General features: G+C 60.2%; 102 protein-coding genes and 1 riboswitch (1 of these 103 cut by a window edge). Of the genes, 47 read left to right on the forward strand and 55 right to left on the reverse strand.

Features of this window, described 5'->3' with window-relative positions:
• Nucleotides 1-249: 249 nt before the first annotated feature.
• Nucleotides 250-756 carry a MarR family winged helix-turn-helix transcriptional regulator gene (locus FP026_RS03475; RefSeq protein ID WP_246665227.1) on the reverse strand — a complete coding sequence of 169 codons (507 nt, stop codon included), beginning with the start codon at nt 754-756 and terminating at the stop codon, nt 250-252.
• A gap of 31 nt (nt 757-787) precedes the next feature.
• On the opposite strand from FP026_RS03475, the gene FP026_RS03480 reads away from it, so the two are divergent.
• Nucleotides 788-1,114 (forward strand): hypothetical protein, encoded by a 327-nt coding sequence (locus FP026_RS03480; RefSeq protein ID WP_149633234.1) that lies wholly within the window; start codon nt 788-790, stop codon nt 1,112-1,114.
• A gap of 140 nt (nt 1,115-1,254) precedes the next feature.
• Nucleotides 1,255-1,476: an ATP-binding protein gene (locus tag FP026_RS30900; protein WP_188112484.1), complete on the forward strand. Its 222-nt coding sequence runs from the start codon at nt 1,255-1,257 to the stop codon at nt 1,474-1,476.
• 97 nt (nt 1,477-1,573) lie between these two features.
• Here the strand turns inward: FP026_RS30900 and FP026_RS03490 are convergent, their stop codons facing one another.
• The 4 genes from FP026_RS03490 to FP026_RS03505 all read right to left on the reverse strand — a co-directional run bounded on the left by FP026_RS03490 (nt 1,574) and on the right by FP026_RS03505 (nt 3,957).
• Complete coding sequence (locus tag FP026_RS03490) at nt 1,574-1,939, reverse strand: type II toxin-antitoxin system VapC family toxin (RefSeq protein WP_149633235.1); 366 nt, start codon at nt 1,937-1,939, stop codon at nt 1,574-1,576.
• Nucleotides 1,933-2,148 carry a CopG family transcriptional regulator gene (locus FP026_RS03495; RefSeq protein WP_149633236.1) on the reverse strand — a complete coding sequence of 72 codons (216 nt, stop codon included), beginning with the start codon at nt 2,146-2,148 and terminating at the stop codon, nt 1,933-1,935. Before FP026_RS03495 ends, FP026_RS03490 begins: the two co-directional genes overlap by 7 nt.
• Nucleotides 2,149-2,234: 86 nt before the next feature.
• Entirely contained in the window at nt 2,235-3,155 is a 921-nt protein-coding gene (locus FP026_RS03500; protein WP_149633237.1) for a dihydrodipicolinate synthase family protein, read from the reverse strand.
• An 88-nt stretch (nt 3,156-3,243) separates the two neighbouring features.
• Nucleotides 3,244-3,957: a FadR/GntR family transcriptional regulator gene (locus FP026_RS03505; RefSeq protein WP_149633656.1), complete on the reverse strand. Its 714-nt coding sequence runs from the start codon at nt 3,955-3,957 to the stop codon at nt 3,244-3,246.
• Nucleotides 3,958-4,170: 213 nt separating this feature from the next.
• Between FP026_RS03505 and FP026_RS03510 the strand changes: the two genes are divergently transcribed.
• The 5 genes from FP026_RS03510 to FP026_RS03530 all read left to right on the forward strand — a co-directional run bounded on the left by FP026_RS03510 (nt 4,171) and on the right by FP026_RS03530 (nt 11,365).
• On the forward strand, nt 4,171-6,117 hold the full coding sequence (locus tag FP026_RS03510) for an ABC transporter substrate-binding protein (protein ID WP_149633238.1): 1,947 nt from the start codon (nt 4,171-4,173) through the stop codon (nt 6,115-6,117).
• Between the two features lie 86 nt (nt 6,118-6,203).
• On the forward strand, nt 6,204-7,190 hold the full coding sequence (locus FP026_RS03515) for an ABC transporter permease (protein ID WP_149633239.1): 987 nt from the start codon (nt 6,204-6,206) through the stop codon (nt 7,188-7,190).
• A gap of 9 nt (nt 7,191-7,199) precedes the next feature.
• Nucleotides 7,200-8,321, forward strand: coding sequence for an ABC transporter permease (locus FP026_RS03520; protein WP_149633240.1), 1,122 nt, complete (start codon nt 7,200-7,202; stop codon nt 8,319-8,321).
• 7 nt (nt 8,322-8,328) lie between these two features.
• Nucleotides 8,329-10,050 (forward strand): ABC transporter ATP-binding protein, encoded by a 1,722-nt coding sequence (locus FP026_RS03525; RefSeq protein WP_149633241.1) that lies wholly within the window; start codon nt 8,329-8,331, stop codon nt 10,048-10,050.
• 127 nt (nt 10,051-10,177) lie between these two features.
• A complete protein-coding gene (locus FP026_RS03530) occupies nt 10,178-11,365 on the forward strand; it encodes a galactarate dehydratase (RefSeq protein ID WP_149633242.1) in 1,188 nt (395 codons plus the stop codon).
• 88 nt (nt 11,366-11,453) lie between these two features.
• Here FP026_RS03530 and FP026_RS03535 read toward each other — a convergent pair whose 3' ends face one another.
• Both FP026_RS03535 and FP026_RS03540 read right to left on the reverse strand, forming a co-directional pair.
• Nucleotides 11,454-12,764, reverse strand: a complete 1,311-nt coding sequence (locus FP026_RS03535) for an MFS transporter (RefSeq protein ID WP_149633243.1) — start codon at nt 12,762-12,764, stop codon at nt 11,454-11,456.
• 166 nt (nt 12,765-12,930) lie between these two features.
• Nucleotides 12,931-13,137 (reverse strand): KTSC domain-containing protein, encoded by a 207-nt coding sequence (locus tag FP026_RS03540; protein WP_149633244.1) that lies wholly within the window; start codon nt 13,135-13,137, stop codon nt 12,931-12,933.
• Between the two features lie 361 nt (nt 13,138-13,498).
• On the opposite strand from FP026_RS03540, the gene FP026_RS03545 reads away from it, so the two are divergent.
• From FP026_RS03545 to FP026_RS03610, 14 genes are all read left to right on the forward strand, one after another.
• Entirely contained in the window at nt 13,499-14,485 is a 987-nt protein-coding gene (locus FP026_RS03545) for a BMP family protein (protein ID WP_149633245.1), read from the forward strand.
• Between the two features lie 14 nt (nt 14,486-14,499).
• Nucleotides 14,500-15,924, forward strand: a complete 1,425-nt coding sequence (locus FP026_RS03550) for an amidase (protein ID WP_149633246.1) — start codon at nt 14,500-14,502, stop codon at nt 15,922-15,924.
• On the forward strand, nt 15,921-17,447 hold the full coding sequence (locus tag FP026_RS03555) for an ABC transporter ATP-binding protein (protein WP_149633247.1): 1,527 nt from the start codon (nt 15,921-15,923) through the stop codon (nt 17,445-17,447). The genes FP026_RS03550 and FP026_RS03555 overlap by 4 nt, the downstream gene beginning before the upstream one ends.
• Nucleotides 17,437-18,486: an ABC transporter permease gene (locus FP026_RS03560; RefSeq protein WP_149633248.1), complete on the forward strand. Its 1,050-nt coding sequence runs from the start codon at nt 17,437-17,439 to the stop codon at nt 18,484-18,486. Before FP026_RS03555 ends, FP026_RS03560 begins: the two co-directional genes overlap by 11 nt.
• Nucleotides 18,483-19,424: an ABC transporter permease gene (locus FP026_RS03565; protein WP_149633249.1), complete on the forward strand. Its 942-nt coding sequence runs from the start codon at nt 18,483-18,485 to the stop codon at nt 19,422-19,424. Before FP026_RS03560 ends, FP026_RS03565 begins: the two co-directional genes overlap by 4 nt.
• 15 nt (nt 19,425-19,439) lie before the next feature.
• A complete protein-coding gene (locus tag FP026_RS03570; protein WP_149633250.1) occupies nt 19,440-20,732 on the forward strand; it encodes an amidohydrolase family protein in 1,293 nt (430 codons plus the stop codon).
• A gap of 178 nt (nt 20,733-20,910) precedes the next feature.
• The gene (locus FP026_RS03575) at nt 20,911-21,795 is read left to right on the forward strand and encodes a dihydrodipicolinate synthase family protein (protein ID WP_149633251.1); all 885 of its coding nucleotides are present in this window, start codon (nt 20,911-20,913) and stop codon (nt 21,793-21,795) included.
• A gap of 21 nt (nt 21,796-21,816) precedes the next feature.
• Complete coding sequence (locus FP026_RS03580) at nt 21,817-22,476, forward strand: GntR family transcriptional regulator (RefSeq protein WP_149633252.1); 660 nt, start codon at nt 21,817-21,819, stop codon at nt 22,474-22,476.
• A gap of 58 nt (nt 22,477-22,534) precedes the next feature.
• Nucleotides 22,535-23,866: an ABC transporter substrate-binding protein gene (locus tag FP026_RS03585; RefSeq protein WP_149633253.1), complete on the forward strand. Its 1,332-nt coding sequence runs from the start codon at nt 22,535-22,537 to the stop codon at nt 23,864-23,866.
• Nucleotides 23,866-24,801 (forward strand): carbohydrate ABC transporter permease, encoded by a 936-nt coding sequence (locus tag FP026_RS03590; RefSeq protein WP_149633657.1) that lies wholly within the window; start codon nt 23,866-23,868, stop codon nt 24,799-24,801. The genes FP026_RS03585 and FP026_RS03590 overlap by 1 nt, the downstream gene beginning before the upstream one ends.
• Before the next feature lies 1 nt (nt 24,802).
• A complete protein-coding gene (locus tag FP026_RS03595; protein WP_149633254.1) occupies nt 24,803-25,618 on the forward strand; it encodes a carbohydrate ABC transporter permease in 816 nt (271 codons plus the stop codon).
• A 31-nt stretch (nt 25,619-25,649) separates the two neighbouring features.
• Nucleotides 25,650-26,708 (forward strand): ABC transporter ATP-binding protein, encoded by a 1,059-nt coding sequence (locus tag FP026_RS03600; RefSeq protein ID WP_149633255.1) that lies wholly within the window; start codon nt 25,650-25,652, stop codon nt 26,706-26,708.
• Nucleotides 26,705-27,658 (forward strand): sugar kinase, encoded by a 954-nt coding sequence (locus FP026_RS03605; protein ID WP_149633256.1) that lies wholly within the window; start codon nt 26,705-26,707, stop codon nt 27,656-27,658. The genes FP026_RS03600 and FP026_RS03605 overlap by 4 nt, the downstream gene beginning before the upstream one ends.
• Before the next feature lie 309 nt (nt 27,659-27,967).
• The gene (locus tag FP026_RS03610; RefSeq protein ID WP_149633257.1) at nt 27,968-29,689 is read left to right on the forward strand and encodes an ABC transporter ATP-binding protein; all 1,722 of its coding nucleotides are present in this window, start codon (nt 27,968-27,970) and stop codon (nt 29,687-29,689) included.
• Between the two features lie 55 nt (nt 29,690-29,744).
• Here FP026_RS03610 and FP026_RS03615 read toward each other — a convergent pair whose 3' ends face one another.
• The 7 genes from FP026_RS03615 to FP026_RS03645 form a co-directional block, all read right to left on the reverse strand.
• On the reverse strand, nt 29,745-31,043 hold the full coding sequence (locus FP026_RS03615) for an LLM class flavin-dependent oxidoreductase (protein WP_149633258.1): 1,299 nt from the start codon (nt 31,041-31,043) through the stop codon (nt 29,745-29,747).
• A 32-nt stretch (nt 31,044-31,075) separates the two neighbouring features.
• Nucleotides 31,076-32,416 carry an MmgE/PrpD family protein gene (locus FP026_RS03620; RefSeq protein WP_149633259.1) on the reverse strand — a complete coding sequence of 447 codons (1,341 nt, stop codon included), beginning with the start codon at nt 32,414-32,416 and terminating at the stop codon, nt 31,076-31,078.
• A 2-nt stretch (nt 32,417-32,418) separates the two neighbouring features.
• Entirely contained in the window at nt 32,419-33,207 is a 789-nt protein-coding gene (locus FP026_RS03625; RefSeq protein WP_149633260.1) for an amino acid ABC transporter ATP-binding protein, read from the reverse strand.
• A gap of 10 nt (nt 33,208-33,217) precedes the next feature.
• Nucleotides 33,218-33,991, reverse strand: coding sequence for an amino acid ABC transporter permease (locus FP026_RS03630; RefSeq protein ID WP_149633261.1), 774 nt, complete (start codon nt 33,989-33,991; stop codon nt 33,218-33,220).
• Complete coding sequence (locus tag FP026_RS03635) at nt 33,988-34,737, reverse strand: amino acid ABC transporter permease (RefSeq protein ID WP_149633262.1); 750 nt, start codon at nt 34,735-34,737, stop codon at nt 33,988-33,990. Before FP026_RS03635 ends, FP026_RS03630 begins: the two co-directional genes overlap by 4 nt.
• A gap of 29 nt (nt 34,738-34,766) precedes the next feature.
• A complete protein-coding gene (locus tag FP026_RS03640; protein WP_149633263.1) occupies nt 34,767-35,603 on the reverse strand; it encodes a transporter substrate-binding domain-containing protein in 837 nt (278 codons plus the stop codon).
• Between the two features lie 166 nt (nt 35,604-35,769).
• A complete protein-coding gene (locus FP026_RS03645) occupies nt 35,770-37,182 on the reverse strand; it encodes a helix-turn-helix domain-containing protein (RefSeq protein ID WP_149633264.1) in 1,413 nt (470 codons plus the stop codon).
• Nucleotides 37,183-37,389: 207 nt separating this feature from the next.
• Here FP026_RS03645 and aceA point away from each other — a divergent pair, with 207 nt between their 5' ends.
• Both aceA and FP026_RS03655 read left to right on the forward strand, forming a co-directional pair.
• Nucleotides 37,390-38,679, forward strand: coding sequence for an isocitrate lyase (gene aceA, locus FP026_RS03650; RefSeq protein ID WP_149633265.1), 1,290 nt, complete (start codon nt 37,390-37,392; stop codon nt 38,677-38,679).
• Between the two features lie 25 nt (nt 38,680-38,704).
• Nucleotides 38,705-38,950: an SMc00767 family acetate metabolism repressor gene (locus FP026_RS03655; RefSeq protein ID WP_149633266.1), complete on the forward strand. Its 246-nt coding sequence runs from the start codon at nt 38,705-38,707 to the stop codon at nt 38,948-38,950.
• On the opposite strand, the gene FP026_RS30100 is transcribed toward FP026_RS03655, so the two are convergent.
• A complete protein-coding gene (locus FP026_RS30100) occupies nt 38,941-39,117 on the reverse strand; it encodes a hypothetical protein (protein ID WP_188112485.1) in 177 nt (58 codons plus the stop codon). The genes FP026_RS03655 and FP026_RS30100 overlap by 10 nt on opposite strands.
• A 131-nt stretch (nt 39,118-39,248) precedes the next feature.
• Here FP026_RS30100 and FP026_RS03660 point away from each other — a divergent pair, with 131 nt between their 5' ends.
• The 4 genes from FP026_RS03660 to FP026_RS03675 all read left to right on the forward strand — a co-directional run bounded on the left by FP026_RS03660 (nt 39,249) and on the right by FP026_RS03675 (nt 41,879).
• Nucleotides 39,249-40,130, forward strand: a complete 882-nt coding sequence (locus FP026_RS03660; RefSeq protein WP_149633267.1) for an NmrA family NAD(P)-binding protein — start codon at nt 39,249-39,251, stop codon at nt 40,128-40,130.
• A gap of 26 nt (nt 40,131-40,156) precedes the next feature.
• Nucleotides 40,157-40,528 carry a hypothetical protein gene (locus FP026_RS03665; RefSeq protein WP_149633268.1) on the forward strand — a complete coding sequence of 124 codons (372 nt, stop codon included), beginning with the start codon at nt 40,157-40,159 and terminating at the stop codon, nt 40,526-40,528.
• A 69-nt stretch (nt 40,529-40,597) separates the two neighbouring features.
• Nucleotides 40,598-41,314 (forward strand): SDR family oxidoreductase, encoded by a 717-nt coding sequence (locus FP026_RS03670; protein WP_149633269.1) that lies wholly within the window; start codon nt 40,598-40,600, stop codon nt 41,312-41,314.
• A gap of 106 nt (nt 41,315-41,420) precedes the next feature.
• Nucleotides 41,421-41,879, forward strand: a complete 459-nt coding sequence (locus tag FP026_RS03675; protein WP_149633270.1) for a MarR family winged helix-turn-helix transcriptional regulator — start codon at nt 41,421-41,423, stop codon at nt 41,877-41,879.
• A 190-nt stretch (nt 41,880-42,069) separates the two neighbouring features.
• Here FP026_RS03675 and FP026_RS03680 read toward each other — a convergent pair whose 3' ends face one another.
• Both FP026_RS03680 and FP026_RS03685 read right to left on the reverse strand, forming a co-directional pair.
• Entirely contained in the window at nt 42,070-43,032 is a 963-nt protein-coding gene (locus FP026_RS03680; protein ID WP_432444087.1) for an asparaginase domain-containing protein, read from the reverse strand.
• Nucleotides 43,029-44,480 carry an amino acid permease gene (locus FP026_RS03685; RefSeq protein WP_149633271.1) on the reverse strand — a complete coding sequence of 484 codons (1,452 nt, stop codon included), beginning with the start codon at nt 44,478-44,480 and terminating at the stop codon, nt 43,029-43,031. The genes FP026_RS03680 and FP026_RS03685 overlap by 4 nt, the downstream gene beginning before the upstream one ends.
• 276 nt (nt 44,481-44,756) lie before the next feature.
• Between FP026_RS03685 and FP026_RS03690 the strand changes: the two genes are divergently transcribed.
• Complete coding sequence (locus tag FP026_RS03690) at nt 44,757-46,184, forward strand: aspartate ammonia-lyase (RefSeq protein WP_149633272.1); 1,428 nt, start codon at nt 44,757-44,759, stop codon at nt 46,182-46,184.
• Here the strand turns inward: FP026_RS03690 and FP026_RS03695 are convergent.
• Complete coding sequence (locus FP026_RS03695; RefSeq protein ID WP_149633273.1) at nt 46,156-46,869, reverse strand: FadR/GntR family transcriptional regulator; 714 nt, start codon at nt 46,867-46,869, stop codon at nt 46,156-46,158. The two genes, FP026_RS03690 and FP026_RS03695, sit on opposite strands and share 29 nt — an antisense overlap.
• 227 nt (nt 46,870-47,096) lie before the next feature.
• Between FP026_RS03695 and FP026_RS03700 the strand changes: the two genes are divergently transcribed.
• Complete coding sequence (locus tag FP026_RS03700; protein ID WP_149633274.1) at nt 47,097-48,278, forward strand: MFS transporter; 1,182 nt, start codon at nt 47,097-47,099, stop codon at nt 48,276-48,278.
• 208 nt (nt 48,279-48,486) lie between these two features.
• Here the strand turns inward: FP026_RS03700 and FP026_RS03705 are convergent, their stop codons facing one another.
• The 15 genes from FP026_RS03705 to FP026_RS03775 form a co-directional block, all read right to left on the reverse strand.
• Nucleotides 48,487-49,152 carry a hypothetical protein gene (locus FP026_RS03705; RefSeq protein ID WP_149633275.1) on the reverse strand — a complete coding sequence of 222 codons (666 nt, stop codon included), beginning with the start codon at nt 49,150-49,152 and terminating at the stop codon, nt 48,487-48,489.
• 59 nt (nt 49,153-49,211) lie between these two features.
• Nucleotides 49,212-49,622, reverse strand: a complete 411-nt coding sequence (locus FP026_RS03710) for a hypothetical protein (RefSeq protein ID WP_149633276.1) — start codon at nt 49,620-49,622, stop codon at nt 49,212-49,214.
• Nucleotides 49,623-49,646: 24 nt separating this feature from the next.
• Nucleotides 49,647-49,988: a hypothetical protein gene (locus tag FP026_RS03715; RefSeq protein ID WP_149633277.1), complete on the reverse strand. Its 342-nt coding sequence runs from the start codon at nt 49,986-49,988 to the stop codon at nt 49,647-49,649.
• Nucleotides 49,989-50,167: 179 nt separating this feature from the next.
• Nucleotides 50,168-50,635, reverse strand: coding sequence for a lytic transglycosylase (locus FP026_RS03720; protein WP_149633278.1), 468 nt, complete (start codon nt 50,633-50,635; stop codon nt 50,168-50,170).
• A complete protein-coding gene (locus FP026_RS30830) occupies nt 50,632-63,291 on the reverse strand; it encodes a hemagglutinin repeat-containing protein (RefSeq protein ID WP_149633279.1) in 12,660 nt (4,219 codons plus the stop codon). The genes FP026_RS03720 and FP026_RS30830 overlap by 4 nt, the downstream gene beginning before the upstream one ends.
• 192 nt (nt 63,292-63,483) lie before the next feature.
• Nucleotides 63,484-64,089 carry a hypothetical protein gene (locus FP026_RS03730; RefSeq protein ID WP_149633659.1) on the reverse strand — a complete coding sequence of 202 codons (606 nt, stop codon included), beginning with the start codon at nt 64,087-64,089 and terminating at the stop codon, nt 63,484-63,486.
• Between the two features lie 10 nt (nt 64,090-64,099).
• Nucleotides 64,100-64,522: a hypothetical protein gene (locus FP026_RS03735; protein WP_246665249.1), complete on the reverse strand. Its 423-nt coding sequence runs from the start codon at nt 64,520-64,522 to the stop codon at nt 64,100-64,102.
• A gap of 58 nt (nt 64,523-64,580) precedes the next feature.
• Entirely contained in the window at nt 64,581-66,254 is a 1,674-nt protein-coding gene (locus FP026_RS03740) for a ShlB/FhaC/HecB family hemolysin secretion/activation protein (protein ID WP_246665228.1), read from the reverse strand.
• 126 nt (nt 66,255-66,380) lie between these two features.
• Nucleotides 66,381-66,866: an invasion associated locus B family protein gene (locus tag FP026_RS03745; protein ID WP_246665229.1), complete on the reverse strand. Its 486-nt coding sequence runs from the start codon at nt 66,864-66,866 to the stop codon at nt 66,381-66,383.
• A gap of 513 nt (nt 66,867-67,379) precedes the next feature.
• Nucleotides 67,380-68,600 (reverse strand): DUF1501 domain-containing protein, encoded by a 1,221-nt coding sequence (locus FP026_RS03750; RefSeq protein WP_149633282.1) that lies wholly within the window; start codon nt 68,598-68,600, stop codon nt 67,380-67,382.
• 2 nt (nt 68,601-68,602) lie between these two features.
• Entirely contained in the window at nt 68,603-70,177 is a 1,575-nt protein-coding gene (locus FP026_RS03755) for a DUF1800 domain-containing protein (protein WP_149633283.1), read from the reverse strand.
• 75 nt (nt 70,178-70,252) lie between these two features.
• A complete protein-coding gene (locus FP026_RS03760; protein ID WP_149633284.1) occupies nt 70,253-70,702 on the reverse strand; it encodes a periplasmic heavy metal sensor in 450 nt (149 codons plus the stop codon).
• Entirely contained in the window at nt 70,699-71,148 is a 450-nt protein-coding gene (locus tag FP026_RS03765; RefSeq protein WP_149633285.1) for a hypothetical protein, read from the reverse strand. The genes FP026_RS03760 and FP026_RS03765 overlap by 4 nt, the downstream gene beginning before the upstream one ends.
• A complete protein-coding gene (locus FP026_RS03770; RefSeq protein WP_281408571.1) occupies nt 71,141-71,872 on the reverse strand; it encodes an RNA polymerase sigma factor in 732 nt (243 codons plus the stop codon). Before FP026_RS03770 ends, FP026_RS03765 begins: the two co-directional genes overlap by 8 nt.
• Before the next feature lie 200 nt (nt 71,873-72,072).
• Nucleotides 72,073-72,870, reverse strand: a complete 798-nt coding sequence (locus FP026_RS03775; protein ID WP_149633287.1) for an EF-hand domain-containing protein — start codon at nt 72,868-72,870, stop codon at nt 72,073-72,075.
• Nucleotides 72,871-73,357: 487 nt separating this feature from the next.
• Here FP026_RS03775 and FP026_RS03780 point away from each other — a divergent pair, with 487 nt between their 5' ends.
• Nucleotides 73,358-73,999 carry a TetR family transcriptional regulator gene (locus FP026_RS03780; RefSeq protein WP_149633288.1) on the forward strand — a complete coding sequence of 214 codons (642 nt, stop codon included), beginning with the start codon at nt 73,358-73,360 and terminating at the stop codon, nt 73,997-73,999.
• A 158-nt stretch (nt 74,000-74,157) separates the two neighbouring features.
• On the opposite strand, the gene FP026_RS03785 is transcribed toward FP026_RS03780, so the two are convergent.
• Nucleotides 74,158-75,249: a porin gene (locus tag FP026_RS03785; protein WP_149633289.1), complete on the reverse strand. Its 1,092-nt coding sequence runs from the start codon at nt 75,247-75,249 to the stop codon at nt 74,158-74,160.
• A 492-nt stretch (nt 75,250-75,741) separates the two neighbouring features.
• Between FP026_RS03785 and FP026_RS03790 the strand changes: the two genes are divergently transcribed.
• The 7 genes from FP026_RS03790 to FP026_RS03820 all read left to right on the forward strand — a co-directional run bounded on the left by FP026_RS03790 (nt 75,742) and on the right by FP026_RS03820 (nt 81,735).
• Entirely contained in the window at nt 75,742-76,485 is a 744-nt protein-coding gene (locus FP026_RS03790; RefSeq protein ID WP_149633290.1) for a hypothetical protein, read from the forward strand.
• A 133-nt stretch (nt 76,486-76,618) separates the two neighbouring features.
• Nucleotides 76,619-76,751: riboswitch (TPP riboswitch) on the forward strand.
• A gap of 92 nt (nt 76,752-76,843) precedes the next feature.
• Entirely contained in the window at nt 76,844-78,670 is a 1,827-nt protein-coding gene (thiC, locus tag FP026_RS03795) for a phosphomethylpyrimidine synthase ThiC (protein WP_149633291.1), read from the forward strand.
• Nucleotide 78,671: 1 nt separating this feature from the next.
• Entirely contained in the window at nt 78,672-79,652 is a 981-nt protein-coding gene (gene thiO / locus FP026_RS03800; RefSeq protein WP_149633292.1) for a glycine oxidase ThiO, read from the forward strand.
• Nucleotides 79,643-79,840: a sulfur carrier protein ThiS gene (thiS, locus tag FP026_RS03805; RefSeq protein WP_149633293.1), complete on the forward strand. Its 198-nt coding sequence runs from the start codon at nt 79,643-79,645 to the stop codon at nt 79,838-79,840. Before thiO ends, thiS begins: the two co-directional genes overlap by 10 nt.
• Before the next feature lie 2 nt (nt 79,841-79,842).
• Nucleotides 79,843-80,616 (forward strand): thiazole synthase, encoded by a 774-nt coding sequence (locus FP026_RS03810; protein WP_149633294.1) that lies wholly within the window; start codon nt 79,843-79,845, stop codon nt 80,614-80,616.
• A complete protein-coding gene (locus FP026_RS03815; RefSeq protein WP_149633295.1) occupies nt 80,613-81,224 on the forward strand; it encodes a thiamine phosphate synthase in 612 nt (203 codons plus the stop codon). Before FP026_RS03810 ends, FP026_RS03815 begins: the two co-directional genes overlap by 4 nt.
• A 154-nt stretch (nt 81,225-81,378) precedes the next feature.
• Complete coding sequence (locus FP026_RS03820; protein WP_149633296.1) at nt 81,379-81,735, forward strand: hypothetical protein; 357 nt, start codon at nt 81,379-81,381, stop codon at nt 81,733-81,735.
• Between the two features lie 112 nt (nt 81,736-81,847).
• Here FP026_RS03820 and FP026_RS03825 read toward each other — a convergent pair whose 3' ends face one another.
• Complete coding sequence (locus FP026_RS03825) at nt 81,848-82,708, reverse strand: urea carboxylase-associated family protein (protein ID WP_149633297.1); 861 nt, start codon at nt 82,706-82,708, stop codon at nt 81,848-81,850.
• A gap of 126 nt (nt 82,709-82,834) precedes the next feature.
• Between FP026_RS03825 and FP026_RS03830 the strand changes: the two genes are divergently transcribed.
• Nucleotides 82,835-83,719, forward strand: coding sequence for a LysR substrate-binding domain-containing protein (locus tag FP026_RS03830; RefSeq protein WP_149633298.1), 885 nt, complete (start codon nt 82,835-82,837; stop codon nt 83,717-83,719).
• A 209-nt stretch (nt 83,720-83,928) separates the two neighbouring features.
• On the opposite strand, the gene FP026_RS03835 is transcribed toward FP026_RS03830, so the two are convergent.
• Complete coding sequence (locus FP026_RS03835) at nt 83,929-84,762, reverse strand: AraC family transcriptional regulator (protein WP_149633299.1); 834 nt, start codon at nt 84,760-84,762, stop codon at nt 83,929-83,931.
• A gap of 74 nt (nt 84,763-84,836) precedes the next feature.
• Between FP026_RS03835 and FP026_RS03840 the strand changes: the two genes are divergently transcribed.
• Complete coding sequence (locus FP026_RS03840; RefSeq protein WP_149633300.1) at nt 84,837-85,802, forward strand: NmrA family NAD(P)-binding protein; 966 nt, start codon at nt 84,837-84,839, stop codon at nt 85,800-85,802.
• A gap of 290 nt (nt 85,803-86,092) precedes the next feature.
• Here FP026_RS03840 and FP026_RS03845 read toward each other — a convergent pair whose 3' ends face one another.
• Entirely contained in the window at nt 86,093-87,097 is a 1,005-nt protein-coding gene (locus FP026_RS03845) for a LacI family DNA-binding transcriptional regulator (RefSeq protein WP_149633301.1), read from the reverse strand.
• A gap of 71 nt (nt 87,098-87,168) precedes the next feature.
• Nucleotides 87,169-88,053, reverse strand: a complete 885-nt coding sequence (locus tag FP026_RS03850) for a LysR family transcriptional regulator (RefSeq protein WP_149633302.1) — start codon at nt 88,051-88,053, stop codon at nt 87,169-87,171.
• Nucleotides 88,054-88,181: 128 nt separating this feature from the next.
• Here FP026_RS03850 and FP026_RS03855 point away from each other — a divergent pair, with 128 nt between their 5' ends.
• A complete protein-coding gene (locus FP026_RS03855) occupies nt 88,182-88,367 on the forward strand; it encodes a 4-oxalocrotonate tautomerase (protein ID WP_149633303.1) in 186 nt (61 codons plus the stop codon).
• Between the two features lie 40 nt (nt 88,368-88,407).
• Here FP026_RS03855 and FP026_RS03860 read toward each other — a convergent pair whose 3' ends face one another.
• Both FP026_RS03860 and FP026_RS03865 read right to left on the reverse strand, forming a co-directional pair.
• A complete protein-coding gene (locus FP026_RS03860) occupies nt 88,408-88,674 on the reverse strand; it encodes a hypothetical protein (RefSeq protein WP_149633304.1) in 267 nt (88 codons plus the stop codon).
• A 143-nt stretch (nt 88,675-88,817) separates the two neighbouring features.
• A complete protein-coding gene (locus FP026_RS03865; protein ID WP_112342267.1) occupies nt 88,818-89,279 on the reverse strand; it encodes an Lrp/AsnC family transcriptional regulator in 462 nt (153 codons plus the stop codon).
• A gap of 185 nt (nt 89,280-89,464) precedes the next feature.
• On the opposite strand from FP026_RS03865, the gene putA reads away from it, so the two are divergent.
• From putA to FP026_RS03900, 7 genes are all read left to right on the forward strand, one after another.
• Nucleotides 89,465-93,169: a trifunctional transcriptional regulator/proline dehydrogenase/L-glutamate gamma-semialdehyde dehydrogenase gene (putA, locus tag FP026_RS03870; protein ID WP_149633305.1), complete on the forward strand. Its 3,705-nt coding sequence runs from the start codon at nt 89,465-89,467 to the stop codon at nt 93,167-93,169.
• A 239-nt stretch (nt 93,170-93,408) separates the two neighbouring features.
• A complete protein-coding gene (locus FP026_RS03875; RefSeq protein WP_149633306.1) occupies nt 93,409-94,428 on the forward strand; it encodes a LacI family DNA-binding transcriptional regulator in 1,020 nt (339 codons plus the stop codon).
• 44 nt (nt 94,429-94,472) lie between these two features.
• Entirely contained in the window at nt 94,473-95,711 is a 1,239-nt protein-coding gene (locus FP026_RS03880; protein WP_149633307.1) for an ABC transporter substrate-binding protein, read from the forward strand.
• 67 nt (nt 95,712-95,778) lie between these two features.
• Nucleotides 95,779-96,696 (forward strand): carbohydrate ABC transporter permease, encoded by a 918-nt coding sequence (locus FP026_RS03885; protein WP_149633308.1) that lies wholly within the window; start codon nt 95,779-95,781, stop codon nt 96,694-96,696.
• Nucleotides 96,693-97,556, forward strand: coding sequence for a carbohydrate ABC transporter permease (locus FP026_RS03890; protein WP_149633309.1), 864 nt, complete (start codon nt 96,693-96,695; stop codon nt 97,554-97,556). The genes FP026_RS03885 and FP026_RS03890 overlap by 4 nt, the downstream gene beginning before the upstream one ends.
• A 24-nt stretch (nt 97,557-97,580) precedes the next feature.
• Nucleotides 97,581-99,509: a glycoside hydrolase family 127 protein gene (locus tag FP026_RS03895; protein WP_149633310.1), complete on the forward strand. Its 1,929-nt coding sequence runs from the start codon at nt 97,581-97,583 to the stop codon at nt 99,507-99,509.
• 1 nt (nt 99,510) lies between these two features.
• The gene (locus FP026_RS03900; protein WP_149633311.1) at nt 99,511-100,584 is read left to right on the forward strand and encodes an ABC transporter ATP-binding protein; all 1,074 of its coding nucleotides are present in this window, start codon (nt 99,511-99,513) and stop codon (nt 100,582-100,584) included.
• A gap of 57 nt (nt 100,585-100,641) precedes the next feature.
• On the opposite strand, the gene FP026_RS03905 is transcribed toward FP026_RS03900, so the two are convergent.
• The 15 genes from FP026_RS03905 to murA form a co-directional block, all read right to left on the reverse strand.
• Nucleotides 100,642-101,055, reverse strand: a complete 414-nt coding sequence (locus FP026_RS03905; protein ID WP_149633312.1) for a type II toxin-antitoxin system VapC family toxin — start codon at nt 101,053-101,055, stop codon at nt 100,642-100,644.
• Nucleotides 101,052-101,300 carry a type II toxin-antitoxin system VapB family antitoxin gene (locus FP026_RS03910; protein WP_149633313.1) on the reverse strand — a complete coding sequence of 83 codons (249 nt, stop codon included), beginning with the start codon at nt 101,298-101,300 and terminating at the stop codon, nt 101,052-101,054. The genes FP026_RS03905 and FP026_RS03910 overlap by 4 nt, the downstream gene beginning before the upstream one ends.
• 83 nt (nt 101,301-101,383) lie before the next feature.
• Nucleotides 101,384-103,654 (reverse strand): FdhF/YdeP family oxidoreductase, encoded by a 2,271-nt coding sequence (locus FP026_RS03915; protein ID WP_149633314.1) that lies wholly within the window; start codon nt 103,652-103,654, stop codon nt 101,384-101,386.
• Between the two features lie 141 nt (nt 103,655-103,795).
• Nucleotides 103,796-104,746, reverse strand: a complete 951-nt coding sequence (locus tag FP026_RS03920) for a lytic transglycosylase domain-containing protein (RefSeq protein ID WP_149633315.1) — start codon at nt 104,744-104,746, stop codon at nt 103,796-103,798.
• A 106-nt stretch (nt 104,747-104,852) separates the two neighbouring features.
• Nucleotides 104,853-105,968, reverse strand: coding sequence for an anhydro-N-acetylmuramic acid kinase (locus FP026_RS03925; protein WP_149633316.1), 1,116 nt, complete (start codon nt 105,966-105,968; stop codon nt 104,853-104,855).
• 10 nt (nt 105,969-105,978) lie between these two features.
• A complete protein-coding gene (locus FP026_RS03930) occupies nt 105,979-106,995 on the reverse strand; it encodes a serine hydrolase domain-containing protein (protein ID WP_149633317.1) in 1,017 nt (338 codons plus the stop codon).
• 21 nt (nt 106,996-107,016) lie between these two features.
• The gene (locus FP026_RS03935; protein WP_149633318.1) at nt 107,017-108,756 is read right to left on the reverse strand and encodes an ABC transporter ATP-binding protein; all 1,740 of its coding nucleotides are present in this window, start codon (nt 108,754-108,756) and stop codon (nt 107,017-107,019) included.
• Nucleotides 108,753-109,592 (reverse strand): ABC transporter permease, encoded by an 840-nt coding sequence (locus tag FP026_RS03940; protein WP_149633319.1) that lies wholly within the window; start codon nt 109,590-109,592, stop codon nt 108,753-108,755. Before FP026_RS03940 ends, FP026_RS03935 begins: the two co-directional genes overlap by 4 nt.
• Complete coding sequence (locus FP026_RS03945; RefSeq protein ID WP_149633320.1) at nt 109,592-110,551, reverse strand: ABC transporter permease; 960 nt, start codon at nt 110,549-110,551, stop codon at nt 109,592-109,594. Before FP026_RS03945 ends, FP026_RS03940 begins: the two co-directional genes overlap by 1 nt.
• 122 nt (nt 110,552-110,673) lie before the next feature.
• The gene (locus tag FP026_RS03950) at nt 110,674-112,119 is read right to left on the reverse strand and encodes an ABC transporter substrate-binding protein (RefSeq protein ID WP_246665251.1); all 1,446 of its coding nucleotides are present in this window, start codon (nt 112,117-112,119) and stop codon (nt 110,674-110,676) included.
• Nucleotides 112,120-112,275: 156 nt separating this feature from the next.
• Nucleotides 112,276-113,199, reverse strand: coding sequence for an N-acetylmuramic acid 6-phosphate etherase (gene murQ, locus FP026_RS03955; RefSeq protein ID WP_149633322.1), 924 nt, complete (start codon nt 113,197-113,199; stop codon nt 112,276-112,278).
• A 403-nt stretch (nt 113,200-113,602) separates the two neighbouring features.
• The gene (locus FP026_RS03960; protein ID WP_149633323.1) at nt 113,603-114,052 is read right to left on the reverse strand and encodes a type II toxin-antitoxin system VapC family toxin; all 450 of its coding nucleotides are present in this window, start codon (nt 114,050-114,052) and stop codon (nt 113,603-113,605) included.
• Complete coding sequence (locus FP026_RS03965) at nt 114,049-114,300, reverse strand: type II toxin-antitoxin system Phd/YefM family antitoxin (RefSeq protein ID WP_092706393.1); 252 nt, start codon at nt 114,298-114,300, stop codon at nt 114,049-114,051. The genes FP026_RS03960 and FP026_RS03965 overlap by 4 nt, the downstream gene beginning before the upstream one ends.
• 96 nt (nt 114,301-114,396) lie before the next feature.
• Nucleotides 114,397-115,296, reverse strand: a complete 900-nt coding sequence (locus tag FP026_RS03970; RefSeq protein WP_149633324.1) for an N-acetylglucosamine kinase — start codon at nt 115,294-115,296, stop codon at nt 114,397-114,399.
• Nucleotides 115,293-115,343 carry the 3' portion of a UDP-N-acetylglucosamine 1-carboxyvinyltransferase gene (murA, locus tag FP026_RS03975; protein ID WP_149633325.1) on the reverse strand. The gene runs 1,206 nt beyond the window's last position, so only the last 51 of its 1,257 coding nucleotides appear in the window; its start codon lies beyond the right edge, outside the window; its stop codon occupies nt 115,293-115,295. Before murA ends, FP026_RS03970 begins: the two co-directional genes overlap by 4 nt.

The raw sequence follows: 115,343 nt of genomic DNA on the forward strand, positions 1-115,343 counted from the left end.
TGTACTTGGAACGTGCCGTTTTGATGATGTAAGGCACGCCATCAAGTCCAGGGCGAACGTCTGCGAAGAGCAGAGGCAGTCCCGCTTCTATCTCGGCATCGCCCAACACCGTTACGGAAACACTGCCCTCCCCGCGCGCAAGCTCTTTCGCCTTAGCACGCGCTGCTTTGTCCGCTTCTGCCGGTGACGAGAAGGCATCGGGAATGCGATACACGCTATCGCCATCCACATCGGCGGCGGCTTCAATCTTCAGCTGAGGCCGTCCAGTGCTCTCAACGCTTCCATCAGAGCGGAAAAATGGATGTCACCCAGCCGCTCGCGATAGCCACGCTCGATAGCGAGCTTGATGTGCTCGCCATCGGACAACGCCGCCAGCCCCTTTTCGGTGAAGACAATGACCTTGCCCCGGCGATCCTCAGGATCGTTGCGGCGTCGCAGTATCCCTTCGGCCTCCAGCCCGTCGATGAGTTGCTGGACGGCCTGCTTGGAAATTCCCATGCGCTCGATGAGTCGTGATTGACGAAGACCATGCCGGGGGATGTGACCTATCAGGCCCGCACGGGCCTCGCTGAACCACTCATGCCCTGCCTCGCGCATGCCAGCCGCGAATTCGCCCTGCCATGCGCGGCTCGCCTGCCAGAGCCGCCAGCCGATATGGTCGAGCAAAGCATTATCGTCAAGTTTCTTGACCAAACTCATCGGTTCCTTTACATAGTCAAGCTGCTTGACTAAGCGGATTACACCTAGCGACAGCATGAAGCAATATCCATCCCCAAAAGGAGACGTCATGACGATTCTGCAACGCAATGCACTGGAAATCCTCATTCCCGGCACAACCCACGTTCTCGAGCGCAACGGCAAGGAAGCTTACGTATACTTTGGACAGGACGGCACAGCGCATATGCTGCTCGATGACGGCGAAGCCCGTAGCGGGTATTGGCGACTGTGCGATGATGGCTATGTTACCGATTGGGACACAGGCGTCACGGGAGACTGGATCCTGCATCATGAAGAGAATGGCATTGTCTATGTCGGTCGGCAGAGCGGTAATCGCCTGCGCATGATCGGGGTGTTGTTCGGCAACGCCAAGGATCTGCCGCGCCAAGCTGCCTAGAGCATTCCAGGAAAAGAGCGCAAGCGGTGTTCCGTCCGGAATGCGTAAAAACAAAAGGATGGAGCGTTTTCACGATTAGAGGAAAAGCGGAAACGCTCTGACTTGATGTTAAAGCCGACCGCGCCGTCACCATTCGGGTCGTGGACGACGGCCCGGGTATTCCTCTGGAGTCACATAATGACGTTATCGAGCCCTTCTTCAAATTGGATACCGCTCGAGGCGATCATGGCGGATTTGGATTGGGACTCTTCATCGATCATGACATCGTCCAATCCCATGGTGGCTCCCTCTCTCTCATAAATGCTCAGCCTCAAGTCTTGATCGTCGAAATCAACCTGCCGCCTCCTGCGTTATTGCGATAGTTTTTGCGATTGAACGGTGTTGTCGAACGGCGTCGAACCGCCACCTTCGCAATCATATTGCAGCGGGCGATGCTCCAGTACGAAACGAAGAGTGCGTTCAGATTTCGTAAGGCACGCGAATATCAGGCATTTCCCTCGGAAAATCCTTGGTGTTCCGCGTGACCAGCAACATCGAACAAACATTTGCCGTTGCCCAGATGATGGCATCGGGCAGTTTGATGCCATATTGCTGTCGCAGAGATACCGCACGTTCGGCTATATGATCATCGACTGCGATAACTGCAAATCCCGCCAGGAAAGCGCGTGTTCCGACCACTACCGCCGGTCGGGCACTGACAAGAACCTCCATCCAGGTGATCATGCTAATCGCCTTTTCCTCATACCGCATCAACTCATGTCGCGCTTGCGGTATGGCATTGAGATGGTCGATCAAGATGTTGGTGTCGAAAAGCGCTTTTACCATTCGTTGCGAATGTCTTTCTGATACGCCAAACCATCGACCTTTTGATCAGCCCAGAGCCCAAACGCCTCGACTTCGCTAATACTTGCGTTGCGAGCCAGAAAATCATCGATTGCCTTGCGAATGAGCGCTGCTCGCGAGACTTTTTCTCGCTGCGCCAGCTGATCCAGCGCTTTGACCTCCGGGTCGCCAATGTCAACCAAGATTCTCATGAGAGATCTCCGATATCTGATATCGGCTACATATATCACTCTATGCCAATTTTCAACACCCGAAGCGGTCGCGCCGATGCCAGCTGTCAGTTGGCGGAAAGCTCGCCGGCTTCTTGCCACGCACGAAGCAGGGCAAACAGTTCTTCACGATCCTTCTGATCGAGGCTTGGCAACCCGGGAACACGAACGGGGCCGACATTCAAGCCGGAGAAAGTGACTGCTTCCTTGACGACGGTGACATTGGCGCCGTTGCGGAACTTCGTGCGCATGCGCTCGAAGGGCTCGAGCTTGTTGACGATCGCGCGGGCAGCAGCAAAGTCCCCCCTTGCCAAGGCATCGAGAACGGCAAGCGACAGCTTTGGCGCGACATTGACGAGGCCGGAGGTGAAACCGCGTGCACCGGCGGCCGCAAATGCAGGAGCCCAGCTCTCCGCAAGGCCGCAGACGAACAGCGCGCTATTCGGATCGGAGGCGGCGATTGCCCGCGAAAGCAGCATCAAGTCCGTCGTCGCGAACTTGATGCCGGCAATATTGCCGTGGCCGGCCAGGCGAACCACGTCATCGACGCTGAAGCCTTCGGCACGGACATAGGCGACGAGCGGCAGGGGCGAGGCCTCCGCCAGATCGCGGAAATAGTCGATCTGCGAGGCGGGAGCGGCGAAAGGATCCACCGGCTGATGCGACATGACGGCGGAAGCGCCGATCGAAGCGGCATCCCTGGCCATGCGGATGGCTTCTCGCAACGAACGGCCGATTGCCGCCGTCACCGGCGCCTTGCCGTCGACACCCTTTATCGCAGCTTCATGGACGTGGCGGATTTCCTCGGGCGTGAGCGCGTAGAACTCGCCGGTATTGCCTGCCGCGACGATGTTGTGAATGCCGGCTGCAGCCACGCGTTGATAGACCTTGGCGGTCACGTGCGGCTCCACCTCGCCATTCGCATCATAGGCCGTGACCGGAACGCCGGAGACGCCGGTCAGCGCCTGTCGCATGGTTTCAATGCTCATCTTCCTACCCTTACCCTTCATTACCCGTCGAGACGAACGCGAGGGAGCGTAAAGAAGCCGTCACCTCGCTCCAGCCTCATCCAATTTCCTAAACGCCCTGGAACATGCGGGCGCGCGCATTCAATATGTGTCGCTTCATGGCATCGTGCGCTTCGGTCTCCTGCCGCGCAAAGATCGCCTGTACGATGACGGCATGCTCGTCCTGAACGCTGCGGATCTGCTCTGGCGTCCGCTTGAGACTGAGGCTGCGGGTCACCGAATGACCGATGGCGAAGTGCGGTCTGAACAATTCGCGGGCGGTGATGTGGAACTGGTTGCCGGTAGCGATCGCAATCGCATCGTGCAGCTCCTGATCCTCTTCCGCGCCGAGGCGACCTTCTCCCAGACATTGTTCGAGCTTTTGAAGCGCCGCCGTGATCCGCTCCTTATCATCAGCTTGCCAGTTGCGCGCCGCAAGCTCTGCGGCTTCCGCCTCGAGCCCGGCGCGAAATTCGAAGAAGCGCTGGACGTCGGCGAGCGATCCTACGGGCACCATTTTGAGGACTGAAGAATCCGGCCTTTGGCGCACATAGGAACCGGACCCCTTGCGCGATACGATCAAGCCGTCGGCACGCAGCCGCTCCAGGGCGTCGCGCACGACAGGCCGTGACGCACCGAACATCTCCGCGAGCTTGGCTTCCGCCGGCAATCTTTCGTTCACCGGAAACTGCCCGTCCGCGATCATGGCGACGATCCTCTCATAGATGATGTCGCCGAAGCGCGTCGCACCCGTCTCGGATTCGTTGGCGACAGAGAGTTTCATCATCGTCCTTTGTGAATGCCGGCCAGCGATAGGGCATAGCGCATTTCCTGCGCGTCAGAGCTACTAAATCTGTAAAAATCTGTCAACTCTTGTAATTATCTGAGAACGTAATATGGTCTTGGCGCTGCGCCAGAGGGGTGCAATGGCGACGGGTTGGGAGCTTGTCGCATCGGCTCAGGGAAAACCCGGCCGAGGTCAAAATGGGAGGATTCGATGCGCGATGAAACATTGGCCCGCGGCGTGAGCAGACGTGCCGTCCTCGGAGGCATTGCGGGAATGGCAGCCCTGTCTCTGGCCGGTCGTGTCAATGCCGCCGACGCGGGCGGCGAGCCACCCGCCCTGGCAGGGCTCGTCAAGGACGGCAAGCTGCCGCCGCTCGCCGAGCGGCTGCCGAAGAAGCCGATGGTCGTCACACCTTATGAAAAGGTCGGCACCTATGGCGGTACGTTGCGGCGAGGCCTGCGCGGCTCCTCCGACCACAACGGTATCCTGCGCATGGTGGGCAACCAGAGCCTGGTGCGCTGGAATCTCGAATTCACCCAGGTCCTGCCGAACCTCGCCGAGCGCTGGGACGTCAATGCCGACGCCTCGCAATTCACCTTCTATCTCATCCAGGGCGCGCGTTGGTCGGACGGCCATCCGTTCACGGCGGACGATGTAGTCTTCGCCATTGAGGACTGCGTCAAGAATACCGATCTCTATAGTGCTGCGCCGGCGCAGCTCTCGGTCGCCGGCAAGGCCGTCGATGTCACGAAGATCGATGACTACACGGTGAAATTCACCTTCGCAGCGCCGAACGCACTCTACTTGGAAAACCTTGCAACCCCGCTCGGCCAGCATCCGACGCTGTTTCCCAAGCACTATTGCAGCCAGTTCCTGCCGAAATACAATCCGAACGTTGCCGACGACGCGAAGAAGGCCGGTGCCAGCAGCTGGCCCGAATTTTTCCGCGCACGCTGCGGCGACATCGAGATCCCCTCACGCTGGGGCAATCCGGACAAGCCGACGCTCGATCCCTGGGTCGTGAAGGAGCCTTATACCGGCGGCGCCACCCGCGTCGTCATGACACGCAATCCCTACTTCTGGCAGGTCGATACATCAGGCAACCAGCTTCCCTATGTCGACGAGATCAATTTCGGCATTTCGCAAGATGTGGAATCGCTGATGCTGAACGTCATTTCCGGCAAGATCGATATTCAGGAACGCCATATCAGCGTGCTCGCCAACAAGCCGACGCTCTCGCAGAATATGAAGAAGGGTGACTATCGCCTTCTAACTCTTGTCCCTTCGACCTCACAGCAATGCCAAATCTACTTCAACATCACCCATAAAGATCCGGCCATGCGCAAGATGTTTGCCGACAAATCGGTCCGGCAGGCGCTCTCGCTCGGGATCAACCGGCAGGAAATCATCGATATAGTCTATTTCGGCCAAAGCCAGCCCTATCAGGCTGGACCGCGACCGGAGCATCCCTGGTACAACGAGAAGTACGCGCGGCAATTCACCGATTACGATCCGGACAAGGCCGGCGCCATGCTCGATCAGGCCGGCTACGGCAAGAAGGATGCGAACGGTTTCCGTCTGAGGCCGGACGGCCAGAAAGTCTTCTTCGCCATCGACGTCATTCCGACCCTCTATCCAGATCTGGTCGATGCTCTCGAACTGGTGAAGGCACATTGGGCGCAGATCGGCGTCGACATGAAAGTCAACACGATCGAGCGCGCGCTCTATTACACCCGCGGCGACGATAATGCCCATGACGCCCAAGTCTGGCCGGGACCTGGTGGCCTCGATCCCATGCTCGATCCGCGTGATTTCTTCGCTTTCCACCCGCAGGGCTCGCGCTACGCCATTCCGTGGTCGGTCTGGTACACGTCGAACGGCAAGCACGGCGAGGAGCCGCCGGAAAGCCAGAAGAAGCGCATGAAACTTTTCGACGAGGCACGCTCGACGGCCGATCTCGACAAGCGTGGCGCCGTCATGAAGCAGATCTTCGACATCGCCGCCGAAGAGTTTGAAACCGTTGGGCTTTGCCTTGCCGTCGGCGGCTTCGGCATCATCCGCAACAATCTGCACAATGTTCCGGAAAAACAGCCGGACAGCTGGTCCTGGCCCAACCCGGGACCGGCCATGCCGCAGCAATTCTTCTTCACCAGCTGATCACACGGATTCGGCGCCGCCTTGCATGGGCGGCGCTTTCCTTCATGCGGAGCTGCCTATAGCAGCGCTCATTGCGAGAAATAGCCATGCTGGTCTTCATCGGTAAACGCCTTTTGTGGATGATCCCATCCCTCTTCGCCATCAGCTTCCTCGCCTTCGTGCTGATCCAGCTGCCCCCTGGCGACTATGTGACGACCTATATCGCCACGCTTGCCTCCTCCAACGAGGTGGTCGACCAGAACACGGCCGCGCAGTTGCGAGAACGCTTCGGCCTCGACCAGCCGATGCTCATCCAATATCTGAAATGGATATGGAACATCGTCACGCGCGGCGATTTCGGCATTTCCTTCGAATGGCAGCAACCGGTCTCGGGCTTGATTTGGGAGCGCATGGCGCTAACGCTCGTGCTGGCACTGGCGACCCTCATCGCCACCTGGGCAATCGCATTGCCGATCGGGGTCTATTCCGCCGTCAAGAAATATTCGATCGGCGATTACCTGTTTACCGCCTTCACCTTCCTTGGGCTTGCTATCCCCTCCTTCCTGCTGGCTCTGGTGCTGATGTATGTCGCAGCCGTCGAGTTCGGTCAGGATGTCGGCGGCCTGTTCTCCTCCGACTTCGAGACCGCGCCCTGGAGCATCGCCAAGATGCTGAATCTTTTGTCGCATATCTGGCTTCCCGTCATCATTCTCGCCGTTTCGTCGACAGCAAGCCTCATCCGCGTCATGCGCGCCAACATGCTCGATGAGCTGCCCAAGCCCTATGTGACGACCGCCCGGGCGAAGGGCCTTTCGGAATTCCGCCTGCTGGTCAAATATCCGCTGCGCATTGCGCTCAACCCCTTCATCTCGACCATTGCCTGGCTGCTGCCCAATCTGATCTCGGGGTCCGTCGTGGTGGCGATCGTTCTCAACCTCCCGACGGCAGCGCCGCTGCTGCTCCAGGCTCTGATGGCGCAGGACATGTATCTTGCCGGAGCTTTCGTGCTTTTGATCTGCGCGCTGACGCTGATCGGTTCACTCATCAGTGACATCCTGCTTGCCCTCGTCGATCCCCGCATCCGGTTGGAATAGGAGCAGCCCATGGCCGATATTGCAGTTACAAATCTGCGCCCCGACCGTGCCGCCGTCGCCTCGCAATGGCAGCTGATCTGGTGGGCCTTCCGCCGCCACAAGCTGGCCATGGTCGCCCTCGTCGTCACCGTGATGATGTATATCGTTGCGATCGTGCCGGGCTTTTTTGCCATTAACGATCCCAATCAGCAAAATGCGCGCGCGACCTTCCACCCGCCGCAGCGTGTGCATTTCATCGATACCCAGAACGGCTTTTCCATAGGGCTGCACTACTATCCGCTGAAGCTGACGCGCGATCCGGAAACGCTGGCGGCGATCTTCAAGGAAGACACGACCAAGCGGGTTTCCGTGACCCTATTCGGGCGCGGCTACGAATATTCCGTGCTCGGGCTCTTCACCAGCAACATCCATCTGCTGGCATCCTCGGACAAGTCGACGCCGCTTCTTCTGTTCGGTGCGGATCGGCTCGGTCGCGACGTCTTCAGCCGCACCGTTCAAGGCTCACAGATTTCTCTGTCGATCGGTCTCGTCGGCGTGTTCTTCTCGCTTCTGCTCGGCATCGTTCTTGGAGGGATTTCAGGCTATTACGGCGGCAAGCTCGACTTCTTCATCCAACGCTTGATCGATTTCGTGCTGTCGCTGCCGACCATTCCGATCTGGCTCGCCATGGCGGCCGCCCTGCCGCAAGGTTGGCCGGCCGTATTTCAATATATGATGATCACGATCATCCTCTCGTTGACCGGCTGGGCGCAGCTTGCCCGCGTCGTGCGCGGCCGTTTCCTGTCGCTGCGAACGGAAGAATTCGTCGCCGCGGCCAGGCTCGACGGCGCTAGCGAGGGGCGCATCATCTTCCGCCACATGCTGCCGAGTTTTGCGAGCCACATCATCGCCTCCATCACCCTTGCCGTGCCGGCAATGATCCTGGCCGAGACGTCGCTTTCCTTCCTGGGGCTCGGCCTGCAGCCGCCGACCATTTCCTGGGGCGTGCTGCTGCGCGAGGCGCAGAATATCCGCTCGATCGCAACGGCCCCATGGCTCTTCCTGCCGGGTGTCGCTGTCGTCATCGCCGTCATGGCGCTGAACCTTCTCGGCGATGGCCTGCGTGACGCGGCCGATCCCTACAACAAATGAGGCGGGCATGACCGATATCGTTTCCATGAATACCGCCCGCCCGCTGCTGCAGGTCAAGAACTTGACCGTCGACTTCCCCTTGCGAACCGGGACCTTTCGCGCAGTCGACGATCTCTCCTTTGCCATCGAACCGGGAAAGACGCTTTGCGTCGTCGGGGAGAGCGGCTCGGGCAAGTCCGTCACCGCACGCTCTATCCTGCAGATCGTCGACACTCCCGGCCGCATCACCAGCGGTTCGATCATTCTCAACGGCGCCAGCGCCAATTCGGTCGATCTCGTCAAGCTCAATCCGCGCGGGCGGCAGATCAGGTCGATCCGGGGGCGCGATATCGCCATGATCTTTCAGGAGCCGATGGCATCGCTCTCGCCCGTCCACACGGTCGGTGACCAGATCATGGAAGCGCTTCGCCTCCACACGAAGATGAGCAAAGCGGAAGCGCGTTCCGAGGCAATCTCGCTTTTGAAGCAGGTGGAAATCCCTTCTCCGGAAAAGGCGATCGACCGCTACGCTTTTCAATATTCGGGCGGCATGCGCCAGCGCGCCATGATCGCCATGGCGCTTGCCTGCAAGCCGCAGCTTCTGATCGCCGACGAGCCGACGACAGCACTCGACGTGACGACGCAGGCCGAAATCCTCGACCTTATCGCCCGGCTGCAGAAGGCCAATGGCATGGCGGTGCTATTCATCACCCACGACATGGGCGTGGTCGCGCAGATCGCCGACGACGTGCTCGTCATGCATAACGGCGTCGTCCGGGAATACGGTCCGGTCGAGCAGATCTTCCATGCGCCGAAGGACGATTATACGCGCATGCTGATCGGCTCGGTTTTGAAGCTTGAAAGGAAGGCTGAAATCCGCCTTGCCCGGCCGCCGCTGGACAGATCCGCAGCTCCAATCCTCGAGTTGCGCAATGTGTCGATGGCCTTCGGCGAGGTTCATGCCCTCAACGATGTCTCGATCTCGCTTCTGCCGCGCGAAACGCTTGGCATCGTCGGCGAGAGCGGATCCGGCAAAACGACGATGGGCCGCTCCATCATGCGTCTTATCGATCCGAGTGCGGGCGAAATCCTTTATCGCCGCGCCGATGGCGATGTCACCGATCTCGCTAGCGCCAAGGGAATAGTTCTGGCGGCAGCGCGTCGCGAACTGCGCATGGTGTTCCAGGATCCCTTCGGCTCCCTCAATCCACGCATGACCGTCTCGCAGATCATCGGTGAACCATTGCTCGTCAACGGCATCGCCAAGGGCCGGACGCTCGATGAGCGCGTTTGCCATCTGATGGAACAGGTCGGTCTCGATCCAAGGACTCGCGAACGCTATCCGCATGCCTTTTCCGGCGGCCAGCGCCAGCGCATCGGCATCGCTCGCGCCATCACGCTTAATCCCCGCGTGATCGTCGCCGACGAGGCGACTTCGGCACTCGACGTTTCCGTGCGCTCCCAAGTACTCGATCTCTTGATGCGCCTGCAGGACGAACTCGGCCTCGCCTATATCTTCATCAGCCATGATATCGGCGTCATCCGCTACATGTGCGACCGTGTCGGCGTCATGTACAAGGGGCGTCTGGTCGAGGTCGGCGATGCCGACAAGGTCTGCAATTCACCCGAACATGCCTATACGCAAGCGCTGATCTCGGCGATCCCGCGTCCTGACCCGCGTGACCGGGATCGCTCGCGGCGCTTCCGCTATGTCGAGCCCGAAACGGTGAAGAACGGCAGTGCCGCGTGAGGGCTTTCATCGACATGAACCCGCCCTCATTCGCCACCGAGCCGGCTTCGGTTCAGCGCGACAACGATTTCCCAAACTGCGGCACCTCCCAGGCCGCACGCATAGCCATCGATAGAAGGAAGGTAAGATGAAAATCGACCGCATGCGGGTATTCATGACCCGCGACAAGGATCGCCCACGCGTCATCGTGGCGCTGGACACGGATGACGGGCTAACGGGCTGGGGCGAATGCTACAATCACGGCCCCGACTTAGCACTGCCGCCGATCCTCGACTATCTCTACGGCTTCATCGCCGGCCAGGATCCGAGCCGCATCGACTATCTCGTCAATCTGCTGATCCAACAAAGCCGTTTCCCGCCCGGTGCGCTCGGACTTTCAGCGATTTCCGCGCTCGACCATTGCCTGTGGGACCTCTCGGCAAAAGCCCTCAATGTCCCGGTCTATAAGCTGCTCGGCGGTGCGGTGCGCGATCGTATCAAGGTCTATGCCGGCGTCTATACCGCACCGGACGCGCCGGCAGCCCGCGACGAGCTCGACCGGTTGAACGCCGAATGGGGCTTTACCGCCTTCAAGCTCAGTCCTTGGCGCATCGATATGCATGCCCATCGCTGGGGCAATGTCGTCAAGGCATCGGCCGACTATTTCCGCTCGCTGCGCGAAACCGTACGCGACGATTATGAGATCGCCTTCGACGCCCATGCGAAGATCTTCGAACCGGTCGCCGCGCGTCAGCTCGGCAATGCGCTGGCCCCTTATGATCCGCTCTTCTACGAGGAGCCGCTGCGGCCTGAGAATATCGAGATGTGGGGCGAATTGAAGCAAGGCCTCAATTGCGTGCTTGCGACCGGTGAGTCCCTTTATAACCGCAACGAATTCCTGCGCCTGCTGCAGGTCAAGGGCGCCGACCTCATCCAGCCCGACATCTGCGTTGTCGGCGGCATCAGCGAGATGCGGCGCATCGCCACGATCGCCGAGGCGCATTTCGTCGGCGTTGCCCCGCACAATCCGATGGGACCGCTCGCCACCGCCGTCAACGTGCATTTCTCGGCCGCCGCGCAGAATTTCAAGATCCTGGAGTATCGCCTGCCGAAGGGCCAGGCCTATGTCTATGGCGGCAACGAGGTCGAGCAGCGACAGGGCGAAACCCGCTATGTTATCGACCCCTATCTGCCGAAGGATGGCTATCTCGAACTCAGGCCCGACCGGCCAGGCTGGGGCGTCGACATGGACGAGAAGGCGATGGAAGAGCAAGGCTATATCCATTGGCAAAGGCGCGTGCCCAAGCGTCCCGATGGATCCTACGCATTTGCGTGATGATAGCGCCAGCAGCCATTCGAAAAAATTGGGGCGGCCGTCAGCCGCCCCTCTCATTAGAAGGATGGTTTTGCTCGCGTGATCGCAATCACTTCACCCGTGCCGCGCCTGCATTGTCGAAATCCTCAGGCTTCGGCGCGCGTGGCACCATGCGTCCGATGATGAAAACCAATAGCGCGGCCGCCAGCAGGCAAGCGGCAAGGAAGAACATCGGCGCGATCGTGCTTCCGGTGGAATCCTTGATCCAGGGGACGACGTTCTGGGCGACAAAGCCGCCGAGATTACCGACGGAGTTGATCGCGGCAAGGCCTGCTGCGGCGCCCGCGCCCTGCAGGAAGCGCGACGGCAAGCTCCAGAAGACCGGCTGGCCAGCGAAGATGCCGGCGGCCGCAATGCAGAGGAAAGCAAACTGCAGCGTATGATCGGGGATGACAGCTGAAAGAACCAGGCTCGCGGCACCGATAAGGGCCGGGATGACGATGTAGGGCGTTTTCGATTCCGCCTTGTCCGCCGCTGCCGGCACTGCATAAAGGGCGACCGCCACAAGAAGCCAGGGGATAATGTTGAGGAAGCCGTTCGTCGTGTTGCTGACGCCGAAATTCTTAACGATGGTCGGCAGCCAGTAGCTGAGCCCGTAGGCAGCCAGCGGAAAGCCGACATAGCAAAGCGCCATCAACAGCACACGCGGATTGATCAGTGCCTTGAAGCCGTCGGCGGCATTTTGCTCCATGGCCGAATTTTCGACCGCGAGCCGATCTTCAAGCCAGGTCTTTTCCGTGTCGTCGAGAAAGGTCGCTTTGGCAGGCAGATCCGGCAGATAAAACAGGGTGACAAAGCCGGCGATGATCGCGGGAATGCCGGTCACGAGGAAGACCCATTGCCAGCCGGCGATGTCATAAAGGCCATTCAGATCCAACAGCGCGCCGCCGAGCGGCGCACCGATCGCATTGGCAAAGGCGCTGAAGATCATGAAAAGCCCGACCATGGTGCCGCGATAGGCAGATGGATACCAGAGGGTCAGCAGATAGAGCACACCGGGAAAGAAGCCAGCCTCACAGGCGCCGAGCAGGAACCGAAGGATATAGAACATGGTGGCATTCTGCGTATAGGCGAGCGCAACCGTGACCGCGCCCCAGGATATCAGGATACGCGCGAACCATCTGCTCGCTCCAAACCTATCGAGAAGCAGGTTGCTCGGTACTTCGAAGATGAAATAGCCGATGAAGAACAGCGAGGCGCCGAGACCATAGGCATATTCGCTCATGCCGAGATCGCCGACCATCTGCAGCTTTGCATAACTGACGTTCTGGCGATCGATATAGGCGATCAGATAAAGGATCCCCAGAAAGGGCATGAGCCTCCAGGTGATCTTGGATATAAGCTGCTTTTCATCAATCACGCCGCGTCCTCCCTGGAAGATGGTCCTGATCGATGTAGATAGTGCAACTCATCGTTTATCAATGCATTGATGGATAAGCTTGCTCATCACCAATGGACCTTGTGGCCGGAGAGCAACAAGCCAGCCGGCATCCTCAAGGCGAGACGGCCGGCTCTGAACTCTCGTCTCAAGCCACGCGTTCGAACTGGGTGCGGATATGCTCGATATAGTGCTGGCCGGGTGAAGATGCCTTCACCATGGCAACCGCGGCCTTCTGCGGAACGCCGGTAAACTGACGCTCCTCACCGTTCTTGAAGCGGATGTAAAGCCGCCCATCATCCGGGCGGAAATAGACTGATTTAATGATTTTTGACGAAACCGGGAGCTCTTGCATGGGTCACCTTACCTTTGGCCCTCTTTATCGCAGAAAAACCGAAATATTGGGTGAAGTGAGCTAGTTAACGAACAATAGAGTTGAATCTGCAGATTTTATCGATCGGCACTGCCGGATCTTACCGGCCTTTTGGTAAGGTATCCTCAGCGTAGAGCGCCGCCGCATCTGATCGAACGCGTCGCGGGCTGATTGTGCTCTTCCGCCAAGCCGCAACCGGTGACGTTCGGATTGTTCATTGATGCATGCGACGGGCAAATATCGAGCGCTTTCGCATATTATTTGGGCACGCCTGTTGCTTGACACTTTTTTAGCCCCCTTCTATGATTTTTACCAAATGATCAAAAAGCAGGGGAACTGAAAAATGACCAATGAAATCATACTGTCACGCCGTGCGGTCATAGCGTCCGGCATCGCCCTCGGCATCAGCGCGCTGGCACCAGCCGCGCGCGCCGCCGCGCCGCTCAAGGTGGCGGGCATACACGCCTCGCCGGTCGAAAATGCCTGGAATTCCTGTCTTCACAAGGCACTCCAGGACGCGGCCAAGGAAGGCGTCATCGAGTACGTCTTTTCCGAGGGCGTTTCCGGCACGGACTATCCCCGTGCGATGCGCGAATATGCCGAACAGGGCAACAAGCTGATCATCGGCGAAGCCTATGCCGTGGAGAAGGAAGCACGCCAGGTTGCTGCCGATTATCCGGATACCGCCTTCGTTCTCGGCTCCAGCGGCGAGGCTGCCGGCAGTAATTTCGGTGTCTTCGGCACGTGGAACTACGACGGCGCCTATCTCGCCGGCATGCTGGCGGGCAAGATGACCAAGTCGAATGTCGTCGGCTCCATCGGCGCGATCCCGATCCCCGAGGTCAACATGCTGATCAATGCCTTCGCTGCCGGCGTCAAGGCGGTCAATCCCGACTGCAAGCATTTGGTCTCCTTCATCGGCACCTTCTTCGATCCGCCGAAGGCGCGCGAGGCTGGTCTTGCTCAGATCGATGCCGGCGCCGACATTCTCTTCGGCGAACGCATCGGCACGGCCGATGCCGCCAAGGAGCGTCACATCAAATCGATAGGATCGCTGATCGATTACACGCCGCGCTATCCCGATACCGTCTTTGCCAATGCCATGTGGTATTTCCGTCCCATTCTCAATGCCGCGATCGCCGATGTTGCCGCAGGCAAGCCGGTCGGCCGCAACTACACGGCCTACGGCCTGATGAAGGAAGGTGGCAGCGACATCGTCTACGTGAAGGGCACAGCACCAGCAGAGGCCGAAGCTGCGATGGAGAAGGTTCGCGCCGACATCAAGGCCGGCACCTTCGAAGTGCCGAAGGTAACGGATCAGCCGAAGTAACTGCCGGCTCGATCATGGGCAGCCCGTCATTCGCCGATGCCACGGAGCTGGCCGGCGCCATCAAATCCGGCACGCTTACCTGCGTGGATGCCATGCAGGCAGCGCTTGATGCCTGCGCCAAGCAGGATGAGCTTGGGGCCATTATCTATGTCAATTCTGAAACAGGGCTTGCGGCAGCGCTCGCCCTGGATCAGGAGGCTTCGGCGCATGCCGAGCGCTTTGCGCAGCGCGCCTTTGCCGGCGTGCCGACGGTCGCCAAGGATCTCGGCGGCCCCTTTCCAGGGCTGCCGGTGGCCGCCGGCTCGCGCCTGTTCGCCCGCCCGGGCAAAGGCGCGGACAGCGATCTGGCGGGCCGTTTTCGCGACGGCGGCCTTTGCGCCTTCGGCTTGAGCACCAGCCCGGAATTCGGTTTCTCGCTCGCATCCGAGCCGGCAATCGGCCCGATCTGCCGAAATCCCTTGGACCAAGGCAAAACGGCCGGCGGCTCTTCGGGCGGTGCGGCCGCAGCAGTCGCCGCCGGCATCGTGGCGATCGCCCATGCAACCGACGCAGGCGGCTCCATCCGCGTACCGGCTGCCTGTTGCGGGCTCGTCGGCCTGAAACCGACACGCGGCGCCGTCCCTGCTGGCCCCTCCTTCGGAAATCATCTTGGCGGCATCGCCAGCGAACTCGCCGTCACCCGCTCCGTGCGCGACACCGCACGGATCTTCGATGTCGTGCGGGGGAGGACAAGGGGGCCGTTCGCCGATATTGTGCAGCCCCCGCTGAAGACGGGCAAACTTCGGATCGGTCTCCTTGCCGACACCGGAAAGCACTACCCGATCGCAGCCGATCGGGCTCAAGCCGTAGAAGCAGCGGCCAGTGTTCTGGAAAACTTAGGAAACGAGCTGGTATCCCTTCGTTGGGATGAGATGGAAAGCGCCGTTCACTCCAGCGCCCATGCCTTTGGCGACATCATTTCCGTCAATATCGCCGGCTTGGTCGACGACCTTGGGCTGGATATGCTGGCAACCGAGACAATGACGCAGGCGTTTATCACGCGCGGACGCGCCATGCCGGCAACTGCACTTTGGCATTCCCTCAATGGCGCCGTGAAGGCCAGTCGTATCCTTTGGGAAATCTTCGACAGGGTCGATGCCATCGTCATGCCCATGCTCGCCTCGGCACCGCTACCCATCGGGTCCTTCCCGACGGATCATTCGGACACCGAATTGCACCTCGAGCGCATGACGTCCTTCGCCCCTCTTGCCGCGCTCGCCAACATCTCCGGCTTTCCCGCGCTGACGCTTCCCTTCGGTAAGGATGCGGAAGGATTGCCGCTGCCTGTCCAGATCATGGCGCCCATGGGCGAGGATAAGCTGTTGCTGCAGCTTGCATTCGCGCTCGAGGCTGAGCAACGATGGCAGCACCGCTATCCGATTGCAGGCTTTCCGGCATGAGCATCCCAGTCCTTTCCATCGAAGGTGTCAGCAAACGCTTCGGCAGCACGATTGCCAATGACGATATCTCCCTGTCCTTGGCAAAGGGCGAGATCGTCGCCTTGCTCGGCGAGAACGGCGCCGGCAAGACGACGCTGATGAGCATCCTGTTTGGACATTATGTGCCCGACGACGGCCGCATCCTGATCGACGATGTGGAATTGCCGCAGGGCAAGCCGCGCGCGGCGATCCGGGCCGGCGTCGGCATGGTGCATCAGCATTTTTCGCTCGCACCCAATCTGACCGTGCTCGAAAACATCATGACGGGCACGGAGAGGCTGTGGTCGCTCAGGTCTCAGATGGCCGAGGCCCGAAAAAAACTCCTGGCGATTGCCGAACGCTTCGGTTTGAAAGTCGATCCAGATGCGCGCCTTGGCGACCTCTCGGTCGGCGAGCAGCAGCGGGTAGAAATCCTGAAGGCGCTCTACAACGATGCGCGCATTCTGATCCTCGACGAGCCGACCGCCGTTCTCACGCAGATCGAGGCAGAAAAGCTCTTCTCGACGCTGAAGCAGATGGCCGCACAAGGACTGTCTTTGATCTTCATCTCGCACAAGCTCGATGAAGTCATGGCCACGGCCGATCGTATCGTCGTCCTGCGCGGCGGCAGGGTTGCGGCCGAGCGGCAGGCATCTCAGACCAGCAAGGCCGAGCTTGCCGAGCTCATGGTCGGGCATCGCGTGACACGTCCGACCCGAGAGAAAAGCGTACCTGGCGCCATCGCTCTCGAAGCTCGCGATATCACCGTAAAAAGCGGCGGCGTCGACCGATTGAAAAAGATCAGCTTCCATGTCCGCGCCGGCGAGGTCCTGGGGATCATCGGCGTATCGGGCAACGGCCAGGCGACCTTGGGGCAAATCCTGTCCGGCACGTCGAACCGCTCATCCGGTGAGCTTCTTTTATTCGGTAAGCCCGTCGGCGATCTCGATGTGGCGGCGATCGTCGACGCTAGGATCGGACGCATTCCCGAAGATCGCAACCGTGACGGCGCGATCGGCGAAATGGCGAACTGGGAAAATGCCGTGCTCGAGCGCCTGTCCTCCTATTCGAAACATGGCCTCGTCGACCGCAGCGCCGGCATGGCCTTCGCGCAGGCGATCATCGAGGCATTCGATGTGCGCGGCGGCAGTGCGGCAAGCCGCACACGGCTGCTGTCCGGCGGCAACATGCAGAAGCTGATCCTTGGCCGCAATCTCCATGAACGTCCGCATATCCTCATCGCCGCCCAGCCGGCGCGCGGACTGGATGAAGGGGCGGTCGCCGCCGTTCACGGACGCATTCTGGAGGCGCGCCGACAGGGCACCGCCGTTCTGCTGATCTCGGAGGATCTGGATGAAGTGATTGCCCTCGCCGATCGCATCCAGGCAATCGTCGGCGGTCGCCTTTCGGCACCAATCGATGCCGGTGAGGCCGATGCACGGCTGCTGGGGCTGATGATGGCCGGTGAATGGAAAGACAAGAGCGGGACGGAACATGCGATTTGAACGGCGCGAACACCGCCCACTCTACATGATGATCCTTGCTCCCTTGCTTGCGATTATTGCTGCGCTCGCCTTGGCCGGCATCCTGATCGCCATTGCCGGGGCGCCGGTCTTCGAAGCCTATCGGCGGATCCTGCTCGGCGCCTTCGGCTCGCGACTTTCGGCAACGGAGACGCTCACCCGCGCAACACCGTTGATCCTGACTGGGCTCGCCGCCGCCGTCGCCTTTCGTGCCCGCCTTTGGAACATCGGCGCCGAGGGACAATTCTATTTCGGTGCCATTGCCGTTGCGGCCTTCGGCTCGAAAATGCTCGCCGGACTGCCCGGCCCGACCCTCATTCCGCTCTTGATGGTGATCGGCGCCATTGCTGGCATGATATTGATCCTCGTGCCGCTCTGGCTGCGGCTGCACTTCTCCGTCGACGAAGTCGTCACCAGCCTCATCCTGAATTTCGTCACCGTTCTCTTCGTCTCCATGCTGATTGACGGGGTGCTGAAGGACCCGACGGCGTTCGGCTGGCCGCAATCCCAGGCCGTTGTCGATCATGCCATGCTGCCGAAGCTGATTGCCCGATCGCGTCTTCATATCGGTTTTGCAATTGCAATCGTCATCGCGGCAATCGTCTATTTCGTCCAGTCGCGCACCGTCTTCGGCATGCAATCAAGGGCGGCTGGGCTTAACCCTTCAGGCGCTGCTTTCGCCGGCGTTCGCCTCGGCTCGACGCTCGTCAAGGTCGCCTGCCTCTCGGGTGGCCTTGCCGGTCTTGCCGGCGCGATCGAAGTGATGGGCGTCAAAGGCTATGTCACCACCGATCTGTCGCCCGGCTTCGGCTATGCCGGCATTGTCGTTGCCATGCTTGCAAACCTCAATCCGCTTGGCGTCGTCCTTGCGGCGATTTTCACCGCCACGATGTTCGTCGGCGCCGACGGCATGAGCCGCAGCCTCGGCATCCCCACTTACATCGCCGACGTCACGGTCGCCCTGTCGCTGCTGACCATGCTGATCGCGCTGTTCTTCACACAATACAGGATCCGTCGATGAGCACGCTGGTCGACATCATTGCATCGGCCGGACTTTGGGCCGCCGTGCTGCGGATTGCCACACCACTGATCTTCGGCACGCTCGGCGCGCTCCTTTGCGAGCGAGCCGGCGTCCTCAACCTCGGCATCGAGGGCATCATGACCTTTGGCGCGATGATCGGCTGGCTCTCCGTCTATCACGGCGCGGATTTGTGGACTGGCCTCTTCGTCGCGGCGATCGCCGGTGGCATTTTCGGGCTTCTGCATTCGGCCCTGACGGTCACGCTTGGCCTGTCGCAGCATGTTTCCGGCCTCGGCGTGACGCTTTTCGCGTCCAGTTTCAGTTACTATGTCTTCCGGCTGATCGTGCCGGTCGCCGGGACGCCGCCAACCATCACGCCGTTTCAGCCGATCGCCATGCCCGGGCTTTCCACCCTGCCGTTCTTCGGCCCAGCGCTCTTCACACAGACGGCACCGACGTACCTCGCGATCCTGGTAGCGCTCGTCATGGCCTACCTCATCTTCCGTACGCCGGTCGGACTTGCGATCCGCATGACCGGCGAGAACCCGCATGCGGCGGAGGCCCAAGGCCTCAACCCGATGAGGATTCGCTATGGCGCCATCATTGCCGGCAGCGCGCTGATGGGCATTGGCGGCGCTTTCCTGACGCTCTCCGCTTTCAACAGCTTCTTTCCGACCATGGTGCAGGGGCGTGGCTGGATCTGCATCGCGCTCGTCGTCTTTTCGTCCTGGCGGCCGGGCCGAGCGCTGTTCGGCGCTCTGCTCTTTGCCTTCTTCGACGCATTCCAACTGCGCCTGCAGACCGCGGTGCAGGGCGTGCCTTATCAGATTTTCCTGATGACGCCATACATTCTGTCCATCGTTGCACTTGCCGTCATGAGCAGGCGGGCTCGCGTGCCGCAGGCGCTGATGCAACCTTATCGCCGTGGCGAGAGATAATCCGAGGAGCTTTTGATGTTCGATCTGATCATTCGCAATGCCAATCTGGCCGATGGCCGCAAAGGCCTCGATATCGCAGTCAAGGATGGAAAGATCGCAGCAATCGAAACGTCGATTGCCGCCGAGGCAAAGGAAGAGATCGATGCAACCGACCGGCTGGTGAGCCCGCCTTTTGTCGATCCGCATTTCCATATGGACGCAACACTTTCACTCGGCCTGCCGCGTATGAATGTCTCGGGCACACTTCTGGAAGGCATCGCCCTTTGGGGAGAGCTACGCCCGATCGTGACAAAGGAGGAACTTGTCGAGCGCGCGCTGCGCTATTGTGATCTCGCCGTCACGCAAGGCCTGCTGTTCATCCGCAGCCATGTCGATACCTCCGATCCCAGGCTGGTGACGGCCGAGGCGCTTCTGGAGGTGAAGGAAAGCGTCAAGCCCTATATCGACCTGCAGCTCGTCGCCTTCCCGCAGGATGGATACTATCGTGCCAAGGAGGGCGTCACCTCCCTCTCACGCGCACTCGACATGGGCGTCGACATCGTCGGCGGCATTCCGCATTTCGAGCGCACGATGGAGGACGGACGGGCTTCAGTCGAAGCACTTTGCAGAATTGCCGCCGATCGCGGTCTTCCCGTCGACATGCACTGCGACGAGACCGACGACCCCATGTCCCGCCATATCGAGACGCTGGCGGCGGAAACCATCCGCTTCGGGCTTCAAGGCCGCGTTGCCGGCTCGCATCTGACCTCGATGCATTCGATGGACAATTATTACGTCTCCAAGCTCATCCCGCTGATGGCCGAAGCAGGGATCAATGTCATTCCCAATCCTTTGATCAACATCATGCTGCAGGGCCGGCACGACACCTATCCCAAGCGGCGCGGCATGACGCGCGTGCGCGAGCTGATGGACGCCGGGCTTAACGTTTCCTTCGGCCATGATTGCGTGATGGATCCCTGGTATTCGATGGGTTCTGGCGACATGCTCGAAGTCGGCCACATGGCCATCCACGTCGCACAGATGGCCGGCATCGAAGACAAGAAGAAGATCTTCGACGCGCTCACCGTCAATTCCGCCAAGACGCTTGGCCTTGAAGGTTACGGCCTGGAAAAGGGCTGCAATGCCGATTTCGTGGTGCTGCAGGCCGTCGACACGCTGGAGGCGTTGCGCCTGAAGCCCAACCGCCTCGCCGTCATCAAGCGCGGCAAGGTTATCGCCCGTTCCGCGCCGCGCATCGGCGAGCTCTTCCTCGATGGCAGGCCGTCACAAATCGATGGCGGGCTCGATTACGTTCCTGTCCGGAAATAGCAACGCCTGGCAGCCGGAACCATTACGAACGAGCAGGCGGCACGTAGACCCCGTCGCAGCGGCGAACCACGTTCCCCCCATGACTATGGCATCAGTTATGTGTGACTGAACAAATCTGCGCTTTACAACTAACATGTCAGCATGCTACGCAGTGATCCGACAAGATCGGGAGGATTGGATGAAAGAGAGTTTCGGGCTGTCAGCAGCGCTGGCAACGCCCTTTGACGCGGATGGCGAGATCGCAATTCCGGGCGTGATCGAACAGGCGAAGCATTGCCTTGCCAATGGCTGCAAAAGCGTGACGCTTTTCGGCACCACGGGTGAAGGTGCCTCCATCGGCATGCAGGAGCGCAAGCAAGTTCTTGCCGCCATGATCGCAGCCGGCATCACGCCTCAGCAGATCGTCATGGGCGTGCTCGTCGATGCTGCCGAGGATGCGGCAGCTCAGGCTGCTCAGGCACTGGCGCAAGGCGTGCGCAACATTCTCCTGGCCCCGCCTTCCTACTTCAAGAACGTCAGCGACGATGGCCTCTTCAAATGGTTCGCGGCCGTTTTCACGATGCTGGGTACCCATGCCCGCGACGTGATCGTCTACAATATCCCGTCGGTGACGATGGTGCCGCTGTCGATCTCGCTGGTCGGCCGCCTGCGCGCCGCATTTCCGGATGTCGTCGTCGGCGTCAAGGATTCCTCCGGCGACTGGCCCTATACCGAGGAGCTGCTGAAGACGCATGGCGATCTCATCATTCTGATCGGCGATGAGCGGCATCTGGCGCGCGGCGTGCGCCTTGGGGGACAGGGCGCCATTTCCGGCATGGCGAACCTCCTCCCCCGCGAGGTTCAGGCCATGGCGGAAAAAGGCATCGACGACGTCAATGTCGAACGTTTCGTCGAGCAGTTGCTGAGCCATCCGGTCATTCCCGCGATCAAGGCCATTCTCGCACGTTTAACGGAGGACGACAGCTGGCTTGCCGTGCGCCCACCACTCGTAGCATTGAACAGCCAAGATTCCGACACGCTCTTTGCTGCCTTCGGCGCGCTGTTTCGCGCCAAGGCGGCCTAACAGAACAGCCCGGAGCTGCCGATGGACGGACCAGGCGAACAGACGACGTTGAGAGAGAAAGCCTATGAGAGCTTTACGCGCCATCTCTTGGCGCGCGACGTTCGCCCTGGGCAATTCATCTCGCAGCGGCGGCTTGTCGAGCTGACGGGACTGACGCTTGGCGCAATCCGGGAATTGATCCCACGCCTGGAAGCCGAAGGGCTGATCAAGACGGTGCCGCAGCGCGGATTGCAGATCGCCCATATCGATCTGGACCTGATCCGCGAAGCCTTCCAGCTCCGTCTTTTCCTGGAAAAGGAAGCCGTCGCGCTGTTCACCCATTCGGCGTCGGACGAGACGATTGCCAAGCTTTTGAAGGACCATCGCGACATTGCCGATGCAATCCGCGCCGGAGACAGTTCGCAGGAACTCGAGCTTCACGCGCAATCGGTGGACTGGGGCATGCACGATGCCTTCATCGATGCGCTCGGCAATACCATCATCTCGAATGCCTATCGGGTCAATTCGATCAAGATGCGGCTGATCAGCCAGGATAGGTTCCGCATTAACGGCCATGTTGGGCCGGTCATGGAAGAGCATTTGAAGGTGCTTGAGGCCATTCAGCGACGATCGGCCGACGAGGCGGTTGCTGCTCTCGTATCGCACATCGGCGGAGCACGGGATCGCGCATTGAAGATGTGAAAAGCTTTGAATAACGGCCGCGAATGAGGAGATTTTCGGCCAAAGGAGGAGGAACGGAATGTCATCGTCATTTTTCAACCCGACACGTCGCGGCTTCATGGCCGGCACCGCCGCACTCGGCGCGGCGAGCCTTCTCGGTGTCCGCACCGCTTCGGCAGCCGTCGACTGGAAGCGTTTTTCCGGCACGACGCTTGAGGTCAATCTGGTCAAGAGCCCGCGCAGCGAAACGATCCTCAAATATTTGAGCGAGTTCGAGGCGCTGACGGGCATCAAGGTCAATGCCGAGGCGACGCCCGAGCAGCAGCAGCGCCAGAAGACCACGATCGAGCTCAGCTCCGGCAAACCGAGCTTCGACGTCGTGCATCTGAGCTACCACGTTCAGAAACGTCAGTTCGAAAAAGGCGGCTGGCTCGCCGATATCAGCGGCTTCATGAAGGATCCGTCGCTCACCGATCCGTCGCTGACGGAAAGCGATTTCGCCGAGGCCGGCCTGAAATTCGCCAAGGATTCCGCAGGCGTCATGCGCTCCCTGCCCTTCTCGGTCGATTACTGGATCGTCTACTGGAACAAGACTCTGTTCGAGAAGAAGGGCCTCGCCTATCCGCAAACCTTCGAGGACATGGCTAAGGCGGCCGAGGCGCTGACCGACAACTCGAGCAACACTTACGGCTTTGTCGCCCGCGGTCTGAAGAACGCCAACACGCCGGTCTGGACGGCCTTCATGCTCGGCGAGGGGACAACGCCGCTTTCGGCCGACGGCAAGCTGCAGACGGAATCGCAAGGGGCGTTGGATGCTGCAAAGCTCTACCAGCGCCTGATGACGAAATCGGCACCTCCCGGCGTTTCAGGCTTCAACTGGGCGGAAGCGCAATCGGCCTTCCTGCAGGGCAAGATCGGCATGTGGCTCGATGGCGTCGGCTTCGCGCCGCCGATCGAAAATCCTGAGAAGTCTCGCGTCGTCGGCCAGGTCGGCTACGGCATCATGCCGAAGGGGCCGAATGCGCAGGCTGCGGCAACCTTCGGCGATGGTATCGGCGTCACCGCCGCCAGCCAGAAGAAGGAGGCCGCCTATCTCTTCTGCCAATGGGCGATCTCGCACGAGATGGGCGCGCGCCTGCTGCAGGCCGGCGCCGGCGTTCCGTTCCGTCAGTCCGTTCTGGAGGATCAAAAGGTCCGCGAGGGCGTAAAAATGCCAGGTGCCTGGCTGGACGCTGTCGCCGGCTCCGCCAAGGTCTCGCAGCTGGCGCTACCCGTCATCATCCCGGTTACCGAGTTTCGCGATATCTACGGCGTCGCGCTGACAAACATGATCGGCGGCGCCGATCCGGCAACCGAACTGAAGACGGCAACTGCCCAGTTCGAGCCGGTGCTGGCTCGAAGCGAGGGATGATGGCCTCCGTGAGCATCGAAGATACCGCCGCGAAGGCAACCAAAGGAAGGAGCAAGCCGCAACGGCTTGCTCCCAACTACTGGCCCTTCGTCGTTCCCGCGCTGATCGTGATTGCCGCCGTCATCGTCTTTCCCTGGGTCTTCACCCTGTGGATGAGCGTAAACAAATGGACGCTCGGCCAGTCGCAGAGTTTCGTCGGCTTAGACAATTATATCCGGCTGGCGGCCGATGCGCGCTTCTGGGAATCGCTGTGGCACACGGTTCTGTACACCGTGCTTTCCGTCGTCGGCCCGTTGTTCTTCGGGACGCTGGCCGCACTGATCTTCGATGCGAACTTTCCGTTGCGTGGTTTCCTGCGCGGCGTCTTCGTCATGCCGATGATGGCAACGCCGGTCGCTGTAGCCCTCGTCTGGACGATGATGTTCCATCCGCAGCTTGGCGTACTGAACTATCTGCTGTCGCTGGTGGGTATTGGACCGCAGGAATGGATCTACAATCAATATAGCGTCATCCCCTCGCTCGTCCTCGTCGAGGTGTGGCAGTGGACGCCGCTCGTCATGCTGATCGTGCTTGGCGGCCTCGCTTCCGTGCCGCGCGAACCCTATGAGAGCGCCGAAATTGACGGCGCCAATGCCTGGCAGAAGTTCCGCTATCTGACGCTGCCGATGATCTCGCCCTTCCTGATGATCGCCGTCATCATCCGCAGCATCGATGCGATCAAGAGCTTCGACATCATCTATGCGATGACGCAGGGCGGTCCGGGCACGGCATCCGAAACCATCAACATCTATCTCTACAACACCGCGTTTTCCTATTACGACATCGGCTATGGCTCGGCCATGGCAGTGGTGTTCTTCATAGTCATCGTCGCACTCTCCTTCATCCTTTTGATGATCCGCCAGCGCACGCGGTGGACGGACGCGGAGGGCCACTGACATGAAGCGCTCGACACTTAATCGCATCGGCCTATTCTTCGTGGCCTTGGTGGTCGTTTCGCCAGTCGTTCTATTTTTCCTCTGGATGATCTCGCTGTCGTTGAAATATGAGATCGACAATGGCGCCTATCCGCCGATCCTCATTCCGGATCGCATTGCCTGGATGAACTACGTCAACGTCTTCCAGGAAAACAATTTCTTCCTCTATCTGTGGAACTCCGTTCTCGTGACGGGTGCCGCCACCCTGCTCGCCCTTGTGATCGGCGTGCCGGCCGGCTACGGCATCGCGCGGCTGAAGGCGGAAAAGTCGGCGATCGTTATCATGATCGCCCGCATGACCCCCGGTCTCTCCTTCCTCATTCCGCTGTTCCTGCTGTTCCAATGGCTCAATCTGCTCGGAACGCTCTGGCCACAGATCATCATCCATCTCGTCGTCACCGTCCCGATCGTCGTCTGGATCATGATCGGTTATTTCGAGACGACACCGATGGAGCTCGAGGAGGCAGCAAGCATCGATGGCGCCACACCCTGGCAGGTTTTCCGCCTGGTCGCCCTGCCGATCGCACGCCCCGGCATCGTCGTTGCTTTCATCCTCTCGGTCATCTTCTCGTGGAACAACTTCGTCTTCGGCATCGTGCTTGCGAGCCGCGAGACCCGCACGCTGCCCGTCGCCGTCTACAATATGCTCTCCTTCGAGCAGGTGAGCTGGGGGCCACTTGCGGCCGCAGCCCTGATCGTCACGCTGCCGGTGCTCGTCCTGACCATGTTCGCGCAGCGCCAGATCATCGCAGGCCTGACCGCCGGCGCCGTCAAATGACACACCTCTCCGTTCCGACAGGATCACATTCATGGCACCCGTAAACATCCAGAATATTCAGAAGCGCTACGGCCAGGTGAAGGTCATTCACGATATCAGTGTCGACATCGCCGATGGCGAATTCGTCGTCCTTGTCGGCCCCTCCGGCTGCGGCAAGTCCACGCTGCTGCGGATGATCGCGGGCCTCGAAGAAGTCAGCGATGGCGAAATCCATATCGGTCGCCGCGAAGTCAGCCATCTTCCGGCACGCGACCGCGACATCGCCATGGTGTTCCAGAATTATGCGCTCTATCCCCATATGACGGTCGCCGACAATATGGGCTTCGCGCTGAAGCTGAAAAAGGCAAATCCAGCGGAAATCGCCGTAAAGGTCCAGAAGGCTGCCACCATCCTGGGCCTGGAAAGCCTGCTGGAGCGCCTGCCGCGCCAGCTTTCCGGCGGTCAGCGCCAACGCGTCGCCATGGGGCGTGCGCTGGTGCGCGATCCGCAAGTCTTCCTGTTCGACGAGCCGCTTTCGAATCTCGACGCCAAGCTTCGCGTGCAGATGCGTGGCGAGATCAAGTCCATGCATCAGCGCGTCGGTACAACGACGATCTATGTCACGCATGATCAGGTCGAGGCGATGACCATGGCCGACAAGATCGTTGTGCTGCATGGCGGCATCATCGAACAGGTCGGCGCGCCGCTCGATCTCTATGACCACCCGGCAAACCTGTTCGTCGCCGGTTTCATCGGCTCCCCTTCAATGAACTTTATCGACGGCAGGATCGAGGAAGGTGTCTTCCGCAGCGGCAAGGGTCTCATCCTGCCCCTGCCGGAAGATTTCCCCGCTGCCGAGCATGGCGGGCGCCCGCTCGTCTATGGCATCCGGCCCGAGCATATCCGCGCGGCGGCTGGCGGTTTATCGGCCCGGGTCGGCATTGTCGAAGGCACGGGTTCGGAGATCTACGCCAAGCTCGACTGTGGCGGCGAGGAAATCTCCTGCCTGTTCCGCGAGAGATTGAATATCCGCTTCGGCGACAAGATCGACATTGCGATCGACCCGGCCAGCATCCACCTTTTCGACAAGGCGAGCGGAAAGCGGCTTTGAGCGCTCCATCGATCTTCGATCCGCCGTCCGGCGGACCCCGCCATGTTCTATGCGTCGGTGCGGCCGTTCTCGATACGCTCTTTCGTGTCCGCGCGCTTCCGCAGGGTCAGGGGAAGGTTCTGCCTTACGACATGCTGCAGATCGCCGAAGGCATGGCCTCGAGCGCTGCCTATGCCGTCGTGCGGCTCGGCGGCAGGGCGAGCCTGTGGGGTGCCGTCGGCCACGACGAAACCGGCAATCGGATCATCCGCGATCTCAAAGGCGACGGCATCAATGTGGACGGCATGCTGCGTGTGGACGGCGCCCGCTCCGCCGTCTCGACGATCCTGGTGGACGATGAGGGCGAAAGGCTGATCGTTCCCTTTTACGATCCGAAACTGCACCATACCGTCAAGGAATTCACGGCGGCCGATATCGCCGCCTTCGATGCCGTGCTTATCGATGTTCGCTGGCCGGCGCTGGCTCGTCAGGTTTTGAAGGCGGCACGCGCGATGGGCAAGCCAGCCATTCTTGACGGCGACGTCGCCCCTGACGGCATCATCGAACAGCTGGCCCCGGAAGCAACCCACATCATCTTTTCCGAACCGGCCGCCGAGCGCCTGACGGGAACCGACGATGTTTCCGAAATGGTGCAGCAGCTGAAACAACGGTTCGACCATGCCTTTATCTGCGTGACGGCGGGTGCCGCCGGCAGTCACCGGTTCGATGATGACACCGGCAAAGTCCAGCACTGCCCGACCATATCCATAAAGGCTGTCGATACGCTTGCCGCCGGCGATATTTTCCACGGCGCCTTCGCTCTTGCGATTGCCGAGGGAATGGCGGCGGAAGATGCAATCCGCTTCTCTTCTATCGCGGCAGCGATCAAATGCGAGCTCTTCGGAGGTCGTGCAGGAGCGCCGAGACGCGTCGATGTCATCAAGCGCTCCGAACCGCTTCAAAGATTCTGACGGTATCGAAACCACCATCAGGACCAGTCGCGAATTTATATCTCATCGCAGGTATTGCCAGCCGTAATCCGTCCATGGCGGACGTTATTTCCCGCCGTGCGGCAAGCCTGATGCCACGGACCATCACCGCCGTTTATAGGGGTGACACACCTGGATGCGTCGATTATAAAAATCGCGCGACTCAAGCAGGAGGATCGCCAGATGAGAAATTTCGGCACCAATTGACGCTGAACGGCGATGCCGAATTCGGGCTGCCGCTCAGTCCGTTCTTGTCTCCCACTATCCTCTTCAGTGCCCATGGAGGCATTCATGCTTCGTCGTTTCTTTTTCTATTATGCCCGCTATAAGCAGCTGTTCTTCCTGGATTTCGGCTGCGCCGTGCTTGCCGGCCTGCTGGAACTCGGCTTTCCGCTGGCGGTCAAGCTTTTCGTCGATGAACTGCTTCCGAGCCGCGATTGGGCTCTGATCTTCGCGACAGCGGCACTGCTACTTGTCGTCTATGCGATGAGCACCGGCCTCTCGGCGATCGTCAATTATTGGGGCCATGCGCTCGGCATCTCGATCGAGTCCGATATGCGCCGCCAGGCCTTCGATCATATCCAGAAGCTTTCCTTCCGCTATTTCGACAATAACCGCACCGGTCATCTGATCACCCACGTCACCAAGGATCTCGAGGAAGTGGGTGAGATCGCCCATCACGGCCCCGAGGACCTGTTCATCGCGATCATGACCTTCATCGGCGCATTTCTGCTGATGTTCGGCGTCCATTGGAAGCTTGCGCTGCTGACAACGACCATCGTTCCCTTCATGACCTGGCTGGTCAGCCGTTACGGCTCGAAGATGACGGTGAATTCGCGCAGCCTGTTCGGCAAAGTTGGCAACTTCAATACCCGCATGCAGGAGACGGTCGGCGGCATTCGGGTCGTCAAGGCCTTCGCCAACGAGCGATATGAAAGCCAGCTGTTTGCCCGCGACAACGAGGACTACAAGGCGACCAAGCTCGACGGCTATGCCTATATGACGGCAAGCATCGCACTCAGCTATTTCAGCACGCGCCTGGTGCAGCTCGTCGTCATGATGGCAGGAACCTGGTTCGTCATCTCGGGGGAGCTGAGCTATGGCGGCTTCGTGAGCTTCCTGCTGCTCATCAACGTCTTCTTCCGCCCGATCGACAAGATCACATCAGTCATCGAAACCTATCCCAAGGGCATTGCCGGCTTCAAACGCTTCCTGTCGCTGATCGATACGGAACCCGACCTTGCCGACCGGCCGGATGCGATTGCGGTCGATCATCTGAGAGGCGATATCGCTTACAAGAATGTCGGCTTCGGCTATTCCGATCAGGCCGCGATCTTCAAGGACCTCTCCCTGACGATTGCCGCTGGCGAGACCGTGGCCTTTGTCGGCGCCTCTGGCACGGGCAAGACGACGATCTGCTCGCTGCTGCCGCGCTTCTACGATGTGACGTCGGGCAGTATTACCATCGACGGCATAGACATCCGCGACATGACCCAGGCTTCGCTGCGCAGCCAGATCGGCATCGTGCAGCAGGACGTCTTCCTGTTCGGTTCGACCATTCGCGAGAACATCGCATACGGAAAGCTCGGCGCCACTGACGCAAATATCATGAAGGCGTTGCAGCGCGCTTCGCTCGACGAATTCGTCAGGTCCCTGCCCGCCGGCCTCGATACGCCGACAGGCGAGCGCGGTGTCAAGCTTTCGGGCGGACAGAAGCAGCGACTGGCGATTGCCCGCATCTTCTTGAAGGATCCGCCGATCCTCATCCTTGATGAAGCCACGTCGGCGCTCGATACGGCGACCGAATATGCGATCCAGCAGGCGCTGTTGGAACTCGCGAAGGGGCGTACGACGCTGGTCGTCGCTCATCGGCTGTCAACCATTCGCAATGCCGACCGCATCATCGTCATGGGCGATAACGGCATTGTCGAAGAGGGATCACATGACGAATTGCTTGCTCGTCGTAGTGCCTATGCGCGGCTGCACAATGCGCAGTTCGGGCTTTATGCCTGAACCCTTGACATAGATGAATGAAAAAGAGAGCCGAGGCTGAACGCCTCGGCCTCCGTCAAGCCCAGATCGGCCGGGCAATCCCTAAGTGATCTCGCAGCGTCGTGCCCTCATAATCACGGCGGAAGAGACCTCTTTCCTGCAGGATCGGCACGACATCATTGGCAAAATCCTCAAGACCGCCGGGGAAGAAGGGCGGCATGACGTTGAAGCCGTCTGCTGCGCCGTTTTCAAACCATTCCTGCATGCGATCGGCGATTTCTTCGGCCGTTCCGAGCACGATGTGATGGCCGCGGCCGGCAGCGACGCGCAGGGCAAGCTCACGGATCGTCAGTTTTTCGCGCCGGGCGAGTTCGGTCAGCAGTTCGGCACGGCTACGCAGCTGGTCGGAAATCGGCAGATCGGGCAGCGGTCCGTCGAGATCGTACTCAGCAAGGCTATGGCCGAGACGCTCTTCCAGAAGCGGCATGGCGCTCTTGATGTCAGTCCAGCGGTTCAGCACGTCAAGCTTCTCGCGTGCCTCGGCAACCGTTCTGCCGATAACAGGCAGGAAGCCCGGCATGACGGCGACATCGTCCGGGCTGCGCCCGAAACCGGCCACCTTGTCCTTCAGGCTCTTGTAGAAGGCTTGCGCCTCATCGAGGCTCTGCTGGGCGGTAAAGACGATGTCGGCGGTGCGGGCGGCAAGATCCTGGCCAGGCCCGGACGAACCGGCCTGGATCAGCACGGGGTGTCCCTGCGGCGAGCGCGGAATATTAAGGGGACCCTTGACCGAATAATATTTGCCGTTGTGGTCGAGCACCCGCACCTTGGCGGGATCGGCATAGACGCCGCTCTCCTTGTCCTTGGGAAAGGCATCGTCGGCCCAGCTGTCCCAAAGGCCGCGCACCACGTCGACGAACTCCTCCGCCACGGCATAGCGCTCGTCATGCTCCGGATGGCTCTTGGAAAAATTGGCGGCCGTGCGGGCATAGGAGGTGGTGACGATGTTCCAGGCCGCGCGGCCATGGCTCAGATGATCGATCGAGGCAAAGGCACGGGCGAGATGATAGGGTTCGCCGTAGGTGGTCGATGCCGTCGCGGCAAGGCCGATCTTCTCGGTCACCATCGCGAGCGAGGCAAGCAGCGTCAGCGGCTCGAAACGGGCAATCATCGATGGATGCGCGTCGACACCGCTCGTCAAGCCGTCCGCCAGAAAGAGCATGTCGAACTTCGCAGCCTCGGCGATCCGGGCCACACGCCGCAGCAGGTCGAAATTCTCGCTGCCGGCTTCGGCCTCGGGATGACGCCAGCCGGAGACGTGATGACCGGCACCTTGCAGGAAAAGGCCGAGATGGATCTTGCGGGTCTTGCTCATGGGCGCATGCCTTGCGTTTCTTGGAACTTGGATCAGTTCAAACTGTTGGATAGAAGCTGGATGAGGCGATGAAGGTCGTCCTCGCCGTGCATGGTTCTCACCAGATCGGGAACGGCCGACACGGCCGGATGGTTGCCGGTCGCGTCTCGGAATTTTTCGATGGGATCGCTCAGGCCGGGCAAGCCCTTGAACTCGCGCGTCAGACGGCTTCCATCCTTGAGCGTTATCTCGGCAATGACGAAGCGCGTTTTCGGATCGCTGGAAAGTCGCGGCGCCGTCTCGTCGTGACGACGGCGAACGCGCCGCGCGATTGCCATCAGATCCTCTCTCACCGGCGTCTCGCCGAAATGGCCGATCTTCAGAGCGCCGTCGAGCGCGGCCGTTGCGAAGACATATTCGGCGCTGAAGCGCGCATCGATGCCGGTCGTCGGATCGGTCACGACCAGTGCTGCATCGCCTCCCGGCGGGAAGGTAATGATGACGGACTCGATCTGTTCTACGTTCAATCCCTCTTCGTGAAGCTGAAGACCGATCATGGCGACCGGATGGCTTGCCGTGCAGCAGGGAAAGGCCTTGAGCGTGAGGCCAGGCGCCACGATCTGCCAAGGCGCACCCCAGCCTTCGATGGCCGCCTGTGGCCGCTGCTCGCCAAAAGCGAATGCCGAGTAGAAGCCGATCGGATTGTCGAGAAAATCCCTGGCGCCACCGAAGCCTGCCTTGGCGAGCTTGGCCGACAGCAGGCCTGAGCGCGCCGCCATGCCGGCATGATAGGGCTTGGCATCATGGCCGAACTGCAGGCGCAGACCGCTCGAATGCGTGGCGGCCAGCCCCAGCGCCGTGGCGGTCTCTGCGACCGAATAGTCAAGCACGTGGGCGACGGCAGCCGCCGCACCGATCGTGCCGAGCGTTGCGGTCGCATGAAAACCGTTCTCGTAGTGGCGCATGCCGAGCGAGAGGCCGAGGCGCGCCATCGCTTCCAGGCCGACGATGTAGCCGGCGATCAGGCGATCCGCAGAGATCGGCGTCTCCGATGCCAGCGCCAGCAGAGCCGGAACGATGACCGTCGTCGGGTGCCCGCGCACGCTCGCATGCACGTCGTCGTAGTCGAGCACATGGCCGGCATGGGCATTGACCAGAGCCGCCGTCAGCGCATCGGTGCGCCGCCCCTGCCCGATGATGACGGCGTCACCCGGGCCTGCCGGCAACTGTTCCAGCAGGATGCGTGTCGTGCGGTCGGCGGAGCCGCCGAAAGCGCAGGCCAGCCAATCGACGATCGCCGTGCGGGCTGCGGCAACAGCCGCCTCATCTTGCAGCGGATCGGCCGATGTGATGGCTTCGGCAAAGCCTGTCGTGAGTGGGAAGGCTTTTTCCATCGTCAAATTCCCTCACCGTCCTCGAGCGAAGCCCGCGCACCAGCAAGGCCGTTGACGAAGCGGCGGATGCGCGCATTTGTCGATGTCTGGAAGATAGCTTCGGGCGGCCCCTGGTCAACGATGCGGCCGTTTTCGGTGAAAACAACGACATCGCTGATCTCCTCGGCAAAGCGCATCTCGTGCGTGACCAGAATGCTCGTCATGCCTTCCTTGACGAGATCGCGAATGACGGCGAGCACCTCGCCGACAGTCTCCGGATCCAGCGCCGAGGTCACCTCGTCGAAGAGGACGAGGTCTGGCCGCATCGCCAGCGCCCGGGCAATTGCCACGCGCTGCTGCTGGCCACCGGAAAGCTGTCCGGGATAGACGCTCGCCTTCTCGGACAGGCGCACGCGCGCCAGAAGATCCCGCGCGTGGCGTTCGGCATCGGCCTTGTTGACGCCGAGGATTCGCGTCGGGGCGATCGTAATGTTGTCGAGCACGGACAGATGCGGAAAGAGATTATATTGCTGGAAGACGATGCCGATCTTCTGGCGCAGCTTGATGCGTTCGGCCTCGCTGCGCATCTGGTCGACACGTACGCCATTGACCGAGATGCGGCCCGTCTGCGGCGCGACCAGCGCATTGATGCAGCGCAGGATCGTCGACTTGCCGGATCCGGAAGGGCCGATGATCGAAACGGTCTGCCCGCGGGCAACGGAAAGATCGATCCCCTTCAGGACCTCGGTCGGTCCATAGGCGAGATGCACATCGGCCAGTTCGACGATCGGATTGGTCTGAGCGTGGCTCATGCCGGCTCCTCTAGGCTTTCAGGCGGCGTTCAAGGCGCCGCGTCAGGCTTGAAATGGGATAGCAAAGCGCAAAGAACGCCGCCATGACGACGATATAGGCAAGTACGGTGAAATCCAGCCGGCGGACGGCCGTGCTGGCGTCGGTCGCCGCATGCAGCAGCTCATGCACACCGACTAGCGAGGCAAGCGCTGTCCCCATGGTGATCGAGGCAAAGAGGTTCATCCAGGGCGGCAGCGAACGTCGCGCGCATTGCGGCAGGATGATCCAACGCAATGCCTGGGACCGGGAGAAGCCGAGGCCCTTGGCCGCCTCCCACTGCGTAGTCGGGATCGATTGAATAGCGCCACGCGTGATCTCAGCGACATAGGCGCTGGCAGGAATGGCAAGCCCGATCACGGCCTTCACCCAATCGGGAAACGGCAGGTAATGGCCGAAGACCACGATCTCGAACGGGAAGATGTAGGTCGTTGCAAAGATCAGCACCAGATGCGGCGCATTGCGGAAGATCTGGACATAAAGGCCGACGGGGTAGCGTATGATCTTCAGCGGTGCCAGCTCGAGGATACCAAGCAAGACACCGATCAAGGTCCCTGCCGTCATCGCAAGCAGGCTGATGAGGATGTTCATCAGGAAACCGCTGCCGAGATAGGGCAACCATTCGATCAGCACATGCAATAGCGACAGATCCGCCAGCAGCCAGATAACGGCAATCGCAATGAGCGCTCCAACCAGCCAAGGCAGCCAGTTGCTCGAAGGCACTGAGGAGAGCTTGGCCACACTCATGCGCCCACTCCGAAGCCAGGCACGGCCAGGCGCTTTTCGATCCAGCGCCCGATCTTGGCGAGGGCAAGGTTGATGGCGCTGAAGAACAGCAGAATGACGATCATCAGTTCGACGACATTATCACGCTGCGTCCAGACCATGATCGAGGCATAGGTGATTTCGCTCACAGCAATCGCGTTGCCGACCGTCGTCAGCTTTACAAGATTGATCGTATTGTTGACGATCGCCGGCAGCGACGCCCGGAAGGCGAGCGGTATCGCAACGAAGCGAAGGATCTGCAGGCGCGTGAAGCCAATGGCGCGGGCCGCCTCCACCGTCTGTTCCGGCACGGCCTCGATACCGGCACGAAGTGCATCGGCATGCAGTGCTGCGACATGCAGGCCGACCACTGCGACCACCCAGAAGAACGGAGTCAGAGGGTTGTGCTGCGCGCCGCCGAGGCCATTGGAGACGAGCGTGTTCAGAACGAGGAAACTGAACATCAGCTGCACCAGCGTCGGCGTATTGCGTGTTACCTCGATGAAGGCTCTGACCGGCGCGGCCAGAGCCTTGTTCCCCGAGGTCAGCATGGCCGCAAATAGCAGGCCAAACAGCAGGCTGATCGGAATAAGGAGCACGATAAGATAAAGCGTGGTGATGAAACCACCACGCCAGATCTGCGCCTCATAGCCGCTGGCCAGGAACTCGTAGTGAAGCCCGATCTTGCCAGTCCAGTCTATAAAGGTCTGAAGAAGCGAACTTCCCATGCAAACCGTTCCTCAAGCGACCGATAAGGTCACTTGCCCTCGAGCTTCTTATGCTCTTCCTCAAGATAGGTCGTGTTGAGCAGGCGGTTCGCCTTGGCATAGTCGAGAAGCTTGCCGTTGGCATGCAGTTCCTGGATGGCCTTGTCGAGCGCGGCGCTCGTATCGCTTTCGCCCTTGCGCAGCCAGATCACCGAATCAGAGGGAACGAGTTCGGTCGGAAACAGGATCTTGTAGTCCTTCCATTCTTCCGCGCGGTCCTGAAGCAGCAGGCCGACCGTCGCGCCGACATGGACGGCGGCAACGCAATTGCCGCCTTGCAGGGCCAGCAGCGATTCAGGCTGGCTCGGCAGCGCCTTCACTTCAGCGCCATATTGTTCCATCAGCGGCTGCGTGTAGTTCGACCCTTGGGAAACGCAGACGGGCTTGCCCTTGAGATCACTCCAGTCATTGAGGCCGCTATCCTTGCGGCCGACGGCAGCGCCGCCGCTGTGGTCATAGGGCGTCGGCACATAATCGAGGATCTTGGCGCGCTCTTCCGTGTACTGCATGTTGGCGATCAGGATATCGACCTTGCCCTGCTGCAGGAACTGGACGCGGTTCGGCGGCGTCACGGTCACGGTTTCCAGCTTGACGCCGAGCTTTTCGGCAAGCGCCTTCGCGATGTCGAGATTGTAGCCCTTCTGTTCCTGGCTTGCCGGATCGATGTAGCCGAAGGGCGCACCGGAGAGGATGACGCCGACCGTCAGCGCACCACGACCCTTGATGCGATCGAGCGTCGCGTCGGCGTGCGCAATCGTAGTGAACAGCGCGCCGCAGGAAAGCGCAGCAGCAAAAATGGCGGCAGATGTTCGCTTGGCAAAATTCATGGATCTCGGACTCCTTGTCTGCGCGGAACCTAGAGAGGGCAAGCACAGCACGCGAGGAATGAGATCCTATTTATCGAGATATCGGCGCAACAATTATCCATATAAACGATAGATTTTAATATACTGAATTTGCCGTTCCGTGTGTGCAATGGCAAATTGAATGCGATTACTGGAAATCGAATACACTCAGGCCTGTCGCCATTTCGTCAAGACCGAGCGGGCGCGTCACCGGCGGTTCTGCTCTCGCCAGGCAGCCCTGACGTTCGCACAGGCGACAGGCCGGGCCGATCGCGACGGGCATCGAGCCCAGCGCCTTGCCGTAAATCACCTCGTCGCGATGGGCGATATCGCAGCCGACGAGGAGCGCCGTGCGGCGCATCCTTTCTCCGAAATCGGCCCGCGGCCCCTCGACCGTCCGCGATATGGTGAGAAATCCGCCGCCATCAGGCATCTGCGTGTCGTCCACCAATATCTGCCCAGGCTGGGTAAAGGCGGCATGGATATTGAGCTTGGGACAGCCGCCGCCAAAGCGCGCCTGCGGAAAGCCTTGGGCGCCTGCCTTGCGCAGGCGATGGCCGGCATTGTCGATCTCCATCAGGAAAAACGGAATGGCTGATGCGCCCGGACGCTGCAGGCTGGTCAGTCGCGTGGCGGCCTGCTCGTAGGAAACGCCGAAGCGGGCGCCGAGGCCTTCAATATCGTAGTGCAGCCGTTGCGCCGCCGAAAGATAGGCACCATAGGGCATCAAAAGCGCATGCGAGGCATATCGCGCCAGCTCGAAGCGGGCAATGCGCTTGGCTTCCGGCGTCGAGAGCGCGAGCGTCTCCAGTTCGGCGGCAATCGCCTCGCGCATGACCAACAGCGAGACCTCGGTCGCAATCTCCCGAAGCTGATCGAAGGGCGACAATCGCTCGGACAGAAAAAGCCGCATGGAATGCCGGTCGTAGCGCCGGCGCAGGCCCGGCATGGCGCGCACCGGCAGCAGGCGCACGGCAATACCATGCTCGCTCTTCAACCACGCCTTCAATCCGCCTGCCATATCGTCAACGGGCGAAAGGCGCTCATGGAATGTCTCTGCGGCATCTTCGATGCGGGCGAAAAAATTGGGCCGCGCTTGCAGACGGTCGTGAACCTCGTCGAGCGGCAGGCGGGGGCCGGCGACATCGGCGACCCGGCCTTCGCGGGACAGAAGCTCGGCGAGATCGGACAGTCTTGCGGTCTGCTCGCGATAGGCGCGATAAAGCCGGATTATGCCGTTTGCCGCATTCGGCGCGGCTTCGGCAAGCTCGATCAGCTCCTGATCGCCCGGGATTTCACCTGATAGAAGCGGATCGGCAAAGACTTCACGCAATTGCCCCGCACTACCGCCCTGCTCGCCCTGCAGTTCATCGAGATCGACCTTGTAGACTGCTGACAGTTTCAGCAGCAGTTGCACAGTCAACGGCCGCTGATTGCGCTCGATGAGATTGAGATAGGACGGCGAGATATCGAGAGCCTGCGCCATCGTCGTCTGCGTCAGGCTAAGGCCCGTGCGGATGCGACGAACCCGAGGTCCGGCAAAGATCTTCCGCTCAACCATATGTCAAACCTTTTACAAACCTTCCATCAATCGAATTTTACAAGATTTACAATTTTACTAGGAACAGATGTCAACGATAGCACATCATAACCCTTTTACCTACCGAGATCTTCTGGTTTTCCTAGCTCTGTAATCGCCAGTATTGTAAAAATAGTCACGCAATCGAGATCGATCGGAAGGATCGAGAGCAAGTATCGGGAGAATAGCATGACAGAGTTTTACAAACTGGTTCCAAGCGCGCCTGCTGGACGTTTCGATGGCATCGAACGCCCCTATCGGGCCGCGGATGTGGAGCAGTTGCGCGGATCGGTCACCATCCGCCATTCGCTCGCTGAAATGGGGGCGAACCGCCTCTGGCGGCTCATTCACGAGGAAGATTTCGTCAATGCGCTCGGCGCTCTGTCGGGCAACCAGGCCATGCAGATGGTTCGTGCCGGTCTGAAGGCGATCTATCTGTCCGGATGGCAGGTCGCAGCCGACGCCAATACGGCGTCCGCCATGTATCCCGACCAGTCGCTCTATCCCGCCAATGCGGGTCCGGAGCTGGCGAAGCGCATCAACCGCACCCTGCAGCGCGCCGACCAGATCGAGACCGCCGAAGGCAAAGGGCTTTCCGTCGACACCTGGTTCGCACCGATCGTTGCTGATGCAGAAGCAGGCTTCGGCGGCCCGCTGAACGCCTTCGAGATCATGAAGGCCTATATCGAAGCGGGTGCCGCCGGCGTCCATTTCGAAGACCAACTGGCCTCGGAGAAGAAATGCGGCCATCTCGGCGGCAAGGTCCTCATTCCGACGGCGGCTCATATCCGCAATCTGAATGCGGCTCGGCTCGCTGCCGACGTCATGGGTGTGTCGACGCTTGTCGTCGCACGCACCGATGCCGAGGCCGCCAAGCTGCTGACCTCGGATATCGACGAGCGCGACCGGCCCTTCGTCGACTACGACGCCGGCCGCACGGTCGAAGGCTTCTATCAGGTCAGGAATGGCATCGAGCCCTGCATTGCCCGCGCCGTCGCCTATGCGCCGCATTGCGATCTCATCTGGTGCGAGACCTCGAAGCCCGATCTCGAGCAGGCACGCAAATTTGCCGAGGGCGTGCATCGGGTCCATCCCGGCAAGCTGCTTGCCTATAATTGCTCGCCATCTTTCAACTGGAAGAAGAACCTGGACGATGCGACGATCGCCAAATTCCAGCGCGAGCTGGGCGCGATGGGCTACAAGTTCCAGTTCATCACGCTTGCCGGCTTCCACCAGCTGAATTTCGGCATGTTCGAGCTCGCCCGCGGCTACAAGGCTCGCCAGATGGCCGCCTATTCGGAGCTGCAGCAGGCGGAATTTGCGGCCGAAGCCAATGGCTACACCGCCACGAAGCATCAGCGCGAAGTCGGTACCGGCTATTTCGATGCTGTGTCGCTGGCGATCACCGGCGGTCAGTCATCCACCACGGCCATGCACGGATCGACCGAGCACGCTCAGTTCAAGCCGGCAGCAGAATGATATCGAGATTTAGGAGGAGAATGAAATGGCATCGATAGCACGCGTTCGCGAGAGAGCCGAAGAGCAGTCTCTCACCATGAATACCGATCAGCAGGCGGCCATCCGCATGCTGGCCAACGAGCTGCATCGCCTCAATCAGGCCGTCATGAATGCGGTCGAGGCCGGTGTTTCCGTCGAGCTCGTCCGCTCGGCCCGCCACCATGGCGGCAACGGCAACTGGGGCGATCTCTTGATCCCTGTCGTCGTCGCCAACGCGGCACATCAGGCTTGATGGACAAACCGTCCAGCCAATGTTCGGGCCGCGCCGTTTTCAACGGCCGGCCCGTTCTCGTGGCTGGCATTGACCTGCCTTAATTGGAAGTGCCGCTTGCCGAAAAGGATGCTCAATCCAGCAAGTTCGGACACAATATTGGTATCCAGCATGTAGAGCCCGCTCAAAGGTCGATTTCCGTCACCGGCAACAAGGCATCATCGATATTTCGGCCAGGACTGCTTGACATTAGGAGCATATACTCTCATATCCTTCTCATCGGGAGCATATGCTCTTATCGGATCGAGGAGTGAAGATCGTGAGCCAGGCTGAAATACTTGTAAGCGGCGCCACCGGAAGAACCGGTGCGGCTGCCATCGACGAGCTGCGCAAGATGGGCAAAACCGTTCGTGCCTATGTGCGCTCGGACGATGACCGGGCAGCAGCCCTGAGACAGCGCGGTCTTGAAACCGCCATCGGTGATTTCACCGATATCGATGCCATCCGGATCGCCATGGAAGGCATCAGGTCTGCCTATTTCCTGCACCCGATAGCGCCCGGGATCGTTAGGGCGGCGGCCTATTTCGCACAGGCTGCCAAGGAAACTGGCGTGTCGGCGATCGTCAACATGTCACAGATCTCGGCTCGTCGGGAATCGACAAGCCACGCGGCACAGGATCACTGGGTTTCGGAACGCGTCTTCGACTGGTCGGGCGTCCCGACAACCCACCTGCGTCCGACATTCTTTGCCGACTGGCTCGTCTACCCGCATTTTGCAAAGGAAATCTGGGCAACGCGAAAGATCCAGTTCCCCTTCGAGAACGGTCGCCATGCGCCCATTCCCGCTGATGACCAGGGCCGGGTGATCGCTCACCTTCTGGCCCACCCTGAGGGCCACGAAGGCAAGATCTACCCTCTCCACGGTCCTGTCGAGATGAACCACACCGAGATCGCCGCCATCATGAGCGACGTCCTTGGCGTGAAGATCGAATACGCGCCGACCTCGATCGAGGAATTCAAGGACAAGATGGAAAACCTTTACAAGTTCCCGCCGTTCCTAGTGCAGCACTTGGTTGAAGTCGCGCAGAACTATCGCGACGGCGTCTTCTCGGGCACGAACGACGCAGTCGAGAAGATCACCGGAGCTCCCGCACTCACGGTCAAACAATTCATAACAAACAATCGCGCCGCCTTCGAGTGACGGTGGAGCAGACAGGAGACATTGCAATGGCACATGAATATGAACGTCACCCCTTCCTAGATGACCTGACGGCCGACGCGGAGCTCACCAGTTCCGTAGTAAGAGGATCTGTTATCGGACGCGAAGAGATCAAGCTCGCAGTCAATACCGTCGGAACCTTCTACGCTTCACAGAACCCCACGTTCCTGGAGACGGTCGGCTCGCGGCTTTTCCTCGAGTACCAAGCCGAATTAACCAGTGGCGAAAAACTCACCGCCACCGTTGTCGTGGACCGTAATCCCGACGGCGCCGTACCGCGGGTGAGCGTCCGAATGAGCCCGCTTGGCTCTGTCCTGGCCCTTTCGGCTCATCTACGGGGAGCACTCTCCGGAAAGTTGCCGGCAAACCTCTTTCTTTAAACCGAAGATTGGACAGGCCCGCACAGGCATCCTCGCCTTGGCCCACTATGCTAGAAAGGAAATTCAGTCATGGACGTCGCCAACAATACAATCTTCATTACCGGTGCGAATCGTGGCCTCGGCCTTGCCTTCGCACGCGAAGCCGTCCGCCGCGGAGCAACGAAGGTCTACGCGGGGATGCGCAACACCAGCGATTTCACGGAACCCGGCATCGTCCCAGTCCAGATCGACGTTACGGATAAGGTATCGATAGCCGCTGCCGCCGAAATCGCCGCTGATACCAACATTCTGGTCAACAACGCGGGCATTGCCGCTCTGATCGACGGACCATTGGCGGGGGACTTCGAAACTCAGTCGCAGCGTCTCTTCGATACCAACTACTACGGCGTGGTCCGCGTGAGCCAAGCCTTCGAGCAAGCGCTCTCGAATAAGTCCCATGCCGCCATTATCAATGTTCTGTCTGACATCGTGTGGCTGCCACGGCCAATCCTGACCCCATATGCCGCCTCAAAAGCGGCCGCATGGAGCTTCACGAACCAGCTCCGGCATCACCTTCGTGATCGCGGCATTCAGGTTCTTGGCCTTCACGTGGGCTTTGTCGATACCGATCTGACCAATGGCATCGACGTCCCGAAGGCCAACCCTGCGGATGTCGTGCGCCAGACCTATGATGCCCTCGCCATTGGCAAGAGTGAAATCATGGCTGATGAGGGAACGGCTTTGCTGAAGAGTACGCTTGCAGCAGTAGATCCCGGCTATATCACGCCTCCTCAAGGCATGTTCTGATAGTAGCGAAGGCCGCCGGTATCTATAAGCAGGCCAAGGGCGGGACATTCTCAGAATTTTCCTGCCCATGGCTTTAGCAATGCGCGGCTCTTGAGAGGAAATAGGGATGTTGACAGCCAACCAACCGCTAGGAATCGATCAATGCACCTGCTTCGCTATGAGAAAGGCTACTCGGCAGATAACCCGTTTCTATGATAGACACCTAGAGCCAACCGGACTGCGCATTACGCAATTTTTGACCCTCGCCGCCCTTGAAGAAGCGGGCGGGGCTGCTGTGAACACTCTCGCCGAGCGGCTCGATATCGAGCGGACGGCTATGGGAAAGATGGTCGGCTTTCTTGAGCGCGACGGCTTTGTCACGATGAAGCCCTCTCTCACGGACGGCCGAGTTCGTATCATTGAACTTACAGACCAAGGCCGCCACCTCCACAAGCAAGCAGAACCCCTCTGGCAAAAGGCGCAGCTGGAATTTGCACAGCTTAACGGACTTAAGAAAACCCAGACGTTGCGGCAGGAACTGAACGCCATCGATGTCGGAAGTTCAGCGGCCGCTTCCGGAGAATAATCCATCGGGCTGGCGGCGACCAAAAAGCACAACGGAATAATCGGCGCTTGTTGAACTATTGTTCCAATCGGAACGTACGCAGTTAAACCGCTATATCGACTCGATCTTGATGATCGCCGTGATCGGATTCGAACCCGCCGGCTCGCCCTTGCGCAATCGATGCCCTTGATGGACCCGAAAGCCCAGGCCTTCAGGGTGCGGCGTTGGCTCCGAAGTCCGCAAACGCCTGCGCGATGACCTCGGCGGTGGCGCCGGAGGCGACGAGGGCTGCCAGCAAGATTCTCGACTGCCCGGGGCGCAGCGTAGGCGAATGAACTGCGCCGGCATTGGCAAGATCATGCCCGCCGCCCCCGCCGCCATAACTTGAAACCAGCAGCCCATCCGGAACGCGGCTGGAGACCACGACGGGCACGCCGACATCGGCACAGCGCCTGACGGCTTCGACCAGACACGGATTGGCGTTGCCCGAGCCGAGGGCCGCGAGAACGATGCCATGGGCATCGGCCCGGAGGCTCGCATCCACATGTATCGAGTCACAACCGGGATAGATTGCCACCACATCGATACGCACGCTGTCGAGCGCTGTCGCAAGGCGCGGGCTTGGCGGATTTTCGAGCGGCCGTGATTGTCGAAAAGCATCGGCAACATCCGACGAATACTTATAAAACCCCCAAGCCGGCAGCAGCCGGCCGCCGAAACAGACGAGCACGCCGCGCTCTGCATTGACCGGATCGGTAGCAGCAGCAACGGCGGAGGCAAGATTGGCAGGGCCGTCAGCCTTGGGATGATCGGCGGTGAATTGCGCACCCGTGAACACGACCGGCTTATTCAACCCGTGCTGCAGATGAACGAGCAGTGCCGTCTCTTCCATCGCATCCGTCCCGTGCAGGATGACGATGCCGCCGACCGCGGCATCATCAAGCAATTCCCCCACCTTGTCGCTGATAGCTTGCATGTCGGTGAGTGTGAGGCTCGCCGAATCCTTCGCCATCAGTTCGATAGGTTTGAGATCGACGGGCATGTCGGGCAGGAGTGCCAGCAGGCTTTCTCCCGTCAGGGACGGCGAGCTGGCGCCGTTGCCGGCGCGCTCGCTTGCGATAGTGCCGCCGGTGGCAATGACTGCCATCAGCGGATTTGCACTTGCTGCCGTCACGATTGACCCCGCTCGACTGCCAGGCGGTGGATGCGGTCACGCAGCAGATACCAGCCGATGACCAGGGCCGGCGCAATTAGGATGAGCGAGGCGATCGTCCAAGTGCCGACAGGATAGTCGAGCGCCATCAGCACCAGCACAGCGAAGAGGAAGACCAGCGTCAGGATGCCGGTGTAGGGCGCGCCGAACATGCGGAAATCCGGGCGGGCCATCTCGCCGCGCTTCGCCAGCTTCCAGAGCTTCAGCTGGCAGAGCACGATGACGCCCCAGGCGGAGATGATGCCGAGTGCTGAAAGATTGAGCGCAATCTCGAAGGCAGCCGAGGGAACGACGGCGTTCAGCGCCACGCCGATGACGGTCACGACGGCCGTCACCGCAATGCCGCCATAGGGCACGCCCGCCTTGTTCATCCTGGCAAGCGCTGCCGGCGCCGAGCCGGAAACCGCCATCGAATGCAGGATACGGCCGGTGGAATAGAGGCCGGCATTGAGCGACGACAGCACGGCCGTCAGCACGACGAGGTTCATGATGACATCGGCACCTTGGATGCCGATCGTCCCGAAGAAGGTAACGAAGGGGCTCTCGCCAGACTTATAGGCAGTATAGGGCAGCAGCAGCGACAGAAGCAGCACCGAGCCGACATAGAAGATCAGCAGACGCGCGACCACCGTGCGGATCGCGCCCGGCATCACCTTGCGCGGATCTTCCGTTTCACCCGCCGTCGTGCCGATCAGTTCGATCGAAGCATAGGCAAAGACTACGCCCTGAATGATGACGAAGGCAGGCAAGATGCCATTGGGGAAGAAGCCGCCGCTATCGCTGATGATGCTGAACCCGGCCGCATGGCCGGCAATCGGCGTTCCCGAGACGACGAAATAGATGCCGATGACGAGGAAGCTGGCAAGCGCCAGAACCTTGATCAGGCTGAACCAGAATTCGAGTTCGCCGAAAACCTTGACCGACAGCAGGTTCATGACCAGCACGACCATCAAGGCAATCAGCGCGAAGACCCACTGATCGATACCGGCGAGCCACGGCACATAATGCTTGAAGAAGTTCATGTAGAGGGCGACGGCCGTCACATCGGCAACCGAGGTCATCGCCCAGTTCAGCCAGTACATCCAGCCGACGGCAAAGGCCATCTTCTCGCCGTAGAACTCACGGGCATAGGAGACGAACGAACCCGAGCTCGGACGGTGCATGATCAATTCGCCGAGTGCGCGCAGCACCAGAAAGGCAAAGAAACCGCAGAGCGCATAGACGAAGATCAGGGCCGGACCGGCTGCGGCAAGCCGCCCGCCGGCACCAAGGAAAAGCCCGGTGCCGATCGCGCCGCCAATGGCGATCATCTGGATCTGGCGCGGCTTCAAGGCCTTGTGGTACCCAAGGTCCTCATTGGCCGGCGGTTGACGATCCGCGGGCACATTCTGGATGGTTTCGACTGACATTGCTCCTCCCTTGAGCCGTTTGTCCGTGGACGGATCCGGGGTGCTCGCTTGCACCCGACAGGATGCCCTTTCGCTTTAACCAAGCCGTCGATCGAAGCTGATGATCGCCGGTCATGCTGTAATGCTGTATGACAGATTTTCCTCTTAGACATAGAATTTGCTGGAGGTCAACCCGGCACCAGGCTTATTGACGCGGTTCGACGCAATCGCTAACAGGTTTTAAATCTGTCATACAGCTTGACAGATATAGCTTGATTTCGACCATAGGAGGATAAGGTGGTCAAGACGCGAAGCGAATATGACCTGTTGGGCGAAAAGGATATTCCGGCCGATGTCTATTGGGGGGTGCATACCGCACGGGCGGTTGAAAACTTCCAGGTAACTGGCACGCCGATCGGGCGCTACACGCATCTCATCCGCGGCCTCGCCTTCGTCAAGGAAGCGGCGGCCCTTGCCAATCACGAGCTTGGCCTGCTCACCAAGGAGAGGCTCGACGCCATCGTGCGCGCCTGCCGTGAGATTCGTGCCGGCGAGCTTCACGACCAGTTCGTCGTCGATGTCATACAGGGCGGTGCCGGCACCTCGACCAACATGAACGCCAACGAGGTCATCGCCAATCGCGCGCTCGAGCTGCTCGGCCACGCCAAGGGCGACTATGGCCATCTCCATCCCAACGATCACGTCAATCTCAGCCAGTCGACCAACGATGCCTATCCGACGGCTGTCAATGTCGCTGTCATCGAAGCCATCGACGGCCTCGCTACCGCAATGGAAGCGCTGCAGGGAGCCTTCGAGCGTAAGGCCAAGGAATTCGACAGCATCCTGAAGGTCGGCCGCACGCAGCTGCAGGACGCCGTGCCCATGACGCTCGGACAGGAATTCAGGACCTTCGCCGTCATGCTCGGCGAAGACAGAGCCCGCCTGCTCGAATCGGGCTCCCTCCTGAATGAGATCAATCTCGGCGCCACCGCGATCGGCACCGGCCTCAATGCGCCTGCCGGCTATGCAGCACTTGCCTGCGCGCATCTCGCCCGGCTGACCGGCCGGCCGCTCGTGACCGCAAGCGACCTCATCGAGGCAACACAGGATCCCGGCGCCTTCGTGCATCTTTCCGGCGTGCTGAAGCGCGTTGCGGTCAAGCTTTCCAAAACCTGCAACGACCTGCGCCTTCTGTCCTCCGGGCCACGGGCCGGCATCGGCGAAATCACGCTGCCGGCGATGCAGGCCGGTTCGAGCATCATGCCCGGCAAGGTCAATCCCGTCATCCCGGAAATGGTCAACCAGGTGGCTTTCTCCGTCATCGGCAACGACATCACCGTGACCATGGCGGCAGAAGCCGGCCAGCTGCAGCTCAATGCCTTCGAACCGATCATGGTGCGCGCGCTATCGGAAAGCATCATGCATCTGACCGCGGCCTGCCATATCCTTGCCGAACGCTGCGTCGATGGCATTACCGCCAATCCCGCTCTCATGGCGCAACGCCTGCACGAATCAATCGGCCTTGCCACTGCGCTGAACCCGCTGATCGGCTATCAGGCGGCGACAAAGGTTGCCCGCGAAGCACTGGCGACAGGACGCACCGTGCCGGAAATCGTGCTGGACCATGGATATCTGACGGCCGAAGAGCTTTTCGAGGCGCTGCGGCCCGAGCGGCTCGCCAATCTGCCGGCTGCCGTCAATGGTGCGGCTGATCCTCGCCGATGATCGTGGTCACCACACGCTTGACCTGACCGAGATGGGCTTCCATCGCCGCAATGGCCCCCTCTTCCGATCCCGCCGCAATCGCTTCGACGATGCGGCGGTGCTCGACATTCGAGGCCACGCGGCGCTGCGCCATCATATTGACGAGCTCCGACTGCCGCATCAGCTCATCGCGGGCGTCCGATACGATCTTGTAAAAGACGGCATTTCCGGAGGATTCGGCCACCATCGAGTGGAATTCCGAATCCAGATTGACCCACTTCAGGGGATCTTCTTCCCCGTCCATCTCATCGCAAAGTTCACGCAGGCGTGTGAGCTGCTGCTCCGTGCGCCGCAGTGCCGCCCAGCCGGCGGCCGGAACCTCGATGAAGGGTCGCGCCTCGATCAGATCGCGCGCGGAATAGCCGCCATAGCGTAGCTCCGGACCGGGCGTGGAGGTCACGACATAGGTGCCGCTGCCGGTGCGGGTCTGGGTAAGGCCGAGCGTCTGCAGCGAGCGGAGCGCTTCGCGGATGATGGGACGGCTGACACCATAACGGGCGGCAAGCTGGGCCTCGGCGGGCAGCCGTATCCCGACCGCCAACCGTCCCGATGTAATTGCCGAACGAATATCCTCAAACACCGCCTCGGCAGCGTTTTTCCGACTGATCGGACTTGTATAAGATAACCAATCAGCCACCTCACTCATGGCGACAAGCCTTTACAAACATTGTTGGTTTGTCAAGGATCGACCCCTGAAACGGCGTATGTTTGACAGCCGAAAACTGCCCGAGAAATCGCCTTTTTGCGGAATGAATACAACTAGTTCCGGCGGGCGCGTTCTCCTGCTCTCGCCGTCGACAACGATATCTCGCACTTGATGTGCTCCCGGCGGTGATTTAAAGAAATCCTTATACCTTTATATGGGAGCTGGATTTGCCCTTACCCTTATTCGCTTTGTTTCTGGCTGCGTTCGCATTCGGCACAACCGAGTTCGTCATCGCAGGCATTCTCCCGGATGTGGCTCAAGGGCTGGATGTCTCGATCCCGTTTGCCGGCTATCTGGTTTCCGGTTACGCATTGGGCATTGCAATCGGCGGCCCGCTTCTGACCATGGCAACCCGGCAGGTCTCGCGCCGGACCATTCTGATCGCCCTTACGATCGCCTTTTGCCTGGGACAGATCGCTTGCGCTCTCGCGCCTGACTTCGCCACCATGCTCCTCTTCCGCGTAGCGACCGCCATCGCCCATGGCGCCTATTTCGGCATTGCGATGGTGGTTGCCGTCGGCCTTGTCCCGCAGGCTTTCCGGGGACGTGCCGTCGCGGTCATCCTCGCCGGCTTGACGGTTTCGAATATTATCGGTGTTCCCGTCGGTGCAGCGATCGGCGGACTTTGGGGATGGCGGACGACTTTTTGGGCCATGACCTCTGTCGGCGTCCTCGCATTGGCCGCGATCTGGGCTTTAATCCCGTCAACGAAAGCCGAACTTCAGCCATCCGGCCACTTTAGCCGCGAAGTGCGCGTTCTTGGCCGCCAGCAGGTTTGGACGTCCCTTATCATCATGCTCGCGCTCATGATCGGGCAAATGGTGCCGTTCACCTACATAACGCCTCTGCTGCGGGAAGTGACGGGTCTCGATGCCATGCTGATTCCTTGGATACTCCTGCTCAATGGCGTCGGAGCGACATTGGGTGTCCTGTTGGGCGGCCGGCTCTCGGATTGGAAGCTGATGCCGTCGCTGATCGTCATGCTCGGCATTCAAGCCGCGATATTGGTCGTCTTCTACCTCGTCAGCCCTTATCCCTTGCTGATGACCGTGACGATTCTTGTTTGGGGCGCTCTTAATTTCGCGATCGGTGCTCCGGTTCAGGCCCGCATTCTGATGTGGACGGCCGATGCGCCGAGCCTCGCCTCTTCGCTCATCCCATCAGGATTCAACATCGGCATTGCGATCGCCGCGGTCATCGGCGCTGCTCTGCTCGAGGGTGGATATGGCTATCGCAGCCTGCCGGTGCTGGGTGCCGTGGCACTGGCCTTGGCCTGCGGGGTTGCCATCCTCTCCGCAGCGCACGAAAAGCGCATCGGTGCTGTGCCGCCAGTTGCGGTTTTCTCGTGATTTTGCACGGCACCCGGATTTGACGAAATGCGGCCGGTCGGTGATCGCCTGTCGCGTGCTTTGGAGGCAGACCGGCTCTGCGGATGATCGCCAAGGCCGCTGTTTGCGAGATGTTCCTCCCGGCAAGGAAATAGTCTTTCTCCCAACCCTTCGACCGTCGCGGCCACCAAAAGGGCGGCCGCGGGCAATCGCCGGAATGATGCAACGCTCACGAACCGAATTTCGTGAAGGTTATCGAAGGATAGACTTCCGGCATGACGCTTTTCATGAGGTCACGCTCGGCAGGCGTGGCTTCCGATCCCACTACACGCGGGTCGCTGCGTGTTCCTGCCAGCCGAATATACCCTGCGTCAACGATCTGCCCCTGGCCAATCGTGATCGTACTATCACCCCCGAATGGGCGGACATAGCTGAATGTTCTACCGAAGAGGCCGTCCTGGTCGCCTCCTGCTTCAATCGTGGTATTTCCATAATGACATGACGCGTATGTAACGGCGTAGCGGCCGGGGGCAATGGGTACGAACCACCTCTCATATCTTTGCACAGTCGCTGAGAACAGCTGGCCGAGGGACAGTTTATTTGGATTTTGCAGACGATACGCAGCGGCGGAACCAACCGACAAAGGTGGTTCCGTCTCGTCTGGTTTTCCCGCATTGATCTTGCGCAGCGTGATGTAACCATCGCAATTCACGTCGCCTAAAAACGGTGAATCCACCATTCGCACGAGAAGCAGCGAGCCTTTCTTCTTCAGGTCCGCTAAAATCTCGGCTGACCCTTCATGCTGCTGCGCAGCGACCTTAGCCGGGTCTGGGGTCCCGGCGCAGCCAGCCAACAGGCCGATGACCCACCAAGCGCCAATAGTCTTTAAACGCATCCTTAAAATCCTATAGAAAAGTCATGATGTTTCGATGCGGCAACTGCGATCTGTACGATTCAGAGCAATGTTGCCGAATCCTCTTGGGGATTGGGTAATGCCATAATGGCTTCGTAGGTTGCCTCGGAAAAACCAGTGGGATCCATGGCAGCTGCGGCAAACGAAAGTGCCGACATCAAACGGGCTAAAGTAAAGTAGGCTGCAGAATCCTCATCTCGTCCTTCGTCCTCTGCGTCAAAGTATCTCCCATCCATCTCGCCGCTTAGCGCGCCGAAATCGAAACGCTGAGGCAGTTCGCCAGCCGCTAATCGCAGGGCGAGTTGGTCATTCTCCAGCAACGCGTACCAGCGGCTTTGAATTCTGCGAGCGCACGCCCGGAATATCTCTTCGAATAAACGTCGGGCATCGCTTGTGTTAGGGGCTCGTCGAAAGCGCTGCGCGAGATCTTCGTTGACTGTGGATAGACGCATCGAGGCTACTTTGTTACAAACATCCTAGTTTTTATTGCGGGATGATTTAAAATCCGAAATCATCTTCCTTAAGAGGATTGGAGCTATTCCAGGTATACCTGCAAGCTTCCAGGCTTCGAAATAATCAGGAAAATTACTGTAAATTTTATCGCCAACGGATATATTCTTCTTCGATGAACTCGAATATCCGAATTTTACGACAAATTCCAAATGCATGATTGCCATGGATCGCAACCTTCTGGAATGATGATCCAGTGTTTCAAATAGCTCTACATCAGAATATTCGGATGTTCCTTCCAGCATTGCCAAAAGCTCGGCGTACAGCCCCAATCCCATCGCCTCATCTACCAAATCTCCCTCGGCCAATTTCAACTCCTATTTGCTAAATGACACTGTTGGCTGAAGGTCGGGGGTACTGAACCGCACCGAGTTTGCCGGAGGCCTTTTCGTTTAAGTTATGCGGCCACGGCTGATGCGTCCAGCATGGCATAGTATCGTTCCTCGGCCTCGGCTGGCGGTATGTTGCCTACGATAGCGACAGGAATCTAAGAGCGCTCAAAACGAATGAAGTCTTCGTAGTGGCCGAACTCCGGCTTGGGTGAAAAATTCGCCGCTACGTCAGTAGAACTGACTGCCTTCTCCGATCGATGAGGATTGAAAAATTGACGAGTAATCGTCAAACTGCCGTCCTGCTTGAAATAGTAGATCGATGCGTGATCGATTTGATCCGTGTCGCCGACGTACTCTCGATGAGTGGCCCTCTCAAGAAACAAAGTTTCTGGAGAGCTTTCTGAAAAGACATACACGACATAGTCCCGAAGATGGTTATCTAGAAAACTGACAGCCACGAAATCGTTCTTTATTTGCAATACGCAGGTTGGGCTCTCAATTGAGCCAATGAGCGCGGTATAAAGGGCGCCCTCCAAATGACATTTACGAGCTTTTTCCTCGGTCCAGACCTCTGTCGGCCGCTTCTGTGCCTGAAACCATGATTTACAATAAAAAACCTTCATCTGTAGACCTTGCCTGTGGGATCTCGGATTACCACACCCGCATTATCTGCCGCATCGATCACGCTTTGCGGAACAGGTCGAGTTTGGACCGGCACTTCGAGGATGTAGTTACCTTCTAGGCGCTGTCCAGCCAAATTTCCGCTTGACGGCACATTTGCGATGGTGGCGCCGGCAGGATATTTTTTGGGGATTTCATTGATGTAACTCGCAGCAGTTTGCGGTTGAATATCAGACAACTGCGTGAATTTACGAGACACGATCTCACCCGTTTCAGGATTATAAGAATCCAGCCTATAGTAGACCGACACTCCGCCGGGCTTTTCAACATAAACCTCCTTATACGGATAGGCTGAAGCGCGCTCAGCGTTGAATGCATTCCCTGCCTCCAGTCTCTGCAACCATACTGGCCGGCTGCCGGTACCAGAGGTCTGCACCTCTCGCAGCGCTGCCTCCGCCCGAGGCGAGCTCAGAACGATCCCGGCAATAGCGTCGAGAATCTGCTTTGTGCCAGTGGGATCTCTCTGAAGGGACTGCAGTTCGGCATAGTACCCCTCCAGTAGCTGCCGTTCCGTATCTGACAGGCCGAGTCCTTGTGCCCCAATCGATGAAATGGCTGCTCCAAGGTCTCGCCGAGCAGAAATGCAATCATCCGAACCGATGTCGGCGCTACAAGCACTTCTCAACTGCTGAGTGGTAAGTTGGTCGAGATCTTGTAGATCCTGGACGATGTCGCAAGCGCCGCCAACTCCTACCTTACAGGCCATATCCATGCTTTTGAGCTGGAAATACTGCTTGTCGTTCAGATAGTTGAATTGGTAGTTTGCAGCCCCATAGGCCGCGCCTTCGCCGCCGCCAGTTGCCCCTGCCACGGCTGCAAGGCTTTGGCCGAGCAGAAGGGCGAGCTGCTGGCCTTCCTGTGTGCCTTCGAACTTTGTGCCCTTGAGCAAGCCAGCAACGAGCTCATCGATCGCTGGGGCAAGGAGTGTCGACGTGGCGCCGCCAGCCGCTCCTTTAAGCGCACCTTCCCAACCATTAACGCCGCCGAGGACACCGGCGCCGATTGCATGCAACAACGCGCGACCCGCACCACCTTCGCCCCAGAAGGCAAGTTCGGCCGGGGTATCAGCCTGATCGACAAACTGATTGGCGATCGTTGCTACCAGACCCGCCATGGTCGCCTGGGCAGCCTGCAGGTCCGCCTGTGTCTTATATTGATCGTGCAGGATGTTTTGCAGGTCCGGCAGACCGGGCAACGAGGTATTGGTGTTGTTGGTATCGCGGCGGATCGTGCCGATATCCTGCATCTGGTGGCCAGGATCGGTGATCGTGATCGGAATATTGCCGCCGATGGCGGAAAGCGCCTGCCCGGTCTTGTTCTCGTTGGCTTTGACCGGCGGAGCGATCGAAAGACCACCAGTCCCGATCGATCCACCATAAGTGTCCGCCTTCCAAGTCGAATGCGTGTCGATATCGGCGACCGTCAGTGTACCGGTGGAGAAGCTATTGCGACCTTCACCAGCCTCGCTGGTAATCAAGCCGCCGACCAGCGAAGTCTGACCGCTGACATTGATATCGAGACCCCCAGTGCCGGCATGAATGCCCGACTGCTCGGTGACAAGGACCGCATCGCCCTTGGCCTTCTGAGTGACGCCGGAAACACTGGTCGAACCGAAGCCGGTGGAAGCCGAGAGGCTGAGCTGATCGGCCTTTGCCTTGGCGGTGTCCACCTGGCTTTCGATCGTCAGGTTCTTGACGTCGGCGGTAACGGAGTTGCCCGTGATCGTCGCGCCACGCAGCTCCAGGCCATTGGTGATGATGGTAACGTCGCCGGTACCGTTGACATGGGTGTTGGTGTGGCTAACACCGCTGGTATCGGCACTGCCCTTGCCGTAGCCGGCGTTGGCAACCAGCCCGAGATCTGCCATGCCCTTGCCACCACCCCCAAAGGTCGCGCCGACCCCGATACCGGCACTCCATGAGGAATTATTGCTGGAAGTGTCCGTCGTGCCCGTTGCGGCATTGAGATTGATGTCGCCGTTCTTGGCCGACAGGAAGATATCGCCCGTCAGCGGATCGCCGGAGACCGTGGGAACGCCGTTCTTGTCGTAACCTGCCAGGATCTGGGCGCCATCGCTGGTGATGGAGCCGTTCTCCGCCTCCATCGAGATCGAGCGGCCAGCGCGAATGTCTGTAACAACCGGGGTCGAGGACGACGAGGACCAACTATTTTCCTGATGGCTGGCGCCGACGGTCAGCGAGACATTGATGCCGATATCGCCGGACTTCTGATACTGATCGTAGACGCCCTGCAGGTCCTTATAGGCTTGATAGAAGCCGAGACCGGCAATAGCCGTGTTGGTGACGGCATTGACACCGCCGCTGTCCGACAGGCGTTCGGCCGAGTTCATGATGCTCTGAGCCGCCTTGCCGACCTGGCTCGACACCGTGAGCGTCACGCCGGCAAAGCTCTTTTCATGCGCCTCCTGGTAGTTGGTGGCGTCATTGGCCGACAGAAGATTGATGTTATTGCCGGCGAAGAGATTGACATCGCGTTCGGCCGAGGCACTTGTCGCCTGTAGGTTTACGTCATGCCCGGCCGAGATGTTGAGATCGCGGCCCGCCGAAAGCGTCGACATGGCATTGGTGTCGGACTGCTGCGCCTTGCTGTCCTTCGTCGACTGCGCGCCGATACCGATCGAGAAACCGCCGCCGCCTGCCGAGAAGGCGAGACCGAAGCCGGATTTCTTCTGTTGCTCGGATTGCGAGGAGCTTTCGGCTCCCGGCGCGACATTAACGTCTCGCGCCGCGGAAAGATTGATATCCCGGTCGGCGCTGACCGACGATCCCATGATGTTGAGATCGGTTGTTCTTGCCGTCAGGTTGACATCCTGACCAGCCGAAAGCGTCGAGCCGACATTGTCCGTCGAGGATTGCTGGCCCTGCTTTTCGTTCTTGCCGTAGAGCGAGATGAAGCCGCCGCCGGAGCCAACGAAGAGGCCTGAATCCTTGCGCTGGCTGTCGGACTGGTGATTCTCCTGGGCGCCAATGATGCTGACGCTCTCGCCGGAGACATTCAGCGAGCCATCGGCATTGACCTTCGAACCGAGGATCGCTGCCGCCTTGCCGGCATCTAGATTGACATCGCCCGAGGCTGAAAGCTGCGACCCGATGGTCGTCTCGTTATAGCCGTCATAGCTCGAGCTGCCGCTGCGCAGGAAACCCTTGCGCTTGGCACTGTCGCGCTCGGTCTCTGTATCCTTGCCGGCCGTGACGATCAGATTACCGCCTGTTTGGATGTTCAGATCGGACGCACGCGTGGCGTCACCCGCCGTGACCTTGGAGGCCGAGACCGTAGTGTCACCGCCGGAGATGATCGTCGCGCCGCCTTCCCCTAAAACCGAAGACCCAACGGCGGTCGTGGTCTCCAGATGACCGGAAGCATTCTCCTTCGTTGAACCGAGGAAACCACTCTTCTTGCTAGAGCTCTTGACATCAAGGGTCGCGCTGTCGGTCGCCTCGGCGATGGTAACGTTGTTCTGTGCCTGCAGACCGAGCATGCCGTCGGCCGCCATCGTCGAGCCGATAACGTTGATGTCGCTGTTCGACTTCGCGACCAGATCGCCGCCGGCCTTAATGGTCGAACCATTGTGCGTCAGCTCGGACGAGGAATTTTTTCCTAAAGTCGAATTCGACTGATTCTGAGAGGTGGTGACATTGATGTCGCCATTGGACGTCAGGCCGACATCACCCTTGGCTGTCAGGTCGGCACCAGAGATCAGAACGCCGGTATTGGCATTAATCTGAAGGTTGCCGCCGGCCGAGAGCTGCGAGGCCTGCTGATCGGTACCCGTCGTCTTGGTGTAGCCATCGTCCGTCTTGCGGGTGAGATCGGTCGAGACGATGTTGACGGCACCATCCGTGGCTTTGACCTTGAGATCGCCACCGGCCTTGGCGGAGGAACCGATGATGTTGACGTCGTTGGTGCCAGCGATAGTAAGATTGCCGCCAGCGTTGACGCGCGCGCCAGTCGCATTCTGCTGACCGCCATTGTCGACTTTGACAGCAGCAAGATTGACATTGTTGCCGGAAAGCTGGGCATTGCCGCCTGCGGCGATCTTGGTGCCCTGCAAACTCAGCGTGCCGCCTGCGGCGATCTGCAGGTTGCCGGCGGCCGACACGCCGGCGTTGGTGTTGACGACATTCTGACCGCCGATGGTCATCGTCTGTGCGGCAAGCGTAATGCCATTGGTGGCATTGAGGTTCATGTTGCCGCCGGCCAGGAAAGTGCCGCCATTGGCTTTGATCTCGGTGGCATTGATGGTCATGCCATCCGCTGCGGCAATCGCACCGGAATTGTTGACGGAGCCGGCATCGATGTTGACGCTGTTGCCGGCAATGACGGCGCCGCCTCCATTGACCTTTGCCTTATCAGCGGCCGACAGATAGACGACCGGCACCAGCACCTGCGCGCCGTCGACGATCTGCGTCTGGTAGATCACCATCGACTGGGTCAGCGATGCGGCCTGCTCCGGCGTCAGTGCTTGCCCGAGAGCAAGCCCGTTCGCCTCGGCATAAGCGACGCCGTTGTCGAGCAGCGTCTTCATCTGGTCGGTAGCGTTATTGCCGGGGATGAAGGATCCGGCGCCAAGGCCATCGCCCACCAGTTGCCGCATCTGTTCGTCGACGAGCTGATTGTCGAAATAGGCGTCGCCGAGGAAGGGAACCTTGGTCTCCGGCGTATAGCCAACACGGCCGATGAAATAACTCGAGCCGTAGAACTTCGATACGTCGAGGAAGGCCGCGCGGGTCTCGAACAGGAAGATCTGGCCCGGCACCGTGCCGCCGACGCCGCCTGATTGCGGCTTGGCAAGCGAGGCGAGTTCCGCGCCGTTGACCTGCAGCACCTGGGCAAGGTTGCCGCTGTTGCCGAGAGCAGCGGTGAGCTTGCCCATTAGGCTATTGGGATTGATCGCAGCGCCGCCGGTCGTCAGGGTGCCCGAGGTGATCGAAGGGCCGCTCGCGAGCGTCACACCGTTGCTGCTCACCGAAGCACCGACAGCTGCGGTCAGGCCGCTGCCGTTGACCGTCGGGCCGCCGGCGATCGTCGTGCCGACAGCTGCCAGCGACGGTCCACTACCGACGTTGGCGCCGCCATTTGAGGCGAAGCTGCCTAGCGCGGCATTGACATTGAACAAGGCACCGCCGGCCGTCATGCCGTTAAGGGCGGACAGAGGATCGCTCGATGTCGAAGGCGCACTGACGGCCGCGCCGCCGCCCGTCGAACCGAGCGACGTATTGTTGACCGTACCAAAATTGAGGCTCAGGGCGCCGGCCGCCTTGAGCGTGCCAGCCGCGCCGCCGATGACCTGCGACCCCGACACGATCGACGTGCCGTTGGCAATATTGCGGGAAGGATCGGCCGTGCCATCGGCGTTGTAGGCCGTACACGCGCTTTGAGCGCTACAGGTCAGCATCGTGGTGCGATTGAGGACGACGCCTTCGTTGGTGAGCGTCGATCCCTTGAGCGCCGCACCGCCGCCGGCCTCGATCCGGCTGTAGGAATTGGTGAGGTTGGTGGCATCGACTGTGAGATTGCCGCCGGCATGGATCACAGCCTCTGGGCTGAGCGCACTGGTGAAGCGGTCTTCATAAACCGACTGCGATATGTTGGACGTCGGATCCCAAGTGTAGGTCGTGCTTGTGTCCGAGCCGCTGCGGACGACTTCATCGACAATGAAATAGCGCGACGGATTGTTGGGATCGAGGATGGGATTGCCGTTAGCGTCCTTGGGAACCCGGGCTTTGATCCAGTCGAAGATCGGCCGCACTTCCGTCGGGCCGCTGCCGCTGACCCAGGTCCAGGCGTGATAGGAGGTGCCGTCGGCAAGCGTTGCGACCGAATACAACAGCGGCTGATAGTCAGAAAACTGTCCCGGATCGACCCCCGCATAAAGCTGGAACATGTTCTGGTCGGTCGATTCCAGATAGGCGAAGGGTTGGCCGGCGACAGCTGGATTGAGCACGAAGGTCCCGACAACGGCACCGGAGGAGACCAACTGGCCCGTCACCCAGGTCGGCGTCGTCGATCGCTTGTTGGTGAGATTGCTGGTGAGTATCGACATGTCACCGCCGGACTGAATGAGACCGGACACATTGGTGACTGCCGCATTGCGCTGACCGGCGGCCGCTCCCTGGATGGTCAACCCGCTATTGGCGACGATAGCGCCTTGGTCATTGGTCAACGTGCCGCCAACGAAGAGGTTGGCGTTGTTGCCGGCGAAGACGAGGCCGGACGGGCTATTGTAGAAATCGCCCGATACGGTGAAGGTGAGATTATTGCCGGCGGCAAGCTGACCGGTGTTGCCGAGCGACGGCAGGTTGAGCGTCAGGTCATGCGCGGCAAGCAGCGATGTGTTGGCGGTGGTGATGAGGCCAGCAGCGGAGATGGCGATATCGCCGGAACCGCCGGCATTGGTGACAGTGCTGACCTCAGCATTGGACAGATCCGCATTGCCAGACAGATTGAGCGACAGGCCGCCGAAGACGAGATTGCTGCCGGAAAGATTGGCGGAGGAGCCGTTGACAATCAGCGTACCGCCGCCGGAAATCCGGCTACCCCTGCTGCCGGAAAGATCGACGGCACCGGTATTGAGCGTCAGATTGCCGCCGACACGAGTGGTGTTGGTATAGGCGATGGCTCCGGGCGCTGTGAGCGTGGCGCTGCCGAGACTCTGCAGGCTGCTGTAACCGATGTTCTGCGTCGCCGTGGCGGCAAGATTGCCGCCGGAAAGCAGGGAATTGGCGCTGATGCTGCCGCTTGAGGCCGACAATGTCATCGCGCCAGTGCGTTGCAACATGAGGCTGCCGCCCGGCGCAGCATTGGTGGCGGCGAAATCGACGCCGGAGACCAGCGTGTCGATCGTCATCGATCGGGCGGACAGATTGGCATTACGGCTGGCAAGCGATTGGCCGGTGAGCGTGATCGCATTACCGGCAGTGATCGTCAGATCGCCATGGGCGACCGCATTGGCGCTGACATTGTTCGCCGCGTTGGCGGTGATGGTCCCGGCAGCAACTAGGCTGTTGAAAGAGACGTCGCCTGCCGTGGCTGCGAGCGTGAGATTCCCGGCCTGGCCTAGAATAACATTACCGGCTCCCGATTGGCCCATCGCCGCAAAATCGACCCCGGCCGCGATGACGTTGCCACTGACGGCAGATCCGGTAATCGAGACGTTGCTGGCGCCAAGGAGCTGGCCGTTGATCCTGACCGCGCCGGGACTGGTGGCCGAACCGATCGCGACCGCACCGTGGCCCGTGATGTTCTCGGCCGTAAACGCACTCGCCGCCACATTGAGGTTGCCGGCGACGATCAGCATGCTGGCTGACGCACTTCCGGCGTTAATGGTCAGATCGCCGCTTTGTCCGAGAGCGATGGCGCCGTTTGACGATCGCGCGGTGGCGGCGAAATCGACGCCGGTAACTGCCTGGCCGAGTTGGACGGTCGAACCGGAGAGCAAGACGTCGCCGGCACTGAGGAGCTGGCCCGAGACATTGACGCTGTTGCTGCCGGCAAGGGTGATATCGCCATGCCCGGTAACGGCATTGGCCGTGATCGAGCCGCCGCTGGCATCGATTGTGCCGGCTGACAGCATGGTCTGCGCCGTGATGCCCGCAGACGCGGTCAGATTGATATCGCCGGCAGTTCCGAGCACTATACCGCCGCCGCGGGCATTGGTGGCAGCGAAATCGGCACCCGAAATCAAGACTGGCGCACTGATGCTGCCGCCGCTTAATGTGAGATCGCCCGCGGAAATCACCTGATTGGTGGCTGCGAGATTGCCGAAAATATCGACTTTGCCATGACTGGTAATGCTGTCGGCGCTGAGGTTTGCAGCCGTTGCCGTCAGATCACCGGCGGACAGCATCGTTCCGGCCACGATATTGCCGGAGGCCGTCAGGTTGATCTCACCGGATTGCGCCAGCAGGATATTGCCGCCCGCGGCATTGGTGGCGTCAAAGTCGATACCCGAGATGAGGGTGGGCGCGCTGATGCTGCCGCCCTTGATCGTGAGATCGCCTGCGGCAAGAATCTGGTTGCTGACATCGACGTTGCCGGTAATCGCGACATTGCCGTGGGTTGTGACGCTACCCGCCTGGAGATTGGCCGTCTTTGCCGTGATATCGCCGGCCGACAGGATCGTGCCGGCCGTGGCGTTGCCTGAAACGGTGAGGTCCGTCTTACCGGCCCCTCCAAGCATGATGTTTCCACCGTTGGCCGCGGTCGCCGCAAAATCCACGCCGGAGACCAGAAGTCCAGCGTTGAGGCTGGCGCCATCGATCGAAAGATTGCCGGCCGATAGGACCTGGCCACTGACATCGACTCGACTGCTGGCTTTCAGGTCGGTCCTGCCATGGCTTGTAATGCTGCTTGCCGTTAGATCGATCGCTTGCGCGGTAAGACTGCCCGCCGACAGCAGCGTGCCGATGGTGAGATTACCGGTCGAGGCCAGCGACACATCGCCACTTGATGTCTGGACGATATTACCGTTGGCGGCAGCCGTGCCAGTGAAGTCGACACCGGAGACGATAGCGCCAGCCGCGATGCTCGGGCCCGAGATGCTGACGTTTCCGCCACCAAGGACTTGGCCATTGACGGTGGTCGTACCGGTGAGCGTGATATCCTTGTGCCCGGTGACAGTGTCAGCCGTCACGCTGGCGGCGTTGACGTTGGTAGCACCGGCGACTTCCACCGTCGAAGCAGAGAATCCGCCACTGAGCCGGGCGGTCAGATCCCCCGCGTGATTGCCTGCAATCGTCGCATCCTGGCCAAGAACGATATTGCCACCGGATGCATCAGTGGCGGCGAAGTCGATACCGGCGACGACAGACTGTGCCGATAGGCTTTGACCGGTGATCAGGACATTGCCGGCCCCGAGAATCTGTCCAGAAACTGTGGTCGCGCCGTTGAGCGCCATAGCCCCGTGCGCGGTGACTGCATTCGCGTTCACAGCTCCGCCGCTGGCTGAAAGAGCACCGGCAGACAGCAGCGTGCCGGCGTCGATATTGCCGGCAGAGGCAAGCGTCAGATCGCCGGTCTGGCTAAGGACAATGTCGCCACCAGCCGCAGCTGTCGCCACAAAATCCACGCCGGAAACGATGGCGCCAGCCTTGATGCTGGAGCCGGAGATGGAGACATTGCCGCCGCCAAGCACCTGATGAGTGACATCAACGCCGCCGGCCGCCGTGCCGGAAAGGCTGATATCCTTATGGCCGGTGATCGAATCCGCGGTGACGGACGTACCACTGACATCGATCACGCCGGCGGCTTGCATGGTTGGCGCGGCCACGGGGCCATTGACCGATACGTTCAGGTTCCCGCTCTGGCCGAGCACGATATTGCCGCCAGCCGCATTGGTCGCATCGAAGTCGATACCGGAGACGATGGTTTGAGCGGTCAGGCTCTGGCCGGTGATCAATATGTTGCCAGAGCCGAGGATCTGGTCCGTGACGCTGATCGCACCATCGAGCCTCATGTTTCCATGGGCGGTCATGCTGCCCGCGCGAACGGTCGAACCATTGGTCGTGAGATCGCCGGCCGACAATAGCGTGCGGGCGTTGAGTGCACTCGAGGCAGCAAGCGTTAGATCGCCGCTGCCAGTGAGCGCGATATTGCCATTGGCGGCAGCCGTCCTCACGAAATCGACGCCAGAGACGATGGAGCCGGCGCTGATGCTGGAACCGAAGATCGCGACATCCCCACCGCCAAGGACTTGATTGGAAACATTCACGCCAGCAGCCGTGCCGGAAAGAGTGACGTCCTTATGACCGGTGATCGCCTCACTGGTGACCGCGCCAGCACTCACGTTGATAGCGCCAGCGGCTTGGATCGTTGGCATCGCGACGGCACCACCAACCGACACCGTCAGGTCGCCGGTCTGACCAAGGGCGATATTGCCGCCTGCCCTATTGGTCGCATCGAAGTCGATACCGGAAACGATGGTCCGAGCCTGCAGGCTCTGGCCGCTAATCAGCACGTTGCCAGACGCGAGAATCTGGTCTGTCACGCTGATCGCGCCGCCGATTGTCATGTCGCCATGGGCTGAGATATTGCCGGCTGTGACCGTCGCGGCGCTGGCATTGAGATTGCCGGCAGAGAGGAGCGTTCCAGCGCTGAGCGCACCAGCGGCCGTCAATGTTAGATTGCCGGTTCCGGCTGCTGGTGCGCCAAGCACGACGCTGCCTCCGGCCGCATTGGTGGCGGTGATGTCGACGCCGGAGACAATAGCACCCGCCTGGATGCCGGAGCCGGAAATGCCGACATTGCCGCCGCCGAGGACCTGGCCGGTGATATCAACGCGACCGCTGTTGGCCGCCACGCTGGCGACGCCTGAGAGCACGATGTCCTTTTGACCAGTGATCGTGTCGGCGGTGATGGTCTGGCCAACCGCGCTGATCGTGCCGGCTGAGAAAATCGTCCCTACCTGGATGGCACCGAGGCCATCATTGATGCTCAGATCGCCACCCGCACCGAGCACGATGTTGCCGCCATTGGCTTTGGTTGCGGCAAAGTCGACGCCGGAGGCGAGAAGACCGGCGCTGACGCCATTGGCGTTACCGTTGATGGTGATATTGCCAGCGCTGAGCAATTGGTTGGCGACATTGACGCCGCCATCGATCCTGACGGCGCCATGGCTCGTGATGTTATTTGCCTGCAACAGAGCGGCCTGAGCAGTCAGGTCGCCGGCCGACAGCAGCTTATCGACAACGATATTGCCCGTCGTGGCTGTCAAACCGAGCGTGCCGGCCGAACCGATAACAACGCCGCCACTGTTCGCACTCGTGGCAGCAAAGTCGACACCAGCAGCAATCGCACCGGCCTGAATGGCGGCGCCAGAGATCAGGACGTTGTTTGCGGCAAGAACCTGCCCACTGACGTCAACACGACCGCTCGCCGTATTGACAGTGAGTGTGCCACGGGACGTCATGCTACCCGCATTGAGCGACACTGCGGTTATCGCCAGGTCGCCGGCTACCTGGATGCTGCCGGCGCTCATGCCACCGCTGGAGCTGACACCGAGGGAGCCGGCCGACAGCAGGTTACCTGTTGTGATAGTGCCGCCAGTGGCGGTCAAGCCCAGGCTGCCTGTCGTACCAAGCACCACATTGCCACTCGGATCAGCACTGGTAGCGGCGAAATTGATGCCGGAGACGACCATGCCAGCAGATACGGATCGGCCGCTGGCGCTGACATTACCCTGCGCCTGCACATTGCCCGCAACAACAATATCGAGTCCGGCGTTCAGCGCGATGCTCTGATTGCTCTGCAGCGAGGCGGTGGAGATCGAACCGGAGGTGGTGGCGATCGACAGAGCACCCGCGCTATTGGCAGCTCCCGTCAAAGCGATATTGCCGACTGAGGCCGACAGCGTCGCCGTTCCGCCGGCCGTCACATTAGCAGCCAACAGGCCACCGGCCGACGTCATCATCAGATTGGCCGCGCTGTTGGTGTCACCCGTGACGCTCAGCAGGCCGCTACCGCTCGACAGAAAGATATCGTCGTCGGCTGCGACAGTTGCCAAGGTAACACCCTGGTCGGCTTTGATGGCGATCTTCGCCTTCGACGTCACCTTGGCGGCGGTGACCTTCTGTTTCGAGGTGATGGTCACGCCGTCGCGTGCGGACGCATTGCCGATCGAGATCTTGCCGTCGGCCGAGAGCGTCAGTTCGCCGGCATTGGCGGCCATGTCGCCGCTCATCTTGACCCCGGCACCCTTCTCGGTGACGACGACCTTGATGCGGTCGGCCTGCATGGCGCCGAGCGCCGTGCCGTCAATCGCGTATTCCGGCGTGCCTGACGTGGCGGTCAGCGCCGTCGCCTCGCCAGTGGCATAATTGTATTGGCTGGCGCCGCCCGTCAGCCGGATGGTCTTGCCGTAGACCGGCGCATTGACATGAATATTGCGGGAGACCACGTCGAACAGGTCGACGGCGCCGGGGGCGGCTGCGAAGTTTCCGCCTGCCCCTTCGAAGGTGACATCGCCGCCATTGACACTGAATCCTGACAGGCTGCCATCGGCGCCGATATTCGGCACACCGGTCGTCAGCGTCGCACGCGGCGTGTTGATGAAGCCGCAGCCCGCGCAGGTGATCCCGTTAGGATTCGCGATGACGACGTCAGCTCTGCCGCCGAACACTTCGGTCGGGCCATTGAGCGCGGAACGATTGCCCGACGTGACTTCGTTTAGGATGACCGACGCCGGGCCGGAATTCCTCAAATTGGGATTGCCAGGGGTGGCACCGCCCAGGTTCGAGGTGCCGACTTCACCGTTGAAGTTATTAAGGATGAGACCGGGCGTGCCGACATTGAAGTTGTCGTATTTGTTATGCGACAGGCCTGCGCCATTCGGGGTGACGATATCGACCAGCGGCACGCCATTGGGGGCAGCACCGACGCCCGGCTGATTGCCAACGGGTGCCGAGCCGGCCGCGGAAACGGATTGCGCATTGGCAATCGCGGGCTGCAGGAAGAGAAGCAAGCTCAGAGTGACGGCAAGCGACTGCCGCCCAAGACGCAAGAGCGGGCTTCGCAGATCAAACGCGACCTCCCTCTCGTTGGCCGCAAGCCGTGATCCAACCAATACGATCTTCTTGCTCATCACACGCCCTCACTGATGACTGTGCGGCAAGCTGAATTTGCCGCAATTGAAACTAAGCTTGCAGATCGATTGAGACATCCATGGCCTCGCGATCAACGCGATTTCGACCTCTGGCTGACGCAATCTTTCTGACCGGCATAGGCCGTTCACTCCGGACCCTCTCGGAAAGCCGACGTCACAGCCGGCCTCCCGCTATTTCTTCGTCAACAACCACGTCTTGACGTTGGCGGTGAACGAGTCGGAAAGGCGCTGAGCCATCACCTCGGGAGACCCCGAGGTCTGCATCGCATTGACGGCGACTGCGACAATGACGCCGTAGCCACTTCCGCGCATGGAAAGGTCTTCACCGTGTATGTTCTGCGCCGCTGCGATCAACTCACCAGTCTTCGCGTTTTCCAGCCGGATTGTCCCGTCGATGCGACTGTCGTGGCCTCCGATGACACGCGCTTTCTTCGTGCTTACGTCAAAAACGTGCAACGTGACGACTAGGCGACCCGGTACGGGTCCGCCTGGCAAGCCGACGAGCTGCTTTGTCATTGTGGTCCGCAACACACGGATCGCATCCGCCATCTCCTGTTCCGCAAGCTTTTTATCCGCTTCCGGAAATGCCGTTAGATCAGGGGTCGTCTCGATGCGGATTTCGCGTACGGAGGTCTTTTGAAGAGCAGCCACAAGACGTGGGTCCGTTGTGACGCAGGACGCGAGCAACATCACGAGAATAAGGGCGATACCACCGGAGATATATCGCATCACCCGAGCACCCAAGGCATCGGTTACAAATATCAAGCGCAAATCCATCTTCATTTACTCAACCACCACGTGTTGACGTCGTCGTCTTCACGCCGCCGTCAAGCTTTTTGTATAGTTCTCCCAACTGGGACTTCGGCGCCGGGCACTTTCGTGAACGGGCAAGGTCCGTCAGCACCTGATTGCGATTGCGCAATGCGTCGATCTCGACTTTTTCAGGTGACTTGGGATCCATGAAGAACAGAGCTGGCCAGAAGAGAAGAACGCCGGTTGCACCAAGAACCACGTTCTTGCCCTGCGCCTGCGAGCGTTCCTTGACCGTCGAAAGGATCTGGCGTTCGTTCGCTGCAAATTCACGGCCGACGCCGCTGCAATCCAACCCGCCGTCACCGGCACTGGTCGATGCGATCGGATGCGCTTCACGACCGCCGCAGCCGGAGAGTATGATTGTGCAGCAAACCAGCGCCGTGATGGCGAGCGGCATCAACGCTGCCTTGTCATCTTTCTTTCCAAAAAAAATCATGATTTCCCTCAAAATATGATCACCATTTCACCGATGTACTGACGAACAGAAGTCCGGCCTCATGCCGATCGACCGTGCCGCCCAGCACATCCGAATAACCCATGTCAAAATTCACATGCCCGCCAGCGAGCTTGGCGCCGACCGTCCAGCCGAGCATGTCGCCACCCTCGATGCGGTAGCGTGCTTGGCGTGCGATCCGCCCATAATCGAGGCCGACATAAGGCCGGAACTCGCCAAAGATCTTGGCAAGCTCGGCATTGTCGGCGAAGGGCTGCGTACGCCAGACGAGATCGTTGCGGATAAAGAAACCGTTATTGCCGAACAGCATGGTTTCGCGCGTGCCGCGCACGGAGGAATAACCGCCAGCCGATATCTGCTCGGCCCCGAACAGGTTGTCGGGTGAATATTGTCCAGTGATAAGCGAATTGATCTCGAAGCGCTGGTCGGCAAGTTCGAAGGGCCGTGTCATGGTGATCGTGCCAGTAAACTTCGAAAAGCGAGGATCCGCATCCCCTGCTCCGGCATCACCAGGAGAGACCGCATCGAAAAGGTTCAGCCCCTGACTATAGGAAAGGTCGAAGACCCAGAGGCCTCCGAGCATGCGGCGCGAATGCGAGATGCCTAGATCGCCGACCGTATATTTGCGGCTGCCGACTTCTATTCTGTTGCCGAGCAGGAAATTGTTGGTTTCCTTGTAGGTCAGGCCGCTGTTGAAAGTGGTGATCGAATCCTTGTCGCGGAAGATCACCCGATCGGCGCCGATACCAACCTGTTTGGAATCGCCTGAGGTGTTGAGCGGCCCGAAATTCCCGGGAACCGAGCTGTTATATTCGTACCAGGAGCCGTTCACCGAGAACGTCCAGTAACCGTAGGGCACGCTGACATTGCCGGAATAGCTGTTGCTCTTGCCGAGGCCGTCGTCCCGCCACGGATAATCCGGGCCGCTATGCTCGTATGAAAAGTTCCATTGGTCATTCACGCCGAACAGATTGTCATAGCCGATCGAGGCCGAGGACTTGGAGTATCCCGTCTGCTCCTGACCGAGATTGCTATTGCCGAAAGAAAGGTGCCAGGGATGATCCGGCTTGTTCTCGATATTGAGGATCGAGGTGCCATCCGTTTTTCCCGGCAGCATCGCCGTCTTGGCATTGTTGGAGGTCAGGCGGTTGACCTGGTCGAGACCCTGTTCGATGTCGCGCAGATTGGTGATCTTACCCTTCAGGCCGGGAAAAGCCGTGGCGATTACACCGGAATCTGGGGTCGGTTTGCCATTGATGTAGATGTCGGCAAGCGTGCCTTCGACCGCGACCAGGCGTAGCACCTTCGTCCCGGCAATATCCTGCGCCGGCACGTAGACGCGGGAACTCACGAACCCCTTGTCGAGATAAAGATGCGTCAGGTCACGCAACAGCCCGTTGATCTCACCGACGCCGACACAGCGGTTCGCATAAGGTGCCGTGAGCTTGCCAACGACGTTAGCCGAAAACTGCCTGACGCCTTCGACCTCGACATGGGTGATCGCAAAACAGGGGCCTATCTTTTTGCCATCAGCAGCCGCGGGCTGCTGGGCTTCCGCCGCAGATGGCTTCGGCGTCACTTCACCCAGGGCTTTCAGGCGCTGTTGCTCGGCCTCCTGCGCCTGCCGGCGCGCGAAGTCATCATTGGGTGTCTGAGCCTCAGCCTTCGACACCATCAGAGTTCCTGATAGCAATGCAACCGTCAACGAAGCGGCAAAAGACCACTTCTTAAAGCCTTGGCCGCACCGCAAAGCGGTGGTCGGCCCCAACGCCAATATCATGGGGCGATTCCTGTCGTCCGGTTACTTGGAGACAGGCTTCTGCAGCGCATCGAGCGCCGCCGGCAATCCCCTCAGCGAGAACTTGATGTTGACCTTCTGGCCATTCATCATCTGGACATGGCCAGTGCCATCGGACGCCTTGGTCAATGCCGCCACCATCTTGCCGTCCAGTTTCTGTTGCGCCCAGCAGCCAGCCTGGTTGCAGTTGCGGTAAGCCAACTGCACGATAGGCTTGTCAGCCACGTCGATGCCAAGACCGGCGGGAATGTACATGTTCAGCGGGACCAGCGTCGTCAGCACGAGATCGCCGGCCGTCTGCTTTGCCGCCTTCTTGTTTGATGCAGCCGGCGCATCCGCCGCCTGGGCGAACGCCAGCGTCAAGACATTCACGTCCTGGTCGCCCTGCTTTATCGTGGCGATCTGCGCCACTTCACAATTCGTGATCGCCGATCCGTCCGCCGCCTTGCCGTCGATGCAGCGGTAGTACCAGTCGTCGAACTTCTGCACCCGCGCTTGTGGGGCCGACTGCTGTTCATTTGTCGCTGGAGCGGGACTTTGAGCAGTGCTTGTGTTGGAAGGCGGATTTGCGGCTGGTGCAGGCTGCTCTTGCGCCATTGCAGAGGATGCAAGGAGTACACTCGACAAAAGCGTAACGGATGTCAGGGTCTTGATGGAAAACGTCTTACTCGTGAGGGACATTCTAACTTTCCAAAGTCAAAGCCATTCGCTTGCGCAAGGCGTACCTTGCTCAATCGGCAAATCGTCAAAATTCATGAGAATGCACCTCATACGCGGCGCGGCCGATCATCGGTTAAGGCGTTACATAGCAGAATTCTAATCCATGCATCAGAAAGTAGTGGGCACTACACAATGATTCGTGCACGTTTTTGGGGAGGCGTGTCGATTCCGCAACATTGACGGTTGCTATTCGCGGCAGTTGTGCACCACGCGGCACAACACATACAGCTAACGGCTGATTATTTAGGCCGGCCGCGATCAGTCAAGTGATCGGAACACCGCTCAGACGATCAGCCCTTTCATCGGCAAGACCTGATCGGATCCCGGGAAGACATCACGCGTCAATATGGCAGGCGATGCGCCAAGCAGATCGACGGCAATGCCCTTGACGACGGCGCGCAAATCCGTGGTGGCAGCCAGATCACGCCCGTCGCGCAATTGCGCCTGCTTGAGGCCGGGCCAATCGGCGATTACCCGGCCACCCTTGATTGCGCCACCGGCAAGGAATGCGGTCGTTCCGGTGCCATGATCCGTGCCCTGCGTGCCATTGACCTGCGCCGTGCGGCCGAATTCGGTCGCGACGAGAATGGCGGTATCCTTCCATGCGGGGCCGAGTTCCTGCTGGAATGCGGCAAAGGAGTTGTCGAGCCCGACGAGAAGCTTGTTGAGCCGACCCACCTCGCCGGCATGGGTATCCCATCCTTCGAAGGCAAGTGCGGCGACGCGGGGACCGTCGTCCTGCGCCAATAGGCGCGCGGCACCTCTTGCCATCTGTTCCATGCCCGTGGGGTCACCCGGTCCGCCCCTTGCCTTGACGTCAAGGCCGGCAGCGATCTTGCCCGTCGAAATGCCCTCGGCCAGGATTTTCGCAAAGAGCGGATCGGTGTGATTGTAGAGATCCATCAGGCGTGGCGGCAGGTCGTCGCTGACCGGCTGCAGATTGGACGGCGACCAGCCGAGCACCGGCGCCTTGCCGCGAATGACTAGCGGTGCATTGGCACCGACGGACAGGCCACGGACCTCCGAGGATCCCGGTGAAACCTTGTCGCCCTTCGGTAGCCCTTCCAGCAGCCGGTTGAGCCAACCGGATTCGACGCGGCCGGGCATCTCGTAGCCGGACTCCAAAACGTCCTGCCCGTCGAAATGCGATCGGTCACGATAGGGTGTTGCGCTGGCATGCACGACCGCCGCCTGTCCTGCGCGATAGAGCCGATTGAAATTCGGCATCGACGGATGCAGCGCGAAAAAGCTGTCGAGTGGGAGGGCGGCGTTGGAGCCGCTGGTCGTCATGGCGATCGACTGCCGCAGCGTCTGGTAATCAGGATCGCCGACGGGCGGGACAGCCGTCAATCCATCGAGCGCGCCGCGCAGGATGATGGTGACGAAGCGCGGATCGCGGCCGCCGGCGGCATGGGCGAAGCGCGGGATGAAGGCCCAGGCGAATAAGGCGCCGGAAGCACCTAGCACGGCACGACGGGTGGGAGTCATGAGTTCGCAGGTCATGGTCATCGCCTTTGAAATTCGGGGGAAAGATATGCGATCGCCAGCCCCTGATTGCGGGTCTCGGCGCGCGATACGGCCTGCAGCGTCTCATTCGAAAGCAGCGGCCCCAGGCTGTCGGAAACGAACCGGCGTGGATCGACCTGCGGCGGCGCAGCGCTGGCGATCATGTTGGCGACATCCATGCGCATGCTGAGGCTCTCGCTGGAGGCCCAGACATCGACGGTGTCGGCAAAGCCGTTGGGGCCGGCCGGCGCCCAGAAGGGCTGGCCCATGGCGGTCAAGGCACCGAGAATGACATTCGGTTTCGGCGTCTCGCCGCTCGCCCGCAGAAGTGCTGCCATGAATTCGAGCGGCGAGCGAACCTTCGACAATGCCGGGTTCCAAGCGTCTTCGGAGGCGATCAGCGCCCGGTAGACCGCGGAAAGATCGCCATCCGTCTTGCTGAAGGTCGCAGCGACGGTCTGCACGAGGGTCGGCGGCGGGGTATCTGCGACGAAATGCCGGACGAGCTTGGTGGCGATATGCTGTGCCGTCGCCGGATGACGGGCGAGATCCCGCAGCGCCTCCCGCCCCTGCCCGACGCCATTATCGGCATAGGTGAGGCCAAGCAGCGTCTGATCGCCGGGTTCATGCGCGCCTGCGTTGAAGACGAAGGTGCCGGGTGCGCCGAGCTTTCCCTCTGCGCGTGCCACCGTCCAGCCGGTGATGATCTTTGCAAGCGTCGTCACATCGGTCTGGGTATAGCCGCCATTGACGCCGAGTGTGTGCAGTTCCAGCGTTTCGCGGGCGAGATTTTCGTTGAGACCGCGCGTCTTGTTGGCATTGGCCTTGGAGTTCGGCCCGATCGACTGCTGGTTGTCGAGATAGCCAAGCATGGCCGGATGGGTCTCGACGGCGAGCAGCATATCCGCGAAACGACCGAAGACATGCGGCCGGATGGCCTCGCGCTCGAAGGCGCCGGCAACGATATGGACCTCCTCGCTCTTTGAGACGGCAACAGCGAAATGGTTCGCCCAGAACATGGCGAGCCGCTCGCCGAAACCGATCAGCGGCTGACGGATGGTGCCGTTGAAACGAGCATCCGCTTCGGCCAGCAGGATCTGCTGCGGAAGATAGGCCATTGCGGGCTTTTCCAGCTTCCCGACCACCTTGCCGATCGCCGTTGTCATTGCCTGGTTGGTCACTTGGGCCTGGTTGGTCACTTGGGCCTGGTTCGCCGCTTGGGTCTGATTGGCCGGCTGGGGCTGATTGCTTGACTGGGCGGCCATGACATCCGACGGCTGCGTAGGCGGCTGTTGCGGCCCTTGTGCCGGCTTGTTCTGCTGCGCCGCGGCGGCTGTTGCGGCCTGCTGCCTTGCCTCCTTGCGCTGCTCTTGGAATGCATAGAGGGAAACGAGAAGATCGGCCGTGGATTGAAGCTGCGGCCCGACGGGTACGGGCACGAAGCGCTCGGTGATTTCCTCCATCAGCGCTCCGCGCGGATCCGGTGCGATCGACGCGGTGCCGTTATGATCAGCCCCTAGCCCAAACCGGGAAAGGGCGAGCGCGGCATAAACGTCATTCGATTGCTGAGCCATGTTCCTGCCAACTCCTGCATCAAACATGCTCCTTAAACGCGGGGTTCGTTCCGATCCGTCGCTTGGCAAGTATGATCATTTTGTGGCAGCGGCTCTCGGCGCGCCGCGGCGAACGAGGCTTTCGGCAAGCGCCCGGCGTTCGTCGTAGGAGAGCGTTGCGGCGAGGTCGACGGCGCGCTCCTCCAGCTTCGCCCTGAGACCGATATCGGCATTGCGCGCCCGCGCCAGGGCAGCCAGCAGCGCTTCCTTGTCCAGCATCGGCTGCCCCAGGATGGAAGCGGCGTCCACCTTGGCCTGCTGCGCTTCGAGAATGGTCTGCCGGTTGTCCTTGCGCGCCTCGTTGAGTGCGGCACGCAAAGCTTTCTTCTGCGCGGAAGGCAGTTGCTCGCCGGCAAGCGGCATCATCCCCGCACGCGCCTGCGTCTTGCGGATCCAGGTCAAGCCGCCGCCCGCCAATGCTCCGATCAGGAACGTATTCAGTACCAGCAGGGAAATGACCACTATTCTAAAACTGCGATCCGTCATTGGCTGTCCTGCACTATGCCCGCGTCCGGCCCGATGTCGCCGAACATGGTTGCGGTTCCGTCGGAGACGACTGAAGTATCGGATGTCAGGCTGGGCGTCAGCACGGCAATAGCGATGCTGCCGGCAAGCGCGCCGGCGATGCCGACGCCGACAAGGCCGATGCCGGCGGAACCGAAACGGAACCAATTTCTAATTGTCAGGCGGCGAGCGAAGTTTTTAAGGATTCGGCGTTGCAGATCCACATGGCCCGGTCTGACGACATAGGTATCGAGCAATGCATCCAGATCGGCGGCGCGAGAGAGAATTCCGGCTGCGGCCGGGTCTTTCGCAAATTCCCGCGCGGCGGCGCGCTCAGCCTGCGGCCACCGGGCGATATCGCCGCCATAAGCAGCGGTCAGCTCCTCGAATCGCCCGGCATTCATCGGACCTGCGATATTCTCAACCATCGCCCTGTTCCTTCAACAAAAGCAGCTGTAATGAGCGCCGTCCACGCGCAAGCAAGCTCTCCAGTGCGTCGACGCTGACGTCCATGATCTCGGCCGCCTCGGCATTCGACAGCGCCTGATAATAGACCAGAATGATCGCCTCGCGCTGCCGGGGCGCGATCATCTGCATCGCCCGCTCCACACGCTTGGACGGATCCTCCTCGCTTATCAGGCCCGCATCCGGCGCCGGCCCTTCATATTCGATGTCCGGCGGATGCTCGGCGAGAACATCCTTACGTCGGCGCAAGCGATCATAGCAAAGGTTGATCGCCACGCGATGCACCCAGGTACTGAAGCGGGCATTGCGCTGACGCCAGCCGCCGGCATTGCGCCAGACACGCAGAAGCGTCTCCTGCGCCACATCCTCGGCTTCGCTTGCATCGCCGAGCATACGGGTCGCCACGGCGATGATGCGCGGCAGCTGCCTTGCCACCATCATACGCATTGCCGGAACGTCACCAGCGGCGATACGACCAAGCAGATCCTCATCCGCGTCGCCGCTCCTGGGCGCGCGATCCCACTTCATCGACAATCGCCACCGCTCCTGTTTCGCGCGATACCGGCATGGCGTGCCGCCCGGCTCGGGCTTTCGGCAAAAAAGCTCTGCCCGGCCGTCAAATCCGGCAAGCGGCTCCTGTCGGATCGCGGCATCTCGGTCAGCGTATCGTCCTTCGACATCAAACATGGGTTCGCAAGGATTGAACGGGCTATCCGCCGAATTCCGTCGCTCTCACATCGAGGATTTTCGGATTTTTCTCCCGCATCTGGCAACCGTCCATCGGGCGAATATAAAAAGAGCCGGCGCACCCGGACGTGGAGGCCCCAACGTCTCTTGTCCGGGTTGCCGGCGCTACACATGGATTAAATGCGAAATTTCATGCCCGATCAGAGCGTCAGCAGATCGCTCGTCGTCTGGTCTTGTTCATTGAATGTATAGAAACTGCCGAAGTCCGGCAGCTGCGGCCTCATGACGTGCTCGAACTGGCTCTGCGTCAACGATCCGGAACCGGACGTATCGAGGCTCTTGAACAGCGCCGTTGCCTGATTTTCGCTGACATCGGATGGACGGGCAGCAACGAACTCGGATTCACTCACATTGCCGTCACCATCCTTGTCCATGGAGGAAAACGCGGTGGAGAGCTCGTCGTCGCTCATCTGGCTGCCCGGTGGTGGTGGCGGCTGCCGACCCGCCTGCATGGCATTTTCAAGCTGCGATTCGCTGAGCGAGTCGGTATTGTTTTGATCGAAGCTCTCGAACAGTTGCTGCGCCTGATCTTCGCTGACGTCGGACGGCCGAGCAGCAACAAATTCTGCCTCGCTGATATCGCCGTCGCCATTGGTGTCCATGGCGCTGATCATATCGCTCTGTTTGCCGGAAGCGGAAGTCTGCCCGGTGCTCGATGTCGAGTCGGTCGAATCACCATCCGAATTCGAGGGCGAGCCGTCGCTGCCGCTATTGGCCTGCAGATTGAGAATGATGTTCATCAGTTGCGCGATCAGCTGTTCCGCCGAAGCAAGCTGGGACGAGTCGTCCGAAGAGGACAAGGAATCCGTGCCGGAAGAATCGCTCGAGGAGCTGCGGGACAGCAGCGAAGAGATGGAATCGTCGTCGCTCGACGATGAGGAGCGCAACGTCTTATGCTGGTAATAATTATTTGAAGAGACTGAGGTAATGCTCGTCATTGGGGCCTCCAGATATGAGCGTTGAGAGGAACTCACATGGCTTACGCGTACCCGATTTGAACTTGGCTATCGCCAGGCTTCGTCGCGCCAGAGCGACGGCTTGACGTCGATAGTCGATAAGAGCGGATGGAGTTGCGAACGCCGAAGATCAAACGCGCCCTTTGCCCCGATTTGACTGGCGCATCGGTTCCCGGGCGAGCGAACTCGGCTTCGTGCAGCCAATATAGTGCCGTCATGGCTACATATTAGCATCCGCACATTTTCGACTTTTCACTTCCCAACGCGGGGAAATTGAACGCGGAAACTTGCGCGTGGCTTATAGGCGCTTGACGAAGGCCTCCTGTTACGATTTCCTTCCCCAATTTTAGGGGATTATATAATTCGGCCGCATTGCTGGTATGAGGAGTTTCCAGCGATAAGCGGCAACGGTGGGGTAAGAATGCCAGAAAAAAGGGGTCCAGCTTGACTGATTTCTGTGGAGACGTGAATGAGGCGCACTAAGGAGGAGGCGGCGGAGACGAGGAGCGAGATCTTGCATTCGGCAAAGGCTTTGTTTCTCGACAAGGGCTACGAGAATGTCAGCCTCGAGGAGATAGCCGCAGCGGCTGGTGTAACGCGGGGGGCGGTGCACTGGCATTTCAAGAACAAGCAAGGGCTGATGTTCGCGATCCGCGATGAGGCGCAGCAGCCATTTCAGGAATTGGCCGAGCGGATGTCGAAGGAGCTCCCGACAAATCCGCTTGATCTTGTGGCAGAGGCGATTGCCGGGATATTCGACGATGTCCAGGGCGATCCGCGCAAGAGAAGCATGCTGAAGGTGATGATGCACCTCGACATGGCCTTTTGCGACGGCACCACGAGCCGCGCCAGCTCCTTCCGGCACGATATGCACGAGCACTTCGAACGCATATTCACCCTGATGAATGAGAAGACGAAGCTGCCAGCGCCATGGACGCCGGATACGGCCGCCTCCGCGCTGACGGCGGTCATCGGCGGGCTGATCACCGAATGGACGCTCGACAGGGGCAATTTCCAGCTCGTGCCTTGCGGACAGATGTTCATCAAGATGATCTTGAAGACATGGTTCCCGCTGGAGCAGGCACATGAGGTAGAGACCTCGGCTGCATAAAGCAAATCAAGCAAAATCAAAGCTTTGAACGAAAAAAGGATCCGGAGGGAAAGCCGGATCCTTTACTTTGATCGGAGGTCAACCGATCGGTGAAAGAAGCCTGACGGATTGGAACATCAGGCTTCTCCATACCCGGCACGAGGCCGGGTAATTCACAATTAGAAGCTACGCTCGAAGCGCAGGATACCAGCCCACTGATCCTGGTTTACAGAATCGAAGTTGGTGTAGGAGACTTCCGGCTCGATGAGCAGGTTCTTGACCGGGTTCCACTTGACGTTCGTGGTCGCGGCAAAGATCTTCGAGTCGGTGTAGGCGAGCTGCAGGTTCCACTTCAGCTTTTCATTGATCGGAACGGCAACGCCGCCCCAAACAGCCCAGTCACCCCAGCCGCACTTCGACTCATCGTTAACGGGGCAAGCCGAACGATCGAGGTTGGTACCGGCATACTTGTTGAGCTTGTCGCCATCGGTGTTCCAGCCACCCATCAAGAAGGCCGAGAATACGCCGAAGTCAGCGTCAACGCGAGCTTTGATGGCGCCTTCTTCGACGATCGAGTCGTAACCGCCGACGACCTTGAAGCCCCATGCGCCAGACTTGAAGCCGGCACCGGCAACGACGTCGGGAGCGTAATGGTTGCCCTTGTCGTCAGACCACCAGCTGGAGCCATAGGAAGCATCCGAACCGCTGGAGTTCGAATCTTCAACCGAGATCACAGCCGTGAAGCCGTTGCCGGCGTCGTAGCTGTAGGTCAGCTGGTTGAGTTCGTACGGACCGTCATAGATCACGTCGTCGTTGATGACGTCGCCGGCATAACCGATGTAGTAGTTATACTGCGAATCGGCCTTACCGACGAGGAAACCGCCGAGGCTGATGTTGGCGAACAGCAGCTTGGTGGAGGTGGAGTTACCGTCGTTCCAGTCCCAACGGATGACCGTATTGGTCTTCAGCGGGCCGTATTCGGTGTCGGTCGCGGTGTCGACGCTCAGCTCTGCACGGGTGTGCCACAGCGTACCGTTCTTGCTGTTCGGGTTGTAGGCATCGTACCACTCGCCTTCGGTACGGACACGGCCGCCGATCTTGAGGCAGGTTTCCGTGCCCGGGATGAAGAAGTAACCAGCACCGTAAGCGTCGCAGATGCGGACGTATTCCAACGGCTCCGGCTCGGCAGCAACGATAGCGTCAGCTGCATGGGCACCGGAAACTGCTGCGAGCGCAGCAGCGGAGCCGAGAAGAAGGCTCTTGATATTCATATTAAACTCCTGGTTGTAATATGCATTTCTAATTTACCGCGAGCGCTGAGCTGGAAAACACCTTGAAGATTGGCTCGGTCGAAAACGCGACCGCACAGCCCGGCAAGTACGCACGTAATGTTGGCTTGAGTCCCCTCTAACCTCCATGATTGTCCCCGCGGCAAAGGTCTTGAAATGCCCCTACCGATCCGGCCGATCGCTCGACCGTAAGACAATTTCTGTCCTGCATCTGGCTTACAAACAGCCCGTATGTTTGTCAATTATATGAAACCTTGCCGGACGCCCGCCTGGCGTTAGTCTTGGTCGCTGTTGCTTAAATGCAACTGGGAACGGCAGGGCGAGGTCGGTTTCGCCCGAGGATCACGGGGAGAGCATCAAAGGCGCGAATGCACGGAAGGGCGCAGAAACAAAACTCAACAAATCGCTACACACAGAAATCTTGAATCTTCCTAGATTCCGGCGACTCGGGCCATTGGAAAGGGAAAATCGCGCATGAACGAGAATCGGTTGATCTTCATAGCGACTCCCTGTTTCGGCGGCCTCGTCACCAAGGATTATATGCAATCCATCTTTTCTCTGATGCAGACCGGCGCGCAGGCCGGCTTGCAACTGACGCTCGCCCTTCTCAGCAATGACGCGCTGATTACCCGAAGCCGCAATACGCTTGTGTCGTCCTTCCTGAACGATACGACGGCAACCCACATGCTCTTCATCGACGCCGATATTAGCTTCGAGCCTGATCAGGTGATGCGATTGCTGGATTCGGACAAGGACGTGGTCGCCGCCATGTATCCGATCAAGGACTACGACTGGGACACCGCCGCCCGTGTGGGTTCGCGCGATGGAGTGTCTCTTGCGGCAGCGGCACTCCACTATGTCGGAAGCCCGCTGGTCGGCCAGAGCGCCGAGCGCGACGGCGATTTCGTCAGCGCCGTCTATGCCGGCACAGGCATGCTTCTGATCAAGCGTGCCGTCATCGAAAGGATGATCGCCGCTTATCCCGAACTGCGCTACAATGCCATCCACGCCTATCCGAGCACCAAGCGCTCGCCAAGCACCCAATATGCCCTGTTCGAATGCATGGTCGAGGAAGGGACGGGCATTTATCTGAGCGAAGACTTCGCCTTCTGCCATCGCTGGCGCGCGCTCGGCGGCAAGATCTGGCTCGATACCGCCAGCAAGCTCTCCCACACCGGCCCTCACCGCTTCATCGGCAACACCGCGCCTCGCTATTGAAGTGACGCCATGCCGGCAACCCGCTTAAGCACGTTTAAATGGTAGATTCCCCGATGTGCCGAGCGCTGCTTCCCAGGAAAATGCAATCATTGATGCAGGGTTGACAGAAGCCGAAGGGAGAGCATAGCCTTTCAGCATTCACCAGGGGGGTCCCGGCAAGGGGCTGAGATACTGCTGGACAATACGGCTTAGCCGATTTGTAGCGCAGTGACCCGTTGAACCTGATCCAGTTCATACTGGCGTAGGGACGGTGCAAGCGCTCGAAGGTTTCGGATTCCCGCGTGGATTCCATGTCGGCGTCTTTTCATCATTCCGGCTGATTGACTGGGTCTCCAACCACAACTTGGAGCCTCAAACCATGACCATTGCCGCAAAGAACCTCACCCCGACCGTCACAACCGGCCCCCTGCCGGCGTCGCGGAAGATCTACATTCCAGGAGATATACACACCGACATCCGCGTGCCGATGCGTGAGATCAGCGTCCATCCGACATCGGGCGAACCGCCAGTCGTCGTCTATGATTCCTCCGGCCCCTACACGATCGAGGGCGCCGATATCACCATCGAGCAGGGCCTGTCGCAGCTCCGCCGCGACTGGGTGCTCGCCCGCGGTGATGTCGAAGCCTATGAAGGCCGCCATGTGCGCCCCGAAGACAACGGCTTCGTCACCGGCGAACGGCTGACACCAGAGTTTCCGGCCAAGCGCCAGCCGCTGCGCGCCAAGGACGGCAAGGCCGTCACGCAGCTCGCCTATGCGCGCGCCGGCATCATCACGCCGGAGATGGAATTCATCGCCATTCGCGAGAATCTCGGCCGCAAGGCGAAGGCCGAAACCCTGATTCGCGACGGCGAAAGCTTCGGCGCTCATATTCCCGACCATGTGACGCCGGAATTCGTCCGTCAGGAAGTCGCCGCCGGGCGGGCGATCATCCCTGCCAACATTAATCATCCCGAGAGCGAGCCGATGATCATCGGCCGGAATTTCCTTGTGAAGATCAACGCCAATATCGGCAACTCCGCCGTCACCTCCTCCATGGCCGAAGAGGTCGAGAAGATGGTCTGGGCCGCCCGTTGGGGCGCCGATACCGTCATGGATCTTTCGACCGGCCGCAATATTCACAACATCCGCGAATGGATCATCCGCAATTCGCCGCTGCCGATCGGCACGGTACCGCTCTACCAGGCTCTGGAAAAGGTCGGTGGCATTGCCGAGGAGCTCACCTGGGAGGTCTATCGCGACACGCTGATCGAGCAGGCCGAACAGGGTGTCGACTATTTCACCATCCATGCCGGCGTGCGACTGCATTATATTCCGCTCACCGTCAATCGCGTCACCGGCATCGTTTCGCGCGGCGGCTCGATCATGGCCAAGTGGTGCCTCCATCACCATCGCGAGAGCTTCCTTTACGAGCATTTCGAGGAAATCTGCGATATCTGCCGCGCCTATGACGTCTCCTTCTCCCTCGGCGACGGCCTGCGCCCCGGCTCGATCGCCGATGCCAACGATGCCGCGCAGTTTGCCGAACTCGAGACGCTCGGCGAACTGACGAAGATTGCCTGGGCAAAAGACTGTCAGGTAATGATCGAAGGCCCTGGCCATGTGCCGATGCACAAGATCAAGGAGAACATGGACAAGCAGCTCGCCGTCTGCGGCGAGGCGCCCTTCTACACGCTCGGACCGCTGACGACGGATATCGCGCCGGGCTACGATCACATCACCTCGGGCATCGGCGCTGCCATGATCGGCTGGTTCGGCACGGCGATGCTCTGCTACGTCACGCCGAAGGAGCATCTCGGCCTGCCCGACCGTAACGACGTCAAGACCGGTGTCATCACCTATAAGATCGCCGCCCATGCGGCGGATCTCGCCAAGGGGCATCCGGCCGCTCAGGTCCGCGACGACGCGTTGTCGCGCGCCCGCTTCGAATTCCGCTGGGAAGACCAGTTCAACCTGTCGCTCGACCCCGACACCGCCCGCAGCTTCCATGACGAAACGCTACCGAAGGAAGCCCACAAGGTTGCGCATTTCTGCTCGATGTGTGGTCCGAAATTCTGCTCGATGCGGATCTCGCACGACATCCGCGCCGAGGCGCAGAAGGAAGGATTGGAGGCGATGGCGGCGAAATACCGCGAGGGCGGCGATCTCTATATGCCGGTCGAAACCCCTGCCCAGCCGGCCGAGTGACATGCGCATCCTCGTCAAAGGGGCCGGCGTTGCCGGCCTCACCGTCGCCAACGAACTGCATGCTCGCGGTGCCGAGGTGACGGTTGTCGACCCCAATGCGAATTTCCGCCGAGCCGCCTCATGGCTTGCCGGTGGAATGCTGGCGCCATGGTGCGAACGCGAAAGCGCCGATGAGGCCGTGCTCGAACGCGGCCGGGATTCTGCCGATCGATGGGACGCAATTCTGCCCGGCAAGGTCGTCCGCAACGGGACGCTTGTTGTCGCGCCGAACCGAGACCAAGGCGAGCTGAAGCGATTCGCCAGCCGCACGATGGGCTACCGCTGGGTCGAGGAGCCCGAAATCACCACCCTCGAACCCTCCCTTGCCGGCCGCTTCAGGCATGGCCTGTTCTTCCCGCAGGAAGCACATCTCAATCCTCGCGACGCCTTGCGGTCATTGAAGGGCGCTCTTTCGGCGAAAGGCGTGACATTTGTCGATCACATTGCGAATGACGCCGAATTTTCTGGCGTCATGGACTGCACGGGCGCCGCCGGTGTCGGCGAAAGCAGAGAATTGCGGGGCGTACGCGGCGAAATGCTCTATCTGCGGACGCAAGAGGTCACCCTTGCGCGGCCCGTCCGCCTGCTGCATCCGCGATTTCCCGTCTATATCGTGCCGCGCGGCGAAGGCCTGTTCATGGTCGGCGCGACGATGATCGAAACGGATTTCGAGGGGCCGATCACCGCCCGCTCGCTGATGGAACTCTTGAACGCCGCCTATGCGCTGCATCCCGCCTTCGCCGATGCCGCTATCGTCGAAACCGGCGCCGGCATCCGTCCCGCCTTTCCAGACAATCTTCCGCGCGTGACGCGGGAGGGCAAGACCATCCTTATCAATGGCCTTTATCGCCACGGCTTCCTGCTGGCGCCGACGATGACCGTAGAAGCCGCGGATCTCATCTTTTCCGGACACAACAGCGACAGGAACCGCCAATGCGCCTGATCATCAATGGCGAAGCACAGACCGTCGACGCAACCACGCTTTCGCAGCTCCTCGCCGCGCTCGAATACGAAGGCGAGTGGCTGGCAACCGCCGTCAATGGCGAACTCATCCATCGCGAAGAACGCGACGACCACGCCTTAGCCGACGACGACAGGATCGAGATCCTGACGCCGATGCAGGGAGGCTGACCATGATCGAACTCTACGGAGCCCGGATTGCATCGCATCTTCTTCTCGGCACGGCGCGCTATCCCTCCCCGGCCGTGCTGACGGAAGCCGTCAAGCGCTCGGCAACCGAAATCGTCACCGTATCGCTGCGCCGGGAAACGGCGGGCGGGCGCAATGGCGGTGCATTCTTCGAGATGATTCGCGAGCTTGGCGTTCGCGTTCTTCCCAATACCGCCGGCTGCCATGGTGTCTCGGAAGCGGTGCTAACAGCGAAGATGGCGCGTGAGGTCTTCCGGACCAACTGGATCAAGCTCGAAGTCATCGGTAACCACGACACGCTGCAGCCAGATGTCTTCGCGCTGGTGGAGGCGGCGAGAATTCTCACAGACGAGGGATTCGAGGTCTTTCCCTATACGACGGACGACCTCGTCGTCGCCGAACGACTGCTGGAGGCCGGATGTAAGGTGCTGATGCCCTGGTGCGCGCCGATCGGAACGGCGGTCGGTCCTCTCAATCTTTCCGCCCTTCGCTCGATGAGAGCGCATTTTCCGGAAGTGCCGTTGATCGTGGATGCCGGCATCGGCAGACCCTCGCATGCGGCCATCGTCATGGAACTCGGCTTCGATGCCGTGCTGCTCAATACGGCCGTCGCCGGCGCCGGCGATCCGGCCATGATGGCGGAAGCCTTTGCCAAGGCGATCGATGCCGGCAGACAGGCATTCGGCGCGGGCATGCTGGAGCCGCGCGATATGGCGGTGCCGTCGACACCGGTCATCGGAAAGGCGGTTTTCTCATGACACTCGATCCCTTCTATCTGATCGTCGATAGCGCCGCCTGGATAAAGAGGCTGGTGCCTCTTGGCGTCAACCTGGCGCAGCTGCGCATCAAGGATCGCACACAGGCGGAAATCCGTGCGGAAATTCGCGAATCGAAGGCAATTTGTGCCGCACATGGATGCCAGTTGATCGTCAACGACTATTGGCAGCTCGCGATCGACGAAGGCTGCGATTTCATCCATCTCGGCCAGGAAGATCTTGCCGCCGCCGATCTCGTGGCCATTCGCGCCGCCGGGTTGAAACTAGGGCTCTCGACGCATGACGAGGTGGAGTTGTCGACGGCACTGGCTGCCAAACCCGACTATATAGCCCTCGGGCCGATTTACCCGACCATCCTCAAGGCCATGCTCTGGGCGCCGCAGGGTCTGGAGCGCATCGGCCAATGGAAGGCCCACATCGGCAATATGCCACTTGTCGCGATCGGCGGCTTGACGGTCGAGCGTCTTACAGGCGTCTTCGAGCATGGAGCCGACATCGCCGCCGTCGTGACGGATATCACCCGCAATCATGACCCTGAATCGCGTGTGCTTGAATGGATAAGAGCGACAAGACGATTGCCCTCGCGCTGAAAAGCGAGGCCGCCTCGCTTTCGACTTGATTTCCAGGTCTTACATCCGATGAACGGCACATTCATGATATATTCAGCTGAACATAATCATGCTTAAAACGTTGATTAAGTGACTCGCGCATTCGCTGAGCATAAAGACTGCTTTGGAGGTAGTCATGATAAAGAAGACGGTTCTTACAGTTTTGCTGGCCGCTACGGTCGTAGGCGGCGCATTGGCGCCTGTCAGCAACGCACAGGCACAGTATTACGACGGCCGCCGCGGCGACTGGCGTGACGATGGCGGTTGGCGCCGCCACCATCATCACCACAATGGCGGCGCGATCGCGGGCGGTGTTGCCGCAGGTCTCCTCGGTGGCCTGATCGTCGGGGGCGCCCTTGCCAACAGAGGCCCGGTGTATGACAGAGGCCCTGTGTACGAAGCGCCTCCGCCGCGGTGCTGGTTGGAAAACCGTCAGGTCGACAACGCGTATGACGACGGCTGGCACTACGAGCGCGTTCGCGTGTGCAACTAAGCAATCAACCGAGCTCTGCCCGCTGGCAGATGCCTGGCTTGATAGACGACTTTAGGATTGCCGGCGGCCGAAACCGCCGGCAAACTGTTTTGGAGTCTTTCGGACGATCGGATTACAGTCCGTGTGTCCGGGGATAGGCGTTGCGCTCCGGAAAAACCCTGCCGGCAAGGCTTGCAGGCTTAGGCCGCCAGATCTCCACCCGCAATGGATAACCGGGCGCCGTATCGCTCGAATGTTCGCTGCCGCAATCACCGCCCGGGCAGGCCGAAAGAGCGCCGAGAAGATCAATCTCGGCGAAGAACTCGATGAAATCGCCAGGCCTCACCGGACTTGCCTTCATGAAATATTGAAAGGTGTCGCGCGTGAAACCGGTGCACATGAAGACGTTCAGCACGTCATGGACGTGAAACTCGGCTTCCTGGACCGAGATGTTCAGCTCCTTGGCGAGGGCGCGCGACAGGTTGGAATGGCAGCAACGGTGATAATCGTCACCGTTCAGCAGCCGGTTTGTATAGGGATCGCAACGCGTGCCGATCACATCGTGGACGCCGGCTCCATCCGCATCGAAACCGTACCAGCCGAGCGTATCGTGGGTGATCGTCGCCATCGGCCGCAGGTAAGGCAGATTGCTCCATAACCTGTCCCCGACGCCGACATGTGTGCCGTGCAGCGCACGCGTCTTGCCGCTGAAAAACCGCTCCGAAAGATCATCGGCATTCCACAGATTGAGGTCTCCGACCTGCGAGCCATCCACGCCGACGATGCGAAAGAAATGCCCCTTCGGCACGCGAAAGCTGCCGCCGTCGCGCGGCGGCACGATGACGTCTTCTATCTTGGCCATATCCCGCCGCGCAGCACGCAGCACCTCCATATCGGCTGGCGGCAGCGTCCCGTTCGGATAGACAACGACGGGCGGCTTGCGGCGCCGCTCCTCGGCATCCGCGGGAACAGGCATATCGAAAAGATTGTCCATAGCGACGTTTCATTCCTTACCGATCTAGAGCCGAACCATTCGTTTGCCTGCAATGTAAGGATATAAAGCCTCCGCGCAACGTCGATTGCGCTTGTGCTTTGGCTAAGTCCTACTTAGCCTTGAGGGATGCGACATATCCCACTTGCCTCCCTTCGCGCCTTCGAGGCCGCCATCCGTCATGAGAGCTTCGCCAAAGCGGCGAGCGAGCTCAATCTCACGGCTGCGGGCGTAAGCCAGCATGTGCGCACAGTGGAGGGATGGCTTGATATCAAGCTCTTTACGCGCCATGCCCGTGGCGTGACGGCGACGATGGCGGGCCGAGAATTCGGAACAGCGGTTGCAAACGGCCTTGGACATATCGAGATCGCGGCTCGACGGTTGAAGCTGGACGGCAATGAGAGGCCCGTCAGCGTCGCATGCATTGCTTCCGTCGCCACCCGCTGGCTGATACCGCGATTACCTGAATTCAGGAAGGAACACCCCGAGATCCATATCAATATCGTCTACGCACTCGATGCGAGGACGCCGGAAGCAGCGAGCGTCGATCTGCTGATACGCCATGGCCCAAAACCCGGCGCAAACGCCATCTCGCTTCTGACCGCGGAAACGAGGCCGACCTGCGCGGCGGAATACGAGCATCGTCATGGCCCGATCAGGAAGCCGGCCGATCTTCTCGATCTGGATCTGTTGCACGATGAGACGACAACAGCCTGGACACGCTGGTTCGCCCTCGAGGGCATCCGCCAGTCTCCCAAACCTGGCCCGATCTTTGCCGATTTCAGCCTGATGATCGGTTCCGTCATCGGGGGACAGGGCATTGGTCTTTGCCCGACCGCGCTCATTGCCGAGGAGCTGGCCAATGGAACGCTGGTTACCCTGTTCGATACGCCGTCGGATACGGAAAAATCCTATTGGCTGCTCGAGGCCAGCCGACTTTCCGATGAGGCGCAAATCTTTCGCGAATGGCTGATTGCCGCCAATGGCCAAGCCGTTTCGGCGACGGATCTGTGAATAGCGCGATTGGAGCAATTCCAGGGCCTAGGAATTGCCGGATAAATGGATGATGACGTTCGTCAGATGCGCATCCAATATCCGGTTTGGGGCCGCGAGCGGAAAGTCCGCTATTGGATGTCAGAAAGACAAATCGGCCCGGAGAGAATGCCGAACCTGAACGCATAGCAATCGTTTGACGTAGCGCCAGATCTCATCTCATATCGCCTTCAGTTGGAGCGCGGCGACCGGTCGGCAGATTGGCTTGAGAAATAGCGTGCGGGCGTGGTGCCGAGCGCCTTCTTGAACATCACGATGAAGGCGGTCGGCGACTCGTAGCCGAGATCGCTCGAGACCCTCTGTACCGACGCGCCGCTGGCCAGTTCGCGCAAGGCGATGACAAGATGCAACTGGCGCCGCCACCGGCCGAATGTCAGTCCGGTTTCCTCGACCATCAGCCGCTTGAGGGATCGCTCGCTCATAGCGACATGTGCCGCCCAGTCGGCAAGTGTGCGGCGATCGCTTGGGTCATCCGTCAAGGCAGCGGTGATCGCGTTGATCTTGGGATGATGGGATGCGGGCAGCGACAGCGCCTCTATCGGCATCTGCACCAGTTCGTCAAGCATGACCCTGACCAGACGCTCAATATGTTCATTCCCGGCAAAATTGACCGGCACATCTGCCAGGCGCAGGATCATCTCACGCAGCATCGGCGAGACAGAAAGGGTGCAGCACTCCATAGGCAGCGCCGCTGCGCCGGGCTCGACGAACAGGTAGGAGAGATGGGCGTTGGACGTGGCCTGGTTGCTGTGAAGAATGCCCCCCGGTATCCAGACGCCGCAATCCGGTGGAACAATCCAGAGGGCTTTCTCCGTCCTGCAGGTGACGGCGCCGTGCAGGGCCATGACAAGCTGTCCCTGGCGATGCTGGTGCAGAGGCACTTCGGCCTTGTACTGGCTGAAGTCGAGACGCACGGCGAATGCCGTGCGATCCAGACTATCGGGATCGCACTCAGCATAACAGCTCAACAACGCTTCGGAAGATTGGCCTGATTTAGAGATCATGTGGCATTATCTCCAAATTCGCCAGGTCTGCAATGGGCTACCGTTCAGTGATCAATCATGGAACGGAGTGTGTTATGAGAATTGCTGTCGTTGGTGCAACGGGACGAGTTGGGGACAAGCTTACCCGAACCCTTTTGAGCGCCGGGCATCAGGTAAGAGCCCTGTCCAGAGGTGGTCCGGCGCTGGAAGAGCTGGTTTCGCTCGGCGCAGAGCCCTTCATCGGAAGCTTTGATAGTGGGACGGGTGATCTCCACGCATTTTTCCGCGATGTCGATGCCGCGTTTCTGATGGTCAAGACAGACTGGAACAAGATCAAGACAGACTGGAACGACTTCGAGGGTCACTATCCCGTCGTGGCCCAGCGTTTTGTCGATGCGCTTGAAAAGTCCGACGTCAAGCTGGCCGTGAGCCTGACCGCCATGGGGTCCGAGGTCAACGCGAAGACCGGCCATTTCAAGGGCTTCCACCATCTCGACACCAAGCTCAACGAACTGGGCTCGATCGATCTGGTTCACCTGCGTGGCGCCTGGTTCATGGAAGATACGGTTCAGTGGATCAGGCCGGTTGCTAGATATGGCCGCATTGGGTGGTCCTGCCTGCCGGATCTGAAGATGCCATGGGTGGCAATTGATGACATTGCATGCCTGGCTGCCAGGGAACTGACCAATCCAAGAGGCAGACACCGGGTCAACCTTGAGGTCGGCTCTGAGGACATCTCCATGAATGACCTGGCCGCGATCATCAGCGCTCAGATCGGCAAGCCGGTCGACTATCGCTACATCGATACGAAGCGCGAAGAGGTGAAAGCCGAATTCATCGGGCGGTTCGGGACGCCGGAAAGATGGCATTACGACGTACTTACGACTGAAGCCCTGAACAGCGGCCTCGTCAAGTTCCACGGGCAGCATGAGGATCGCCCGCAACTGCCGACGACGATGGAAGCGTTCATCCGCGACGTCTGGAAGCCAAGCTACCTGGCAAACGGGGCGCCCCTGGAAGATGAGCAGGAGACCTTTGCTCTGTGGTGTGCGAAGGACTAACCCCCTCGCAGGCAGCTCATTCCGGCTGCCTGCAGTATCCTTAGCGTCGGCCTATAGCCGACGCTGACGAAGCGATATGACCAGGGGAATGACAGCTTCCAGGCGGCCCCGCGAACCGCTGTCCGAAATGGACGCACAGAGCCGCCATAACAATCCGAGATATGAACGCCAACTCCGGGCCGGAAGCGGAAATAAATTCCGATCCCGCGCAATAGGTGCAGTCCCTAGGGCAGGATTTGAACCAACGATCGCCGCCGAGCGCGAGATATTTGCGCCAGGTGCCGATACCCTCAAAGACTTTCAGGAGTAATGGTCAGAAAACGGACCGGTTCGGGATCGACGTCGGTATCGATCAAACCCAGCCGCTTCAGGGTCAGGTCGATGGCACGGCGGGCCTGAACTTCCGGAGCCTGATCGAGAACGATCGTCATCAAGCGCTCTTTGAGATAGCTGCGCGTGGCATCGGATAGTTCATGGCCGACCCAGAAGACGGGTCGCTTACGGTGCCGGTGCAGAACCGTGGCGATGGCGGCGTTGTCGCCGCCGGCGCTATAGAGGCCGGCAATATCGGGGTATTTGGCAAAGGCGCTCGTCAGCAGTTCCATCGTCTTCATCTCGTCGTCCTCGTCGAACATGACCTCGGCGAAGCGATGGGCTGGATTGGCATCCGCAGATAAGTAGTTGGAAAATCCGCGGATGCGCGCCTTGTGGTTCTCGTAAGCGCCGCTGTGGCACAGCGCGACGAAGGTGCCGGAGATGCCGGCCTGCATGCGCGCCATGTAGAAAGCGGCGGTGCGGCCGGCGGCCTCGTTATCGATCCCGACATAGGCGAGTTCCGGCGCCGGCCGCGTCATGATCTGCACGACGGGAATGCCGCCGGCGGCGGCCTTGCGGACACTGCCGACCACATCGGGATGATCAGGCGCAACGACGATCAGGGCCGAACGACGTGCCTGCGGATTGGCGATATGACGCGAGAAATCGGCGGGATCGTCCTCGCGCGCAAAGGTCCGCTGGATCTGGATATCCTTGTCGAGCAAGGCGGCGATGCGCTCGAAGGCGCGATTGAGCCTCGAGTAGAAATAGGTTTCAGGCCGGAGCAGCACGACCTCGATGCGCACCAGACCGTGCCTGGCGCCGGCAAGCGGCGCGCGATAGCCGAGCCGCTTGGCCGCAATGAAGATCTTCTCCGCCGTCTCCGGCAACACGTTGCCGCGCCCGTTCAGCGCGCGCTCGACCGTCGCAGCTCCCACACCCGCGGCAGCCGCCACATCCTTCAGCGTAACCTTGGCCACTCGCCCCTCGCCCTCCAAACCGATGATCAGAATTGATCATAGATTCGCGAGCAACGAAAGAGGATCGACCGTTAGCCGAAGCGAGCCACGAGAAAGTCGATAGCACTGCGCAACATTGCCGTCGGACGCCGATCCGGCGCATAGACCAGATGCATCGGCGTGGGCTTGTAAGACCATTGCGGCAGCACCGGCTCAAGCCGGCCGGCATCGAGATCGGCTGCGAGCAGCAATTCCGGCTGCAGCACGATACCGGCTCCATGCAGAGCGGCAACGCGCAGAGCCCCGCCCTGGTTCGTGGTGAACCGGCCCCTTATGGCGATTTCGCGGGTTTCTCCCTCGGGACCGACGAGATGCCAGCGGCCCTGCAGGCGCCAGTAGGAATGGCCGAGGCATAGATGATTGGCGAGATCCTCGGGGGTTTGCGGCCTGCCGCAACGGTCCAGATAATCCGGCGACGCCGCGAGAATGCGCCGATAGGGCTTCAGCGGGCGAGCGACGAGATTGGTATCCGTCAGCTCGCCGATATGGAAGCCGAGTTCATATCCCTCGCCGATCAGATCATGCGGATTGTTGTCGAGCGCCAGGTCGACGCTGACTTCGAGATTCTCATGCAAATAGTCGACAAGCGCCGGCACGAGGCTTTGCGTCCCGAAGCTGACGGGTGCTACCAGCCGCAAGCGCCCGCGCGGAGCCGATTGCAGTTCGGATGCCGAAGATTCGGCCAGTTCCACCTCCGCCAGCACCGTCTTGCAGCGCTCGTAATAAAGCTTGCCGACCTCTGTCAGTTGATGACGACGCGTCGTGCGGTGAAGCAGGCGCGCGCCGAGCCGTTGCTCGATCGTCTTGATATGTTTGGCAACCATGGCTGACGACACCTGGCTGATGTCGGCTGCGGCGGCAAAGCTGCCATGCTCGACCACTCTGACGAACATCGCCATGCCGGCCAATTTGTCCACGATTGCATACCTATAGGTTTGGAGTGAAGCAAATCGTAGCGTATTTATCACCCACTGGTTTTGCAAGATAGTCCGTGGCGCCTGAGGTCAGGCCGCAATCTATCGCCATAATCCATCAAGGAGTCACCATGCCCATCCTGCGCTTGGAAATGCATCCCGGACGCACACAGGACCAGAAACGCGCCTTCGTTCGCGAAGCGACCAGGGTCGCCGTCGAAACGCTCGTCTGCCCGCCAGAATCGGTGGAAATCATCATTACCGAGATCTCGAAGGATTCCTGGGCAACAGCGGGCAAACTGAAATCCGATAATTGATCCGATTTCATGATGATGGCCTGGCGATCGTAACTGACCGTCAGGCCTCGTCCGGCATCAGGCGCCGGCGCCCCCAGGTTTCGGCCCAATCCATCAGACGCACCATCTCCTGCCTAAGGGCGTGGGAACGGATGATGTCGGCTGCGTGGTTCGGATTGGTGCGCGGGTTGTAGAATGTGCTGATCTCTTCGCCACTCTCCCGCCGCGCCGCCTCCAGGCGGGATTTCACGTCCTCGACTTCGGCCTTCACCGCAAAGTACCGCTTCATGACCTCGACAAGGTCGCGGTCGCTTGCATTCATTTCCATACATACTCCGCCTTACTAATTTTAGCTCCTTGCAATGATCCGATTCGAATGGCGAAATCTAGGTCATTGTTTAGCCGGCAGAGGAGTTGGCCGGCGAAAGCCTCTTCGACCGAGTCAGGACATGCATGGAGGGTGCGGCTGATTTACGACCAGTTTTCCTTGACCGACTGCATCACCACATTGGTGGATGTGCTGGCCACGAAAGGAAGGCTGGAAATTTTTTCGCCAAGTACGATGCGGTAGCGGCGAATGTCCGATGTCCGCACCTTGAGGAGATAGTCGAAGCGACCGGCGATCATGTGGCACTCTTCGATTTCCTTGATCTTCTTGACGGCATTGTTGAAGCTGAGCAAAGCTTCCTCGCGGGTATCGGTCAGCTTCACTTCGGCAAAGGCGACGTGATCGAGGCCGAGCTTGATCGGATTGAGTATGGCCTTGAAGCCATCGATATAGCCGGAATCGATCAATTTCTTCAGGCGTGCCTGGCATGGAGTTTTGGAAAGACCGACCCGTTCGGAAAGCTCGGTGATCGACATGCGGCCGTCCTCGACCAGCGCGTCGAGGATCTTTTGATCGAATTGGTCAATTTCACTGGATTTGGTCATTTTAGCAGGCATTCCCATTTGAAATAGACGCTATTGAAGTTCAATATGACTGGAAAGCCGCAGTTTCAAGGCGGAACGCTTTTCTGGAATGAAGTATGTTCCCGATCGAAGCAACGGGAGGGCCGCGTGTGGCAATCATTAAGGCTCACTCAAAGCCATCGGGACCCTTGCACCTTGAGGTTATCATGACTGTCTCTGCCAAGCTCGCCACTGAAGAACCAGCTCCAGACGCTCCCCCATTTTTGCATTTCGCGCCGCCCATTCGCGAGCAAAGCCCGCTCCGCCAGGCAATTACAGCCGCCTATAGACGTCCCGAAACCGAATGCCTGCCCGCCCTGATCGAGGCGGCTACCCTGCCGGAAGCCACTCGCGAGGCGACAAGGAAAACGGCCAAGAAGCTGATCGAAGCCTTGCGCGCCAAGCACAAGGGCGATGGTGTCGAAGGGCTGGTGCAGGAATATTCCCTTTCGAGCCAGGAAGGTGTTGCGCTGATGTGCCTTGCCGAGGCACTGCTGCGCATCCCAGACACCGCGACGCGCGATGCGCTGATCCGCGACAAGATCGCCGGCGGCGACTGGAAAGCGCATCTGGGCGGTGGCCGCTCGATGTTCGTCAACGCTGCGACCTGGGGCCTCGTGGTCACCGGCAAATTGACCTCGACCGTCAGCGAAAGCGGGCTTTCCGCCTCGCTGACAAAGCTGATCGCCCGCGCCGGCGAGCCGGTCATCCGCCGCGGTGTCGATATGGCCATGCGCATGATGGGCGAACAGTTCGTCACCGGTGAGACCATCGATGAGGCATTGAAGCGTGCACGCTCGCTCGAAGCAAAGGGCTTCCGCTATTCCTACGACATGCTCGGCGAAGCCGCGACGACGCATGCCGATGCCGAGCGCTACTATCGCGACTACGAAAACGCCATCCATGCGATCGGCAAGGCATCCGCCGGCCGCGGCATCTATGAAGGCCCCGGCATCTCCATCAAGCTTTCGGCGCTGCATCCGCGCTATTCGCGTTCGCAGGCCGAGAGAGTGATGAGCGAGCTTCTGCCGAAGGTGAAGGCGCTGGCGCGGCTCTCCAAGGGCTACAATATCGGCCTGAACATCGACGCCGAGGAGGCGGATCGACTGGAGTTGTCGCTCGATCTGCTGGAAGAGCTGTGCTTTGATCCGGATCTGTCCGGCTGGGACGGCATTGGCTTTGTCGTGCAGGCCTATGGCAAGCGTTGCCCCTTCGTCCTTGATTTCATCATCGATCTCGCCCGCCGCTCCAAGCATCGCCTCATGATCCGCCTCGTCAAGGGCGCTTATTGGGATGCCGAGATCAAGCGCGCGCAGCTGGATGGCCTCGAAGGATTTCCCGTCTACACCCGCAAGATCTACACGGATGTCTCCTACCTCGCCTGCGCCAGGAAGCTGCTTGCGGCAACCGATGTGGTTTTCCCGCAATTTGCCACCCACAACGCCCAGAGCCTGGCCGCGATCTACCACATGGCCGGAAGCGATTTTTCCGTCGGCAAATACGAGTTCCAGTGCCTGCATGGCATGGGTGAGCCACTCTATGAAGAGGTCGTCGGCGCTCAAAAGCTTGACCGCCCGTGCCGCATCTACGCGCCTGTCGGCACGCATGAGACGCTACTCGCCTATCTCGTGCGGCGCCTGCTTGAGAATGGCGCCAACTCCTCCTTCGTCAACAAGATCGCCGATCCGGCCGTGCCTGTCTCTGAGTTGATTGCCGATCCGGTCGAGCGGGTGGGCGCAATGACTGTCGTCGGCAAGCAGCACGACAAGATCGTGCTTCCTGCCGACCTGTTCGGCGGCGTGCGGCAGAATTCCGGCGGCGTCGATCTGTCGAACGAGACGGCGCTCTCCGATCTATCCGCGCGGCTGCTGGCCTCCGCAGCCAGAGATTGGACCGCAAAGCCGCTCCTTGCCGACGGCTCCGAGCGCGGTACGGCCCGTGCCGTCCTCAACCCAGCCGACCATGCCGATGTCGTCGGCCACGTCACCGAACTCGAAACACAGGATGCGGCCGATGTCATGCGGCTTGCGGCGGCCGGCGCCGAGCAATGGGCGGGCGTAAGCCCCGACGAGCGCGCCGCCATATTGGAGAGTGCCGCCGATCTCATGCAGAACGAGATGCCGGCCCTCGTCGGCCTCACGATCCGCGAAGCCGGCAAATCGGCCGCAAACGCCGTCGGTGAAATCAGGGAAGCGATCGACTTCCTTCGCTATTACGCCACGCAGGCACGCAAGGTGCTGAAACCGGAAAGCGTGCCGCTCGGCCCTGTCGTCTGCATCAGCCCATGGAATTTCCCGCTGGCGATCTTCACAGGCCAGGTCGCGGCAGCACTCGTGGCCGGCAATCCCGTCGTCGCCAAGCCGGCCGGCAATACGCCACTGATTGCCGCCCAGGGTATTCGCATCCTGCACGAAGCCGGGATTCCGCGCGATGTCCTGCAATTCGCCCCCGGCAGCGGCAGAATGGGTGCAGCACTCGTCGGCTCGCCCGAAACCGCAGGCGTCATGTTCACCGGCTCGACGGAGGTCGCCCGCCTGATCCAGGCGCAGCTTGCCGAACGGCTGTCCAAATTCGGCAAGCCGATCCCATTGATCGCCGAAACCGGCGGCCAGAACGGCATGATCGTTGACTCCTCGGCCCTTGCCGAACAGGTGGTCGGCGACGTGATCGCATCGGCCTTCGACAGCGCCGGACAGCGCTGCTCGGCATTGCGGGTCCTTTGCCTGCAGGAGGAAGTGGCGGATCGTACCCTGACCATGCTGCGCGGCGCGCTTCGCGAGCTCTCTGTCGGCAAGACCGACCGGCTTGCGATCGATATCGGCCCGGTCATCGACGACAATGCCAAGCGCGGCATCGACGAGCATATCGCGCGCATGCGCGGGCTCGGATGCAACGTCGAACAGCTCGATCTTCCCGAGAGCGCCGACAAGGGCACCTTCGTTGCCCCGACCATCATCGAATTGAAGAAGCTCAGCGACCTCAAGCAAGAGGTCTTCGGTCCGGTTCTTCATATCATACGCTATCAGCGCAAGGGACTGGACAAGCTCATCGCCGACATCAACGCCTCCGGCTACGGCCTGACCTTCGGCCTCCATACTCGGCTTGACGATATGATCGCCCATGTGACCGAGCACGTGCGGGCCGGCAATCTCTATGTCAACCGCAACATCATCGGCGCTGTCGTCGGCGTCCAGCCCTTTGGCGGTCGCGGCCTGTCCGGAACCGGTCCGAAGGCGGGCGGCCCGATGTATCTGCGCCGTCTGGTCGCCTCCTCGACCGAACAGTTGCGCGATGCCTCGGTGCAAAGCGATCCGGCCGTGAGGCAGTTCATCGCCTGGCTCGAAAGCAAGGGTGCCGCGGACGCGGCAAAGCAGGCGCGCGCGATCGCCGCCCAGTCGTCGCTGGGCTTCAATATCGAGCTACAGGGCCCGGTCGGCGAATTGAATCTTTACGCACTGCATCCGCGCGGCAGGATCCTCATCGCTCCGCAGACGGCGCTCGGCCTTAATGTTCAGATCGCCGCAGGGCTTGCGACAGGCAATTCGATCGTCATCGATGCGGCATCGGGTTTACAGGACGAACTTCGCGGCCTGCCGGCTCAGGTCGCCAATCGCATCTCCTGGACGAAAGACTGGGCGGCGGATGGGCCATTCGCCGGCGCCCTCATCGAAGGCGATGCCGCGCGGGTCCAGCAGGCGGTCAAGACGATCTCGGCCATTCCAGGCCCGCTGGTTCTCACCCAGGCGGCGTCGAGCGAAGAGATCGCCAAAAATGCCGATGCCTATTGCCTGAACTGGCTGCTCGAAGAGGTGACGACATCGATCAACACCGCTGCAGCCGGCGGCAATGCCAGCCTGATGACGATCGGATAACGTCTTCACAATTTGCAATTTACGCGACGGCCGGACCGACAAGATCCGGCCGTCGCTTTTTGGCTTCACCCCCATGTTTAGCCACCGCCCCCACTAAAATGGGCAGCCGCGGAGCATTAGCCTTCGCTCTTGGAGGCGACTTCCGTGCCGGCATAGAATTTTATGGGAAAAGCTTTTCTCATATTGACTCTTGAATTGAGAAAAGCTTTTCTCAAGAAAATTCAAATGGGAGAAGGCATCTGGAAAATCAGCGTGCGAAAAGCGGACGTGCAACGATTCACGATGTTGCGGCGGCTGCGGGCGTAAGCATCTCAACGGCATCCAAGGCCTTGAACAATACCGGCCGGATGGGCGAGGAAACCAGGGAAAGGGTCAAGCGTGCCGCGACCGAAATCGGCTTCCGCCCAAATGCGCTCGCCAAGGGGTTGCTCAGCAATCGCACCTTCACGATCGGTCTTCTGACCAATGATACATATGGTCGCTTCACGCTGCCGGTCATGGCCGGCATCACGGAGGCACTCGTCGATCACGGCGTCTCGGTCTTCCTCTGCACGATCGAGGACGACCCGGCACTTGGAAAGGTTCATGTGGACGCGATGCTGGACAAGCATGTGGATGGCATCATCGCCTCTGGGAAGCGGATCGACCGCCGCCTGCCCGTTGATCTGTCCAACCTGCCGGTCCCGGTCATCTATGCATTCACCGAGGGGGCTCCGGGAAGCGTCACCTTCTGCGCCGACGACTATCAGGGGGCGGCGCTTGCCGTCGAATGGCTGCGGGGGCTCGGGCGGCAGCGCATCGCGCACGTGACCGGCCCTGAAAGCTTCGTTTCGGTGCGCGAGCGCGCCAAGGCCTATCACGATCTCGCCGGCGGCGAGCTGCCGGTCATGTACGGCACATGGTCCGAGGCCTGGGGCCATGAGGCGGTGGCACAATTATGGGGCTCGGCCGGGGCAAAGCCGGACGCGATCTTCTGCGGCAACGACCAGATCGCCCGCGCTGTCGTCGATGCGCTTCGCGAGCGCGGCGTGCGGGTGCCGGACGATGTCTCGGTGGTCGGCTTCGATAATTGGGAGATCGTCGCCGCCCAGACGCGGCCGCCACTGACGACGGTCGACATGAATCTTAAAGCCCTTGGCCGCGAGGCCGGGCTGACGGTTCTTGCTTTGGCGGAGGGCCGAAGCGTCGAACCGGGCATCAGAACTTTGCCGTGCGAGCTTATCGTGCGGCAATCGTGCGGGGGAAGCCCCGATCATTGATAGAGGAAAAGGGGCTGACGGGAGTAGCCCCATGGGAGGAGAACATGATGAAGCGCTTTCTGGCCGCAACCGGCCTCATATCCTTAATGCTTGCATCCGGTGCATCTGCCGAAAACATCTCCATGTGGGTCCGAAGCGGCATCGGCGATTCCTTCAAAAAGGTCGTCGAGGCCTATAATGCCGGCCATGACGACAAGGTCACGCTGACGGAAGTGCCCTTTAGCGAACTCGTACAGAAATATGCGACTTCGATTGCCGGCGGCCAGGCGCCAGACGCCTTGTCGATGGACCTCATCTATACGCCGGCCTTTGCCGCCGCCGGTCAGCTGGAGGACCTGACGGACTGGGCAAAGAGCCTGCCCTATTTCAATTCGCTGTCGCCCTCGCATGTGAAGCTCGGCACCTATGATGGCCATATCTACGGCCTGCCGCTCTCGGTCGAGACCTCGGTCTTTGCCTGGAACAAGGATCTCTACAAGAAGGCCGGCCTCGATCCTGAAAAGGCCCCGGCCACCTGGGACGAGATCGAGCAGAATGCCGAAAAGATCCGCGCGCTTGGCAGCGATACCTATGGCTTCTATTTCTCCGGCGGCGGCTGTGGCGGCTGCATGATCTTCACCTTCACGCCGCTCGTCTGGGGTGCCGGCGCCGACATTCTCTCGGAAGACGGCAAGAAGGCAACGCTCGACACGCCGCAAATGCGCAAGGCCGTTGGCTTTTACCGCGACATGGTCAAGAAGGATCTGGTGCCAGCGGGAGCCGCGAGCGACACCGGCGCCAATTTCCTCAGCATCAGCAACGGCAAGATCGGCCAGCAGAGCATCGGCGCGTTTTCGATCGGCACGCTGATCACGCAGTATCCCGATATCCACTTCGGCGTGACGCTGATCCCCGGCGTCGACGGCAAGCCGTCATCCTTTGCCGGTGGCGACAATTTCGTCATCTCCAAGGGCACGAAGAAGCTCGATGCCGTGAAGAAGTTCCTCGAATACACCTATTCGCTCGAGGGACAGAAGATCATGGCGAAATACGGCAGCTTGCCGACGCGCGGCGATATCGCCGATCAGGTGCTTCAGGGCCTGGATCCGCGCATGCGGGTCGGGCTGAAGGCAATCTCTGTCGCCAAGACGCCCTATACGCTGCAGTTCAACGACCTGATCAACAGCGCCAACGGACCGTGGGCGGGCTTCACCAATGCAGCCATCTTCGGAAGCGATGTCGATGGCGCATTCTCCAATGCCCAATCGGAGATGCAGTCGATCATCGACAACGCCCAACAATAATCAATCCATGAATGCCGGGGAGCCTTGACGCTCCCCGGTCCCTCCATCGCAACATCGGGAGCATTCCATGGCTGGCCCTGGAGCTATCGCAACCGCGCGTCGTCGAAAACGTCAAAGGCGCGCCGGCTGGCACGGGTTTTTCTACATCGCGCCGGCCATGGCGCTCGTCATCGTCTTCTTCGTTCTGCCGGTGATTTTCACTATCTGGATGAGCTTCCACAACTGGCCGTTGCTCGGCAATCCCCGCTGGATCGGCTTCGGCAATTATATCCGCATGGTCTCCGACGTGCGCTTCATGGCGGCGTTGCGCTTCACCACCTATTACACCGTCGTCGTGACCATTGCGATCTTCGCCGTCGCCTTCCCGCTCGCCTTTTTCGTCGAAAAGCACCGGCCATTCGTCGGCCTTTACCGAACGATCATCTTCCTTCCCGTTGTTGTCGGGCTCGCAACAGCCTCACTGCTTTGGGTCTGGCTCGCCAATGTCGACGCCGGCTTCTTCGCACCCGTTGCGCTGGCGCTCGGCCTCGTCGACAAGAGACCGAACCTGCTAGCCGATTTCGACATGGCCTTTGCAACCATCATCGTCATGGTGGTCTGGAAGATCGCCGGTTTCACCATGATCATCCTGCTGACCGGCCTGCAGGCGATCCCCTCCGAACTGACGGAGGCCGCCCGGATCGACGGCGCAAAGCGCTGGCAGCGCTTCCGGCATCTGACCCTGCCGCTGATGCGCCGCACGATCGCGCTCGCGCTGATCATTTCCATCACCGGCTCGGTGCTCGCCTTCGACCAATTCTACATCATGACATCAGGCGGACCGCAGAACCGGATGATTTCGGTCGTCTACTACATCTTCAATCAGTCCTTCGTGTCCTTCAACCTCGGCTATGGCGCAGCACTCTCGATTGCGCTCCTCATCATCCTGGTGCTGATCAGCATCGTCCAGCTCTGGCTGCTGCGCGTCGGGGAGGACCGGCCATGACCACTGCCAAGGAACGTCGCGCGCGGCGCAAGCTCTGGGGCGGCATCGGCTATCACGGCATCGGCGTCGTCATCGTCATCTTCTTCTTCGCGCCTTTCGCGATCGCGCTGCTGTCGTCATTCCGGCACGGAACCGAGGCGAGCCTTCCGCCGCTGCCGCCATGGCCGACCACCGGCTTCAGCTTCGACGCCTACCGTTCGCTCGATGGCTTCGGCGCGGGGGTCATTCAGCATACGCTGAACTCGCTCTTCGTCTCGGTCGCAACCGTGCTTTTGACCGTCATCGTCAGCCTGCTGGCCGGCTACGGCTTCTCGCGCTATCATTTCCCCTTCAAGGGCGCGCTCTTCATCCTGATCATCGCGACGCTGATGATCCCTTTCCAGTCGATCCTGACGCCGCTCTTCATCATCCTGGCAAGGCTCGGCCTCAACAATTCGCTGATCGGGCTGACGCTGGTTTATGTGACGCTGCAGCTTCCCTTTTCGGTCTTCATGATGCGCAACGCTTTCGACGCCGTGCCGAAGGAAATCGAGGAAGCGGCCCGCATCGACGGCGCACGGGATTTGAAACTTCTTTTCCGTGTCCTTTTCCCATTGGTGCTGCCGGGGGTCGCGACGGTCGCGATCTTCGCCTTCCTCAATGCCTGGAACGAGTTCCTGGCCGCATTGGTGCTCTTGTCGAGCAACGAGAAATTCACCCTGCCGGTGCTGATGATCGCCGTCAGGACCGGCCGGCTGGGCGCCGTCAACTGGGGCGCGGTCCAGGCCGGCATCGCCGTCATGACCATCCCCTGCGTCATCGTCTTTTTGCTTCTGCAACGCTATTACATGCGCGGGCTGATGGCCGGCGCGGTGAAATAACCCTTTCAACAACGGATCAAAGCCATGTCTGACAGAGAAAACCGCCAGTTCCGCCCCCTGCCCGTTCCGAATGTCGAACTCGCAGGCCTGTTCGGCGCCCGCCAGGATGCAATCTGCAACTCCACTGCGGCGACCCTGCTCGACCGCTGCGTCGAAGCCGGCATGATCCAGGCGATCGACGTCAGCCAGCCGAGCCCTGGCATCGTCATTCCGCTGCAGACATGGTCGGGCTCAACGCAGATGTTCTGGGACAGCGATCTCGGCAAATCGATCGAAACCATCGCCTATTCGCTCTACCGCCGCCCCAATGCCGAACTGGAGGCGCACGCCGATGCCATCATCGACATGTATGAGAAGCTTCAGCAGGAAGATGGCTACCTGAATGCCTGGTTCCAGCGCGTTCAGCCCGGCCGGCGCTGGACCAACCTGCGCGATCATCACGAACTTTATTGCGCCGGCCATCTGATCGAGGCGGCCGTCGCCTATTGCCAGGCAACGGGCAAGCGCAAGCTGCTCGACATCATGAGCCGCTTTGCCGACTACATGATCACCGTCTTCGGCCATGGCGAGGGGCAGCTTCGCGGCTATTGCGGCCACGAAGAGGTGGAACTTGCGCTCGTCAAGCTCAGCCGCGTCACCGGTGAAAAGAAGTATCTCGATCTTGCGAAATACTTCATCGACGAGCGCGGCCAGGAGCCGCATTTCTTCACCGAGGAAGCGCTTCGCGATGGCCGCGATCCGAAGAATTTCGTGCAGAAGACCTATGAATACAGCCAGTCGCACCTGCCGGTGCGCAAGCAGACCAAGGTCGTGGGTCATGCGGTGCGCGCGATGTATCTCTATTCGGGCATGGCCGATATCGCCACGGAATATAATGACGATACGCTGACGGCAACACTCGAGACGCTCTGGGATGACCTAACGACCAAGCAGATGTATGTGACCGGCGGCATCGGGCCGGCTGCCTCCAACGAGGGCTTCACTGACTATTACGATCTGCCCAACGAAAGCGCCTATGCCGAGACCTGCGCCTCCGTCGGCCTGGTCTTCTGGGCCAATCGTATGCTGGGCCGTGGCCCGAACCGCCGTTATGCCGATATCATGGAAGTGGCCCTCTACAATGGCGCGATGGCAGGGCTGTCGCAGGACGGCAAGACGTTCTTCTACGAAAACCCGCTGGAGAGCGCTGGCAAGCATCATCGCTGGACCTGGCACCATTGCCCCTGCTGCCCTCCGAATATCGCTCGTCTGCTCGCCTCCGTCGGCTCCTATATGTATGCCGCGGCCGACAACGAGATCGCCGTCCATCTCTACGGCGAGAGCAAGGCGCGCGTGCCGCTCGGTGGCGTGACGGTGCAGCTTTCCCAGACGACGCGCTACCCTTGGGACGGCGCAATTCGCTTCGAGGTCAATCCCGATCGCAACGCGAAATTTGCGCTATCGTTACGCATTCCCGAATGGGCTGAAGGTGCCACGCTCGCAATCAATGGCGCACCGGTCGATCTGACGGCAATCACCGTCTACGGCTATGCCCGCATCGAGCGGGAATGGCAGGCGGGCGATAGCGTCGACCTTGCCCTTCCGCTCATCCCACGCACGCTGTTCGCCAATCCGAAAGTCCGTCAGGACGCCGGACGTGCGGCCCTGATGCGCGGCCCGCTCGTCTATTGCGTCGAAACCACGGACAACGGTCACGACCTCAACGGCATTTCGCTTTCCAGCGATCCGGCATCCGCCAAGACGACGGAAATTGCCGCACTGGAGGGTGCGGTGGCGCTCGATGTTTCGGTCACGCGCGATGAGGCTGACTGGGGTTCTGATCTCTATCGGACGGCGCCACCGAAAAGCACTGCCTCCACTGCACGTTTCGTGCCCTATCATCTCTGGGACAATCGCGATCCCGGCGAGATGCTGGTCTGGATCCGCGCCGATCAGATGCAGCGCGGAGCCTGACATGACGAAGAACGGCATGCGCCTGACCGGCGTCCGCAAAAGCTTCGGCGGGCTCGCGGTCATCCACGGCATCGACCTCGACATACCGGAAGGAGCCTTCGTCGTCTTCGTCGGCCCGTCCGGCTGCGGCAAGTCCACGCTGCTGCGCATGATTGCCGGGCTGGAGGAAGTCACCGACGGCGAGATCGCCATCAAGGGCCTCGACGTCACCGATCTCGACCCCTCGGAGCGCGGCATCGCCATGGTCTTCCAGTCCTATGCGCTCTATCCGCATATGAGCGTACGCGACAATCTCGGTTTCGGGCTGAAAATGGCCCGGACCGACGCATCCGAGATCGAAAGACGCGTGCGCTCGGCCTCAGCGATCCTCAAGATCGATCATCTGCTCGACCGCCGGCCAGGGCAGCTTTCCGGTGGCCAGCGCCAGCGCGTCGCCATCGGACGCGCCATCGTTCGCGAGCCGGATGTCTTCCTCTTCGACGAGCCGCTTTCCAACCTCGACGCGGAGCTGCGTGTTTCCATGCGCATCGAAATTGCCCGGCTTCATCGCGAACTCGGCAATACGATGATCTATGTCACCCACGACCAGACCGAGGCCATGACGCTCGCCGATAGGATCGTCGTGCTGAGGGATGGCCGGATCGAACAAGTCGGCAGCCCGCGCGAGGTCTATGAAGATCCGGCCAACAGTTTCGTGGCCGGCTTCATCGGCTCACCAAGGATGAACATGATCGAAGCGACATGGTCCGATGGCGGGACGGCGAAGGTCGGAAACTGCAGCATCACAGTCGACCTTGCACAGCATAGACCTTCATCCGGCGAAAAGATCCTGCTGGGCATGCGCCCCGAACATTTCGTCGTCGCTTCCGATGCGGACGACGCCTTGCAGGTGACAGTCGACGTCACCGAATATCTGGGCGGCACGCGCTATCTCTATTGCCAAACGGAGGACGGCCAGCCCCTGATCGCCGAATATCGCGACGGACCGGAAATCGAGCGCGGCGACACGCTCCATCTGCATTGCCCGCCCGAACGCCGGCGCTATTTCGACAAGCAAGGAGGACGGCTGCGGTAGCTGCCTCCTTGAAAAGCAGCACATATGCCAGAAAGGGCCGTCACCATTCCAGGCGGATTAGAACTCCCAAGGAGATATCAGGTCGAGCCCGGTCTCACGGAAGTCGGATAGATTGCGAGTGGCCAAACGTCCGCCATTGACGCGGGCGATGGCTGCAATCATGCCATCCGCCGTCGACATCGGTCGTCCTTGCCTCTTCGCCGCGCCCATGAGCTCACCGTAGTCCAATGCGGCTTCTTCGGTAAGACCGAAGATCCGATCAGCGAAACGATGGCGCCATTCGGACAATTTCTGCTCAAGCCGCGCAGCACGTTGATCAGGCATGATCTTTTGAATACCGAAGGCGATTTCGGCTATAGTCACGGTCGAGAGTGCTATCTCCGCATCGTGCCGACCGAGCCATGAGATCACGGCTTCATCGGGCAGTTTCCGGAACGTCTCGGACATAACGTTCGCGTCCAGAAATATCACAGATCGATACCGTGATTGAGTTGACGCCCCTTGCGAATAACAGATTCAAGGTCGATATCGTCATCATCGCTCATCGCCATTCGAGCGTAGAACGACGATGCGGGTTCGCGACCAGCCTCTCGAATCTCATAGGCTTCCAGCGCTCGCTCGACGACATCGGCGATTGTGCGGTTTTCGCGCCGTGCGAGCCGATGCGCGAGGTCACGCGCCCTGGCACTACGAACGGACAATTGCGGTTCAGCCATATCTGTCTCCTGTTCAAACCAAATATAGTCACAGGGTGTCCAGCCATCAAGATGGCAGAAGATGGCTAGACGGCAAAACGAAATTATGCCGCCTTACTGATCCGCACCGGAACGGATTTGTAGGACGGAGTGCCGCTTTCCTTGTCTTGGTAATCGATCGGGATTAGGCAATTTGCCTCCGGGTAATAGGCAGCGACGGACCCCTCGGAAATATCGTAGGAAATGGCGGTCAGCTTCAGCAACCGCTTGGCGCCCGATGGAAGCGCCGTTTCGATCTCGACGAGATCGCCGTGCTCCAGCCCCTTCGCCTTCAAATCCTTGTCGTTCATGAACAGGACGTCGCGGCGGCCGAAGACGCCGCGATAGCGATCGTCGAGGCCATAGATCGTCGTATTGTACTGATCATGGCTGCGGATTGTCGCCAGCTTGAGGATCGTCCCATCTGAAAGCGAAATGTCCTCGTTGAGGCCCGAAAACAGCTTGAATTCGGCCTTGCCGGAAGGCGTCTTCCAGATGCGTTCCGTCGGCCCGAGCGGCAGGCGAAAGCCGCCCGGAACACGAATGCGCTCGTTATAATCGGCAAAATCCGGATAGACGATTTCGATCTTGTCGCGGATCAGATCGTAGTCAGCGATCAGTTCCATCCACGCAACCTTGCTATCAGGCAGGGTCGCCTGCGCCATCGCGGCAACGATGGCCGGCTCCGAGCGCAGCTGGTCGGAAGCCGGCTTCAGCCTGCCGCGCGAGGCATGCACCATTGACATCGAATCCTCGATCGTCACGGATTGCGCACCGGTCGCCTGAACGTCCTGCTCGGTACGGCCAAGGACGGGGAACAGGAAGGACTCCTTGCCAATAAGCAGATTGGAGCGATTGAGCTTGGTGTTCATATGAACGGCAAGATCGAGCTTGCGCATAGCCTCGGCACATAGGTCCGGATCGGGAAGCGCAATCGAAAAATTGCCGCCGAGGCAAAGCAGCACCTTGGAGCGCCCCTCCGCCATCGCCTGCATGGCGGCAACAGCATCGTGGCCATGATGAGCCGGCGACGTGAAACCAAAGGCCCGTTCGATACCTTCGATCAGCGCAGGAGTGGGCTTCTCGGTAATCCCGACGGTTCGGTTGCCCTGTACGTTGGAATGTCCGCGCAGCGGGCAAATGCCGGCGCCCGGCTTTCCGAAATTGCCACGCAAGAGCAGTAGGTTGGCAATCTGCTGTACATTGGCCGTTCCCTTGGCATGCTGGGTGATGCCCATGCCATAGGCGACGATCGTCGCCTTTGATTTGACGTAAGCGTCGGCAACCCGTTCCAGATCGGCGCGGGCAAGGCCCGACACCCGCTCGATATCGGCCCAGTCCGTCTGGTTGATGTCGTCGATAAGTGCATCGAAGCCGATCGTATGCTCGGCGATGAAGGCGTGATCGAGAACGTCAGGCGAAGTCTCGGCCAGCGCCAGGACCGCTTTCATGATGCCCTTGAGCGCCGCGGCATCGCCGCCGATCTTCACCTGATAATAGGACGACGCGATCCGCGTCGATCCGAAGGTTCCCATTTCGATCGGATCCTGCGGATCGGCAAAGCGCTCCAGCGCCCGCTCCTTCAGCGGGTTGAAGACGATGATCGGCACGCCGCGTCGCGAGCATTCGTGCAACGTGCCCATCATGCGCGGATGGTTCGTGCCGGGATTGTGCCCCATGGAGATAATGAGATCGCATTCGTCGAAGTCGTCGAGCGACACGGTGCCCTTGCCGATACCGATCGATTGCGGCAGGCCGACGCTGGTTGCCTCGTGGCACATGTTCGAGCAGTCGGGGAAATTGTTGGTGCCGTATTCGCGCGCGAAAATCTGGAAGAGGAAGGCCGCCTCGTTGGAGGCACGGCCGGATGTGTAGAACTCGACCATATCCGGATCGGGCTGGCTCCGCATGACCTCGCCGATGCGGGCAAAGGCGTCTTCCCAGGCAATGGGCTGATAGGTATCGGAGGCACGATCGTAGACCATCGGATGGGTCAACCGGCCGGCATTTTCCAGCTCATAATCGCTCCAGGTCAAAAGCTCACTGACCGTATGCTTAGCAAAGAATTCTGGCGTTACACGCTTGTTCGTCGCCTCCCAGGTAACCGCCTTGGCGCCGTTTTCGCAGAATTGGAAGGTGGAGGTGTGCTCCTTGTCGGGCCATGCGCAACCCGGGCAATCGAAGCCCGTGGGCTTATTGGTGCGCAGGAGAAGGCCTGGCGCTTCGGTGACATCCATCTGGTCGCGAACTGCCTTGGCCGTTGCCTTCAAGGCTCCCCAACCGCCGGCGGGGCTATTGTAGGGACGGATACCGGGGACTTCACGCTTCTGCGCCATCATACGCTCCTTTGGCTACCCAAACGGCTTCCTCCCAAAGGTCGGGCTTACAAGAAATAAGCTTGCGACATCAGGGAGTAAAGCACAATCAAGCGGTAGTGGATCGAACAATCGCCGCTGGCAATGGGCTCATGCAAAGCGCTAGTTCCTGAAGACCAGGCAAGAGCCGCCTTGCTGCCGGATCTGAGTGCAAACGGCATCCGCTTCCTCCCGCGTTTGCCGCCCTATGCGCGCCGCATAGCGGACTCGACGGCCGAAATCGGCATTGCGCTGACGCACGATCAAGGGCTTTTCGACGTTCAGCGGAGACGGCAGCTTGCGGATATTCGCGGTAAACAGGCGCCGCGCGGCATCCAGCTGAAAATGCTCGGCGAGTTGCGCGCCCCAGGGCGCCCAGGGCCGCTCCTGCTCCAAAGGCGTCGGTTTCAGGCGCCGGCTCTGCGCGAGCGCGACGCAGGAATCGACGAACGGCTTACCCTTATCCAGCACGGGAGCTGCGATATCGGGCGGATCGTCCCGCCACTCCTCAACGCTGTGGGCGGTGATCGCGCTCACATAGTTGCGCGTCTCATAGGGAAGTCCACCGGAATTGAGAAAATTGGCAAGACCGCCCTCGCCGGCGTTATAGGCGGCCGCAGCCAAACCCAAATTACCGAAGCGGCCCCGCAATTCATCGAGATAGGTCGCCGCCTTGCCAAGTGCTTCCAGCGCATCGTAGCTGTCGCGCACGCCGCGCAGCTTCGCCGTTCCCGGCATGAACTGCGCGATGCCGCGCGCGCCTTTGGGACTGACTGCATCGGAGCGAAACAGGCTTTCGCGCCAGACCAGCCGCGCCAGATATTCCGGCGGCAGACGATTGCTGTGAGCGAAATACTCGATGGCCGTGCAGAGATCGCGATTGTAGCTGTCCTTGCGCAGGCAAAGCGTCTCGCCCGTCTCCGTCGTCATTGGGCCGGAAACGCAGACGGGAGGCGCAACACGCCATTCCGATTGCGCAGCTGCTGGGCTAAAAACAAAAGCATCGACGGCAAGTGCGGTCGCGAAAGCGACAATGATACCGACGAAGCCTGCCTTATACTGCCTGCCTGCCATATAAGCGATATCCGTCCGAGACCAACCGATCGCAAATTCGCGGCCTCTTCATATCATCGATGGACGGAAGCGAAAACCTCTCACGCGACAGCTGGCTCGCGGGTGGCTACTGCGCGAGGCGGCCACCGCGCATCGGCGCCGGCACGCCCGTCGTGCCGGGAAAGCTGATCGGTAGGCCCCGCAGCACGCGCACCGCGAGAAACGCAAAGCACTCCGCCTCCACTGCATCGCCGCGCCAACCGAGATCTTCGGCAAAGATCGGCTCGACGCCAGCCCGGCTCCTGAGCATCGACATGATTGTCGGATTGTGCCGACCGCCGCCGCTGACGACGACCTTGGTGGGCCTGCGAGGAAGGAGATCCAGCGCCTTGCCCACAGCGCCTGCCGTGAAGGCCGAAAGTGTTGCGGCACCATCCTCCGGGCTGAGGCCATCCGCCATGGAGGCGCCGAAATCGAAACGATCCAGCGACTTCGGATAGGGTGCCGTGAGATAGGGATGCTGCAGCAGCCGCTCGAGCCGCGCCTCATCGACCTTGCCGGCACGTCCAAGCGCGCCGTCACGGTCCATTTCGCCGAGCCCGTGGGACTTGATGAAGTCGTTGAGCGGCGCGTTGGCCGGGCCGGTGTCGAAGGCAACGAAATCGCCCTCTCCGTCCCACCAAGTGACATTGGCCACACCGCCGAGATTGAGAATGGCCGCTTCGCCCGCAGCGCCGGCACCACGCAGCAAAGCCGTGTGATAGGCAGCGGCAAGCGGCGCGCCCTGCCCGCCGGCGCGCATGTCGGCGGAGCGGAAATCATAGGCAACCTTGGTGCCGAGGATGGAGCGCATCAGCTCGCCATCGCCCAGCTGGCGCGTCTGCCCCAGCCGATCCTTCTGCGGTGCCCGATGCAGCACGGTCTGGCCATGAAAGCCGACGACGCCGATGTCGGCCATCGTCATGCCGTTGCTTTCGACCAGTTCCTTGACCGCCTCCGACTGCGCCCGCGTCAGGGCCTCCTCGGCTTGGCTGAAGATCGCCGGCTCCGGCCCTTCGAAATTCCAAATACGCGCCTGCGCTAGGGTTTCTTCCAGGAGCCTGCGGATCCAGTCGGGATAGGGCGCCAGCACGTAAGGGCCGAATTCCTCGACGCGCTCGCCATCGGTCTTCAGCATGGCGACATCGATATTGCCGTCGAGGACGGTCCCGGTCATCAGACCGACTGCCCAGATTGGTTCCATGGTCAGGCTCCTAAGCTGCGTTGACGAGGTCGCCGACGGTCTGACGAAGCGCAAGAATGCCGCTGTCGAAGTGGCGTGTCGGATGAATGCGGTTGGTAAGCAAGGTCCAGGCCCTGCCCTTGTCGAAATCGATCCAGAGGGCCGTGCCGGTGAAGCCCGTGTGGCCGATCGTGCCGAGCGAGCAAAGAGTGCCGCCATGCCAACCGTCATGGGGCCGTTCCCAGCCATGGGTGCGAGTGGCGGAAAGCGGTGTCCGCATCAGCGCGATTGACTGCGCCGACGCGCCGCTACCGTCAAGCAATCCCTTGGCGAAATCGAGGATCGAATCCACCGTGCCGAACAGGCCGGCATGGCCGGCACCCTGCAGCGCCGAACAATTGTCGTCATGAACCTCGCCCGATAGAACGCGATGACGCCAGGTGCAGTCTTCCGTTGCGGCGGCGAGTTTCGGCGGCGCGGAGAAAGCAAACCCCGGTCCCGGATCCATGGCACGAATTGTCTTTCCGCTCAGCCGTTCTAAAGCGAAGCCGAGCAGAATGAAGTTGATGTCGGAATAGACCGGTGGGCCGGCGCGCCATTCGCGCTGCAGGATGAAGGTGCGCAAAAGCTCAGGATCGCGGCCATAGGTGTAGATCGGCTCAACCGCAGGGAAGGGTGTCTGATGGCCGAGGCATTGGCGGAACGTCACCTTCCGTTCCCATGCCTCGGCGCTGTATTGGCGCAGATCGGGCAGAAGCACAGTCAGCGGCGCGTCGAGATCGATCGTGCCGGCCTCGGCTAGGGCGAGAATACGCGGCGTCGTGAAAATCACCTTGGTGAGTGAGGCGAGATCGAACCAGGTATCGACCAACATCGGCCTGACGCTTGGCACCTTCTGGGCGGAACCCACCGCGCGGACCTGCCGGTTGCCTTTGAGATCGACCATGCCGAACACGCCGCCGGGAATGTGGGACGTTGCAACCGATTGTTCGAGCGGTGCAAACGCCCGATCGAAACGCTCCTGAAACTCCATTCTCCCCCCTTCCATGTCGGTTCTCCGCAGCCCTGCTCAGGCTTCCGCAAGAGCGATATGATCGGCTGCGAAGCGATGCCATTCCGGTGCGGTCGGCTCGAAGCCGGGCGGCCGCACCAGCGACGGAACCTGGCGCGTGTCGAGCGTGAAGGTCTCCTTGCGCCGCGCAACCGTCGGAACCGCCGCGATCAGCCGCCTGGTATAGGAATGCCGGGGCTCCGACAAGACCGAGCCTGCGTCACCGATTTCGACGATCTGCCCGGCATAGATCACCGCGATGCGATGGGCGATGCGCTCGACGACAGCCATGTCATGCGAGATGAAGAGATAGGCGAGACCGTATTCACGCTGCAGCTCGATCAGCAATTCCAAGACCTGTGCCTGAACGGAAACGTCAAGCGCCGAAACCGCTTCGTCAAGCACCAGCACGGACGGATTAAGCATCAAGGCGCGCGCAATGCACAGCCGCTGACGCTGGCCGCCCGAAAATTCGTGCGGATAGCGATCGAGGGCATTTTCCGGCAAGCCCACGCGCTTCAGCAGCATGACCATTCGCTCGCGGGTTTCGGATGAAAGCCGCGTTCCCGATGCAATAACCGGTTCGGCAAGGATGCTGTCAACGCGAAGGCGCGGATTAAGGGAGGCATAGGGGTTCTGAAAGACCATCTGCACCGCACTCGTACGATCGGCGGCGTTGCCGCAATTGGTCGTAAACGTGCCGCGGGTCGACTTCACCAATCCGAGGATCGCCCGAGCAGTGGTGGACTTGCCCGACCCACTTTCGCCGACAATCGCCAGCGTCTCGCCGGGCATCAGGTCGAAACCGACGCCTTCGACGGCATGAACGGCGCCGGTCGATCGGCGCAGGAAACTGCCCTTGACCGGGAAGCGGACCGTCAGCCCTTCCACCTTCAAAACCGGCTTAGCCTGCTCCTCATCGCGCTGGAAATCGCTGCGAGCGGCCAGCCCCGAAGCGAAATGCGGGACGGAATGCAGCAGATGTTGGGTATAAGGATGCGTGGGATGATCGAGAACCTGATCGAGCTCGCCCTTCTCCACCGCCTCGCCGGCTTGCATCACCATCACCTTGTCGGCAATGCCGGCGACAAGGCCGATATCATGGGTGATGAAGATCATCGACATGCCGGTCTCGCGCTTCAATTCTGCGAGCAGCGCCATGATCTGCGCCTGCACGGTGACATCGAGCGCCGTCGTCGGCTCATCGGCAATCAGAAGACGCGGATTGCAGGCAAGCGCGGTTGCGATCATCACGCGCTGCAGCATGCCGCCGGAAAGCTGGTTCGGACAATAGGTCAGCCGCCGCGCGGCATCGGGAATGCGCACGCGATCCAGCGCATCCTTTGCCGCCGCCTTTGCCTGGCTTCCCGTCAGGCCGCGATGCAGCCGGAAGGATTCCTCGATCTGCGTGCCGATGGTCAGGACCGGGTTGAGGGAGGTCATCGGCTCCTGGAAGATCATGCCGATCTCGCGGCCGCGGATCTTCGTCAGCTCCGCTTCGCTCGCCTTGGTCAGGTCCAGAATGCTGTTATCGGCCTGCTTCAGGCGGATCGATCCGCCGGTAATACGGCCGCCGCCGAAATCGACCAGGCGATTGATCGAAAGCGCGGTGACGGATTTGCCCGAGCCGCTCTCGCCGACAATCGCCAGCGTTTCGCCGGCATCGAGATCGAAGCTGACACCGCGAACGATGGGATTGGCCTCGGGGTTGCGACCGAAGCCGACGCGCAGATCGGAGACGGAGAGAAGCGGTGTCATACCGTCGCCCTCCGCATCTTCGGATCAAGGATATCGCGCAGGGCATCGCCGAGCAGGTTGAAGCCGAGAATAGAAATCATGATGGTTACGCCGGGGAAGATCAGCAGCCAGGGCGCCGTCTCCATGAGCTTGCGGCTGTCGCTCAGCATCAGGCCCAAGGACGAGGCCGGAGGCTGCGTTCCCAGGCCAAGGAAGCTCAAGCCCGCCTCCGTCAGCAGCGACCAGGCGAGCGCCAGCGTCACCTGCACCGTCAGTGGCGCAACCAGATTGAGCAGGAGATGCCGTGTCAGAATGTAGGAGCGGCTGCTGCCGAAGGTGCGGGCCGCATCGACGAAATCGCGTGCCTTCAGCGAAAGGGCCGGGCCTCGCACCACGCGGGTAAAGATCGGCGTATAGACGATCGCGATCGCGGCAACGCTGGTCCAGGTGCCAGGCCCGACGACAGCGATGATCAGCAGTGCAAGCAGGATCGCTGGAAAGGCCAAAAGCACATCCATTGTTCGCATGATCACGCCGTCCCAGCGCTTGCCCGACCATGCCGCGGTCAAGCCAAGCAGGGTGCCGACCAGGGTTGCGACGGCAACGGAGAAGAACGCGACGGTGAAGGATTCGCCGATACCGTTCATCAAGCGGCTGGCCACATCGCGGCCAAGCAGGTCCGTGCCCATCCAGTAAGCGGAATCAGGAGATTGCAAGCGGGCCAACGGATTGCGCGCCACCGGATCATGCGGCGTCAAGCCGAGTAGGCCAAGGATGGCGAGCGCGATGTAGATGAGCACGATGGCGCCGCCGATCCGGCCGCTGACGTGTCCGAAAATGGCCTTGATGATCCGCATCAGCCTTCTCCCAGACGGACGCGCGGATCAAGCGCGACATAGGCGAGATCGACAAGCAGATTGACGATCATGAAATTGAACGCGATGAACAGCACGCAGCCCTGAACCAGGGCATAATCACGCTGCTGGATCGCATCGAGCACCAACCGCCCGAGCCCCGGCAGCGCATAGATCTGCTCGACCAGCACGGCACCGCCGAGCAAGTAGCCGAATTCGACGCCGCTCAACGTCACCACCGGGATCAGCGCATTCGGCAAAGCATGTCGCCAGATGACGCCACGCGCCGGCACGCCGCGACTGCGGGCCGTGCGGACATAGTCATCGCTCAAGACATCGAGCATGGCGGAGCGCACGACGCGCGTCACCGAGGCGGCAAAGGCGAAGCCAAGGGTCAATGCCGGCAGGATCATCTGGCCAAGATTACCGAGCGGATCCTGCCAGATCGGCGTGAAAGCCCCCATGGTCGGCAATACGCCGAAGCCGGCCGACAAGGCATAGATCAGCAGAAGTCCGAGAACGAAATTCGGCGTCGATTGGCCGATCATGGCGAAGATGCGCACGGCAAGATCGGACGGCTTCTCGTTTCGCGTGGCAGCAAAGACGCCGGCGGGCAGGCCGATGGCGAGCGCGATGACCATGGAGAGCAATGCAAGCTCGAGCGTCAGCGGAAAGCGCTCCAGGATGATATCGAGAACCGGCTTGCCATAGGTGACCGAGATACCGAGATTGCCCTGGAATACCCCGAGCAGCCAATGCCAGTACTGAATGGGCCAGGGCTGGTCGATGCCGAAATATGCGGCAAGAGCCTGCCGCTGCTCCGGCGTCAGCAGGCCCGCATTGGTCCCGAGCATCGCCGTGATCGCATCGCCCGGCACCAGCCGGATGGCAACGAAGACGAAGATGGATACGCCCAGCATGATCAGCGGGAATGTCATCAGCCGGCGCGCCAGATATGCCATTGCACTTCCTCTCGTGCAATTCCAGCAAAAATGCGAAGCGGTTTTGCGTCTGGAATTGCGTGAAAACAAAGAGATAGAGCATTTCCATTTAAAAACCGAAACGCTCTAAAACTCGACTCCCGTTACTTGATCGAGACTTTGCTGAGGCCAAACAACGAGCCGGTCGGCGTCGGCACGAAGCCCTCGACGTTCTTCTGCGCGGCGGTGTAGCCGTAGGCCGTGTAGAGCCAGATCCAGGGCGAGACCTCGACAAGATGCTTTTCGAATTCAACGAAGATTTCCTTGCGCTTGGCCGGATCGGTTTCGGCGCGGCCCTTCTGCATCAGGCTGTCGAGCGTATCGTCGATATAGTTGGCGACCTTCTGCAGGTTGCCTGATTTCGTCCAGTAGCGGTTATACATCGAATAGGGGTCAGCACTGCCGCCATTGAGCGCAACGGCCATGTCGAAATTGCCCTTGAGCCAAGTGTCGACATAGACGTTGAGTTCCATCACCTTGATATCGAGCTTGATGCCGATTTCGGCGAGCTGCGACTGAATGACCTGCGCTTCGGCGGTCGCGGTCGGCGGTTCGCCGGTTGCGGCGATCACGGTCGCCGAAAAGCCGTTGGCAAAGCCGGCATCGGCCATCAGCTTCTTCGCCTTGGCGACATCGCGGGTATAGCAGAAGAGCTTGCTGGGATCTGTGGCATAAAGCGGCATCGTCAGCGGCCCGGTCACCTTGCCTTCGCCGAGAGCGGCCGTGTCCATCACGTCCTTGCGGTCGATGGCGCAGGAGATCGCCTGGCGCACGGCGAGCTGATCCATCGGTTTGCGCGACGGATTGAGCTGCAGGACGTTGTAGGAGAGCACCGGCGTACGGGTGAGCTGCAGCTTCGGCTCTTTCGGCACCAGCGTTGCGACGAGCGGATCGTTCAGAAGCGCGAAATCGATCTGACCGGTGCGCAGCGATGCAAGGATCGCGGTTTCATCCGGCAGCACGCTGATATTGATGCCGTCGACGCCGACAGCGCCGCCTGCCCAATCCTTGTTGGCGCTCAGGACTTCCTTGGAATTCGGAACCCAGCTGTCAAGCTTGAACGGACCGGAACCAATCGCCTTCGTGCCGATGGTGCCGGCGGTGATTTCGCTTGCTGGAACCACCGCCGCATTGAGGCTCGTCATGGCCGTCAGAAGGGGAACGTCGGGCAGCGACAGGTTGAAGACGACGGTGTTGGCATCGGGCGTGTCGATGCTTGCGATCGACAGGAAGTTGGCACGGGCGACAGCGGCGGTCGCCTGATCGAGAATGCGCTGGAAGGATGCCTTGACGTCAGCCGAGGTCACCGGCGCGCCATTCTGGAACTTGGCCTTGGCATTGAGCTTGAAGGTCAATTGCTTGCCGTCGGGCGAGAACTGCCAGCTTTCGGCGACACCGGGCACGATCTGCAGATTGCCGTCTAGGCGAACCAGCGGCTCGTAGATCAATTCCAGCAGGCGGATGGAGGAAAAGGCCGTCTGCTTATGCGGATCGAGACCCGTTGCGTCCTGCGACCATGCCATGCGCAGCGTTGCAGCCTCGACCGGCATAGCAGCCGTCGCCAGGCCGATCCCCACGGCCAGCGCCACTCCCGAAATCAGCTTCTTTCCAAAATTCCCTTCCACTTTCAGTCCTCCAAATTTTTTAAATGTCCCCGGCCGATTTTGGCCCATTGATTGCCATCGCGGCATGCCGCGATGGTTGTCTCAAGCAGTCCTGGCGTTGATGGCCTTGCGCAGGAATCCATCAGCGTTTTGCAATGCCGTGCGGGCTTCTTCAATGCCCATCCCGGTAATTTCCATGAGAATGGCAAGCTTGACGTCGTTGCCGGTGAGATCGAGCACACGGCGCGCTTCCTGCTGCGTGCAGCCGGTCGCCTGCATGACGATGCGCGAAGCGCGCGCCACCAGCTTCTTGTTGCTGGCGCTGACGTCGACCATCAGGTTCTGATAGCTCTTGCCGATACGGATCATGCTTGCCGTCGTCAGCATGTTGAGAATGAGTTTCTGCGCAGTACCGGACTTCAGCCGTGTCGAGCCGGTCAGGATTTCCGGACCGACGACCGGCGAGATCGCCAGATCGGCAATGCCGGCGATGATGGAATTCGGATTGCAGGAGAGCGCCACCGTGAAGGCACCGATGCTTTTGGCGTAGTTCAAGCCACCGATGACATAGGGCGTGCGGCCACTGACGGCGATGCCGACGACGACGTCATCCTTGGTCAGATTGATCTCTTCCAGCGCCTGGCGCCCCTGCGCCGGATCGTCCTCCGCCCCCTCGATCGAGCGCCGTAGCGCATCCGGGCCGCCTGCAATCAATCCAATGACCATGTCCGGCGGCACGCTGAAGGTCGGCGGGCATTCGGATGCGTCGAGAACGCCGAGCCGGCCACTGGTGCCTGCACCCATATAGATCAATCGTCCGCCCTTCTGGAAGGCGACAACGATCTGATTGACGGCGGCGGCGATCGCCGGGATCACCTTTTCGACGGCGACCGGCACCGTCTGATCTTCATAGTTGATTTCACGCAGGATATCGAAGGTCGGCAACAGATCGATATGCATCGTATTCGGATTGCGCCCTTCGGAAACCAACTGCTCCAGTTCGGAGATCAACTTCTGCTCTGTCATGGCCTGCTCGCGAAATAACGCTTCGATATCAATAAGTCAGCATGGTGAGCCCGATCAGATGGATATCGGGCACACCGCGGCAAGGATTGGTTTTCAGCAAGACGGACGACCGAAGTCAGCCGGGGACTGAGGACGGCCTTTCCGGCTTCGTTCCCTCGTCCATTCCCTGTTTACCTTGGTTAACACTATGTCCAATTATTCCTTACGTCAATCCATTAAGGAATAAAATATTCCATTCTTGGCGCGTAAATTTGCCTCTTCGGTCACGCGAAAACAGTACGCAGCGGTAGGCGCAATTTACCAACGGCGCCAGCTAGTGCTGCGGTTCCAGATCGTCAGCTGAATCGTAGATGTCACCATCATCGCGCTGATTGCTAATTTCTATTCAATGCAGAGGTAGCGATCATTCCGATCTGAAAACCGCCGGAAGATCAACCGATACGTCGAGCGGCTGAAAATGCCGTAAGTTCTCGGTAATGACGGTCAGGTTATAAGCCCGCGCCGTCGCTGCAATGATAATGTCGCCGAGGCCAGGATTGTGGCCCTTGCTTAGGGCGTCGTCTTCCAGAGCGCCGGCAATCCGCGCGACAACCGCATCCATGGGTAAGATACGATCACTAAAACTGTCCGTGATGAGGTCGAGCCAGTTAGAAAGGCGCTTGGCTCGCTCAGTCCCGCCACGACGATGAAGGGAGCGTATTCCCTTTTCGATCTCCGAGACAGACATGGCCGACAGAAAGAGTGTATTGGCTTCGCCCTGACTGTGGAACCAGATCCGGAGGGCATCGGACGGCGGCACCTTATCCGGCGCCAACCTGCTGATAATATTCGTATCGAGCAGGTACCCCGTCACAGATCAACGTCCCTCATTTTTGAGGAGTTTCGATCCAGATCGACGCCACCGGGAAAGGTGAGCAGGAAATCCCCGAAATTCGGTCTTGGTTTCTCCAAAGCCTTCTTTGCGGCCTCGGCCGCTTCGACTGACACAAGCACGGCAGCGGGCTTCCCGTGCCGCGTGATGGTGACAAAGTCGCCGTTGGCTGCCTCATCGACCAGATTGGCAAAGCCTGCCTTTGCCTCCGCCACACTAATTGTCGACATTACAGCCCCCATCTAAAATGACCATATATAGTCAAAATAGGGTTTGCCGTCGATGAAATCAAGCGAAAAGAGGAAGACGTTTATTGCATCCCGTCGTCATTCAATTCGAGGCCTGCAAATTGCCCTTCTTGCCAGAATGATCGCGCCGGAGACCGCATCGCCGTCGATCGGCTTCAGGCGGCGGCGCACATCGGGCGCAAGCCAGGGCTCGAGCGGGCTTGCGAGACCGCCGAGCAGGCAGACGCGCGGCGCCCCCTTTTCGAACAGAGTGCGAACCAGCGTATCGATATGGCCGGCAGCACTCTGCACGATCCGCCGTGCGACGGCATCGCCCTGATCGGCATGGCGCAGGACCATCGGCGCAAGAGCCGCATAATCTGTGGCCGATGCCCGGTCCATCCAGGCGACCGCCTCCATCGGATCGTTCTGGAAACGCTGCATGATTTCGGCCAGCAGCGCCGTCTTCTGTTCGCGGCCATCATGGGCACGCAGCGCAAGCTGCACCGCCTTCAATCCGAGATAGGCGCCGCTGCCTTCATCCGAGATCGGAAAACCGTAGCCGCCGACCCGCAACTGCCGCCCCTCCACAAGACCCAGGCCAATGGAGCCCGTCCCGGCGATCACGATCGCGCCATCGCGGCCGGAATGGGCACCGAGGCAGGCCCCCTCGCCGTCGCTGATGAAATCGATGCTGGCAAAGGGATGGTCTATCGCCTTGAGGGCAGCAAGGGCGCCCTTGCGGCCGATCCCCGCCAATCCGACGCCGGCATGGATACGCCCGATATCAGGAGCGCCGAGCCGCGCCTCCTCGATGGCGGCATCGAAAGCACGCGAGATCGATGCCCACGCTTCAGGGATCCCGAGCCGGGTCGTTGCCGGGCCTGATAACCCCTGCCCCAGAACCGTGCCCTCCGCATCCTCTATACGCGCCCGGCAACCGGTGCCGCCGCCATCGATGCCGAGAAAATAAGGAGCGTTTTCCGGTACGGCGGTCATGACGTCAGCCGTTCGATATCGGCGCCGCAGAGGCGCAATTTGCGATC

The sequence above is a fragment of the Martinezella tropici genome (genome assembly GCF_008370325.1).
Lineage (GTDB): Bacteria > Pseudomonadota > Alphaproteobacteria > Rhizobiales > Rhizobiaceae > Rhizobium > Rhizobium tropici_B.

Coding starts and splice junctions, on each gene's coding strand:
- FP026_RS03475 (WP_246665227.1), bottom strand. CDS start 756: ATGCTGTCGCTAGGTGTAATCCGCTTAGTCAAGCAGCTTGACTATGTA.
- FP026_RS03480 (WP_149633234.1), top strand. CDS start 788: ATGACGATTCTGCAACGCAATGCACTGGAAATCCTCATTCCCGGCACA.
- FP026_RS03490 (WP_149633235.1), bottom strand. CDS start 1,939: ATGGTAAAAGCGCTTTTCGACACCAACATCTTGATCGACCATCTCAAT.
- FP026_RS03495 (WP_149633236.1), bottom strand. CDS start 2,148: ATGAGAATCTTGGTTGACATTGGCGACCCGGAGGTCAAAGCGCTGGAT.
- FP026_RS03500 (WP_149633237.1), bottom strand. CDS start 3,155: ATGAGCATTGAAACCATGCGACAGGCGCTGACCGGCGTCTCCGGCGTT.
- FP026_RS03505 (WP_149633656.1), bottom strand. CDS start 3,957: ATGAAACTCTCTGTCGCCAACGAATCCGAGACGGGTGCGACGCGCTTC.
- FP026_RS03510 (WP_149633238.1), top strand. CDS start 4,171: ATGCGCGATGAAACATTGGCCCGCGGCGTGAGCAGACGTGCCGTCCTC.
- FP026_RS03515 (WP_149633239.1), top strand. CDS start 6,204: ATGCTGGTCTTCATCGGTAAACGCCTTTTGTGGATGATCCCATCCCTC.
- FP026_RS03520 (WP_149633240.1), top strand. CDS start 7,200: ATGGCCGATATTGCAGTTACAAATCTGCGCCCCGACCGTGCCGCCGTC.
- FP026_RS03525 (WP_149633241.1), top strand. CDS start 8,329: ATGACCGATATCGTTTCCATGAATACCGCCCGCCCGCTGCTGCAGGTC.
- FP026_RS03530 (WP_149633242.1), top strand. CDS start 10,178: ATGAAAATCGACCGCATGCGGGTATTCATGACCCGCGACAAGGATCGC.
- FP026_RS03540 (WP_149633244.1), bottom strand. CDS start 13,137: ATGCAAGAGCTCCCGGTTTCGTCAAAAATCATTAAATCAGTCTATTTC.
- FP026_RS03545 (WP_149633245.1), top strand. CDS start 13,499: ATGACCAATGAAATCATACTGTCACGCCGTGCGGTCATAGCGTCCGGC.
- FP026_RS03550 (WP_149633246.1), top strand. CDS start 14,500: ATGGGCAGCCCGTCATTCGCCGATGCCACGGAGCTGGCCGGCGCCATC.
- FP026_RS03555 (WP_149633247.1), top strand. CDS start 15,921: ATGAGCATCCCAGTCCTTTCCATCGAAGGTGTCAGCAAACGCTTCGGC.
- FP026_RS03560 (WP_149633248.1), top strand. CDS start 17,437: ATGCGATTTGAACGGCGCGAACACCGCCCACTCTACATGATGATCCTT.
- FP026_RS03565 (WP_149633249.1), top strand. CDS start 18,483: ATGAGCACGCTGGTCGACATCATTGCATCGGCCGGACTTTGGGCCGCC.
- FP026_RS03570 (WP_149633250.1), top strand. CDS start 19,440: ATGTTCGATCTGATCATTCGCAATGCCAATCTGGCCGATGGCCGCAAA.
- FP026_RS03575 (WP_149633251.1), top strand. CDS start 20,911: ATGAAAGAGAGTTTCGGGCTGTCAGCAGCGCTGGCAACGCCCTTTGAC.
- FP026_RS03580 (WP_149633252.1), top strand. CDS start 21,817: ATGGACGGACCAGGCGAACAGACGACGTTGAGAGAGAAAGCCTATGAG.
- FP026_RS03585 (WP_149633253.1), top strand. CDS start 22,535: ATGTCATCGTCATTTTTCAACCCGACACGTCGCGGCTTCATGGCCGGC.
- FP026_RS03590 (WP_149633657.1), top strand. CDS start 23,866: ATGGCCTCCGTGAGCATCGAAGATACCGCCGCGAAGGCAACCAAAGGA.
- FP026_RS03595 (WP_149633254.1), top strand. CDS start 24,803: ATGAAGCGCTCGACACTTAATCGCATCGGCCTATTCTTCGTGGCCTTG.
- FP026_RS03600 (WP_149633255.1), top strand. CDS start 25,650: ATGGCACCCGTAAACATCCAGAATATTCAGAAGCGCTACGGCCAGGTG.
- FP026_RS03610 (WP_149633257.1), top strand. CDS start 27,968: ATGCTTCGTCGTTTCTTTTTCTATTATGCCCGCTATAAGCAGCTGTTC.
- FP026_RS03615 (WP_149633258.1), bottom strand. CDS start 31,043: ATGAGCAAGACCCGCAAGATCCATCTCGGCCTTTTCCTGCAAGGTGCC.
- FP026_RS03620 (WP_149633259.1), bottom strand. CDS start 32,416: ATGGAAAAAGCCTTCCCACTCACGACAGGCTTTGCCGAAGCCATCACA.
- FP026_RS03625 (WP_149633260.1), bottom strand. CDS start 33,207: ATGAGCCACGCTCAGACCAATCCGATCGTCGAACTGGCCGATGTGCAT.
- FP026_RS03630 (WP_149633261.1), bottom strand. CDS start 33,991: ATGAGTGTGGCCAAGCTCTCCTCAGTGCCTTCGAGCAACTGGCTGCCT.
- FP026_RS03635 (WP_149633262.1), bottom strand. CDS start 34,737: ATGGGAAGTTCGCTTCTTCAGACCTTTATAGACTGGACTGGCAAGATC.
- FP026_RS03640 (WP_149633263.1), bottom strand. CDS start 35,603: ATGAATTTTGCCAAGCGAACATCTGCCGCCATTTTTGCTGCTGCGCTT.
- FP026_RS03645 (WP_149633264.1), bottom strand. CDS start 37,182: ATGGTTGAGCGGAAGATCTTTGCCGGACCTCGGGTTCGTCGCATCCGC.
- aceA (WP_149633265.1), top strand. CDS start 37,390: ATGACAGAGTTTTACAAACTGGTTCCAAGCGCGCCTGCTGGACGTTTC.
- FP026_RS03655 (WP_149633266.1), top strand. CDS start 38,705: ATGGCATCGATAGCACGCGTTCGCGAGAGAGCCGAAGAGCAGTCTCTC.
- FP026_RS03665 (WP_149633268.1), top strand. CDS start 40,157: ATGGCACATGAATATGAACGTCACCCCTTCCTAGATGACCTGACGGCC.
- FP026_RS03670 (WP_149633269.1), top strand. CDS start 40,598: ATGGACGTCGCCAACAATACAATCTTCATTACCGGTGCGAATCGTGGC.
- FP026_RS03675 (WP_149633270.1), top strand. CDS start 41,421: ATGTTGACAGCCAACCAACCGCTAGGAATCGATCAATGCACCTGCTTC.
- FP026_RS03685 (WP_149633271.1), bottom strand. CDS start 44,480: ATGTCAGTCGAAACCATCCAGAATGTGCCCGCGGATCGTCAACCGCCG.
- FP026_RS03695 (WP_149633273.1), bottom strand. CDS start 46,869: ATGAGTGAGGTGGCTGATTGGTTATCTTATACAAGTCCGATCAGTCGG.
- FP026_RS03705 (WP_149633275.1), bottom strand. CDS start 49,152: ATGCGTTTAAAGACTATTGGCGCTTGGTGGGTCATCGGCCTGTTGGCT.
- FP026_RS03710 (WP_149633276.1), bottom strand. CDS start 49,622: ATGCGTCTATCCACAGTCAACGAAGATCTCGCGCAGCGCTTTCGACGA.
- FP026_RS03720 (WP_149633278.1), bottom strand. CDS start 50,635: ATGAAGGTTTTTTATTGTAAATCATGGTTTCAGGCACAGAAGCGGCCG.
- FP026_RS30830 (WP_149633279.1), bottom strand. CDS start 63,291: ATGAGCAAGAAGATCGTATTGGTTGGATCACGGCTTGCGGCCAACGAG.
- FP026_RS03730 (WP_149633659.1), bottom strand. CDS start 64,089: ATGGATTTGCGCTTGATATTTGTAACCGATGCCTTGGGTGCTCGGGTG.
- FP026_RS03735 (WP_246665249.1), bottom strand. CDS start 64,522: ATGCCGCTCGCCATCACGGCGCTGGTTTGCTGCACAATCATACTCTCC.
- FP026_RS03740 (WP_246665228.1), bottom strand. CDS start 66,254: ATGGTGTCGAAGGCTGAGGCTCAGACACCCAATGATGACTTCGCGCGC.
- FP026_RS03750 (WP_149633282.1), bottom strand. CDS start 68,600: ATGACCTGCGAACTCATGACTCCCACCCGTCGTGCCGTGCTAGGTGCT.
- FP026_RS03755 (WP_149633283.1), bottom strand. CDS start 70,177: ATGGCTCAGCAATCGAATGACGTTTATGCCGCGCTCGCCCTTTCCCGG.
- FP026_RS03760 (WP_149633284.1), bottom strand. CDS start 70,702: ATGACGGATCGCAGTTTTAGAATAGTGGTCATTTCCCTGCTGGTACTG.
- FP026_RS03765 (WP_149633285.1), bottom strand. CDS start 71,148: ATGGTTGAGAATATCGCAGGTCCGATGAATGCCGGGCGATTCGAGGAG.
- FP026_RS03770 (WP_281408571.1), bottom strand. CDS start 71,872: ATGTTTGATGTCGAAGGACGATACGCTGACCGAGATGCCGCGATCCGA.
- FP026_RS03775 (WP_149633287.1), bottom strand. CDS start 72,870: ATGACGAGCATTACCTCAGTCTCTTCAAATAATTATTACCAGCATAAG.
- FP026_RS03780 (WP_149633288.1), top strand. CDS start 73,358: ATGAGGCGCACTAAGGAGGAGGCGGCGGAGACGAGGAGCGAGATCTTG.
- FP026_RS03785 (WP_149633289.1), bottom strand. CDS start 75,249: ATGAATATCAAGAGCCTTCTTCTCGGCTCCGCTGCTGCGCTCGCAGCA.
- FP026_RS03790 (WP_149633290.1), top strand. CDS start 75,742: ATGAACGAGAATCGGTTGATCTTCATAGCGACTCCCTGTTTCGGCGGC.
- thiC (WP_149633291.1), top strand. CDS start 76,844: ATGACCATTGCCGCAAAGAACCTCACCCCGACCGTCACAACCGGCCCC.
- thiO (WP_149633292.1), top strand. CDS start 78,672: ATGCGCATCCTCGTCAAAGGGGCCGGCGTTGCCGGCCTCACCGTCGCC.
- thiS (WP_149633293.1), top strand. CDS start 79,643: ATGCGCCTGATCATCAATGGCGAAGCACAGACCGTCGACGCAACCACG.
- FP026_RS03810 (WP_149633294.1), top strand. CDS start 79,843: ATGATCGAACTCTACGGAGCCCGGATTGCATCGCATCTTCTTCTCGGC.
- FP026_RS03815 (WP_149633295.1), top strand. CDS start 80,613: ATGACACTCGATCCCTTCTATCTGATCGTCGATAGCGCCGCCTGGATA.
- FP026_RS03820 (WP_149633296.1), top strand. CDS start 81,379: ATGATAAAGAAGACGGTTCTTACAGTTTTGCTGGCCGCTACGGTCGTA.
- FP026_RS03825 (WP_149633297.1), bottom strand. CDS start 82,708: ATGGACAATCTTTTCGATATGCCTGTTCCCGCGGATGCCGAGGAGCGG.
- FP026_RS03830 (WP_149633298.1), top strand. CDS start 82,835: ATGCGACATATCCCACTTGCCTCCCTTCGCGCCTTCGAGGCCGCCATC.
- FP026_RS03835 (WP_149633299.1), bottom strand. CDS start 84,762: ATGATCTCTAAATCAGGCCAATCTTCCGAAGCGTTGTTGAGCTGTTAT.
- FP026_RS03840 (WP_149633300.1), top strand. CDS start 84,837: ATGAGAATTGCTGTCGTTGGTGCAACGGGACGAGTTGGGGACAAGCTT.
- FP026_RS03855 (WP_149633303.1), top strand. CDS start 88,182: ATGCCCATCCTGCGCTTGGAAATGCATCCCGGACGCACACAGGACCAG.
- FP026_RS03860 (WP_149633304.1), bottom strand. CDS start 88,674: ATGGAAATGAATGCAAGCGACCGCGACCTTGTCGAGGTCATGAAGCGG.
- FP026_RS03865 (WP_112342267.1), bottom strand. CDS start 89,279: ATGACCAAATCCAGTGAAATTGACCAATTCGATCAAAAGATCCTCGAC.
- putA (WP_149633305.1), top strand. CDS start 89,465: ATGACTGTCTCTGCCAAGCTCGCCACTGAAGAACCAGCTCCAGACGCT.
- FP026_RS03880 (WP_149633307.1), top strand. CDS start 94,473: ATGATGAAGCGCTTTCTGGCCGCAACCGGCCTCATATCCTTAATGCTT.
- FP026_RS03885 (WP_149633308.1), top strand. CDS start 95,779: ATGGCTGGCCCTGGAGCTATCGCAACCGCGCGTCGTCGAAAACGTCAA.
- FP026_RS03890 (WP_149633309.1), top strand. CDS start 96,693: ATGACCACTGCCAAGGAACGTCGCGCGCGGCGCAAGCTCTGGGGCGGC.
- FP026_RS03895 (WP_149633310.1), top strand. CDS start 97,581: ATGTCTGACAGAGAAAACCGCCAGTTCCGCCCCCTGCCCGTTCCGAAT.
- FP026_RS03900 (WP_149633311.1), top strand. CDS start 99,511: ATGACGAAGAACGGCATGCGCCTGACCGGCGTCCGCAAAAGCTTCGGC.
- FP026_RS03910 (WP_149633313.1), bottom strand. CDS start 101,300: ATGGCTGAACCGCAATTGTCCGTTCGTAGTGCCAGGGCGCGTGACCTC.
- FP026_RS03915 (WP_149633314.1), bottom strand. CDS start 103,654: ATGGCGCAGAAGCGTGAAGTCCCCGGTATCCGTCCCTACAATAGCCCC.
- FP026_RS03920 (WP_149633315.1), bottom strand. CDS start 104,746: ATGGCAGGCAGGCAGTATAAGGCAGGCTTCGTCGGTATCATTGTCGCT.
- FP026_RS03925 (WP_149633316.1), bottom strand. CDS start 105,968: ATGGAACCAATCTGGGCAGTCGGTCTGATGACCGGGACCGTCCTCGAC.
- FP026_RS03930 (WP_149633317.1), bottom strand. CDS start 106,995: ATGGAAGGGGGGAGAATGGAGTTTCAGGAGCGTTTCGATCGGGCGTTT.
- FP026_RS03935 (WP_149633318.1), bottom strand. CDS start 108,756: ATGACACCGCTTCTCTCCGTCTCCGATCTGCGCGTCGGCTTCGGTCGC.
- FP026_RS03940 (WP_149633319.1), bottom strand. CDS start 109,592: ATGCGGATCATCAAGGCCATTTTCGGACACGTCAGCGGCCGGATCGGC.
- FP026_RS03945 (WP_149633320.1), bottom strand. CDS start 110,551: ATGGCATATCTGGCGCGCCGGCTGATGACATTCCCGCTGATCATGCTG.
- FP026_RS03950 (WP_246665251.1), bottom strand. CDS start 112,119: ATGCCGGTCGAGGCTGCAACGCTGCGCATGGCATGGTCGCAGGACGCA.
- murQ (WP_149633322.1), bottom strand. CDS start 113,199: ATGACAGAGCAGAAGTTGATCTCCGAACTGGAGCAGTTGGTTTCCGAA.
- FP026_RS03965 (WP_092706393.1), bottom strand. CDS start 114,300: ATGTCGACAATTAGTGTGGCGGAGGCAAAGGCAGGCTTTGCCAATCTG.
- FP026_RS03970 (WP_149633324.1), bottom strand. CDS start 115,296: ATGACCGCCGTACCGGAAAACGCTCCTTATTTTCTCGGCATCGATGGC.